Source organism: Dyella jiangningensis, assembly GCF_003264855.1.
Classification (GTDB): Bacteria; Pseudomonadota; Gammaproteobacteria; order Xanthomonadales; family Rhodanobacteraceae; genus Dyella; species Dyella jiangningensis_C.
Genome location: NZ_NFZS01000002.1, coordinates 111,644 through 226,986, shown reverse-complemented (window position 1 = coordinate 226,986; position 115,343 = coordinate 111,644). Strand labels below are relative to the sequence as shown.

The 115,343-nt window shown below is 64.6% G+C and carries 92 protein-coding genes (2 of these 92 running past the window's edge); 51 read left to right on the top strand and 41 right to left on the bottom strand.

What is annotated here, in order from left to right; all coding sequences use genetic code 11:
* From CA260_RS11710 to CA260_RS11675, 8 genes are all read left to right on the top strand, one after another.
* Positions 1-225, top strand: partial view of a DNA-processing protein DprA gene (locus CA260_RS11710; RefSeq protein ID WP_036039961.1) — the 3' portion only. It extends 660 nt beyond the left edge of the window; 225 of the gene's 885 nt are visible here — the last part of the coding sequence; its start codon lies beyond the left edge, outside the window; it ends in the stop codon at positions 223-225.
* The gene (locus CA260_RS11705; RefSeq protein WP_111983272.1) at positions 218-856 is read left to right on the top strand and encodes a hypothetical protein; all 639 of its coding nucleotides are present in this window, start codon (positions 218-220) and stop codon (positions 854-856) included. Before CA260_RS11710 ends, CA260_RS11705 begins: the two co-directional genes overlap by 8 nt.
* 23 nt (positions 857-879) lie before the next feature.
* Positions 880-2,019, top strand: a complete 1,140-nt coding sequence (locus tag CA260_RS11700; protein ID WP_054470416.1) for a phosphoribosyltransferase — start codon at positions 880-882, stop codon at positions 2,017-2,019.
* Between the two features lie 14 nt (positions 2,020-2,033).
* On the top strand, positions 2,034-2,858 hold the full coding sequence (locus CA260_RS11695; protein WP_054470414.1) for a S1 family peptidase: 825 nt from the start codon (positions 2,034-2,036) through the stop codon (positions 2,856-2,858).
* 6 nt (positions 2,859-2,864) lie between these two features.
* On the top strand, positions 2,865-5,120 hold the full coding sequence (locus tag CA260_RS11690; protein ID WP_036039670.1) for an argonaute/piwi family protein: 2,256 nt from the start codon (positions 2,865-2,867) through the stop codon (positions 5,118-5,120).
* Positions 5,117-6,331 (top strand): hypothetical protein, encoded by a 1,215-nt coding sequence (locus tag CA260_RS11685; protein WP_111983271.1) that lies wholly within the window; start codon positions 5,117-5,119, stop codon positions 6,329-6,331. The genes CA260_RS11690 and CA260_RS11685 overlap by 4 nt, the downstream gene beginning before the upstream one ends.
* 238 nt (positions 6,332-6,569) lie before the next feature.
* The gene (locus CA260_RS20910) at positions 6,570-6,812 is read left to right on the top strand and encodes a hypothetical protein (protein WP_131727000.1); all 243 of its coding nucleotides are present in this window, start codon (positions 6,570-6,572) and stop codon (positions 6,810-6,812) included.
* 313 nt (positions 6,813-7,125) lie between these two features.
* Complete coding sequence (locus CA260_RS11675) at positions 7,126-7,479, top strand: gamma-glutamylcyclotransferase family protein (RefSeq protein ID WP_111983270.1); 354 nt, start codon at positions 7,126-7,128, stop codon at positions 7,477-7,479.
* A 58-nt stretch (positions 7,480-7,537) separates the two neighbouring features.
* Here the strand turns inward: CA260_RS11675 and CA260_RS11670 are convergent, their stop codons facing one another.
* The 3 genes from CA260_RS11670 to CA260_RS11660 form a co-directional block, all read right to left on the bottom strand.
* Positions 7,538-7,975 (bottom strand): VOC family protein, encoded by a 438-nt coding sequence (locus CA260_RS11670; RefSeq protein ID WP_111983269.1) that lies wholly within the window; start codon positions 7,973-7,975, stop codon positions 7,538-7,540.
* Positions 7,975-8,385, bottom strand: coding sequence for a DUF3224 domain-containing protein (locus CA260_RS11665; protein WP_172461823.1), 411 nt, complete (start codon positions 8,383-8,385; stop codon positions 7,975-7,977). Before CA260_RS11665 ends, CA260_RS11670 begins: the two co-directional genes overlap by 1 nt.
* A gap of 78 nt (positions 8,386-8,463) precedes the next feature.
* Positions 8,464-9,618, bottom strand: coding sequence for an MFS transporter (locus CA260_RS11660; protein WP_202864083.1), 1,155 nt, complete (start codon positions 9,616-9,618; stop codon positions 8,464-8,466).
* 303 nt (positions 9,619-9,921) lie between these two features.
* Between CA260_RS11660 and tadA the strand changes: the two genes are divergently transcribed.
* Complete coding sequence (gene tadA, locus CA260_RS11655; RefSeq protein ID WP_111983296.1) at positions 9,922-10,410, top strand: tRNA adenosine(34) deaminase TadA; 489 nt, start codon at positions 9,922-9,924, stop codon at positions 10,408-10,410.
* A gap of 5 nt (positions 10,411-10,415) precedes the next feature.
* Here the strand turns inward: tadA and CA260_RS11650 are convergent, their stop codons facing one another.
* The 3 genes from CA260_RS11650 to CA260_RS11640 form a co-directional block, all read right to left on the bottom strand.
* The gene (locus CA260_RS11650; RefSeq protein WP_172461822.1) at positions 10,416-11,336 is read right to left on the bottom strand and encodes a CHAD domain-containing protein; all 921 of its coding nucleotides are present in this window, start codon (positions 11,334-11,336) and stop codon (positions 10,416-10,418) included.
* Positions 11,337-11,415: 79 nt separating this feature from the next.
* Positions 11,416-12,243, bottom strand: a complete 828-nt coding sequence (locus CA260_RS11645) for an NAD-dependent protein deacetylase (protein ID WP_111983295.1) — start codon at positions 12,241-12,243, stop codon at positions 11,416-11,418.
* Between the two features lie 10 nt (positions 12,244-12,253).
* The gene (locus CA260_RS11640; protein ID WP_238149733.1) at positions 12,254-12,970 is read right to left on the bottom strand and encodes an HAD family hydrolase; all 717 of its coding nucleotides are present in this window, start codon (positions 12,968-12,970) and stop codon (positions 12,254-12,256) included.
* Between the two features lie 317 nt (positions 12,971-13,287).
* On the opposite strand from CA260_RS11640, the gene CA260_RS11635 reads away from it, so the two are divergent.
* From CA260_RS11635 to CA260_RS11615, 5 genes are all read left to right on the top strand, one after another.
* A complete protein-coding gene (locus CA260_RS11635; RefSeq protein WP_111983264.1) occupies positions 13,288-14,319 on the top strand; it encodes a LacI family DNA-binding transcriptional regulator in 1,032 nt (343 codons plus the stop codon).
* Between the two features lie 59 nt (positions 14,320-14,378).
* A complete protein-coding gene (locus tag CA260_RS11630; RefSeq protein ID WP_111983263.1) occupies positions 14,379-16,943 on the top strand; it encodes a glycoside hydrolase family 3 protein in 2,565 nt (854 codons plus the stop codon).
* A 304-nt stretch (positions 16,944-17,247) separates the two neighbouring features.
* Positions 17,248-19,674: a TonB-dependent receptor gene (locus CA260_RS11625; RefSeq protein WP_111983262.1), complete on the top strand. Its 2,427-nt coding sequence runs from the start codon at positions 17,248-17,250 to the stop codon at positions 19,672-19,674.
* 188 nt (positions 19,675-19,862) lie between these two features.
* Positions 19,863-21,452 carry a tryptophan halogenase family protein gene (locus tag CA260_RS11620; protein WP_111983261.1) on the top strand — a complete coding sequence of 530 codons (1,590 nt, stop codon included), beginning with the start codon at positions 19,863-19,865 and terminating at the stop codon, positions 21,450-21,452.
* Positions 21,453-21,587: 135 nt separating this feature from the next.
* Positions 21,588-22,361 (top strand): helix-turn-helix domain-containing protein, encoded by a 774-nt coding sequence (locus CA260_RS11615; protein ID WP_111983260.1) that lies wholly within the window; start codon positions 21,588-21,590, stop codon positions 22,359-22,361.
* A gap of 10 nt (positions 22,362-22,371) precedes the next feature.
* Here CA260_RS11615 and ccoS read toward each other — a convergent pair whose 3' ends face one another.
* Genes ccoS through ccoN form a run of 7 tightly spaced genes read right to left on the bottom strand, consistent with a single transcriptional unit; the run spans position 22,372 to position 28,237 of the window.
* A complete protein-coding gene (gene ccoS, locus CA260_RS11610; protein WP_111983259.1) occupies positions 22,372-22,596 on the bottom strand; it encodes a cbb3-type cytochrome oxidase assembly protein CcoS in 225 nt (74 codons plus the stop codon).
* Entirely contained in the window at positions 22,593-24,812 is a 2,220-nt protein-coding gene (locus CA260_RS11605) for a heavy metal translocating P-type ATPase (protein WP_111983258.1), read from the bottom strand. Before CA260_RS11605 ends, ccoS begins: the two co-directional genes overlap by 4 nt.
* Positions 24,809-25,033 carry a hypothetical protein gene (locus CA260_RS11600; RefSeq protein WP_238149732.1) on the bottom strand — a complete coding sequence of 75 codons (225 nt, stop codon included), beginning with the start codon at positions 25,031-25,033 and terminating at the stop codon, positions 24,809-24,811. The genes CA260_RS11605 and CA260_RS11600 overlap by 4 nt, the downstream gene beginning before the upstream one ends.
* Complete coding sequence (ccoP, locus tag CA260_RS11595) at positions 25,014-25,919, bottom strand: cytochrome-c oxidase, cbb3-type subunit III (RefSeq protein WP_111983256.1); 906 nt, start codon at positions 25,917-25,919, stop codon at positions 25,014-25,016. Before ccoP ends, CA260_RS11600 begins: the two co-directional genes overlap by 20 nt.
* Complete coding sequence (locus CA260_RS11590; RefSeq protein WP_111983255.1) at positions 25,916-26,107, bottom strand: cbb3-type cytochrome oxidase subunit 3; 192 nt, start codon at positions 26,105-26,107, stop codon at positions 25,916-25,918. Before CA260_RS11590 ends, ccoP begins: the two co-directional genes overlap by 4 nt.
* A complete protein-coding gene (ccoO, locus tag CA260_RS11585; protein ID WP_111983254.1) occupies positions 26,104-26,760 on the bottom strand; it encodes a cytochrome-c oxidase, cbb3-type subunit II in 657 nt (218 codons plus the stop codon). Before ccoO ends, CA260_RS11590 begins: the two co-directional genes overlap by 4 nt.
* Before the next feature lie 10 nt (positions 26,761-26,770).
* A complete protein-coding gene (gene ccoN, locus CA260_RS11580) occupies positions 26,771-28,237 on the bottom strand; it encodes a cytochrome-c oxidase, cbb3-type subunit I (protein WP_111983253.1) in 1,467 nt (488 codons plus the stop codon).
* Positions 28,238-28,471: 234 nt separating this feature from the next.
* Here ccoN and fdxA point away from each other — a divergent pair, with 234 nt between their 5' ends.
* Complete coding sequence (gene fdxA, locus CA260_RS11575; protein ID WP_111983252.1) at positions 28,472-28,795, top strand: ferredoxin FdxA; 324 nt, start codon at positions 28,472-28,474, stop codon at positions 28,793-28,795.
* A 7-nt stretch (positions 28,796-28,802) separates the two neighbouring features.
* On the opposite strand, the gene CA260_RS11570 is transcribed toward fdxA, so the two are convergent.
* From CA260_RS11570 to CA260_RS11560, 3 genes are all read right to left on the bottom strand, one after another.
* Positions 28,803-29,240 carry a group III truncated hemoglobin gene (locus CA260_RS11570; protein ID WP_111983251.1) on the bottom strand — a complete coding sequence of 146 codons (438 nt, stop codon included), beginning with the start codon at positions 29,238-29,240 and terminating at the stop codon, positions 28,803-28,805.
* Between the two features lie 31 nt (positions 29,241-29,271).
* Positions 29,272-30,507 carry an NnrS family protein gene (locus tag CA260_RS11565; protein ID WP_111983250.1) on the bottom strand — a complete coding sequence of 412 codons (1,236 nt, stop codon included), beginning with the start codon at positions 30,505-30,507 and terminating at the stop codon, positions 29,272-29,274.
* Positions 30,508-30,640: 133 nt separating this feature from the next.
* On the bottom strand, positions 30,641-31,390 hold the full coding sequence (locus CA260_RS11560; protein WP_111983249.1) for an SDR family oxidoreductase: 750 nt from the start codon (positions 31,388-31,390) through the stop codon (positions 30,641-30,643).
* A gap of 330 nt (positions 31,391-31,720) precedes the next feature.
* Between CA260_RS11560 and CA260_RS11555 the strand changes: the two genes are divergently transcribed.
* The gene (locus tag CA260_RS11555) at positions 31,721-32,560 is read left to right on the top strand and encodes a hypothetical protein (RefSeq protein WP_238149731.1); all 840 of its coding nucleotides are present in this window, start codon (positions 31,721-31,723) and stop codon (positions 32,558-32,560) included.
* A 9-nt stretch (positions 32,561-32,569) separates the two neighbouring features.
* Here CA260_RS11555 and CA260_RS11550 read toward each other — a convergent pair whose 3' ends face one another.
* Positions 32,570-34,384: an amidohydrolase gene (locus CA260_RS11550; RefSeq protein WP_111983248.1), complete on the bottom strand. Its 1,815-nt coding sequence runs from the start codon at positions 34,382-34,384 to the stop codon at positions 32,570-32,572.
* A gap of 252 nt (positions 34,385-34,636) precedes the next feature.
* Between CA260_RS11550 and CA260_RS11545 the strand changes: the two genes are divergently transcribed.
* Positions 34,637-35,878, top strand: coding sequence for an OprO/OprP family phosphate-selective porin (locus CA260_RS11545; RefSeq protein WP_111983247.1), 1,242 nt, complete (start codon positions 34,637-34,639; stop codon positions 35,876-35,878).
* On the opposite strand, the gene CA260_RS11540 is transcribed toward CA260_RS11545, so the two are convergent.
* The 6 genes from CA260_RS11540 to CA260_RS11515 form a co-directional block, all read right to left on the bottom strand.
* A complete protein-coding gene (locus CA260_RS11540) occupies positions 35,869-36,972 on the bottom strand; it encodes an acetate/propionate family kinase (protein ID WP_111983246.1) in 1,104 nt (367 codons plus the stop codon). The two genes, CA260_RS11545 and CA260_RS11540, sit on opposite strands and share 10 nt — an antisense overlap.
* Entirely contained in the window at positions 36,969-39,326 is a 2,358-nt protein-coding gene (locus CA260_RS11535) for a phosphoketolase family protein (protein ID WP_111983245.1), read from the bottom strand. The genes CA260_RS11540 and CA260_RS11535 overlap by 4 nt, the downstream gene beginning before the upstream one ends.
* Before the next feature lie 111 nt (positions 39,327-39,437).
* Positions 39,438-39,827, bottom strand: a complete 390-nt coding sequence (locus CA260_RS11530; RefSeq protein ID WP_111983244.1) for a BON domain-containing protein — start codon at positions 39,825-39,827, stop codon at positions 39,438-39,440.
* Between the two features lie 100 nt (positions 39,828-39,927).
* Positions 39,928-41,229 (bottom strand): cytochrome c, encoded by a 1,302-nt coding sequence (locus CA260_RS11525; RefSeq protein ID WP_111983243.1) that lies wholly within the window; start codon positions 41,227-41,229, stop codon positions 39,928-39,930.
* Positions 41,226-43,514 carry a xanthine dehydrogenase family protein molybdopterin-binding subunit gene (locus tag CA260_RS11520; RefSeq protein WP_111983242.1) on the bottom strand — a complete coding sequence of 763 codons (2,289 nt, stop codon included), beginning with the start codon at positions 43,512-43,514 and terminating at the stop codon, positions 41,226-41,228. The genes CA260_RS11525 and CA260_RS11520 overlap by 4 nt, the downstream gene beginning before the upstream one ends.
* Before the next feature lie 37 nt (positions 43,515-43,551).
* Positions 43,552-44,031, bottom strand: coding sequence for a (2Fe-2S)-binding protein (locus CA260_RS11515; protein ID WP_111983241.1), 480 nt, complete (start codon positions 44,029-44,031; stop codon positions 43,552-43,554).
* 254 nt (positions 44,032-44,285) lie between these two features.
* Between CA260_RS11515 and CA260_RS11510 the strand changes: the two genes are divergently transcribed.
* Both CA260_RS11510 and CA260_RS11505 read left to right on the top strand, forming a co-directional pair.
* Positions 44,286-45,377, top strand: a complete 1,092-nt coding sequence (locus tag CA260_RS11510) for an XdhC family protein (protein ID WP_111983240.1) — start codon at positions 44,286-44,288, stop codon at positions 45,375-45,377.
* Positions 45,374-46,000, top strand: coding sequence for a nucleotidyltransferase family protein (locus tag CA260_RS11505; RefSeq protein WP_111983239.1), 627 nt, complete (start codon positions 45,374-45,376; stop codon positions 45,998-46,000). Before CA260_RS11510 ends, CA260_RS11505 begins: the two co-directional genes overlap by 4 nt.
* Before the next feature lie 36 nt (positions 46,001-46,036).
* On the opposite strand, the gene CA260_RS11500 is transcribed toward CA260_RS11505, so the two are convergent.
* The 5 genes from CA260_RS11500 to CA260_RS11480 all read right to left on the bottom strand — a co-directional run bounded on the left by CA260_RS11500 (position 46,037) and on the right by CA260_RS11480 (position 52,367).
* Entirely contained in the window at positions 46,037-47,467 is a 1,431-nt protein-coding gene (locus tag CA260_RS11500) for an amidohydrolase family protein (protein ID WP_111983238.1), read from the bottom strand.
* Between the two features lie 57 nt (positions 47,468-47,524).
* Complete coding sequence (locus CA260_RS11495) at positions 47,525-48,817, bottom strand: acetyl-CoA C-acyltransferase (protein ID WP_111983237.1); 1,293 nt, start codon at positions 48,815-48,817, stop codon at positions 47,525-47,527.
* A 33-nt stretch (positions 48,818-48,850) separates the two neighbouring features.
* Complete coding sequence (gene msrB, locus CA260_RS11490; protein ID WP_111983236.1) at positions 48,851-49,339, bottom strand: peptide-methionine (R)-S-oxide reductase MsrB; 489 nt, start codon at positions 49,337-49,339, stop codon at positions 48,851-48,853.
* 88 nt (positions 49,340-49,427) lie between these two features.
* A complete protein-coding gene (locus CA260_RS11485) occupies positions 49,428-49,811 on the bottom strand; it encodes a TraR/DksA family transcriptional regulator (protein WP_111983235.1) in 384 nt (127 codons plus the stop codon).
* Between the two features lie 117 nt (positions 49,812-49,928).
* Complete coding sequence (locus tag CA260_RS11480) at positions 49,929-52,367, bottom strand: TonB-dependent receptor plug domain-containing protein (RefSeq protein WP_111983234.1); 2,439 nt, start codon at positions 52,365-52,367, stop codon at positions 49,929-49,931.
* Positions 52,368-52,749: 382 nt separating this feature from the next.
* Between CA260_RS11480 and fusA the strand changes: the two genes are divergently transcribed.
* The gene (fusA, locus tag CA260_RS11475) at positions 52,750-54,879 is read left to right on the top strand and encodes an elongation factor G (protein WP_111983233.1); all 2,130 of its coding nucleotides are present in this window, start codon (positions 52,750-52,752) and stop codon (positions 54,877-54,879) included.
* Positions 54,880-54,885: 6 nt separating this feature from the next.
* On the opposite strand, the gene CA260_RS11470 is transcribed toward fusA, so the two are convergent.
* Entirely contained in the window at positions 54,886-57,981 is a 3,096-nt protein-coding gene (locus CA260_RS11470; protein WP_111983232.1) for a sensor histidine kinase, read from the bottom strand.
* A gap of 173 nt (positions 57,982-58,154) precedes the next feature.
* Here CA260_RS11470 and CA260_RS11465 point away from each other — a divergent pair, with 173 nt between their 5' ends.
* The 12 genes from CA260_RS11465 (at position 58,155) to CA260_RS11410 (ending at position 68,594) form a co-directional block, all read left to right on the top strand.
* Positions 58,155-58,790 (top strand): response regulator transcription factor, encoded by a 636-nt coding sequence (locus CA260_RS11465; RefSeq protein WP_172461821.1) that lies wholly within the window; start codon positions 58,155-58,157, stop codon positions 58,788-58,790.
* Between the two features lie 420 nt (positions 58,791-59,210).
* Entirely contained in the window at positions 59,211-60,032 is an 822-nt protein-coding gene (locus tag CA260_RS11460) for an alpha/beta fold hydrolase (RefSeq protein WP_111983292.1), read from the top strand.
* A gap of 60 nt (positions 60,033-60,092) precedes the next feature.
* Entirely contained in the window at positions 60,093-60,746 is a 654-nt protein-coding gene (locus CA260_RS11455; protein ID WP_111983231.1) for a hydrolase, read from the top strand.
* Positions 60,747-60,796: 50 nt separating this feature from the next.
* Entirely contained in the window at positions 60,797-61,069 is a 273-nt protein-coding gene (locus CA260_RS11450) for a XapX domain-containing protein (RefSeq protein ID WP_111983230.1), read from the top strand.
* 11 nt (positions 61,070-61,080) lie between these two features.
* The gene (locus CA260_RS11445; RefSeq protein WP_202864089.1) at positions 61,081-62,946 is read left to right on the top strand and encodes an amidohydrolase; all 1,866 of its coding nucleotides are present in this window, start codon (positions 61,081-61,083) and stop codon (positions 62,944-62,946) included.
* Positions 62,947-62,955: 9 nt separating this feature from the next.
* Positions 62,956-63,396 carry a DoxX family protein gene (locus CA260_RS11440; RefSeq protein ID WP_238149730.1) on the top strand — a complete coding sequence of 147 codons (441 nt, stop codon included), beginning with the start codon at positions 62,956-62,958 and terminating at the stop codon, positions 63,394-63,396.
* 17 nt (positions 63,397-63,413) lie between these two features.
* Positions 63,414-64,307, top strand: coding sequence for a glyoxalase (locus tag CA260_RS11435; protein ID WP_172461820.1), 894 nt, complete (start codon positions 63,414-63,416; stop codon positions 64,305-64,307).
* Positions 64,308-64,338: 31 nt separating this feature from the next.
* Positions 64,339-65,775, top strand: coding sequence for an alginate export family protein (locus CA260_RS11430; protein ID WP_238149729.1), 1,437 nt, complete (start codon positions 64,339-64,341; stop codon positions 65,773-65,775).
* Positions 65,776-65,821: 46 nt separating this feature from the next.
* Positions 65,822-66,514: a YoaK family protein gene (locus CA260_RS11425; protein ID WP_111983227.1), complete on the top strand. Its 693-nt coding sequence runs from the start codon at positions 65,822-65,824 to the stop codon at positions 66,512-66,514.
* 44 nt (positions 66,515-66,558) lie between these two features.
* Positions 66,559-67,077, top strand: coding sequence for a Dps family protein (locus CA260_RS11420; protein ID WP_111983226.1), 519 nt, complete (start codon positions 66,559-66,561; stop codon positions 67,075-67,077).
* Between the two features lie 159 nt (positions 67,078-67,236).
* Positions 67,237-67,431 (top strand): hypothetical protein, encoded by a 195-nt coding sequence (locus CA260_RS11415; RefSeq protein ID WP_111983225.1) that lies wholly within the window; start codon positions 67,237-67,239, stop codon positions 67,429-67,431.
* Positions 67,432-67,496: 65 nt separating this feature from the next.
* The gene (locus CA260_RS11410) at positions 67,497-68,594 is read left to right on the top strand and encodes a mechanosensitive ion channel family protein (protein WP_238149728.1); all 1,098 of its coding nucleotides are present in this window, start codon (positions 67,497-67,499) and stop codon (positions 68,592-68,594) included.
* A 9-nt stretch (positions 68,595-68,603) separates the two neighbouring features.
* Here CA260_RS11410 and CA260_RS11405 read toward each other — a convergent pair whose 3' ends face one another.
* Complete coding sequence (locus tag CA260_RS11405) at positions 68,604-69,287, bottom strand: aspartyl/asparaginyl beta-hydroxylase domain-containing protein (RefSeq protein ID WP_111983224.1); 684 nt, start codon at positions 69,285-69,287, stop codon at positions 68,604-68,606.
* 254 nt (positions 69,288-69,541) lie between these two features.
* Here CA260_RS11405 and CA260_RS20905 point away from each other — a divergent pair, with 254 nt between their 5' ends.
* Together CA260_RS20905 and CA260_RS11400 are read left to right on the top strand one after the other, a co-directional pair.
* The gene (locus tag CA260_RS20905; protein ID WP_146745330.1) at positions 69,542-69,799 is read left to right on the top strand and encodes a hypothetical protein; all 258 of its coding nucleotides are present in this window, start codon (positions 69,542-69,544) and stop codon (positions 69,797-69,799) included.
* Positions 69,800-69,985: 186 nt separating this feature from the next.
* Entirely contained in the window at positions 69,986-71,224 is a 1,239-nt protein-coding gene (locus tag CA260_RS11400; protein WP_238149727.1) for an MFS transporter, read from the top strand.
* Positions 71,225-71,243: 19 nt separating this feature from the next.
* On the opposite strand, the gene CA260_RS11395 is transcribed toward CA260_RS11400, so the two are convergent.
* From CA260_RS11395 to CA260_RS11375, 5 genes are all read right to left on the bottom strand, one after another.
* Positions 71,244-72,563, bottom strand: coding sequence for a thioredoxin family protein (locus CA260_RS11395; protein ID WP_111983223.1), 1,320 nt, complete (start codon positions 72,561-72,563; stop codon positions 71,244-71,246).
* 110 nt (positions 72,564-72,673) lie between these two features.
* Positions 72,674-75,679 (bottom strand): TonB-dependent receptor, encoded by a 3,006-nt coding sequence (locus CA260_RS11390; protein ID WP_238149726.1) that lies wholly within the window; start codon positions 75,677-75,679, stop codon positions 72,674-72,676.
* A gap of 364 nt (positions 75,680-76,043) precedes the next feature.
* Complete coding sequence (ahpF, locus tag CA260_RS11385; protein WP_111983221.1) at positions 76,044-77,633, bottom strand: alkyl hydroperoxide reductase subunit F; 1,590 nt, start codon at positions 77,631-77,633, stop codon at positions 76,044-76,046.
* Between the two features lie 150 nt (positions 77,634-77,783).
* Complete coding sequence (gene ahpC, locus CA260_RS11380; RefSeq protein ID WP_111983220.1) at positions 77,784-78,347, bottom strand: alkyl hydroperoxide reductase subunit C; 564 nt, start codon at positions 78,345-78,347, stop codon at positions 77,784-77,786.
* Between the two features lie 260 nt (positions 78,348-78,607).
* A complete protein-coding gene (locus tag CA260_RS11375) occupies positions 78,608-79,609 on the bottom strand; it encodes an alkaline phosphatase family protein (protein ID WP_238149725.1) in 1,002 nt (333 codons plus the stop codon).
* An 814-nt stretch (positions 79,610-80,423) separates the two neighbouring features.
* On the opposite strand from CA260_RS11375, the gene CA260_RS11365 reads away from it, so the two are divergent.
* From CA260_RS11365 to CA260_RS11300, 14 genes are all read left to right on the top strand, one after another.
* On the top strand, positions 80,424-80,900 hold the full coding sequence (locus tag CA260_RS11365) for a low molecular weight protein-tyrosine-phosphatase (protein WP_272946567.1): 477 nt from the start codon (positions 80,424-80,426) through the stop codon (positions 80,898-80,900).
* Between the two features lie 37 nt (positions 80,901-80,937).
* A complete protein-coding gene (locus tag CA260_RS11360) occupies positions 80,938-83,139 on the top strand; it encodes a polysaccharide biosynthesis tyrosine autokinase (protein ID WP_111983217.1) in 2,202 nt (733 codons plus the stop codon).
* Between the two features lie 212 nt (positions 83,140-83,351).
* Complete coding sequence (locus CA260_RS11355) at positions 83,352-84,308, top strand: Gfo/Idh/MocA family protein (protein ID WP_111983216.1); 957 nt, start codon at positions 83,352-83,354, stop codon at positions 84,306-84,308.
* Positions 84,309-84,315: 7 nt separating this feature from the next.
* A complete protein-coding gene (locus tag CA260_RS11350; RefSeq protein ID WP_111983215.1) occupies positions 84,316-84,903 on the top strand; it encodes an acyltransferase in 588 nt (195 codons plus the stop codon).
* The gene (locus tag CA260_RS11345; RefSeq protein ID WP_111983214.1) at positions 84,900-85,994 is read left to right on the top strand and encodes a DegT/DnrJ/EryC1/StrS family aminotransferase; all 1,095 of its coding nucleotides are present in this window, start codon (positions 84,900-84,902) and stop codon (positions 85,992-85,994) included. The genes CA260_RS11350 and CA260_RS11345 overlap by 4 nt, the downstream gene beginning before the upstream one ends.
* 18 nt (positions 85,995-86,012) lie before the next feature.
* Positions 86,013-87,119, top strand: a complete 1,107-nt coding sequence (locus tag CA260_RS11340) for a hypothetical protein (RefSeq protein ID WP_111983213.1) — start codon at positions 86,013-86,015, stop codon at positions 87,117-87,119.
* Positions 87,116-88,354, top strand: a complete 1,239-nt coding sequence (locus tag CA260_RS11335) for a glycosyltransferase (protein WP_111983212.1) — start codon at positions 87,116-87,118, stop codon at positions 88,352-88,354. Before CA260_RS11340 ends, CA260_RS11335 begins: the two co-directional genes overlap by 4 nt.
* Before the next feature lie 83 nt (positions 88,355-88,437).
* Entirely contained in the window at positions 88,438-89,913 is a 1,476-nt protein-coding gene (locus CA260_RS11330; protein ID WP_238149723.1) for a lipopolysaccharide biosynthesis protein, read from the top strand.
* A 168-nt stretch (positions 89,914-90,081) separates the two neighbouring features.
* On the top strand, positions 90,082-91,317 hold the full coding sequence (locus tag CA260_RS11325) for a glycosyl transferase (protein WP_238149722.1): 1,236 nt from the start codon (positions 90,082-90,084) through the stop codon (positions 91,315-91,317).
* 71 nt (positions 91,318-91,388) lie between these two features.
* Positions 91,389-92,621, top strand: a complete 1,233-nt coding sequence (locus CA260_RS11320) for a hypothetical protein (protein ID WP_238149721.1) — start codon at positions 91,389-91,391, stop codon at positions 92,619-92,621.
* On the top strand, positions 92,618-93,715 hold the full coding sequence (locus CA260_RS11315; RefSeq protein WP_111983209.1) for a glycosyltransferase family 4 protein: 1,098 nt from the start codon (positions 92,618-92,620) through the stop codon (positions 93,713-93,715). Before CA260_RS11320 ends, CA260_RS11315 begins: the two co-directional genes overlap by 4 nt.
* The gene (gene asnB / locus CA260_RS11310) at positions 93,703-95,670 is read left to right on the top strand and encodes an asparagine synthase (glutamine-hydrolyzing) (RefSeq protein WP_111983208.1); all 1,968 of its coding nucleotides are present in this window, start codon (positions 93,703-93,705) and stop codon (positions 95,668-95,670) included. Before CA260_RS11315 ends, asnB begins: the two co-directional genes overlap by 13 nt.
* 75 nt (positions 95,671-95,745) lie before the next feature.
* Complete coding sequence (locus CA260_RS11305; protein WP_111983207.1) at positions 95,746-96,900, top strand: glycosyltransferase family 4 protein; 1,155 nt, start codon at positions 95,746-95,748, stop codon at positions 96,898-96,900.
* Positions 96,901-96,927: 27 nt separating this feature from the next.
* On the top strand, positions 96,928-98,364 hold the full coding sequence (locus CA260_RS11300) for a right-handed parallel beta-helix repeat-containing protein (RefSeq protein WP_111983206.1): 1,437 nt from the start codon (positions 96,928-96,930) through the stop codon (positions 98,362-98,364).
* Positions 98,365-98,398: 34 nt separating this feature from the next.
* Here CA260_RS11300 and CA260_RS11295 read toward each other — a convergent pair whose 3' ends face one another.
* Positions 98,399-99,568, bottom strand: a complete 1,170-nt coding sequence (locus tag CA260_RS11295; protein WP_238149720.1) for an undecaprenyl/decaprenyl-phosphate alpha-N-acetylglucosaminyl 1-phosphate transferase — start codon at positions 99,566-99,568, stop codon at positions 98,399-98,401.
* A 471-nt stretch (positions 99,569-100,039) separates the two neighbouring features.
* Entirely contained in the window at positions 100,040-101,074 is a 1,035-nt protein-coding gene (locus CA260_RS11290; protein WP_111983204.1) for a polysaccharide biosynthesis/export family protein, read from the bottom strand.
* A 647-nt stretch (positions 101,075-101,721) separates the two neighbouring features.
* Here CA260_RS11290 and galE point away from each other — a divergent pair.
* From galE to CA260_RS11275, 3 genes are all read left to right on the top strand, one after another.
* The gene (gene galE / locus CA260_RS11285; RefSeq protein ID WP_111983203.1) at positions 101,722-102,777 is read left to right on the top strand and encodes a UDP-glucose 4-epimerase GalE; all 1,056 of its coding nucleotides are present in this window, start codon (positions 101,722-101,724) and stop codon (positions 102,775-102,777) included.
* A gap of 266 nt (positions 102,778-103,043) precedes the next feature.
* Positions 103,044-105,443: a GH92 family glycosyl hydrolase gene (locus CA260_RS11280; protein WP_238149719.1), complete on the top strand. Its 2,400-nt coding sequence runs from the start codon at positions 103,044-103,046 to the stop codon at positions 105,441-105,443.
* A 217-nt stretch (positions 105,444-105,660) separates the two neighbouring features.
* Positions 105,661-108,909, top strand: coding sequence for a GH92 family glycosyl hydrolase (locus CA260_RS11275; RefSeq protein ID WP_338065730.1), 3,249 nt, complete (start codon positions 105,661-105,663; stop codon positions 108,907-108,909).
* Between the two features lie 257 nt (positions 108,910-109,166).
* On the opposite strand, the gene CA260_RS11270 is transcribed toward CA260_RS11275, so the two are convergent.
* From CA260_RS11270 to CA260_RS11255, 4 genes are all read right to left on the bottom strand, one after another.
* Complete coding sequence (locus CA260_RS11270; protein WP_111983200.1) at positions 109,167-111,098, bottom strand: FTR1 family protein; 1,932 nt, start codon at positions 111,096-111,098, stop codon at positions 109,167-109,169.
* A 71-nt stretch (positions 111,099-111,169) separates the two neighbouring features.
* Positions 111,170-112,798, bottom strand: a complete 1,629-nt coding sequence (locus CA260_RS11265) for a 3-(methylthio)propionyl-CoA ligase (protein ID WP_111983199.1) — start codon at positions 112,796-112,798, stop codon at positions 111,170-111,172.
* Between the two features lie 185 nt (positions 112,799-112,983).
* Positions 112,984-114,795 (bottom strand): DUF1302 domain-containing protein, encoded by a 1,812-nt coding sequence (locus CA260_RS11260; protein WP_111983198.1) that lies wholly within the window; start codon positions 114,793-114,795, stop codon positions 112,984-112,986.
* A gap of 484 nt (positions 114,796-115,279) precedes the next feature.
* Positions 115,280-115,343: the 3' end of a DsbA family oxidoreductase gene (locus tag CA260_RS11255; protein ID WP_111983197.1), read on the bottom strand. 614 nt of this gene lie beyond the right edge of the window; the window shows 64 of its 678 coding nt (coding positions 615-678); the start codon falls outside the window, past its right edge; the stop codon is at positions 115,280-115,282.

The window sequence follows — 115,343 nt, the reverse complement described above, 5'->3', positions numbered from 1 at the left end:
CGCAATGTCACGATGTCAGCGCTCGCGCAGGCAACGGTCATCGTCGAAGCCAGCGATACGTCGGGCACCCTGGCGCAGGCACGCGCGGCCCTGCAGCAGGGTCGCAAGTTGTTCATTCTGGACAACTGCTTTCGCAATCCAAAGCTGACATGGCCGGCCAAGTTCCAAGATCAAGGGGCCATCCGCGTCACCGGCATCGACGACATCAGGGCAGCTCTTGGCTAAGCGCGTACTCAAGATCGATGCCCTGACACTTCCGGATCATCACTATCTGGACGCGCAGGACATTTGCTACTACGCAGGTGAATACACTGCGGGCGAAGGGCATGCCTACAGCGAGACCAACCAGCTGATCCTCAACTTCAAGAAGTCCATGGACAAGCGTGGAACCGCGCAGTGGCAATACAAAGAGCGCGCGATCCTGCAGGCAGCGGCAATCTTTCGTGCTGCGATCAAGGCCGACGCCGAAATCACCTTCGTCCCGATTCCGCCGTCGAAGGTGAAGAACGATCCGCTATACGACGATCGCATGCTGCAATTGCTGCAGGCCGTCTGCAAGGGGCGTCACACCGACATCCGCGAACTGGTCGTCCAGCGCGAATCGTCGGCGGCGGCCCATTTGTCGGACACGCGCCCGACGCCCGACGAACTGGTGGCCAACTATCAACTCGACGAGAGCTTGGCCGAGCCGGCCCCCCAGACCATTTTTGTCGTGGACGACGTGCTCACCACAGGCTGCCATTTCAAGGCGGTGAAGCAAGTGCTGGGGCGGCGATTTCCCGAGGCACGCATCGTCGGGTTGTTCCTCGCGCGGCGAGCGCCCAAGTCGGTGGACTTGGATTTTGACAGCATCTAAGAACAGGACAAGGGACACCCCACATGCTGATCGTCATGACCTCTCCGGACGCTGTCCTGCGTAATGGCCAGCCCGACCCGCAACTCGCCCAGGTGTTGATCAACGCCAAGGCGGCGGGCAATCCCGTGGGCTTGATTTCCAATCATGGGGAACCGGCCTGGTTCAACGGTGCGTTTGGTACCAGCGGCGTTCAGTTCCTGCAAAGTCGAGGGCGGCAATCGGGCGAGATCGTGTCGCAGAACGCCAAGAAGTTTGGGCTCAATCCCTTCGATGCGCTGGTTCTCGCGGCAAAGGACGAAGACGTCCAGATGGGCAAGAACGGCGGTGCGATTCTCGTGGCAGCCGGATGGTCGGCAGCACCGCAGGTCGCCTCACTGGGCATTCGCGTGGACACTGCCGCGCAGCTGCAAGAGATCATCAACCTGACGGCCGGCTGGTCGGGACAGTGGTGGTATGCAGGCGACGCCGGCCGCTATCGCGTGCGTGCGCTCAGCGACTTGTCCGGCCTTGGCAAGGACGTCACGCAGCAACTGTTTGCGCAGCGGCTGACCGCCACCGTCAAAGGTGGCGGCGGGAGACTGAATGCCTTGCTGGCCGTCACCTCGCGTTCGCTGCTCATGGAAAAAGTGAACGAACTGGATGGACTGGTATGGGGCGTCTATCCGTCGTCGAAGAGTGCGAACGACGATGACGAGATCCTCAGCGATTTCACGCATCGCTTGCGGACGACGGTTTCCCGCGTTCGCTTCTCCAAGCGGGATGAGCCGCTGTTCATCCGTCACACCCCTTCGCCGAAGCGCTCGGCGGGCGGTGGCGGTGATCGAACCGATCCGACCGGCCAAATTCTGACCGTTCATCTGAACCCGTTCTACAAACAGAGCGGACGATTGGTCGGAAAGCATGTGATCGTCGTGGATGACTGCACGACCTACGGGGTGTCGTTTGGCGTTGCCGCGGCCTTCTTGCGCAAAGCCGGTGCCGCCTCCGTGACGGGTGTTGCGCTGGGGAAGTTTGGCAATCAGTTGCGTTACTACGAGATCGACATCACGACAGATCCGTATCAGCCGGTCGTCGCCGGCGGCTTCACCGGGGCCGCGCCGGGGTGGTTTGCCGGCGCCACCAGTGGCATCGCTCAGCAGGTTCTGCTGACCTTGATCCCGTAATCAGGCTGACGGATATGGACCTGCGGGCGCTATGCCAAAGCTACAGGCCAGCCTTGGTGCGCATCACGGTGCAGACGCCGATGGGCGATTTGAGTACCGGCACCGCCTTCCACATTGGTGACGGCTGGCTGGTCACGGCGGCCCATGTGCTGCGCGATGGTGTCGTGCAGGAAGTGGTGTCCGAGTATGCGTCGGTGGCATTGACCGTGCAGTCGGTGATCTTTAACAAGGACGATCGCATCGACCTGGCCTTGATGAAGACCGATCTGGATCTGTCGCACTACCTGCACATGACGACGATTCATGGTTCACCGAAAGGCTTTGTGCAAACGGACCATATCGAGATCGGTGGGCATCTGGATGACTGGCTCGGCGACGAGTTGGTGCTCTCGAAAGTGCTGCTCATGGGCTATCCGCCGGTTCCGTTTTCGCAGCTCGCTGTGCTCCTGGCGTCTGAAGGAGAAGTCAACGCGGTGGTGGACAAATACAGTGGGCCGCACCCGCATTTCATCATCTCGTGTTCTGCGAGGGGTGGTTTTAGCGGTGGCCCGGTATTGAGTGAATATGGCTTTTTGCTGGGGGTGCTTGTCGAATCGCTCGTGATGGATGGCAAGGACGAGGAGACCGGCTATTCGAGTGCCATCTCGATCGAGCCGCTGCTGGTCATGTTGCACGACAACGGCATCTATCCCGGTAAGAACCGCCAGGTTGTCGAAGCGCTTATTGCTGGGATCGACAACGGCTTCGGGAAGCCGTCCTGGCGGATGCGTAGGATGTGGTTCATCGAGAAATCAATCCTAAAAATTCGGATACTGATCCGACGACACAAGAGGATGTGACGGCTTATGGGACGACAGCTGCAGCTCAATTTCACGCCGTTGCGGGTGCGCGGCGATGCCATTCGGCTGCAGACCTTGCCGTTCAAGGACGCGCAGCAATTCCGGGAATTGCGTGACGAGCACCGCGCGCACTACGCCGTCACCCGTCGCTCGGATCAGATCGTGGCGCTGCCGCTTGCATTGGGCGCTACGCCTATTGGCGAAGAGAAGGTTGTTTCGGTAGTTGAGAATGCTTCGCTCATTCGTCCGCTGCTCGAACAACGTCTCGTGACGTTGCTCAGTTCCAATCGACGACTGGTGGCGCGCTATAACCCGATTACCACGGTTGGTCGCACCTTGCCGACGGGCTTCACCGAAGCCGACCGGCATCTTCATCTGCAGTCGCGCGTCTTGATCGCGATTCGCTCGCTAAAGCTGCCGGACGCAGAACCACTCGGTCTTTTGTGGGACATTGAGATACAGAAGACCTGCGCAACCAGTCTTGCCGTCTTGCATGGGCAAGGCGTTCGGCTGGATGGGTTGACGGTCGAGCGCCAGGTGCCGGTCGAAGATGTGCGCATGCTGCCTTATCGCCGGTTGGTGGGCCGAGTCGGGGCCATCACGGACGGCCACGCGCGCCTGTCCGAGCGGTTTCAGAATGTGGAGGAGTTGCTTCCACTTGACGAGCTGTACCTGGAGGCCTCACCTGAGAATCTTCGGCACCTGCTGCAACACGTCACGCGGAACACGTCGGGCAGGGTGCAGGGCAAGATCGATGAGATCGTGTTCGAGAACAGCAGAGGGCGTGCGCGTATGGAGCACATTGCCCGCATTTCGGACTGGCTCCGCGGCCTCGGCGAGATCGAGCTGCAAGAAGGTCTCAGCGTTGGTATCGGCAACCTGCTGAGCGAGAAAGACGCGCAGAACTTCCCCCGTTTCATCGAGGGCACGACGCCGACCTATGTTTTCGACGCCGGCACGCTCAAGTCGGAGTCACGGGCAGCGGTTGGTCTAAGCAAGTTCGGCCCCTACAGCCGGCACGTCTTCACGCCCACACGACCGAATGTCTGCGTGATCTGCGACCGCGCGCGGCGTGGTCAATTTGAACTGTTCCTTCGGAAGTTTCGGGACGGCCTGTCGGTCGACGGCAAGTCATTGCCATTCGGCCGAGGGTTTCTCGGCATCTACGGATTGCAGGACATCAACCTGACGTTCGTGGAGGCGGATGCGTTCACGGCCGACGCCTACCATGCGGCTGCTTCCAAAGCAGTCCGGATGGGCGCCGAGGGTATGCCCTGGCATCTGGCCTTGGTGCAGACCGAGCGGGATTCACGCCAGTTGGCGCCGCAGAAGAATCCGTATCTGGTGGCCAAGGCGGCGTTTCTCTCCAACCAGATCCCCACGCAGTTCGTAGCGTTCGAGACGTTCTCGATGGCACCGGCCAGTCTCGCCTACACCCTCAGCAATCTCGCCCTTGCGGTCTATGCCAAGCTCGGCGGCATTCCTTGGCTGATCAAGTCGGACAAGGGCATCGCACACGAGGTGGTCATCGGCCTGGGCAGCGCCGCGATTGGCGAATCCCGATTTTCTAGGAAAGAAAGAATCGTCGGAATTACCAGCGTCTTTCGCGGCGACGGCGGCTATCTGCTATCGAATCTGTCGAACGCCGTCCCCATGTCGAAGTACGGCGAGGCCCTGACGGAATCATTGCAGGCGACCCTTCAGCGTGTACGCAACGAGATGAACTGGATCAAGGGCGATTCGGTACGCGTGATCGTTCATGCGTTCAAGCCGATGCGCAATACTGAGGTGGAATCGGTCAAGGCGGCGTTGAAGGAGTTCTCTGAATTCGATCTGCAGTTCGCCTTCCTGCACGTCAAACAGGACCATCCGTATCTGCTGTTTGACGATGATTCCATCGGGACCAAGGGCAGGGGAGAGAAGACGCCGGTTCGAGGCCTTTTTGCGGAAGTAGGACACAACGAGACGTTGTTGACGTTGACGGGGCCGCAGCAGCTCAAGCGCCCGACGGATGGCCTACCCAAACCGCTACTGCTAAGCCTGCATCGCGATTCGACGTTCACGGACATCATCTATCTCACCAAACAGGTCTATTGGTTTTCGAACCATTCCTGGCGCAGCTTCCTGCCGGCGGCGATGCCGGTCACCATCTACTACTCCGACCTTGTCGCGGGTCTCTTAGGGCGGCTTGACCGGTTGGGTAGCCGGTGGAGCCCGAGTGTGATGCTCGGCAAGATCGGCACAACGCGGTGGTTTCTATGAGCGCCGGCAACCCGATGCTGCACGAAGCGCTGCGCGCGGTGGCGGGGCAGGCCGAGACACTGACGACTGCGGGTCCGCTGTCGATTGCCTTTTATCACTGGGTGCTCACCGAAGGGTTGTCCACCCAGCAGAGCGCCGCAATGGCGCGGGACTTGTGCGAAGAGATTGCCGGCGGTGGCCGGTCGATTCATGCCGTGGCGGCTTTAGGGTTCCTGCTGAGCATCGATCCGACGTTGAGTGATGCATGCCGCGAATCATTTGCGCAGGGCGCGGACTGGTTGATGGGGCGTAGAGGCGATTCCCAAACGGCTCTCGTCAGTCTTATGCAGCCGTTAGCGCATACCGGCGTTCTGGTGGGTTTGTTGGCCACATCCGATGATGTGCGCTGGCCGAAATTCGGCGCATGGTTCGCGTCGCTCTATGCAAAGCTGCAGCCGCTGTTGCCGGCGGAAGTCGGCTGGCGCCATGAACTGCTGTCCATGATCAAGACGCGGTCCGAGGTGGGATTGAACGGCGAACTGGCAGTGGTGCCCGCCACTGCGGGCGCGGCTATCTACGTCGCACGTCGCTTGGCGGATGCTTCGCCGGCGGTCGATAACGACTTTGCGTCGCAGTTGCTTAGCCGCATCAAGTCGGTTGTTTATGACGACCCTGAACAGGCGGCCTTGGATCTGGGAGCGTTTCACTATCTCGCCCAGGGCGCGGCGCAGATCGATCTGCGCGCACCGAGCCTAGACGATGTCGGACTGCTGCTTCGCCGGCTCCCATCCGGGTTGCGTCGGTGGACTTGGGACGAACAGAAGAAGACGCCGAACTCGACAGCGCAAAAGTGGGCGGTTGAAAACGAATACCACTTTCAGAATCTTCTGTGCGCGGTGCTTGCGCCAGTGTTGCCCGATCTGCGTGATGAAGAGTGGCTTGCGTCGGTGGGGCAAAAGAAGCCGCGGGCAGACTTGGTAGTCCCGTCGCTGCACCTGGTGATCGAGGTCAAGTATTGGCGAAAGAGCAGCACACCGCAGGACCTGATTTCGCAGATTGGTGAAGACGTCAGCCTTTACCTGAAGCGCGGCAGCCCCTACCGCAAAGTGCTCCCGATCATCTGGGACCAAGGACGACGCACCGAGCAATACGACCTGCTCATTGCGGGACTCAGTGAGATTCGCGATGTGGTCAGCCCGGTCGTTATCGCTCAACCGGCGTTTATGGTTTGAGCAGTGCCCACACAAAGCCGATGAAATTGCATGAAGAGAGGATACCCAAATGAGTAGTTCGAACTGCCCACTCGAGGAAGGCGATCGCGTTGATCACAAGCTCTTCGGATTCGGAACTGTCGTGGGCGCACCTGTTCCCATGGTGGGGCCTGACCTCCGGAGCGCTAGTGGCGTCCGCGACGCCGGCTGGAGTGTTCCGGTCAAATGGGACGACCCGACGCGGACCGCCGGAGCCGTCATGCATCAGGTGCTGCGTAAAGTGTCGTCGCCTGATTCGCGGCCCTTCAGTCATTGGGATCGTCAGTGGCAGCCTTTGCTGCAGGCTTGGCTGGCCGCGCGACGTGACGTTGAACAGTTGTCGTCGAGCTTCCGGCCCGTACCCGAGCCTGATGCTTTGACACGAATGCAGGACCTTGAGCGAAAAGCCTTCGAAGCGATGCAGCGCTTTTGGGACGCCGAGCAGTCGGGGGAGCATCCCTAGACACTTTCCAAGTCTCAGCTACCGGATAGTGCTCGCCTGCGTGCGCTTACGTTGGCTGACGGTTGGGAATTTCTCCGGTATCCTGAAGTTGATTGATGATGAGCCGATGCCGCGCAAACCCGCGCCAGCAAAGGGCGTGTTTTTCTGACGGTAAAAGCGACGGTAAAGGCCCATGTCGATCAAAGCCAATCCCTTTAATCACGCGGACTTGCGTGACTCGTTGATGATCGAGTGGGAATGAGGCCAGGCCGCTCCTGACTCATCCGTTGATATCAGGAATGTTTGGTAATTCTTTGATAAACAAGGATTCGTAATGACTTCCCCTGAAGGGGCATACGAACTGCTGTTTTCCTACGGAACACTGCAGCTCGAGCAGGTGCAGCTCGAGTCCTTCGGTCGGCTGCTGCATGGCGAAGACGACGCCATGCCGGGCTATCGCAAGACGATGGTGGAGATCACCGATCCGGAAGTCCTGCGCAAGAGCGGCGAGCGATTCCATCCGATCGTCGCCCCCAGCGGCAATCCGGCCGATGAAGTCGCCGGCAAGGTATTCCGAATCACCTCGGCGGAGCTGGCCGCGGCGGACCAGTACGAAGTCGCGGACTACAAGCGGGTCGCGGTGCGGTTGAATTCCGGCAACGAAGCGTGGGTCTACATCCGGGCCTGAGCGAGTCACGGGGCGGCGGTCTTTCGTAGCGTTCTCTGGCGCGGCACGGGGTGGATCGTCAGCGACGTCCTCGCCGTTCCATTTCGGCGGGCGAAAGGTCCTCCTTCCAGGTTAGCAGCACCCAGACATGACCGTAGGGATCGCGCACGCTTGCGGAATTGGCGCCATAGAACATGTCGGTCGGCGGCTGGATCAGCTCCGCGCCCGCATCCACAGCGCGGCGAAGCAACGCAGCGTTGTCATCCGTGAAGATGTGCAGGCCAGCCGTGGTGCGCCCGAGCGCCCGCGGTTCCGCATAGAGCCGGTCGTCAGGATCGCCCAGCATAATCACCGAGCCGCAGATGGAAATCTCCGCATGCAGGATTTTCCCGTCAGGCCCGGCGATGCGAAGAAGCTCTTCAGCACCGAAGGCCCGCGCATAAAATTCCATCGCCCGTGCCGCGCCATCGATATAGATGTGCGGAACCACGGCATGCCGATAACGCTCCGGTCGCATCACGTGAACCCATAGTCCAGGGTGGCGTCGGAGCTTTTGCCAAACTCGCCCTCAAAGCCGCCTTCGCCGTGCAGTCCGGAGAGATCGCCAGTTCCCGAACCGGGAACGACAAACCAGGCGGCCTCGATCCTGCCGTTCTGAATGATTTCGGAGCCCTGCAGCACGAAGGATCCCCGGCGGCCGCTCAGGGTTCCCCGGACGCGTTGCATGCTGACCATGCTCGCGGACCCGTCGGCACGCCGGGCCTGCAACGCGCGAACCTCGGACTCTGCTTCGACGTCCCCGGTGAATGTTTCCGTCAACGCGATCTCAAACAGCGCCGGGTGCGAGCTTTCGTCATAGGGCTTGGCCTCGGATCGGGTAACGACAACCGTTGCTATCGCGTGTGTCGTCGTGCGCGTGTCATTCATGGTGGGCTCCATCGATCAAGATATCCATCGGGGACGAGCTTTTTTGCCAAGATCGAATCGATCCTCCAGGGAAGACGTCTACTCAATGGATTCTGTTGCCGGGTCCCTGGGCGCGTATTTCCAGCCCACGGCCAGGCCGATCACGGCAAGCGCGGCAATCAGTGCGGCGAACGCGACATGCGCGATGGATGCGCCAGTCCGTGCAGAGAGCAGCCCGATGCCAATGACCGGCAGCGAGTTGCCGCAGAACATCACGATGAGATAGGTGGAAACCACTTCGCCACGGCGTTCTTGCGGCGCGATGCGGTTGACCAGTGCGAGGCTTCCACGATAGCCCAGCGATGTGGCGATGCCGGCCAATGCCGAGGCGGCCAGCAGCAGGGAGTGCCGATGGGCGTGCTCTGACAGGATCAACAGCGCGACAGCGGGTGGGTACAGCGCGAGGCTGACCAGCATGGCGGTACGACTCGCCATCGCACGCGTGGCGACAACGGCGATGGCGGCCACCGCAAAGAGCAGGAAAAGTACGGCGCCCGACACCAGCGGGCGAGGATCCTTCAGCGCATCGGCGAGCAGGCTGGGAATAAGCGCCGCGTAGAAGCCGATGAGTGCGAAGGTGACGAACGCCGTCACCGCGGGCGATACGAAGGCCGCGAGCCGCTCCTTTGGTACGCCGAAGCGCGGCCGCATGGACAGCTCGCTGAAGTCTCGCGTTCGACGTTCCACCGTTTCCGGCACATACGACAGCGCGATGCCCATGGCGGCGAGTGTCACCAGGTACACCACGAAGGGCAGGCGCAGCGGCTGCACCCCGAATTGTGCGGGAAGGCTGCCGATGAGCGGCCCGATGGCGAGGCCCAGAAAATTGGCGACGGTGGCTGTCACGGCGCCGGCGCGGCTGCGTCCCTCCGGCTGCAGCTCGGCGATCCATGCCGTCAGCGTGCTGGACGCCAGCCCCGTGGCAAAGCCGCTGAGCGCGCGCGCGACGAACAACCAGGCCGTGCCGCTGGCAAGTCCGAAAGCCACCGTGCTGGCTGCGCCGATGACGACGGCGGGCCATGCCGTCGCCTTGCGACCGATCTGGTCCGACAACCGTGCGAAAAAGAACAGGGCGCAGAGATTGCCGAGCACGTAGATCGAATAGACCAGCGTGAGCGTGATTTCGCCAAAGCCGAACCGTTGCCGGTACAGCGGATACAGGGGCGTGGGAAGCGTCGCGCCGACGAACATCACGGCCAAAGCCGCGGCCGCCAGGCTCAGTCCCCTCCCACTGCGTTGAGCGTGCGTGGCACACATGGGCCGCATGGTAAGCAGGCCAATGACATCGGCAGTTGTGTAAAACGTGGGCAATTCGTTAGGAAGGAGCGCTTCAGCCCGCTCCGTTCATGCCTGCGATCGGAGCATGTGCATTGATCATTTTTGGCGCCGCAGCGTCGCAAGGCGGACGGTCGCGGTGTCGTCACGCAAGGACAGGGATGCGGAAAGAAGCGGGAAGCGCCGTTAGAATGACGGCCCGCGCTCGCTTAGATGGCCACGATGACCGACGACACGCTGCTTCCGGCACCGCCGTTTTCACAGGAAGACGAAGGCTATATGCGGCGTGCGCTGCAGCTGGCCGGGCATGCGCGTGATGCGGAAAACGAGGTGCCGGTAGGCGCCGTGCTGGTCCAGGATGGCGAGATCATCGGGCTGGGCTGGAATCGCAATATCACGCTCAACGATCCCAGCGCCCATGCGGAAATCATGGCGCTGCGTGCGGCAGGCGAGAAACTGGCGAACTATCGCATGCCCGGCGCAACGTTGTACGTGACGCTGGAGCCGTGTGCGATGTGCGCGATGGCGTTGGTGCACGCGCGCATCGGTCGCGTGGTTTACGGCGCTACCGATCCGAAGACCGGCGCGGCAGGCAGTGTGTTCGACACCCTGGTTTCGGATCGCCACAACCATCGCATCCATGTCGAAGGCGGTCTGCTGGCGGACGAGTCGTCGACCATGCTGCGCGAATTCTTTCGCGCGCGGCGGTAAGCCGGTCAGTTGGCGTGCGCGCGCCAGTAGTGGCGCAGATGTTCGAGCTTCGACAGCGATCGCATGGCGTCCTTCGATGCGTCATAGGCGGTGCGCTTGGCCCAGCGTCGGAACGGCTTGGGCGCCTTCGCATCATCGGCCGCGGCGGTTGCGATGAGCTTTCGGCCCATCAGCCGATCATGCGCCAACCCAAGGTGCCCTTGCAGATCGGCAAGCTGCTTGAGCCATGAACCCGTCGCCTGCTTCGGGAAGAGGTGCGCGTAAAGTTCGACGGTATAGCGAAGTTTCTTGGTGGCGGTGCGAAGGCGATGCAGGGTCTTCTGGCCGCCATCGAGCTTTTCGGCGCGCTTCACCAGCTGACGGTAGTGTTTTTCGATGGAAGAGGACGCCAGCTTGCGCGTCATGCTGTCGGTGGGCGGCTCGAGCGTTGCCTCCCAGTGTCGCAATGCGCGCATGGGTACCGCGAGGTCGTATTTCTTCAACGCGGCCACGGCTTGCGTGCGCGCCCCGGCCTGGCGGGCCTTCAACACCTTGGTGGTGGTGTCGATGTCGTTTTCTTCCGGAGCATGCTTCTCGACGAAACCCGGCAAGGTCTCATCCACCAGGATGTCGATATCGCGCGTTTCCCCGGTTGCTTCGCGGCATTCGCGCAGATAGGCATGGACATCGTCGAGATCATCGTCCGAAAACTGCGCCACGTCTTTCAGTGTTGCGGTGATGCGGCGCAGGTTGACGCGCCATGCATGCAACAGTTTTGCATCGTAGGGTTCGGTGAGCAGGCGCTTGCGCGCATTCACGGCCTTGGCGAAATAGCCGTCCAAACTTTTTCGGATGCGATCGAATGCCGAGGGAGCAGGTGACTTGACCATGGCATGGCCCGATAAGGCGCGTGGCGACGCTGCGCGATGCTGTAGCCTGGCACTCATGGAAAAATTTTCCGACCGGCCGGGACGTCTACTTTGCATCAAATTGTCATACTTCGCGAGCGGCACGTGACCGCATGCCTCAGGCGATGAAGGCCAGGACGTCCGCGCAAGATCGTTCGATCTTCAGCGCCAGCAGCGGATCGGCGCGTGTCCGCCCGAGGTTGACGGCAGCCACCGGCTTGCCGTCCCGGGCTGCCGCGGCCACGAAGCGGTAGCCCGAAAACACCATCAGCGACGAGCCCACCACCAGCACCCCGTCCGCGTCATTCAGTGACGTGATGGCCGCGTCAACGCGTTCGCGCGGCACGCTTTCACCGAAGAACACCACGTCGGGTTTGAGCACGCCGGCGCATGCGGGGCAGGGTGGAACATGGAAGTTCGAGAAATCCCGCCCATCCAGGTCGGCGTCGCCGTCGGGTGCATCCGCAGCATCCAGAAGCGCCCAGGCCGGATTGCGTTCGACCAGCATCTGCTGGAACGCGCCGCGAGGCAGGTGGTTGTCGCATGCCGTGCAACGCACCTCGTCGAGGCGGCCATGCAGGTCGATCACCTGGCGATGCCCCGCGGCCTGGTGCAGTCCATCGACATTCTGCGTCAGCAGCATCCGGGCATGGCCGCGCTGCTCCAGTCGCGCCAGCGCATGATGCGTGTCGTTCGGCCGTGCGTTGCCGAAACGGCGCCAACCCACCAGGCTGCGTGCCCAGTAGCGCTGGCGTGTGCGCAGATCGCCCATGAAAGCCTGATAGGTGACGGGTTGTGGCCGCTTCCAGCCGCCGTCCGTGTCGCGATAGTCGGGAATGCCCGAATCGGTGCTGCAACCTGCGCCCGTCAGCACGAACAGCTTTGGATGCGCCTCGATGAATGTGCGCAGGCGATCCTGGTCGCGGACCAGGTCGGCGTCAGGCATCACGGCGGATTCATGCGGCAGCACGGGTCTGCAACTCCTCGATGGCGGCGGCGATGCCGCTGGGGCCATCGACTTGGGCGACATGCGACGTATGGTCCACGAAATCCGAATCGGCTTCATGTGCCCAGGTAACGTGATAGGGCATGTACACGCCCCAGCCGCCGAGTTGGACCACGGGCGCGATGTCCGATCGCAACGAATTGCCGACCATGGCGAAATGTTGCGGAGAGAGTTCGAATTCCGCGAGCACGCGTCGATAGGCGCGCTCGTCCTTCTCCGAAACAATCTCGATACGACGGAACAGGTCGGCGAGGCCGCTGCTGGCGACCTTCTGTTCCTGGTGGAACAGGTCGCCCTTGGTGATCAGCACGACATGGTGATGCTCGGCCACGGCCTCCACCGCGGCACGGATGCCGGGCAGCAGTTCCACCGGATGCGCCAGGACCTCCTTGCCGATCGCGATGATGCGATGAAGATCCGTGGCGCTGATGCGCGATTGCGTGATGTCGATGGCCGCTTCCAGCATCGACAGCGTCATGCCCTTGGCGCCATAACCGAACAGGCGGATGTTGCGCCGCTCGGTGGCGAGCAGGCGGTCGCGAAGACCGAGATGCGCGAGGTCGACATAGTGGCCGACGATCTGTTCGAACGCGTCATGCGCCGATTGATAGAAGCCCTCGCTGTGCCACAGCGTGTCGTCGCCATCGAAACCCACCAGCTTTATCACTGTGCCACCTGAATGCATGAAGTTGGAGAACGCGCCGCTGCCGCAGCGCTTCTGGCGCGCATTTTCCCAGAAAAAACCGTCTCTGGCGGTATCGACCCCAGTCGACGTTAACCGCGCGTACGCGCGCGCGAAGTTAGATGTGGGGCGGGACGACCGAATGCAATGGATGCCTGGCTTCGTCTCTTCGCGGTGCTTCCTGCGGCGACCAAACCCGGTGCTAGGATGAAGCGGCTCCTCCCTTCGGCACGGCGACGTTCGCTCTCGCGTGTCGGTCAGGGATTCGCCGGAGCGCTCCACGATCGTGACTTCAGGTGACTATGCGCGCACGCATCGAAGACGTGGCGAAAGTGGCGGGAGTGTCTCCCAAGACCGTTTCGCGGGTACTCAACAACGAACGCAACGTGCGCGAAGACACGCGCCAACGCATCCTCGATGCGGTCAGGTCGCTCGACTATCGCCCACACCCTTCGGCGCGAAGCCTCGCTGCGAATCGTTCGTTCCTGGTGGCCTTGCTCTACGACAACCCGTCGCCGAGTTACATGATGGAAGTGCAGGACGGCGTGCTGGAGGCATGCGACGCCCAGCGCTACAGCATGATGCTGCAACCGCTGGACGCGACCGCTCCGCGGTTTGTGGAGCAAGTGGAGAAGCTGATTTCCGAGCGCCGGCTGGATGGCCTCATCCTCACGCCGCCGATCAGCGACCACGAGGATCTGCTGGCGCGCCTGCGGGAATGGGGCGTCCCGTTCGCGTGCGTCGCGCCGCGCGATCGCAATTGCGCAGGCGTCGTGCTCGACGAGCGCCGCGCCGCATGCGAGATGGTGGCGCACCTGGCTTCGCTGGGTCATCGCCGCATCGGCCACATCATCGGCCATCCGGACCACGGCGCATCGCGCTGGCGTTTGGACGGCTATTGCGACGGGTTGGAGCAGAGCGGCCTGCGCTACGACCATCGGCTCGTGGTGCAGGGACATTTCTCGTTCGACTCGGGCGTGCTGGCGACGCGGACAATGCTGGCGCTGGCGTCGCCACCGACGGCGATTTTCGCCGCGAACGACGACATGGCGGCGGGCGTGATCTGGGCCGCCAACGAAGCGGGGCTGACAGTGCCGCGTGACCTCTCCGTCTGCGGATTCGACGACACGCCGATGTCACGGCAGATATGGCCGTCGCTGACGACCATCCATCAGCCGTGCCGCGACATGGGGCGCATCGCCGCCAACCAGTTGCTGCGGACGATCAGGGACGGCGGAGGCGCGATGGTCTACGCCAAGTTCGCCCTGTGCCTGCGCGGTTCCACGGGCAGAGTGCCTGACCGGCCGCGCAGGGGTGCGTCGGCAGGGCACTAGGCTTTTCTTGTTGCACTGCAATTTGACAGCGCTGTCATTTCTGTCAGGCTGCGGCTCCCATGGCTCCGTGGGGGAGCCGCGATGGATTTGTTGGGGAGAGCTCCGTGTCTTTGACCCGCCGTGGTTTGCGTGTGGCCTCGGCCGTCCTGGTGACGGCGTCCGCGACGTTGCTGGCCGGCAGCGTGCTGGCCGCTACCGACACCGCCATCCATCCGGCGCTGTGGCCCAAAGCCACCTGGCCATTGCCGATGGATGCCGCGCTGGAGCAGCGGGTCTCTGCGTTGATGGCCAGGATGACGGTGGAGGACAAGGTCGGCCAGCTGGTCCAGGCGGACATCCTCAGCGTGACGCCGGACGACGTGCGCAAGTATCGGCTGGGCTCGGTCCTGGCCGGTGGCAATTCCAAGCCCGGCGGCCAGCTGCTGGCGAACGCGGAGCAGTGGAAGGCGTTGGCCGACGCATTCCACCGCGCTGCGATGGACACCAGCGGCGGCCACGTGGCGATTCCCTTGCTGTTCGGCATCGATGCGGTGCACGGCCATAACGGCGCCGTCGGCGCGACGCTGTTTCCGCAGAACTCCGCGCTGGGCGCCACGCATGATCCCGAGCTGATGCGCGAGATCGGCGAAGCGACCGCGGAGGAAGTGCGCGCCACCGGCCTCAACTGGACTTTCGCGCCTGCGTTGGCGGTGCCGCAGGACGTGCGCTGGGGACGCTCCTACGAAGGCTATTCGCAGGATCCGAAGCTGGTGGCGCAGTACGCCGGCGCCACCGTCGAGGGCCTGCAGGGCAAGGTGGGCACGCCGCAGTTTCTCGACCGGTCGCATGTGGTCGCCTCGGCCAAGCACTTCCTCGCCGATGGCGGCACCAAGGACGGCAAGGACCAGGGCGACGCGCAGATCAGCGAAGAAGTCCTGCGCACGGTTCACGCCGCCGGTTATCCGCCGGCGATCGATGCGGGCGTGCAGAGCGTGATGGCATCCTTCTCGAGCTGGAACGGCCAGAAGATGCACGGCAACAAGGCGCTGCTTACCGATGTGCTCAAGGGGCGCATGGATTTCCAGGGCTTCGTCGTCGGCGACTGGAATGCGCACGGCCAGGTGCCCGGCTGTACGAACGAGGATTGCCCCGTGTCGATCAACGCCGGCGTCGACATGCTGATGGCGCCAGATAGTTGGCGCGGCCTGTACGAGCACACGCTCGCTGAAGTGAAGTCGGGCGCGATTCCCATGTCGCGTGTGGACGATGCGGTGGCGCGCATCCTGCGCGTGAAGTTCCGCGCCGGCCTGTTCGAGGAGGGCCTGCCCTCGTCCAACCCGCTGGCGGCGCGCTCCGCCGACGTGGTGGGCAGTCCCGCGCATCGCGCGATCGCCCGGCGCGCCGTGCGCGAGTCGCTGGTGCTGCTGAAGAACAACGGAGGGCTGCTGCCGCTCGATCCGCGCAAGCACATCCTCGTTGCAGGCGATGGCGCGGACAACATCTCGCGACAGAGTGGTGGCTGGACGCTGACCTGGCAGGGAGCCGGACTCAAGAACGCCAACTTCCCCGGCGCGCAATCCATCGGAGCCGGTATCGCGGAACAGGTGAAGGCTGCCGGGGGCACGGTCGAGATCGCCGCGGATGGTCATCACTCGGGCAAGCCGGACGTGGCCGTCGTGGTGTTTGGCGAAGACCCCTATGCGGAATTCCAGGGCGACATCCCGAACCTGCTGTATCGCCCGGGCGACGACCACGATCTGGAACTGATCCGCCATCTGCGCGGCGAAGGTGTGCCCGTGGTGGCCGTGTTCCTGAGTGGACGCCCGCTGTGGATGAATCGCGAGATCAATGCCGCTGAAGCATTCGTCGCGGCCTGGCTGCCGGGCAGCGAAGGTGGCGGTGTCGCGGATGTGCTGCTGCGTACGCGTGAGGGCAAGGTTGCCCATGACTTCCACGGCAAGCTTTCGTTTGCGTGGCCGCGCAGCGCGGTGCACGGGCAGGGCAGTCCGCTGTTCCCCCTGGGCTATGGCCTGACGTACGCCGATCACGGCACGTTGCCCGCGTTGCCTGAAGCATCCGGCATCACCGGCGAACAGGTTCCGGTCGGCAACTACCTCGAACGCGGCAAGCCCGTGCATGGATACGGCTTCACGCTTCGTGGTGCCGATGGGGCATCGACGCCGGGCGACGTATCGCCGGCGGCAACGAGCGACGGTGCGTTGCGCATGACGGCACTCGATTACAAGGCGCAGGAGGATGCGCGTCGCTTCGCCTGGAGAAAGAGCGATGCGCAGCTGGTCATTACGGCACGCGCGCCAATGGATCTGGATCGTGAAACCAACGGCGACGTGCTGTTGATCACGACGCTGCGCATCGATGCGCTGCCCGGCAAGGACGCATGGATCGGCATGGGTTGCGGCAAGGGTTGTCAGGGACGTGTCGAACTTGGTCCGCAGCTCGCGTCGCAGGCGGCCGGCCAATGGCTGCGCATCGGCGTACCGCTGAAGTGCTTCCGCAAGGCAGGCGCGGACATGCACCACATCGAGCAGCCGTTCGCCTGGGGAGCAGGGAAGGGAGCCGAAGTCGCGATTTCCCGCGCGGCACTCGGTACGGATGCCGATCAAGTCGTGGACTGTGCCAAGTGAGGCCGGTAAGCGCATCCGGTGCCGTCTCAGGCGCTTTGGACATCGAGACGTCTATTTGCCCTGCGTCAAATGACGGCCCATTTGGCCTTGCTCACGCAGCTAATGCACGTTTAATCAATGATTTGTAACTAAGAAGATGCTTGCTGCTATGCGGCAAGCATCTGCCGGCGAAGCGTCTTATGATCAAGCCATGACAGCGCTGTCATTGCGGTACGACAGCGCTGTCACCGGGAATGGAAGACAAGGGCGGCACGTCGAGGGGCGATGTCGCAAAACTATTCCGAACAAAGAGAGGGGAAGCTAAATGAAGCTGCGCTACTCGGCGTTGTACGTTGCCATGTCGCTGGTGCTCGCTCCTGGCGTGGTGCTGGCAGCCGACCAGGACGCGACGTCCCAGGACCAGTCACAGGGTTCGGCACCGGTCGAAAAGAAGGTCAAGCAGTTGGACGCGATCCAGGTCAGTGCGACCAAGCGCGAAACGCCGCTGCAGAAAACCCCGGTCGCCGTCAGTGCCATCACGCCCGACACGCTCGACAAGGAGCGCGTGATGACGGTGCAGGACCTGACCAAGCTGGTCCCGGGCCTGCAGGGCACCTCGCAGGGTGACCATGGCGTCGTGACGCTGACCTTGCGCGGTATCGGCAACGACAGCGCCAAGACCGAATACGCCGACCCCGAGGTCGCCACCTTCGTCGATGGCGTGTATGCGCCGCGCGCCGAAGCCGCTTCCGGCCTGCTGCTGGACATGGACGGCGTCGAAGTGCTGCGCGGTCCGCAGGGCACGTTGTGGGGTCGCAACTCCACGGCCGGTGCGATCAGCTTCCAGACGGCCAAACCGGACATCAATGCCGGCTTCTACGGCAACGCCCAGATCGATGCCGGCAGCTACAACCAGATGGGCGCGCGCGCCGCGGTGAACCTGCCCATCAGCAATACGTTCGCGATGCGCGTGGCGGTGGTGCACGAGCAGCACGATGGTTATGTGGACTACCAGAACCCCGGCGCGCTGCTGCCATCCGTGGCGCAACAGCAGGCGGCCTATCTGGCCAGTGGCGGCACCGCGGCCAATTTCCGCCCGATCGACCCCAGCGTGTTCGTGCAGGGCGGCGACAAGTACAACGCGCAGGACCAGTCGGCCGCGCGCGTGAGTGCGTTGTGGCAGCCGAACGAAGCGTTCAAGTGGAACCTGTCGTACGAGTACTTCATCGATCGCGGCACGCCGGACATGAGCCTGATGCAGACGCCGCGCCAGGGCCAGGATTTCTGGTCGGCGCTGATCGACACCGCCCCGTACCTGCACCGCAATTCGGGCACGCTTCGCAGCCGCATGGATTGGAACATCAACGACGGCATGCAGTTCAGCTATGTCGCCGGCTACAACCGTTTCTCGGGCAAGAGCCAGTTCGACCAGGACAACGGCGTGCAGGTGCCCACCAGCTTCAGCACGGGCGCATCGAACCAGAACGATCGCACCAACTATTCCAATTACAAGAGCTACAGCCACGAGTTCGACCTGCGTTCGGTAGGCCAGCAGACGCTCGACTGGATCGTCGGCGCGTACTACGGCTACGAAGACAACAACATCCGCTTCGACATCCCGATCATGAACGGCACGCAGTACGGCTCGGTGTCGTGGCAGGGCTCCTTCATCCAGCCGAAGGAGACGGTGGATTCGAAGGCGGTGTTCGGCCAGGCGACCTGGCATATGTCCGACCACTGGCGCCTGACCGGCGGCCTGCGCTGGTCCGACGACGAGAAGAAGAACATCGGCGGCCGCGGCTGGGGTTGGGATTACGACCCGACCGTGCCGCAGGTGCCGATCGCGGTGAGCACGATACCGAGCGCGGCGACCGGTTTCGCCGTATCGACCTACAACGACGCGAAGTACAGCGACGACGAAGTCACCTGGCTGGCGCGCATCGACACCGACGTCGGCGACAACGGCCTGCTGTACGGCAGCGTCTCCACCGGCTACAAGTCGGGCGGCACGCAGGACGCCGGCACGCTGTACAAGCCCGAGAAGCTGACCAACTACGAAGTCGGCGCGAAGTTCGCGTTCCTCGATGGCCACATGACGTGGAACAGCGCGTTGTACTACGAGGACTTCAAGGACTTCCAGCTGTCCGCGCCCATCACGTACCCGGATGGCAATCGCGGCCTCGGTTTCAACAACGTGGGCGGCAGCACCAAGGTCATCGGCTTCGAATCCGAACTCGCCTTCCAGCAGCAGGATGACCGCGCCAACTTCGTGCTGTCGTATATCCCGAAGAAGGAGCTCGGCACGCTGCTCTATGCCGGCAGCAATGACTACCAGGGTCTGCCGGCGTGTGCGCCGCAGTCGGGCATCGCCAGTTGCATGGACATCACGGGCAACGATTTGCCGCATGCGCCGACGTTCTCGCTCACGGCGATCTATGAGCACGATTTCCACCTGGGCAACGGTGGTCGCCTGACGCCGCGCTTCAGCGGCCAATACCAGACCGACCAGTGGCTGAGCACGTTCAACCTGGGCGATGGCGACAAGCAGAAGGCGTACTTCCGCGGGGACCTCTCGCTGCGCTACACCGAGCCGCAGGATCGCTGGTGGGTGAACGCGTACGTGCAGAACTTCACCGACGGTCGCGTGCGCACCAGCGCGGGGCGCTTCCAGCTCGCGCCGGGCGTGTACCAGTACGTATCGCAATACCTGCCGCCACGCGTCTTCGGCGTGCAGCTGGGCGTCTGGTTCTGATGCGGTCATGGGCGGCGCCCGCGGATGGGCGCCGCCGACGTTTTGCCGTTCTTGGCGATGCCATCGGATGAAGGTGTCGCTACCCTCCCCGGAATGGCATTTGACCGGGTCCCGGCGGGGACCCGGTCTCCTTTGAGGGATACACGCATCGCCGTATCGATAGCCGGGCATCGCAGAGGGGAACACCGATGGCACGATTGAAGAAGATCCTCGTGGTGGGTGGCGGTACGGCCGGATGGCTTGCCGCGTGTTACCTTGCCAAGGCGGTGAACGCGGTCGATCCCGCCAGCGTGCAGGTGCATCTGGTGGAGTCGAGCAACATCGGCCTGCTCGGCGTGGGCGAGGCGACGTTTCCATCGATCCGCGGCACGCTGTCCGCCATAGGTCTGGACGAACGACGTTTTTTGGTCGGCGCCACGGCGACCTACAAGCAAGGCATCCACTATCGCCATTGGGTGAGGCCGCCGGGCTCGCCTGGCCATAGCCACTTCTTCCATCCCTTCAGTCAGCCCAGCCAACGGCCGGGCGGGCCGGAGTTGTTGCCGTACTGGTTGCTGGGCGCGGCGCCCGATGGCATGTCTTTCGCCGACGCGGTGACCATGCAGAGCGCCCTGGTCGAGCGCAATCGTGCACCCAAGCGCCCGACGGACCCCGATTACCAGGGACCGATGAACCATGCCTTCCATTTCGACGCCGCGTGCTTCGCCAAGGTGCTCGCGGAACATGGGCAGGACGCACTGGGTGTCAAGCGCCATGTCGCGACGGTGGATCGCGTGGAGCTCGATGAGCACGGCGCCATCGATCGCGTGATCACCCATGAACTGGGTGAACTCACCGCCGATCTCTACGTGGATTGCACCGGCCTGCGCGGCTCGCTGATCGGTAGCGCCATGCAGTCGCCGTTCCGCAGCCGGCGCGACGTGTTGTTCGCCGATCGCGCGGTCGCCATGCAGGTGCCGTACGAGCGTCCCGACACACCGATTCCGTCGTACACCATTTCCACGGCGCAGGAGGCCGGCTGGATCTGGGACATCGGCCTGCAGAAGCGTCGCGGCGTGGGCTACGTGTATTCCTCGCGCCATACGGACGATGCACGCGCCGAGGAGGTGTTCCGTCGCTATCTCGGCCCCGCCGCCGACGACCTGAAGGCGATGCATATCAAGTTCGAAACCGGTTATCGCCCGGAGCACTGGCGCAGGAACTGCGTCGCCGTCGGCCTCGCCGGTGGTTTCGTGGAGCCGCTGGAGTCGACCGGCATCGCGCTGATCGAGCTGGCGACCTATCTGCTCACGCATTTGCTGCCCGGCGACACGGGCGACATGGAACGCGCGGCGCGTCATTTCAACGAGATGATGGTGGCGCGATACGACCGCATCATCGATTTCATCAAGATGCACTACTGCCTGAGCCAGCGCCGCGATTCCAAGTTCTGGACGGACAATGCCGACCCGGCCAGCATCCCGCAGACCTTGCAGGACAAGCTGGCGCTATGGAGGCACCGGCCGCCGCATCGCCTGGATTTCGTCAGCGACCTGGAAATGTTCCTGGTATCGAGCTGGCAATACGTGCTCTACGGCATGGAGTTCAAGACGGACCTCGAACCCATGCGCAGCGCCTACCCGCACCTCGAGGAGGCGCGCCAGGAGTTCGCGATGATCCGGCAGGTGGCGGACCACGCGGCCCACGACCTGCCCAATCATCGGTCGCTGGTGGAACAGTTCTGCCGTGAATACCACGAGCGGCCGGGAGCCGTGCTGTCGAACGAGGCCGTGGCCTAGTCGACCATCGCGAATGCCGTGATTTGTCGCGCAAGCGTGGGGATCGCTCCGATCCTGTGGCACGAAGACGCAGGTCGGGCACGTATGGTCATGCTGGATAGAATGGCCGTGCCCCTACATCGCGATGAGACATTCATGGACTCGACACGCATCGAGACGACTTGCGCGGAAGGACAGGCCTGCCGCGAGGCCGAAGGCGGCGCCACGTCCTTCTGTGGAAGCTGCGCCTTCTCCGAAGCGTGCACGTCCAGCGGTTACGGCAAGTCCGACCTCGCCGCACTGCATTGCCTGGTGGAGCATGTCCATGCGCATGACGCCGGCGAACACGTGTTTCGACGCGGCGAATCGTTTCGCGCGCTCTATGCAGTGCGCCGCGGTGCGGTGAAGACGTCGCTGTTCAGCCGCGACGGGCGCGAGCAGGTGCTGGGTTTCTATCTGCCCGGCGAGATCATCGGCCTCAACGGCATCTATCCCGATTGCTACCCCTGCGATGCGCTCACGCTTGAGAAAGCCGAATTCTGCCGTTTCTCGTTTCCGGCCATGAGCAGCCTCGCGTCGGTGCTGCCGGTGGTGCAGCGCCACCTGTTCCGCCTGTTGAGCAAGGAACTGGGCATGGCCAGCCTGCTGGCCGGCGAACACACGGCGGACGAGCGCGTGGCCGCCTTCCTGGTGGATCTGAGCGAACGCTATGCGCGGCGCGGTTTGCCATTCGAGCAGTACCGCCTGCCCATGTCGCGCAGCGACATCGCGAGTTACCTGCGCCTGGCGCCGGAGACGGTCAGCCGCGTGCTGAGCCGTTTCCGCCAGCAGGGCTGGGTGGCGGTCGAAGGGCGTGGCGTGAAGCTCCAGCACATGGAGGCGTTGCGCGAAGCGGGTGTGGCGCTGCGACCGATGCAGGCAAGCGCCTAGGCGGAAGCTTTCAGCGCGGGGTACGCGACGGGCCGGCGGTTTCGCCGGCTCTCGTGCCGGGCGCCACTGCAGCCTCTGCCCGTGCGCGTTCGACCGGTTCCTCTTCCATCAACGGCAGCACACCGGGACTGTCCAGGTCGTCGAATTGCCGGTGATTCACCGCCCAGAAGAAGATGCCGATCGCCACGACGATGATCAGCAGCGTGACGGGGATGAGGGCGAGCAGGATGTTCACGCGCGCAGCACCGGAGGCGTGGCTTCGCGCTGGCGGCCGATGCGCCAGGCGTTGACGACGACGGCCAGCGAGCTGAGCGACATGCCGATCGCGGCCAGCCACGGCGGAACCCAACCCAGTGCCGCGAACGGCACCGCGCAGAGGTTGTAGCCCAGCGACCAGCGGCGTCCCTGCGCGATGACATGCTGCACCTGGCGTGCGATCGCACGCGCCTCCACCAAGCCGTGCAGGTGTCCGTGCAGCAGCAGGAGATCGGCTTGCGCCTGCGCCACTTCGGTGCCCGTGGCGAGGGCGGCGGACACGTCGGCGCCGGCCAGTACCGGCACGTCGTTGGTGCCGTCGCCCACGGCGAGCGTGACGCGGCCGCTTGCATGGGCTGTCTTCAACAAGGCGAGCTTGCTGTCGGGCGTCTGCGCGGCATGCCAGGTCTCGATGCCAAGCGCGTCGGCGACGGCGGCCACACGGGTTGCGATATCGCCACTGGCGATCTGCAGATCCATGCCGTCCGCGCGCAGGGCATCCACGGTCGATGGCGCATCGTCACGCGGCCGCTCGCGCAGCCGGAAAGCGGCGAATGCGCCGTTGTCGTCGGCCAGCCACAAGCGGTCGTCCGGGCGGCCATCGGCGAGACCCAGTGCAAAGCCGATGTGGCCCAGCCGCCATGCACGTCCATCGATCTCGCCTGCGATGCCGCCGCCCGGCGTCACTGACACCTCGTGCGCGCGCAGCAACGGAAGGCCGGCCGCCGCGTGCGCGACCGCCTGCGCCACCGGATGGGAGCTTTCGCGCGCCAGCGCCGCCGCGGTGGCAAGCGCCGAGTTCGCGTCGCCTTCGCGCAGCACGTCGACGTCCTGTCGATCGAGACGAGGCACGGTCAGCGTGCCCGTCTTGTCCAGCATGGCGAGATCGGCGCGACCCAGGGCGGCGAGCGCCGCGCTGTCGGCGACCAGCACGCCGCGCTGCGCCAGCACGCCGAGGGCACGCGTAAGGGCGGCGGGAGCGGTCAACGCGAAGGCGCAGGGGCAGGCGATGACCAGCACGGCGACGGCGCTGGCGAACGCCCTGGACGGATCGACCAGCAGCCAGCCAAGTGCCGTCACCACGGTGAGCGCCAGCACGCGCGCCACGAACCGCCGCAGTTCCGCATCGCCACGTGGCAACGCGGCCTCGCGCGCCAGGCGTGCGCGGGCGCCAAGCGCACCGATGCGCGCGACCGCCGTGGCTTCGCCACCGTGTTCGACGCGCAGTTGGGCCGGGCCCGTGAGCAGCACGCTGCCCGCGGCCAGATGCTCGCCGCGTTGGCGCGTGACCGGCGTGGATTCGCCAGTGAGCAAGGCCTCATCCACCTGCACGCGCGTACTTTCCAGCACACCATCGGCTGGCACGGTGGAGCCCTCGGAGAGGTGTACGCAATCGCCCGGAAGCAGCTCGATCGCGGGCACCGTTTCCAGCGTGCCGTCGGGCTTGCGGCGTTCGGCCAGCAGCGGCGTGCTGTCGATCACCGCGTCGCCCAGCGCACCGCTGCGATGACGCGCGCGCAATTCGACGTAGCGCCCGGCCAGCAGCAGGAACACGAACATCGTCACCGAGTCGAAATAGATCTCGCCCGTGCCGTGCACGGTGCTGTACGTGCTGGCGAGAAACACCAGCCACACCGCCAGGGCCACCGGCAGGTTGATGCCCAGGCGGTGTTCGCGCAGCTCGCGCAGCGCGCCCGCGGTGAAAGGATGCGTGGAATAGAACACCACCGGCAGCGTGGAGATCAGGCTCAGCCAGCGGAACAGGCCGCGTGTCGTGAAATCCACGAAATCGACCACGCCGATATAGATGACGAACGCATAGGTCATCACCTGCATCGCGAACATGCCGGCCACCAGCATGCGCTTGAGCATGTCGTGTGCTTCGCGCGTGCGCGTGTCGTCGATGCTGTCGCTGCGCAGCGGCTGTGCGGCGCAGCGCATCGACGCGAAGGCCTGGAGCAGGGAGGGAAGCGTGGTGCGACGCGTGTCCCATACCACGCGGACGCGCCGCGCCGGTGCGTCGACGCTTACCCCGCTCACGCCCGGCAACGCATGGATCGCCTGTTCCAGACGAAGCACCTTCTGGGCACCCTGCAGCGATTCCACGCGCAGCGCCACCTCGCTGTGGCCGTCACGACGAGGCCGCAATACCTGGGCGGCCAGGCGGGGATGCGCCCATGCCTCGTAGCTGTTCATGGCGTGGCGGGTGGCTTGTGGCTGTTGTGCGAACTCGACGGCACGCCGAAGACGGCGTGCGGGGCGTCTACCGGTTCGTCGGCGTGGCGGGCACCCAGCACGATCATCCACACGCAGCCGGCCAGCGAGGCCAGGAAGAGCATCGCTCCCAGCCAGACGATCGGTTGCCGATACCAGGTGGAGGGAGCGGCCTGCGCGGTATTAGTCGCTGGCATTGCCATGGTGCGAGACGTGGTACACGTAGGCTGCAAGTACACGGATCTGGTCGTCGGTCAGGCGTGGGCTCCACGCCGGCATGTGACCCTGTCGGCCATCGTGGATGGTCTTGTGGATGTCCGCGACGGTGCCGCCGTGCAACCAGATGTGGTCGGTGAGGTTCGGCGCGCCCAGTGCGGGGTTGCCCTTGCCGTCCGGTCCATGACAGGCCGCGCAGGTCGCGAACAACGGCTTGCCGGCTTCCGCCGCCTTCTCGTCGTGCGGCGAGCCGGAGAGGCTCAGCACGTACTGCACGAGATGGTCCACGTTGTCCTCGCCGAGGCTGGCCCAGGGCGGCATCACGCCGCTGCGCCCGTCATGGATGGACGTATAGATGTCCTTGCCGTCGCCGCCGTACAGCCAGTCGTTGTCAGTGAGGTCGGGCGCGCCCAGCAGCACGTTGCCGTTCGCGGCGCGGCCGTGGCACGCGGCGCAGTTGTCCATGAACAGCCGTTCGCCGAGCTGCTGCGCGGCCGGGTCACCGGCCAGCTGTTCGATCGGATAAAGCGAAAAGCGCTTCATCAGCTCGTCCAGCTTGGCTTCGTTGGCTGCCGAGGCCTCCGCCAGTTCCTTGTGCGATGTCCACCCGAGCGCGCCCTTGAAGGCGCCGAAACCCGGGTACAGCGCCAGGTACGCAAAGCCGATGACGAACATCGCCGCCGACAGCACGACCCACCACATCGGCAGCTTCTGCACGCCTTCGCGCAGCACGCCGTGGGCCCACACGTGACCGCTGGTGCCGTCCGCCTGCACCGGGATCTTGGCGCGCGGCGCCCACAGGAAGAGGAACAGCGTGATGCCCAGGTTGAGCACCACCAGGAACATGATCCAAAGCGACCAGAACAGGCTCATGGCTGCTTGCCCCCCTCGATGGCGTGCGTGGCATGTTCGTTGTCGGCTTCGTCTTCCATCGGCAGCTCGGCCATGCGGGAAAACGCCTTCTTGTGATAGCCGCTCCAGGCCCACGCCCAGATGCATATGAAGGCGACCATCATCGTCACGATGATGACCCCGGTGAGGTGACCCCAGATCTCGCTCATGGCGCGCCTCCGTCGCTGGCCGGCTTGGCGCCCGCGGCGACCTGGGGTTCGTTCTTGATGCCCAGTCCCTGCAGGTAGGCCACCAGCGCATCCATCTCGCTCTTGCCTTCCAGCGCCGCCGGAGCGCCGTCGATGTCGGCATCGGTATACGGGTCGCCCAGCTTGCGCAAGCCGCGCATGCGCGCCTGGATATCGCTGGCGTCCAGCTTGGCCTTCACCAGCCACGGATAACCGGGCATGTTCGACTGCGGCACGACCTGGCGCGGACTTATCAGGTGCAACTCATGCCACTGGTCCGAGTACTTGCCGCCGACGCGGGCCAGGTCCGGGCCGGTACGCTTGGAGCCCCACTGGAAGGGTCGGTCGTACACCGACTCCTCCGCCACCGAGTAGTGGCCGTAACGCTCCGTCTCCGCACGCAGGGCGCGGATCATCTGCGAGTGGCAGAGATAGCAGCCTTCGCGCACGTAGATGTCGCGGCCGGCGAGACGCAGTGGATCATAGGGTTTGACGTGTGCCGGCGCCTTGACCGCGTGCGCTTCCATGAAGAGCGGCGTGATCTCGGCGAGGCCGCCGATGGAGACCATGACGGCAGTGAGCACGCCCAGCAGGGCGGCGTGTTTCTCGATGGCTTCGAAATGCTTGTAGGCCATGGTGTATGCCTTAACCTACCGCCGGGAGCGGGGCGGGAACCTGGTGCGGTTCCGGTTCGGGGATGGGAACGGGGATCGGCTTGATGATCCGCGCGCGGGCGTCGGCGGCCGTGTACCAGAGGTTCCACGCCATCACCACCATGCCGCTCAGCACGAACACGCCACCCAGCCAGCGGATCAGGTACATCGGCTTGACCGCGATGAGGCTGTCCAGGAAGGAATAGGTGAGCGAACCGTCCGCGTTGGTGGCACGCCACATCAGGCCTTCGGTCACGCCCGCCGTCCACATCGAACCCACGTACAACAGCAGGCCCATGATGTGCAGCCAGAAGTGCAGTTCCATCGCCTTGCGCGAATACATGGCGGGCTGGCCCAGCGCACGCGGCGCCATGGCGTAGAGCGAGCCGATGGTGATCATCGCCACCCAGCCGATCGAACCGGAATGCACGTGGGCGATGGTCCAGTCGGTGTAGTGCGACAGCGAGTTCACCGTCTTGATCGCCATCATCGAGCCTTCGAAGGTGGACGCGGCGTAGAACACCAGCGAGAGCACCATGAACTTGGCGGCCGGGTCGGTCTTGAGCTTGTGCCATGAACCGTTGAAGGTGAGCAGTCCGTTGGCGGCCGAGCCCCAGCTCGGCATCAGCAGGATCAGCGAGAACGCCATGCCCACCGACTGCACCCAGTCAGGCAGGGCGGTGTACATCAGGTGGTGCGAGCCCGCCCACATGTACACCGAGATCAGCGCCCAGAAATTGACGATGGAGAAACGGTAGCTCCACAGCGGCTGCTGCGCCTGGCGCGGCACGAAGTAGTACATCATGCCGAGGAAGCCTGCGGTGAGGAAAAACGCCACCGCATTGTGGCCGTACCACCACTGCACCATCGCATCGACCACGCCCGAATAGACCGGGTAGGACTTGGTCAGGCTGATCGGCAGCGCGACGTTGTTGACGATGTGCAGCAGGCCGACCGCGATGATGAACGCGCCGTAGTACCAGTTGGCCACGTAGATGTGGCGGATGCGCCGGCGGGCGAGGGTGGCGAAGAACACCACGCCGAAGGACACCCACACCACCGCGATCAGGATGTCGACGAACCATTCCGGCTCGGCGTATTCCTTGCTCTGCGTGATGCCGAGCGGCATGGTCACCATGGCGAGCACGCAGATCAGCTGCCAGCCCCAGAAGGTGGACTCGGCCAGTTTCGGCAACGCCAGGCGCGTGTGTCCCGTGCGCTGCACGACGTAGTAGCAGGTGCCCATCAGGGCCGAGCCGCCGAAGGCGAAGATGACGCCGAACGTGTGGTCGGGGCGGATGCGGCTGAAGGTCAGCCAGGGGATATCGAAGTTGAAGGCCGGCCACATCAGTTCGGCCGCGGCGTAGACGCCGACCGACATGCCGATGATGCCCCAGACGGCCGCTCCCAATAGGAAAAGGCGGACGACCTTGTCGTCGTAGTACTCGGTATTCGGCATGGGAACCACCCTGTGAATTGGACGATGTTGCCTCGTCTAAACGACGCACTTCGATGACGCACGTCAATTTTCCACGGCAGCCACCTTACGGGTGACGTGGTGCATTGACGCAGATCATTTGCCCCCCTCGATGATGCGACGTTCCGGTGTCAGTCGCCACCGAGTTTTTACTGATCTGAATCAGGGGATTGCCGTGGGCCAAGGGCGACACTTGGCGGTCGCATGAGGTACCGCATGACCCACGTCGTCACCGAAAACTGCATCAACTGCAAGCACACCGATTGCGTCGAGGTCTGCCCGGTCGATTGTTTCCACGAGGGGCCGAACTTCCTGGTGATCGATCCGGACGAGTGCATCGATTGCACCTTGTGCGTCGACGAATGCCCGGTGGACGCCATCTATGCAGAAGGCGACGTTCCGGCGGAGCAATCGGTGTTCGTCACCATCAATGCCGAACTGGCCCGACAGTGGCCGGTGATCACCACGAAAGTGGCCGCGCTCGATGACGCGGCGGCATGGGACGGCAAGCCGGGCAAGCGCGGGTTGCTCATCCGCTGAGCCGTCTTTATGCGGTCCGTGGCGGCTCGGACACGATGTGCAGCGGGCCGACGATCCGCGAGGGATGCTCCAGCGAGAGGCGGCCGAGTTCAAGGCCCATGCTGAGGCCCTGCGCCACGCGCTCGGCGGTGCCGATGAACAGCTCGGCCGCCGCCGGTGAGAAGACTTCGCGCGCCGTTTCACGCCACAGTTCCAGCCAGCGATAGAACAGCGCCTGCGGAAAACGCGGCAGGGCGCGGTGCACGCTCATCGGGTTGCCGCGGTAGCGGCCCGAGCGAAGGATCAGCGAGGACCAGAAGTCGCGCAGCGTGACCTTGTGCGCCGGCCAGTCATGGACGGCCTGGTTGAACACCGGGCCGAGTTGGGCGTCGGCCTGCACCTTGTCGTAGAAACGATCCACCAGCGTGGCAATGCCTATCTCGTTGGCCTGGTCGAAGAGCGCCATCGGTATGTCTTCCGTTCGTGAAGCGGTCGAGTCAGCCCGGCTTGCCGTCCCGACGAGGTGTCAGATAAATCCATGCCGATCGCACGACCCACGGGGCCAGCGCGAGCAGCCAGAGCAGCGCCGCCGCCGTGTAGATCGGCCACGGTTGTTTGGCGCTGTCGGCCAGTATCCGCACGACGGCCGTCAGCTGCATGCCAAGGAAGGCGATCCAGGGGACCACTCCCATGGCCAGCGGTCGACCCGAATGGCCGTGCGTCACGCGCGTGACCATGGCGACCAGCATCGAGGCGAAGAAGCCGATGGTGAGCGCGTGCAAGGGTGCGCGCGCCCAGCCGCTGCTGCCATGCCAGGCCAGCGAGAGGCTGTCGGCGGAGAACAGCGCAAAGGATACAGGCAGCCACGCCAATGCCACGTAAAGCACGGTCAGCAGCCCTGGCCCGCGCGCTTTCCACGGCTGCCAGGCGAGCCATTGCCAGAGCAGCAACCCGGTCAGCGGGAGGTCGGTCAGCCAACGCCGGCTGGGAAGGCCGGCGAGGTCGAGTACCAGATGGCCCAGCAGCAGAGCCCACACGGCAGCCAGCGACCAGGCGGGGCGAACGACGCGGTAGCCGGGGATCACGTTGTTGGAGAAGAACGGCACCATGCGGTGCGCGACCGTGAAATAGACCGGCAGCAGCAGGCCAAACGTGCCCAGGGCATTGGCCGCCTGCATGAGACGCGGCGATGCGCCGCAGGCGAAGGCCAGGGCGAGTGCGATGCCGATGGCGCCCAGCAGCAGGGCGGCAAAACACGATACCGCCCATACGTCGCGTCCGCGGTACTGCGCGAGGCGACGACCGAGGGCCAGCAGCGCCACCGTCCAGCCGGTCAGCATCGCCGCCAGCCCGACCGGAAGCACGGCTGGTGCGCCGCTCTGCGCGGCCAGAACGAGCAGGCCGCCGCCCAGGATCGATCCGAACACCGTGGCATACGTACGCTTAGGCACCTCCGCGAGGTTCATCCAGCGCGGAAACACGGTCAGCAGGAAGCCGAATACGAAAGGCGACAGCGTCGCGTACTGCATCAGGAAACCGTGGGCCCAGGCCGCAGGCATGGCCTGCGCCGCGAACGGCCAGCCGTGCCAGGAGGCCAGCAACGCCCACGTCCACCAGCCCATGTTGGCGAGCAGGGCCAGTGCGCCGATGAGGAACATCGCTCGATGCGGCGCAGCCAGCATCATGGCCAGCGGGTCGAAGGAGCGGGGGGCGGCGGGGGAGGAGGTCGTCATGGACGGCTTGCGTGGGATGAGGCTGCCGGAGGCGGGCGGCAGTCTGGCAATGTCGCTCCTCGGCTGGCTCTGATCTGGGTCAGAATCGCCGGCGGGTTTGCGGGACCCATCCTCCCGCAAACCCGGGTCGTGGCTACAGCTGGCTCATGCCACCATCGACGATGATTTCGGTGCCCACGATGAAGGCGGACTCCGGCGAGGACAGGTGCAGCACGGTGGAGGCGATTTCCGCGGGCTTGCCGAACCGGCCCAGCGGCACCTGCGACTGGATCTGCGCCGCCGTGGCCTCGAGCGCGGCCTGGTCCAGGCCGAGCTTGCCGTAGAGCGGGGTTTCCACCGGCCCCGGGCTGACCACGTTGACGCGTACGCCGGCAGGCAGCAGCTCGGCGGAAAGCGTCCTGGCGAGCGAGATCACCGCGGCCTTGCTGGCCGCGTAAACCGACGATGACGGCATGCCGAGATGCGCGTTGATCGAGCCGTTGATCACGATGGACGCGCCGCGGTTGAGCAGTGGCGCCAGCGCCTGGATCTGGAAGTAGGGTCCCTTCACGTTGGTGTCGAAGGTCAGGTCCCACAGCGCCTCGTCGACGGCATCGAGAGGGGCGAACTTCGCCACGCCGGCGTTGAGGAATACGGCGTCGAGCTTGATGCCTTGCTCGGCGAGTGCCTGAGCCAGCGCTTTCGCGGACGCTGCCGAGCCGGCATCGTTGCGGATGGCGATGGCTCGATCGCCCAGCGACGGCCTGACCTGGTCCAGTGCAGCCTGGTCGCGGGCGGTGATCACCACGCGTGCGCCTTCGGCCGCGTATGCCTGGGCGGCGGCGAGGCCGATGCCACTGCTGCCGCCGGTGACGAGGATGGTCTTGTTCGCGAAACGGTTCATGACGTTGCTCCTTGGTGGAAGTGGGTCGATGGCGTCATGTTGCTATTCGCCCCAGCGGTTGCCGTACCGTGCTTTCGACGAACATGTTCGATGCGATCGAACGAGCTGCACTGCGGTCATGCCCCGCACCTGGGGCCGACATGTGCACGCGGCATGTGCGTAGCGTGGCCGGCGCGTCCAGGGAACGTGCGCGGGTCGTGGAAGGGATGTCGGCATCGCCGTGACATCGATGACCGAGGACAACGCCTGCGCGCGACAGTCACGCGACAGGTACCTCGTATCGACATTCCGATCTCCAAGGTGACCCGCATTGCCCAAGGAGATGACCCCATGACGAAAACGGAAAACACCGCGCGATGCCACGGTGTGTGCGGCGCGCTGTTTGCGCTGGGCGCGGCCTGCAGCGCGCCTGCCTTTGCCGATACCTCGCCGGCGCTGGACCGGGCCAGCCTGTGGATCGGCGGTTTCTATTCCGACACCGACACGCGCATCGGCGCGAGCGATCGCAGTGGCCAGTACAGCGGCAGCGTCGGCCTCGAGGACGATCTTGGGTTCCAGCACCACAAGGCCGTGCCGCGCGCACGCCTCGATTTCCTGATCGGCGACCACCAGGGATTTTCTTTCGACTTTTTCGGGATCGACCGCACGCATAGCCGGTCCATCAGCCGCGCGATCGACTATGACGGCAACCATTTCGACGCCTCGGCGCGCGTCGACGGCAAGCTCAACTTCAATTTCGGCAGCGCCTCGTATCGCTGGTGGTTCGGTAGCGGCAGCGATGTCTTCGGCTTCGGCGTCGGCGCCGCATACTACGGCGTGCGCGCGCGCATTGCCGGCGAGGCCTCGTTGAACGGAGAGACCGCGCAGGCGGAGGCTTCGACGCACGAAACGGCCTGGGCGCCGGTACTCCAGCTCGGCTGGCGCCACGCCTTCACGCACGACCTGCGCATGTATGCCGATGTCTACGGCGTGAAGAAGAATGGCGGCAATCTCGCCGGACACATCTACAACGCGGCGCTCGGCCTGGAATGGTTTCCCATCGAGAATCTGGGCATCGGCGGCGAATACGGCTACACGCGGATCAAGCTGGAACAGAATCGCACCAACTATCGCGCCAACCTCGACATGAAGTTGAGGGGGCCGTCGTTGTTCGTGCGGCTGCGCTTCTGATCGTCGCGTTCAGAACGCCCAGCAGGAACAGCCGGGCATGCCCCACAGGGCGTGCCCGGCTCGCTCGTGCGTGGCGCAACCCTGGGGAGGCGCCAATACCTGCAGGGCTTCGTGCGCGGACGGCGATTTCCGGTAACGGCTGCCGGTATGCACGGGTGACCAGTCGGGCATCGGGCGCGGCGGCGCAAGGTCGTGGTGCTCGAAGTCGCCGGCGGCGTACACGATGCGTCCATCCACCACGGTCAGTTCGGACACGATCTGGCGGATCGCTTCGTCGGGCACCTGGAAGTAGTCGTGTGACAGCACCGCGAAATCGGCGAGCAGCCCAACGTCCAGTTGTCCCTTGAGTTCGTCCTCGCCGGAGAACCAGGTGTTGTTCCGCGTGCACAGCGCCAATGCCGTCGCGCGGTCCAGCCGGTTGCGGTCCGGGTAGAGCTGCAGTCCGCCCAGCGTGCGCCCGGTGGTGAGCCAATGCAGCGTGGTCCATGGATCGTAGCTGGCGACGCGGGTGGCATCGCTGCCGGCACCGACATGAAGCCCCATCTCCAGCATGCGGCGCACCGGCGGCGTGCGCTCGGCGACGGCGCCGCCATATCGCTCGACGAAGTACTCGCCCTGGTACGCCATGCGGTGTTGTATCGCGATGCCTCCGCCCAGTCGCGCGATGCGCTCCAGGTTGCGATCGGAGACGGTCTCCGCATGATCGAAGAACCAGCGAAGGCCTTGCAGCGGGACATCGCGGTCGATGCGCTCGAACACATCCAGCGCGCGACCGATCGTTTCGTCATAGGTCGCATGCATGCGCCACGGCCACCGTCGCGTGGCGAGCAGGCGCGCGACCTGCTCCAGGTCGTTCTCCATGTGGCCTGGAAGATCCGGCCGGGGCTGGCGGAAGTTCTCGAAATCCGCTGCGGAGAACACCAGCATTTCGCCGGCGCCGTTGACCCGATAGAACTCGTCGCCATCGCCAGGGCGCAGGATGGAGGACCAGTGCCTGAAATCCTCCAGTTCTTCGCCGGGCCGCTGGGTGAAAAGGTTATAGGCCACGCGCACGGTGAGCAGGCGATGCTGCTGCAGCTCCTCGATGGCGCGGTAGTCATCGGGATAATGCTGCAGGCCGCCCCCTGCATCGATCACGCTGGTGATACCGAGCCGATTCAACTCGCGCATGAAATGCCGGGTCGAGTTGATCTGGTATTCGTAGGGCAGGGTGGGTCCCTGGGCCAGCGCCGAGTACAGCAGCATCGCGCTCGGCGTCGCCAGCAGCAGGCCGGTGGGCTCGCCGTTGCCATTGCGTTCGATGCGTCCGCCTGGCGGGTCGGGCGTATCGCGCGTGTAGCCGCAGGCGCGCAGGGTGGCGGCGTTCAGCAGGGCGCGGTCATACAGGTGCAGCACGAACACCGGCGTGTCCGGCGCCGCCGTGTTGAGTTCCTCCAGCGTCGGCAGGCGTTTTTCCGCGAACTGGTGTTCGGTGAAGCCGCCGACCACGCGCACCCATTGCGGAGGCGGCGTATGCGCCACCTGGTCGACCAGCATGCGCATCGCATCGGCCAGTGACGGGACGCCATCCCAGCGCAGTTCGAGGTTGTAGCTGAGCCCGCCGCGGATCATGTGGATATGCGAGTCGATCAGGCCCGGAATGATCCGCCGCCGGCCGGCATCGATGATCTGCGTGGCAGGGCCGGCCAGCGAGCGGATCTGCCCGTCGGTGCCGACGGCGGCGATGCGGTTGCCGGTCACCGCGATGGCCTGCACCTCGGGACGCCTCGCTACACCCGTATGGATCTTCGCGTTGTGCACGATGAGCGTGGGATGCGTGGTCATGGCTGCCTCGCGCGCCGAACGGGCCGGTGCGCACAGGTGTACGGTCAGGCACGTCGAGCTTTCGTGACCGCGGGAGAGGCAGGGCCGTCAAGCAGATGGCGCAGGTCGCCGGGCAAGGGTGAAGCGCTAAGGTCGGTGCGCGAACGCGCAGCCAAGCCACGGGCGTTCCAGCGACATGTGCATATGCACAAAAGTCATTTCCCGACGCTGTCGCGTATGGCCAGCATGAAACCCTCGTTGGGAGGCGAGTGAATGACTTTGTTGCCTGGACGTTTCAAGAAACGCATCACCCTGGCGAGCCGATACCTCGCCGTGGCCTTGTTGCTCGGCATGCCCATGGCCTGCTTGGGTGCCGACTACGACTTCTACGGCAACTGGCCCACCCATGTGACGGCCTCGGACGGGACGGACTTCGGCCTCGCGGTGCTGTACCAGTACGACCTCAACGAGTTTTCCCAGGACGACGGACGCTTCGAGGACGCGCATACGAACCGGCGGCGCTACCTCGGCGTGTACCTGCGCAAGCCCGGTGTCTACGACGCCATCGCGCAATACGACTACCAGGCACGGCAATGGGCCGATGCCTTCGTGCGTCTGCGCAGCAGCGGCGTCGTGGGTGAGGACCTGGGCAATTTCCGCTTCGGCTATTCGAAGACGCCGGTCGGTTTCGAAGGCGTGACGAGCACCTCGGCCACCACCTTCATCGAGTCGGCGCTGCCGACCCAGGCCGTATGGGAAGGGCGCCGTGCCGGCATCGACTGGGCCTGGATACGTCCGCACTTCGTGTTGAACGTGGGCGATTATTTCTGGCGCAAGGATCTGGACGGCAACAACCCGGGCAGCACCTGGGCGGCCAGGGCCGCGTGGATTCCGATCAATCAACCAGGCCACGTGCTGCACCTGGGGCTGTCGGCATCCCGCGAAAAACTCGACTGGGCCGACCAGGGCAGCGTGCCGCCGGCGGCGCGGTTGCGCGCGCGTCCCGAAGCCGGCCTCACGCCGGTGCGGCTGGTGGATTCGGGCAACCTGAAGTACAGCAAGAGTGTGCAACGACAAGGCTTCGAAGCACTGTGGATCGACGGGCCATGGTCGGTGCAAGGCGAATACCTGCAGGCCAAGGTGCAGCGTTACAACGGCAAGCCCGATTACGACGCCAGCGGCTTCTACGTGTTCACCACCTGGACGCTCACCGGCGAGGCGCGCTACTACAGCGACGGCAACGTCGGCGATCGTCGCTACACCGGTCGCGACCAGCAGGTGATTCGCCCCGCCCATGCCTGGGGCGCCGTCGAAGTGGCGGTGCGTTACAGCGAGCTGGATCTCAACGACGGCGCCATCACCGGCGGCAGGGAACACGACTGGACGGTGGGCGCGAACTGGTATCTCGGCGAGCACCTCAAGTTGCAGGCCAACTACGTCTGGGCCTTCAGCGATCGCGGCAACCTCGAGGTGAATCCGCACATCTTCGAGATGCGGGCGCAGATCTACTTCTGAGCGGTTGGCGGGGCGACGAGGCGCGCAGCATGGCGCGCCATCACCAGGTTTTCCCGTGAGGGCAGCACGCGCGTTTGCAGCGACGGCAGCAGCGGCCGCAGCATCGCGATGACACGCTCCCGCGTCGGCGCATGGTGCTCGCCGATGCCGCCGGTGAACACCAGCAGGTCCAGGCCGCCGAGCACGACGGCCATGCCCGCGGCCTGCCTGGCCACCGACATGGCGAACTGCTCGAGCGCCAGCTGGGCGAGCGGCTGCCCGGTGGCTTCGGCGAGCTTGCGCACGTCGGCGCTGAGATCGGAAATGCCGTGCAAACCGGAGCGATGCTCCAGCAGATCCTGCAGCTGTTCGGGGTTGCAGTGCTTTTCGCGCAGCAGGAACAGCAGGACGCCCGGATCGATGTCGCCCGGACGCGTTCCCATGATGATGCCGCCGGTGGGCGTCATGCCCATGCTGGTGTCGACCGAGCGCCCATGGCGCACGGCGGTCAGGCTGGCGCCGCTGCCCAGGTGCGCGATGACCACGTGAGGCGGGATCACGTGCAGCTGCGCGAGAATCGATTCGCACGACAATCCGTGGAACCCGTAGCGCTCCACGCCTTCGCGTTGCAGCGCATGCGGCAGGGGCAATACACGCGACAGGTCGGGGAGGGGGTAGTGAAACGCCGTGTCGAGGCAGGCGACCTGCTGCGCTTCGGGCAACAGTTCGCGGCTGTGGCGTACCCACGCCAGCGCCGGCGGCACGTGCAGCGGTGCGAAGCTAGCCGCCGCCTCGATGGCGGCGAGCACTTCGTCATCGATGAGGCAATGCCGGCGCACCGAAGGGCCGCCATGCACGATGCGATGCGCCACGGCCACAGGCGCACCCAGCACGACGATCGGCGGCAGGGCGAGCAGGCGCTGCAACGCCTGCGCGTCGGCATCGCCTTCGAACGCGAGTTCCTGCCATTCGCCGCACTCCCGGAAGCGCAATGCATGGCGCGTGCCGCCGGTATCGACGTTGCCTTCCGCCACCAGGATCGGCCCGTTGGTCGTTACCTGGTAAAAGCCGAACTTCAGCGATGACGAACCGACATTCAGCGTGAGGATGTTCATGCCGGTTGCCAGCGCCAGTTCCTGATTTCCGGCAGATCCTCGCCGTGCTCGCTCACGTAGAGACGATGACGTTCGATCGCGCTGGTGTAGCGTTCGTGTGCCTGCCTGCGCAGGTGCTCAAGCTTCGGCACGCGGTTGATGACATCCAGACACAGCTGGTACCGATCGAGATGATTGAGCACCATCATGTCGAACGGCGTGGTAGTGGTGCCTTCCTCCATGTAGCCGCGCACGTGGATGTTGTCGTGGTTGTGCCGGCGATAGGTGAGGTGGTGGATGATGCCGGGGTAGCCGTGGAAGGCGAAGATCACCGGTCGATCCCACGTGAACAGCCGGTCGAAGGTTTCGTGATCCATGCCGTGCGGATGCTCGTCCATCGTCTGCAGCGTCAGCAGGTCGACCACGTTGACCACGCGCACCCGCAGTTCCGGCACGACTTCGCGCAGCAGCATCACCGCGGCCAGCGCCTCTATGGTTGGCGCATCGCCGGCGCAGGCCAGCACCACGTCGGGGTCGCCGTCTTCGTTGCCGGCCCACGACCAGATGCTGGCACCGGCCGCGCAATGCGCCACGGCGGCGTCGATGTCCAGCCACTGCCATTCCGGCTGCTTGCCGGCAATGATCAGGTTGACGTACTGGCGGCTGCGCAGGCAGTGGTCGGTGACCGACAACAGACAGTTGGCGTCGGGTGGCAGGTAGATGCGCACGATTTCCGACTTCTTGTTAGCCACGTGGTCGATGAAGCCGGGATCCTGGTGCGAGAAGCCGTTGTGGTCCTGGTGCCACACCAGCGAACTCAGCAGATAGTTGAGCGAGGCGATCGGCGCGCGCCAGGGAATGTCGCGCGTCACCTTCAGCCATTTCGCATGCTGGTTGAACATCGAGTCGACGATGTGGATGAAGGCCTCGTAGCAGTTGAACAAGCCATGGCGGCCGGTCAGCAGGTAGCCTTCCAGCCAACCCTGGCACTGGTGCTCGCTGAGCATTTCCATCACGCGTCCGGTGGGCGCGAGGTTGATGTCGGTATCCAGGGTTTCGCTGAGCCAGGTCTTGGAGCTGGCCTCGTATACGGCGTCAAGGCGATTGGAGGCGGTTTCATCAGGGCCGAACAGCCTGAAGTTCGATGATTCCAGGTTGAGTTTCATCACGTCGCGCAACCATGCGCCCAGGTGCCGCGTGGTTTCGGCGCGCACGGAACCGGGTTGTTCGATCGCAAGCGCGTACTCGCGAAAATCCGGCAGGTGCAGTGGTTTCAACAGCAGGCCGCCGTTGGCGTGCGGATTGGCGCTCATGCGGCGCTCGCCGGTGGGCGCGAGTGCGGCCAGCTCGTCGACCAGGGTGCCGCGCTCGTCGAACAGTTCGTGCGGCCTGTAGCTCTTCATCCACTGCTCGAGGATGGCGACGTGACCTGGCTTGGACATGTCCGACAACGGCACCTGGTGCGAACGCCAGGTGTTCTCGACGGGCAGGCCGTCGACGAAAGCCGGACCGGTCCAACCCTTGGGCGAGCGCAGGACGATCATCGGCCAGCGGGCGCGTTTGGCCGGTGCATCGCTGCGACGCGACTCGCCTTGGATGCGACGGATGCGGCGTATGCAACTGTCCAGCGCGGCGGCGAAGGCGGCGTGCATCGGCATGGGCTCGTCGCCTTCCACGAAGATGGGATCGTGGCCGTAACCCTGCAGCAGCTGCTTGAGTTCGCGATCGCCGATGCGTGCGAGCACCGTGGGGTTGGCGATCTTGTAGCCGTTCAGATGAAGGATCGGCAGCACCGCGCCATCGCGCTTCGGGTTGATGAATTTGTTGGAATGCCAGCTGGTCGCCAGCGGACCTGTCTCCGCTTCGCCATCGCCGACGACGCAGGCGACGATCAGCTCCGAACTGTCGAAGGCGGCGCCGTAGGCGTGCGACAGCGAATAGCCGAGTTCGCCACCTTCATGGATGGAGCCCGGCGTTTCGGGCGCCACGTGACTGGGAATGCCGTAAGGCCAGGAGAACTGGCGAAACAGCAGGCGCATGCCTTCGCGCGTGCGTTCCACGCGCGGATAGGTTTCCGTGTAGGACCCTTCCAGATACGCGTGCGCGACCAGTCCCGGGCCGCCGTGGCCGGGACCGATCACGTAGATCATGTCCAGGTCGTATTGCTTGATCGCGCGGTTGAGGTGCGTGTAGATGAAGTTGAGGCCTGCCGTGGTGCCCCAGTGGCCGAGCAGGCGTTTCTTGATGTGGTCCAGCGTCAGTGGCTGTTCCAGCAGCGGGTTTTCGCGCAGGTAGATCTGGCCCACGGTGAGATAGTTGGCCGCGCACCAGTAGCGGTGCATCGCGTCCAGCAGTGCAGGATCGAGCTTCGGCATCACGCCACCTTCGCCGCACGGAAAGAGGCATCGTGCATGCGCAGGTGTGGATGCATTGTCATGGCGCGCTGCAGCGTTCGCTATGACGCGGCGAGCGATATGACGGAGGGGTTACCGTTTGACGTCGAGCTCGTTGGTGACTTCCTTGACGCCGGGAAGGCCGCGCACGACGGAGTCGATCTTCGCCTTTTCCGCGTCGTTGGCGACGGGACCACGCAGGACGACGGCGCCGTCCGAGGCGATGACCTTCACCTGGCGACCCGCGGGTGACAACGAGTTGTCGCGTTGAAGTGTCTGCTGCACGTTGGCCGCCAGTTGCTGGTCGCCTGCGCTGGGCGAAGGAATCACGCGGCTCGGGTTCTTGGGATCGTGCATCGGCATGGGCATCGTGGGTTCGCGTGGCGTCGGCACGGTGCCCGCGCCGGCCGGAGGCGCCGCCTGCGCAAAGCAGGCGGATGACATGATGAAAGCGATGCCGATGACGACGGAACGTAGGCGCATGTCGCGATTCCAGGCAATGGCGTGGTTGTCTACGCTGCGCTCGGCTACGTACCCGCGCCGTGAACCGCTCGTGCAGGAGTCGCTAGAAACGTGCGCCGAGCTACTGTCCCTTCCTGCGTTCAGCCACGTCCGACGCGCTGAGCGTGCCCGGCTGGCCGCCGAAGTGGCTCAGCACGTAGTTGGACAGCGCGGCGATCTCGGCGTCGGTATAAGCCTCGCCGAACGAGGGCATGAAGGCATGCTGGTTTCCGACGCTCAAGCGCGAGCCGCCAAGCACGATCTGCGTGAGGTTGGTGGCGTGTGGGTCCCGCACGGAGCGCATGCCCGCGAGCGAGGCGTATTCGCTCTGTCGTCCTTGTCCGTTGTCGAGATGGCAGCCGGCACAGGCGCCGACGAACAGCTGCTCGCCCAATCCCGCCGTTGCGTTGGCTGTTGCCGGTGCAGCGGCCGTGGCGGCGGGAGCCGTGGAAACGCCGCCCTGACGCGCAGGCACGTCGCGTAGATAGGCAACCAGCGCGGAAAGATCGGCCGGCGTGAGGTACTGCAGGCTGTTCTCCACCACTTCGCCCATCGGCCCGGAGGCCGTGCCGCGGCCGGCGGCGTGTCCCTTGGCGAGGTAATCGGCCAGCTCCTGATCGGTCCACGCGCCAACCCCGTGGTCCTTGTCGGAGGTGATGTTGTAGGCCTTCCAGCCTTGCAGTTCGGCGCCGGCGAGCGCTTCGCCATGCTTCAACGCGAACGCGGCGTTTCTCGGCGTGTGGCACTCGCCGCAATGACCAAGGGCGGTGGCGAGGTAGGCGCCTCGATTCCACGCTTCCGGCTTGCCAGCTTGCGGCTCGAAGCGCTGCTTCTTCAGGAACATCGCGTTCCACAGGCTGATGGCCCAGCGCTGGTTGTACGGGAACGACAGTTCGTTGGCCCGGGCGGGCGCATGCGCGACAGGCAGGCTGAAGAGGTAGGCCTTGATGGCGAGGATGTCGTCGCGGCTCAGCGCGGTGTACGAGGTATACGGAAACGCCGGATACAGCGGATGGCCGTCCTTGTCGACGCCGGCATGCATCGCGCGCACGAAATCGTCATCGCTCCATTTGCCGATGCCGGTGTCCTTGTCCGCGGTGATGTTGGAGGAATAGAGGGTGCCGAACGGCAGCTTGAACGGCACGCCGCCGGCAAAGGGCTGGCCGCCGGGCACGGTGTGGCAGGCCGCGCAATCGGCCGCACGCGTGAGGTATTCGCCGCGCGCCTTCGGGTCGGTGATATCGGCGGGCGCGCCCGCCACGGACGGCTGTTTCGCGTTCTCGTCGCCGCCCTGCGTCACGGTGAGCAGGGCATAGGCGGTGAAGACGATGCCCACCAGCACGATCAGGCCGACGAGTGCACCGATGATGCGCCCGATCTTCATGCGAGCCTCCTCGCCATGTCGATGGCGTCACCATGCCCGGATTCCTCCGTCGTGGTGGCCGTGAGCACGGCCTTGAGTGCGTTCTGGTCCTGCACGAGCGCGCCGCGATCGATCGGGAGCGTCCGTATGCGTACGCCGGTGGCGGCGAAGATGGCGTTGGTCAACGCGGGCATGGCCATCACCGTGCCGGTTTCGCCGATGCCGCCGGGCTTCTCCGTACTCGGCAGGATGTGTACTTCGATCTCCGGCGTTTCGTTGAGGCGAAGCACGCGGTAGTCGTTGAAGTTGCGCTGCTCCACCGCGCCGTTCTTCAGCGTGATGCCGCTGTACAGCGCAGCGCTCCAGCCAAATACCAGGCCGCCCTGGATCTGCGCTTCCACCGTGTTGGGGTTCACCACCCAGCCGCAATCGACAGCAGCCACGGCGCGCTTCATGGAAATCACGCCCTGCGGCGACACTTCCACATCCATCACTACGCACAGGTAGCTTCCGAACGGCGCCGCCAGCGCCACGCCGCGGCCATGGCGTGGCGGCAGCGAGCCCTGGCCCCAGCCGACCTTCTGGGCGGCCAACTCCAATACCGCCTTGGCGCGCGGGTTGTCGCTCACCATGTCGCGCCGATAGGCCACCGGATCCTTGCCGGCGGCATGCGCGAGTTCATCCACGAAGCTTTCGACCACGAACACGTTATGCGTGGGGCCCACGCCGCGCCACCAGCCGACCGCGAGCCCTTCGGGCATGTCGTGGCGCACCCAGTCCACCCGCATGTTCGGTATGGCATAGGGAAGCTCCGCCGAGCATTCCACCAGATCGCCGTCCAGGCCGTTCTTGCCCATCGCGCCCGGCGCAAACGTGGCGAGCACGGAGGCGCCCGTGGTGCGGTCGGTCCATGCAACCGGCTTGCCGTTGTCGTCGAGCGTGGCCGAAATGCGGTCGTAGTAGGCGGGGCGATAGCGGTCCTGCGCGATGTCTTCCTCGCGCGTCCAGATGATCTTGACCGGAAAATCCACCTGCTTGGCGATGGCGACCGCCTGTTCCACCGAATCCTCGAACAGGCGCCGGCCGAAACCGCCACCGAGGTACTGGTTGTGCACCGTGATGCTTTCCGGCGGCAAGCCGGTGACCTTCGCCGCGACGTCGGCGCAACGCGCGGGCACCTGCGTGCCGACCCAGATCTCGCAGCTGTCCGGGCGCACGTGGACGGTGGTATTGATCGGCTCCATCGTCGCATGGGCAAGCAAGGGCAACTGGTAGGTGGCGGAGACCACCTTGCCCTTCACGTTGTCCACGTGCCCGACTTCGCGGCCGAGGATGGGCTTGCCATGCTCGGAAGCTTCCGCCATGTCCTTGAACAACTGCTCGGTGCTGAAGTTGGCGTTGGCGCCGCGGTCCCAGGTGATGTCGAGCGCTTCCAGGCCCTGCTTGGCGGCCCAGAAGTGCTCGCCTATCACCGCCACCGCGTTGTCGATCTTCACCACCTTGAGCACGCCCGGTATGGCGCGTGCGCGCGTGTCGTCCACCGAGGCGAGCTTGCCGCCGAAGGTAGGGCTGGCGCGCACGGTGGCGACCTTCATGCCCGGCACGCGGATGTCGATGCCGAAGGGCAGGGTGCCGTCGACCTTCGCCGGCGTATCCACGCGACGCAAGGGCTTGCCGATCAGCTGGAAGTCCTTGGGGTCCTTCGGCGTGACCTTGTCGGGCATCGGCACCTTGGCCGCGGCGTCGGCAAGTTCGGCATAGCGCAGCGTGCGGTTGCTGGCAGCGTGAGTGACCACGCCGCGCGCCACCGTGCATTGCGAGGCGTCGTCGACCTTCCAGCGCTGCGCGGCCGCCGCGACCAGCATGGAGCGCGCCGCTGCACCGGCGTTGCGCAGCGATGTCCAGCAGAAGCGGATGGTGGTGGATCCACCGGTCGCCTGTTCGCCGAGCAGCGGATTGGCATACAGCTTGCGATTGGCCGGCGCGTGCTCGACCGTGATCTGGTCGAGGCCGACGTCCAGCTCCTCCGCCAGCAGGGTGGCCTGGCCGGTGTACGAACCTTGCCCCATCTCCACGGTCGGCATCACCAGCTGGATGCTGCCGTCGTTGCCGACGCGCACGAAGGCGTTGGGCGCGAACGCGGGGTGGCTCGCGTCGACGCGTTCGCTGTCCGACAACCCCCATACGCGACCGGCACCGCCCAGCCACATGAAGGCCACCACCAGGCCGCCGCGCTTGATCAGCTCCCGGCGCGAAGGGCTCTGCAGGTCCGCGTCTTGCGGCGAAGGTGGAACGCGAAGATTCATGGCTGCCTCTCGAGCGTTGCGAGGGTGGGAGTGCAGTTCAGGCGATGGTCTGCGGTACGACGGTCGTGCCCGTGGCGGCCTGCTTGATCGCGGCGCGGATGCGTACATAAGTGCCGCAGCGGCAAAGGTTGCCCGACATCGCCGTATCGATATCCGCGTCGGTGGGTGAGGGCTTCTGCGCGAGCAGCGCGGTAGCGCTCATGATCTGGCCGGTCTGGCAGTAGCCGCATTGCGCCACCTCGACGCCCAGCCATGCCTGTTGCACGCGCTTGCCGACGTCGGTGTCGCCGATGCCTTCGATAGTGGTGATCTTCTTGCCGACGGCACCGCTTACCGGAAGGACGCACGAGCGTATGGCCTGTCCGTCCAGGTGCACCGTACAGGCACCGCATTGGGCGATGCCGCAACCGAACTTGGTGCCGGTGAGCCCGACCACGTCACGCAGCACCCACAGCAGTGGCATGTCGTCGGGCACGTCGACCTGGGTGTCATGCCCGTTGATGGTAAGGGCGATCATGCGGAGCTCCCTTCTGGCGTGGTGTGCCGGCTACGCATGTCGCGGCAACTTCCTGCGACATGCGTCGATGGTCGTTTGCGCATGGTCATCGCGGGGCTGTCGCGTACGAGCCGCCAGGCAAAGACCTCGACGCATCTTCCTCTTCGCGAGAGAAAAGACAAGTGAAGGTGCCGGGCATCGGGCTTGGTGCGAAAGCTGGCGCCGTTGCCCCGTTATGACGCAACATCATGGCCGGATCCTGACGACCCCGAGCCATGAACGTCGCCCAAGAGTTCGACTCGTTGTACCGCGCCGCGCGGGCGTTGCCTTTGGCTTCCGGTGCGCCGTCCGCGGCGCTGGCAACCATTACCCAGACACGTGGCTCGACGTTCCGCCGGGCGGGCGCGAGCATGTTGGTACGGCGCGATGGAGGCCTGGTCTGCGAGCTGTCCGGTGGCTGTCCCCAGCGCGATATCGTGTGGCGCGCGCAGCAGGTGATGGAGGACGGCGAGGCGCAGCTGGTGTCCTACGGGCGCGATGCGAACTACGACGTGATGCTGGAAACCGGCTGCGGCGGTGAGCTCGATGTGTTGATCGAGCCTCTGCGCGGCGAAGGAGACCTGCGATTCCTGGAAGCGATGGCGCGATTGCGGGAGCGACGTTGTACCGGCGCGCTCGCCACGATCTATGCCGTCGATGGACAACCGGTTTCTCCACGACCATGGCGCACGGTATGGAGCGACGACATGGCCTGGAGCGACATCGACGACGATGCATTGCGCTCACGCATCGAAGCCGTTCTGCGCCCGGCCCATGCCATGGCGGCGACATCCATCCGGGTAGAAAGTGATGCCAGGCATTACGACGTACTCATCGAGCCATTGCGGCCTCCGCATGCGCTGGTCGTGATCGGCGATGGGATCGGCGCGCGCATGCTGGGCGAACTGTCGATGCAACTGGGTTGGCGCACGACCCTGGTCGATCCCGCGCAGGCAGGCGGCGATACCGACGGCGGCATCCACCGTATCGGGGCGTCCGCACGTTCCCTGGCCACGCAGGTGGTGCTCGACGCCATGACGTCGGCCGTCGTGATGACGCATCGACTGGAGCGTGACCTCGACTATGTCGCCGCGCTGCTCGACAGCGGGGTGGGCTACATCGGCGTGATCGGTTCGCGCCAGCGCGCCGCGCAGATCACCAGCGCGTTGGCGCGGGTCGACCCGCGCCTGCACGTACCGGCCGGGCTGGACGTGGGTTCGGAAACGCCCCAGGAGATCGCGCTTGCCGTGGCGGCGGAGATCCTCGCGCTGCGCAATGGCAAGCAAGGCGGATTGCTGTCACGAACGGGTACGCCCATCCACGCATGACGTCTGCCAGCGCCACCATCGGTGCGGTGCTGTTGGCAGCGGGTAACGCCAGCCGGTTCGGCGCACCCAAACAGCTGTTGATGCTCGATGGTGAACCCATGGTGCGACGCATGGCGATGGCCGCCGTCGCGGCCGTGCTGTCACCGGTGGTGGTGGTCACCGGCGCCTATCATGAGCAGGTGCTGGCGAGCCTCGGTGATTTGGACGTCCAGGTGATCGAGCACCGGGACTGGTCGAGCGGCATGGGCGGATCGTTGGCGGCCGGTGTCCGCGCGATCGCGGAGCAGGCGCCCTCATTGACGTCCGTCATGCTGCTGCTAGCGGATCAGCCCTCGATCGACGCGACGGATCTCGCGCGGATGCTGAAGGCGCATGCCCGTCGCCCCGATCGCATCCTTGCTGCGCGCTACGACGGCCATCTGGGACCGCCCTGCCTGTTTCCACGGTTTTGCTTCGATGAACTCGCGGCGCTCCACGGAACGCATGGAGCGCGTGCATTGCTGGACACGTATGCCGAACGGGTCGATGCCCATGACCTGCCGGCCGCCGCTTTCGATATCGACACGCCGGCCGACCACGCAAGGTGGCTGGCCAGGTATCGCCTCGAGCAACCGGATCGATGATGCCGCTCCGCCTGCTCAGGCGCAGGCGGACGGCCTTCAATGCAGGCCCACGGTGCCGTGCATCGCGCTGAAGATCTTCTGCGTGTCGTAACCGACGCCGTTCTTGAAGACCAGCGGCATGTGTTCCAGCGCACCGGCGTTCTTCAGTGGATCGCCCTCGACCACCGCGATATCGGCACGCTTGCCGACCGCGAGCGTGCCGACCTCCTTGTCGCGGCCCAGGTACTTGGCGCCGTTGTAAGTGGCGATCTTCACCGCCTGTTCGAAGCTGAAACCGGCTTCCACCAGCAGCTCGACTTCGCGCTTGGAAGAGAAGCCTGGCACCACGCCGCCGTAGCCGGTCGGGTCGGTGCCGGCGAGCAGCAGGCCGCCCGCATCGGCGTACTGCTTCTCCAGACGGGAGAGATTGGCGTAGATCTCCGGAGTGAATCGTCCCTTGGTCGTCTGCACCTTGTTCCAGCTGTCTTCGTACTGCGTGCGCACTTCGGGCAGCATCAGGTCCAGCGCACCTTGCGGCGCCTTCGGACGGCCGGTGACGAACGTCTCGAATACCGTCAGCGTGGAGGTGAGCGCCACGTGGTGGTCGATCATCAGCTTGATCAGCGCCTTCACCTCCGGCGACGTGGGATCGAGCGTGGCGAACGATTGCGCCACGTCGGTGCCGCGCGGGCATGCGTCGGGCTGCTTGTCCTTGACGAAGTCGGTCGCGACGAAGAAGCCATGCTCCAGGTTGTCGATGCCCATGTCGACTGCTTCGCGATAGGTCACCGAGCACAGGTGCGCAGTAACCTTCGCGTTGCGCTTGTGGGCGACGTCGATGACGCGCTGCAGCTCCGCGCGGGTGATCTGCATGTAGGCCTTGTACGAAGTGACGCCTTCATCCGCCCAGTAATTGACGGTGCGCTCCGCGTCGTCCACGCCGCTCAGCGAGTGCACCGCGGGAATCGGCAGGCCCGGGCCGTTGAGGTAAGGGCCGGTCACGTCCATGTCAGGTCCGATGGCGTCGCCGCGTGCAATGGCGTCGCGCACGTTGAGGTCGGCGTACGGCATCATCGAGCCCGCCGTGCGCATCGTGGTGGTGCCGCCCGCGAGATACAGCCGCGGGAAGCTGTAGCTCATCTCGTTGTATTCCACGCCGCCGGCCGGATAGAACATGTGTTCGTGCACCATCACGAAGCCCGGCAGCAGCGTCTTGCCCTTCGCGTCGATGATGGTGTCGCCGTCGGGAATCTTCACGCGGCCGCCCTTGTCCAGCGCGACGATGCGGCCCTTGTCGATCAGCAGCGTCTGGTCCTTCTTCGCCTTGCCGCCGGTGCCGTCGACGACGGTGGCGTGGGTGAAGGCAATCACCGGTTGCGCGTAGGCCACGAACTCGCTGCCGGCCGCAGGCTTGTCGGCCGCAAAGGCCGACATCGAGGTCAACAAACCCGCCAATACCGTCGCGCGTAGCGATCGCTGCAGTGCCATGGTGCTCCCCCACCGATGAAGTGGGGGCATCCTAGCAAACGCTTTCGCCGCGGTGGGTCAGCCCGCTTCGAGCAGGGCTACTGTGCCTTGTCCGCCATCGGCGCAGATACTGACGATGGCGCGCGTGCCGGGCGGCATCGCGGCGAGTTCCTTCACCGCCTGGCTGAGGATGCGTGCGCCGGTGGCGCCGAACGGATGACCAAGGGCGAGGCTGCCGCCGTTGGGATTCATCAGGTCGCGAGGGAACGCGCCGAACTCGCGATCGACACCGGCCTTGTGCTTGAGGAACTCGCTGCTCTGCAGCGCCGCGATATGCGAAAGCACCTGCGCCGCGAACGCCTCGTGGATTTCCCACAGGCCGATGTCCTGGTAGGCCAGCCCGTGGCGCGCCAGCAACCGCGGAATCGCGTAGGCCGGCGCCATCAGCAGTCCCTCGGTGCGGAAGTCGACGGCGGCGATCTCCCAGTCGATCAGTTTCACGCGTGGCACATGGCTGGGCAGGCGATCGAGCCCACGCTCGGTCGCCACCCACAGGCTGGCGGCGCCGTCGGTGAGCGGCGAGGAATTGCCCGCCGTGAGCGTGCCCTGGCCGCTGGTGCGATCGAACGCCGGTGGAAGCTTCGCGAGTTTTTCCAGCGAGGTATCCGCGCGTGGAATGCTGTCGCGGCGAAACTCGCCGATGGGGATCACCAGGTCATCGAAGAAGCCCTGGTTCCACGCATCCACGGCATGGCGATGGCTGTCGTAGGCGATCTGGTCCTGGTCGTCGCGCTTGAGTTGCCATTCCTTCGCGGTGATCTCGGTGTGCTCGCCCATGCTCAGGCCGCTGGTGCGGTTGACGATGCCGGGGATGTACAAGCTGATGTCGCCGAACTTCAGCGACAGCGCGTGTGACACCTTCTCGCCGACCGAGCGGGCCTTCTGGAAGCGGCGGATCCAGTCCGACAGCCGCTGGTTGAGGCCGAGCTGTATGCGGCTCAGGCTGTCCACGCCGCCCACCAAAGCCAGCTGCATGCTGTCGTCATCGAGCATGCCGGCGGCTTCGATCATGCCGATCATGCTGGTGGAGCAGGCCATCACGGTGGAGAAGGCAGGGATGGTGGCGGGCGCACCCGCATCCATCAGCACTTCGCGTGCGAGATTGCTCCAGGTGAGGTTGGGCACCACGGTGCCCCACACGGCGACATCGGGCGTTTTGCCGCCCGGCAGGCTGTCCAGCATGTGGCGAACGACCGGCACGGAGAGCGCGATGGCGTCGTAGTTGGCCAGTGCGCCATCCACCTTGGAAAAAGGCGTGCGCACGCCTGCCGCGAGCCACACCTGGTGACGGTAGCGCGAATGGAGAGTCATGGAGGGCTACCTGCTGGAGAGTGGGTGGTCGATTCAGGCCGTGGCGAGATGCCAGGGCGCGCCTTCGGGTGCGCCGCGCCCCAGCTTGTCGGGCAGCGCATCCGTCTCGGCCACGAACTCCAGGGATACCGAGTTGATGCAGTAGCGCTGGTGGGTTGGCGGCGGGCCGTCGTCGAACACATGGCCCTGGTGGCTGCCACAACGCGCGCAGCGGATCTCCGTGCGCACCATGCCGTAGCTGGTATCGCGCACATAGGACAGGTGGCGTTCGTCGAAGGGCGTGGTGAAGCTCGGCCAGCCGGTGCGGCTGTCGAACTTGTTGCCGGCCAGGAACAACGGCAGCCCGCACAGGCGGCAGCAGTACACGCCCGCCCGCTTCTCCGTCAGCAGCACGCCACAGAACGGCGATTCCGTGCCGTGATCGAGCAGCACGTCGCGCTCGTCGCTGGTAAGCGTGGCGGCGAGCTGGTCGAACTGCAGCGGCGACGGCGGTGAGAGGTCGAACGGGGCTGATGCACTCACGACACATGCTCCTCGGCGAACCTGGTGGGTTGCGCGCGGCGACAGGGCGCCGGCGGCTCGCCCCTAGATCGTGGCGGACAGCGCGGAATCAAGGCTGTCGGTGTTCGCCGGCCCGTTCTTCCTCGATCGTGAAGATGGCCTCGGGCGTCGCTTCCAGCCGGGCCTGGGGAATCGGCTTGCCGCTGAGGTCGGAATAGCCGTAGGTGCCGTCGTCGATCTTCCGCAGTGCACGCTCGATATGGCCGATGCGTCCGGCGTCCGTGTCGCGCTGGGCCTGGCGCACTTCTTCAATGGCGGAATCCTGGGCCTCGTCTTCGAACTCCATCGCCTCGTCGCCATGCTCTTCCTCGAAGGAACGGCGGTTCGCATTGGAGGAGAGTTCGCCGCCCAGCACCTGCTGCCGCAAGGCCTCCAGCCGCTGGCGCTGCTTGGCGATGAACTCCGGGCTCAGGTGAGCGTGTTCGGCGGGCATGGGTGTCTCCGGAACGAAAGGTGTCGGTTAGCTATGGCATAGCCACCGTTTCAACCCGGTGAAGGTCGACGATGCCATGCAAGGCGGCGCGCACCCGGCGGATGCGCGCCGTCCCGGTCACCAGCGATAGGCGACCTTGCCGTAGACGTAGGCACCGTTGAAGCCGAACGGCGAGAACACCGAGTAGGGCAAGGTGCCGTTGTTGTCGTTGGCGTGGATCACCTTGTCGGGGTAGGTGTTGAGCACGTTGTCGCCGCCCAGGGTGAAGGTCCAGCGATCCAGGTTGTAGTTCACCGCGAGGTCGAGGATCCACTTGGCGCCGAAAGTCTGGTCCAGCGAGGCCGTGGTCGAGTTGTACGACACGAAGCTGCCGTAACGGGTGAGCGTGCCGTTGAAGCCCCAGTGGCCCACGCCGTACACCTCGTTGAGGATCAGCTTGCTGCGAGGCGTGGTATCGGCCAGCAGGCCGTACTGGTCGCGGCGGTCGATGCGCTTGAGGTTCACGCCCAACTGGTCGAGGATCGCGGGGTTGGCCTTGATGTCGGTGACCTTGTTCTTGTTGTAGTTGTAGCTGAGCGTGCTCTGCAGCGTGCCGTTGTTGCCGAAGTCGCTGAGATAGCTGGCCACCAGGTCCGCGCCGCGCGTGCGTGTATCCACCGCATTGGTGAAGTAGGCGATGCCGCTGTAGTTGGTGTTGGTGACGCCGTTGGCGGCAAGATAGGCCCGCACGGTCGGCGAGGTGGTGGCGAGGTTGCTGCTCAGCGTGATGCGGTTGTTGACCTTGATCTGGTAGATGTCCAGGCTCAGGTTCAGCGCATCGAGCGGATTCCACACCAGGCCCAGCGTGAAGTTGCGCGACTTCTCCGGTTCCAGCGATTCGGCGCCCAGCAACTGGCCGACCTGGCTGTTCACCGGCACCAGGCCGGTGTTGTAGATGCCCGGTGGCAGCTGCAGCGAATTGCCCGCACCGTAATACAGCGACGAGGTATACGAATAATGCTGCTGGGCCAGCGACGGCGCGCGGAAACCGGTGGTGGCGCTGCCGCGGATGGCGAAGCGGTCGGTGAAGTCGAAGCGTCCTGCCAAAGCACCGGAGGTGGTGTTGCCGAAGTCGGTGTAGTCCTCGTGGCGCAGGGCGAGCGAGGTGCCGAAGCGGTCGGTGAGGTTGGTTTCCACGCTCACGTATTCGGCCACGTCGTGGCGGCTGTATGAGCCCGCATCCGTGGGCTGGTAACCGCCGAAGCCTTGCGCTCCGCCGGAAACGCCGGACGTGCCGGTGTACCAGGAGGCCGGGTCGCCCGCCTCGATCTTGTAGGTCTGGCGCAGGTATTCGGCGCCGAACGCCAGGGTCACCGGATTGGGCAGCCAGCTGGTGGACAGTTCCTTGGCGATGTCCACGTCGAACGACTGCTGCGTCGCGCGCAGGATGCCGTCGTGGAACTCGGTGGGGCTGTAGCCGAAGTCGTGCAGGAAGGCGCGATTGACGCTGTTCTCCGTGGCGTAGGAGACGCGGTTGCCGCCGTAGTTGCCGCTCACGTCCCAGCGCCAGCCGCCGGCCGTCTTGCCGCGAATGCCGAACACCAGCGACTGGTCGGTCGAATCGGCATGCTCCAGCGGCAGGTACCCATTCGGGTAGAGCGAGGGCACCGAATTGCTGTTGGCCAGGTTGCGGAAGAACGCGGGTGAGGTCGTGTCGCGATTGCTGTAGTGGCCGAACGCATACAGCTGCACGCCGGGCGTGAGGTCATACTGCGCATTGAGGAACAGGTTGTGGTCCTTCACCGCCGGGTCGCCGTAGCGCTGCGTAGTGCCTTCCCACGCACGCGTGCGGTTGGGTTCGGCGCGGTTGGTGTAATCCTGGTTGCCGTCCTGCAGGGTGAAGCGGACCCAGCCCTTGTCGTTGTTGAGCGGTATGCCGAAGTTGGCCGAGCCCTGCCACTGGCGGCCATCGCCCGCCGAATACTGGCCGCCGGTGACTTCCACGTCGCCACCTTGCGCGCCTTTCTTCAGCACGATGTTGATCACGCCGGCGATGGCGTCGGAGCCGTATTGGGCGGAGGCGCCGTCACGCAGCACTTCGATATGGTCGATGGCGCCCATCGGGATGGTGTTGAGGTCCACCGCCTGCGAGCCGCGTCCCAGCACGCCATTGGTGAGCAGGATGGCGCCCGGGTGCCAGCGCTTGCCGTCCACCAGCACCAGCACCTGGTCCGGCGAGAGGCCGCGCAGCTGGGCCGGGCGCTGCGAATCGGCGGTGTCGGCCGCCGACGGGCGCGGGAAGGTCAGCGAAGGGATGATGCGGGCCAGCGCCGTGGTCAGTTCGGTGGTGCCGGTCTGCTTGAGCGTTTCGGCGGAAACGACGTCGATCGGGGTGAGCGAGCTGCTTTCGGTGCGGTTGTCGGCGCGCGTGCCGGTGACGATCACGGTGCCGAGTTTCTTGGCGTTGTCGGGCGTGGGCGGATTCGCGTCCTGCGCGTGCAGGCTGGTCATCGAGGTCAGCAGGGCGAGGGCGGCGAGGGTCGGGGTGCTTGCGGGGAGGGGGCGGTATTTATGCATGTTTTTGGGTTTCCCACGTGATTGATGCGTCGCAACAATTGCAGGCTACCCGCCATGTGACAACATCGTCAATAGCGGTATAGACGTCCAAACATGTCCAATGACGAATGGTTCAAAGCTCATGACGAATCGTCATGACGTGACGACCCGTCTGGGGCTTGACGGTCGCCGGGTGGAGCAGGGGTTGGGGGCGGTTCCGCGCATCAGGCGACGCGTCCGGCGGCCGCGTCAAGTGCTATCGGTCGCCCGGCAGGGCCCGGCTTGGCCTTCACGCGGCATTGATGCGCGGCTGAACGACCTTATGTGTGGCGAAGGTTCCGGGCGACGACGGCCGATCAGGTCGTGGTCCGCACGGTGGTTTGATTTTTTCGGACAGGATCTTATGGCTCGGCACAAAGCGCTTCGGCTCTATCGCAACATCGGCATCATCGCCCACATCGATGCCGGCAAGACCACCACGACCGAGCGCATCCTCTATTACACGGGCAAAAAGCACCAGATCATCGACGTCCACGACACCAAGGAAGGCAAGGGCTCGACCACCACCGACTACCTGGAACAGGAGCGCAAGCGCGGCATCACCATCCAGTCAGCGGCGGTGTCCACGGAGTGGAAGGGCTATCAGATCAACCTGATCGATACGCCCGGTCACGTGGATTTCACCATCGAGGTGAACCGCAGCCTGCGCGTGCTCGACGGCGCCGTGGTGGTGTTCGACGGCGTGGCGGGCGTGGAGCCGCAGACCGAGACCAACTGGCGCCTGGCCGACCAGTACAACGTGCCGCGCCTGTGCTACGTCAACAAGATGGACCGCATCGGCGCCAACTTCGGCCATTGCGTGCAGGGCATCCGCGAACGCCTGGGCGCCAACGTGCTGCTGTGCCAGGTACCGCTGGGCTCGCACGACGAATTCATCGGCATGGTCGATCTCGTGGCCGGCGTGGGTTACCTGTGGCAGGGCGACGACAAGGACAGCCCGTGGGAAACCGTGCCGCTCGCCGAGATTCCCGGCCGGGTCAAGTTCTCCGCGGCCGCCGACCAGGCGTGGATCGCCGATCTGCCGAAGCTGCGCGAGGAAACGCTGGAGCGCGCGTTGTCGATGGACGACGCCGCGTTCGAAAAGCTGATCGAAACCGGTGAATTCGACATGGAGACGCTGAAGGCATGCATCCGCAAGGGCTGCGTGTCGGGCAAGCTCGTGCCGGTGTTCTGCGGTTCGTCCTATCGCAACAAGGGCGTGCAGCAGCTGCTGGACGCCGTGGTCGATTATTTGCCTTACCCGGGTGAGAACGGCGGCATCGCGCTGGTGGACGAAAACGGCCATGTGGTGGGCGAGCAGGGCGTCGTCGACGATGCGCCGGCCCGCGTGCTGGCCTTCAAGGTGATCAACGATCCGTTCGGCACGCTTACCTTCTGTCGCATCTATTCGGGTGTGATCAAGAAGGGCGACAGCCTGCTCAACGTCACGCGTGGCAGGAAGGAACGCATCGGCCGCATCGTCGAGGTGCAGGCCAGCGCGACGCGCGAGATCGACGAGGCGCGCGCCGGTGACATCTGCGCCTTCGTTTCGTTGAAGGAGACCGAAACCGGTGATTCGCTGTGCGATCCGGCGCATCCGGCCCTGCTCGAACGCATGCGTTTTCCCGACCCGGTGATCAGCGTGTCGGTGGAACCCAAGCAGCGCAACGACGTCGACAAGCTTTCCGCCGCGCTCTACAAGATGGTGAAGGCCGATCCGTCGCTGCGGCTGGAAGTGGACAAGGAAACCGGCGAAACCGTGCTCAAGGGCATGGGCGAACTGCACCTGGAAGTCACCATCGACCGCATGCGCACCGAACTGGGCGTGGACGCGAACATGGGCAAGCCCAAGGTGAGCTTCCGCGAGGCGTTCGGCAAGGCGGTGCAGCACACCTACACGCACAAGAAGCAGTCGGGCGGCTCCGGCCAGTTCGCCGAAGTCACCATGGTGTTCGAACCGCTGGATACCGGCGGCGGCATCGTGTTCTCCGACGAGGTCGTCGGCGGACGCATTCCGCGCGAATACATCCCCGCGGTGGAGCACGCGGTGACGGTGGAGGCGCGCGAAGGCCAGGTGGCCGGCTACGAGGTGGTGGATTTCAAGGCGCGCCTGATCGACGGCAAGTTCCACGACGTGGATTCGTCCGCGCTGGCCTTCGAGATCGCCACCAAGCAATGTTTCCGCGAGGCGCAGAGGCTCAGCAAGCCCAAGCTGCTGGAACCGGTGATGCGGCTGGAGGTGGTCACCGAACCGGATTATCTCGGCGACGTGATCGGCGACATCAACCGCCGGCGCGGCACCGTGAGCGACCAGGGACAGCGCGGCACGCAGGCCTTCGTGCAGGGCTTCGTGCCGCTGGCCGAGATGTTCGGTTACATCAACTTCCTGCGCTCGGCCACGCGCGGCCGTGGCACGTTCACCATGGAGTTCGACCACTACGAGGAAGTGCCCGCCAGCCTGGTCGACAAGCTGATGGAGAAGGAAGCGAAGTAACGCTGGTCAGGAGACGGCGCGGCGGCCGGGTGGCGTGAACCGGGGCGGTTCGTCCCGGAACGCCACGCGGCATGGCACGCGCAGCGTGAGCTCGGTGCCATGCGGGGCGCGAGGGCCGAGCACGAGCTTCGCGCCCAGTTTGCCCGCGCGTTCGTACATGCCCGTGACGCCCCAGTGCCCGCGCTGGGCCGCGTCACGCAGGGCTTGTTCATCGATGCCGCTGCCGTCGTCGGTGACGACGATGCGCAGCTGGCGTTGCTCGTACACGACCAGCACGTCGATGCGCGTCGCCTGCGCGTGCAGGAACGCATTGCGGATGCCCTCGCGCACGATGTCGAGGATTTCATCGAACGCGCTGGCGAGGATGGGGCGCGCCTTGCCTTCGGACCGGATGTGGAAGCCCGTGTGGTAGAGCGAGGCGAGGTTTTCACCCACCGCCAGCAGCGATTGCACCAGCTCGGTGTATTCCTCGCTGTCGCCACGCAGCGAGACGATCTTGCCGCGTCCTTCGATCACCATCTCTCGCGCCTGCGCGATCGCGTCTTTCAAGGCCACTGCGTGGCGGTCGTCCGCATGCATGCCCGAGACCAGCGCCTGCAGCCGCAGCAGCAGGCCCTGGATGCCCTGCAGCAGGGTGTCATGGATGTCGCGCGCGATGCGCTCGCGCTCGTCCATGCGCTCACTCAGCTGAAGATGGATGCGTTCGGCGGCAAGTCGCGTGCGCCAGGCGAAAAACGCGATCACCGCCGCGAGCGCCACGAGAGCGCACGCCGCGGCGAACCATCCCGTCTGGTAGAACCACGGCGCGATGGTGAAGGCGAACTCCGCGCCCTCGCTGTTCCATACGCCGTCGTCGTTAGCCGCGATGACATGGAAGCGGTAGCTGCCCGGGGCGAGATTCGCGTAGAACGCCTCGCGCCGGCTTCCCGCGTCCTGCCATGCCGCGTCCACGCCATCCAGCTTGTAGCGGAAGCGCACCCGGCCGGGGATGGCCAGGCTGGCCGCGGTGTACTGGATCTGCACGTTATCGGTGCCCTTGGGCAGCCGCAGCCCCGGCGTCGGTGCATGGCGCGTGCCGTCGGCCGTGAGGCCGAGGACATCCACCGGCGGAGGCAGTGTGTTGCTATGGATCTCGCCCGGCTGGATCCACGCCGGCCCCTGGTTGGTGAGGAACCACAGGTTGTGGTTTGCATCGCTGAAGGCGGTGGGTGCGATGGCCGCCTGCAGCGCGATGCCGGGCAGGCCGTCGTCGTAATCGAACAGGCGATAGGCAGGGCGATAACCTGGATGGCTGAACGCCATCTCCGCCTCCTTGGCGGTCAGGCGCACCACGCCCTTGCCGGCGTTGAGCCAGAGGTCGCCGCCCGGATCCTTGGCGATGCCGCTGATGCCACTGAAGACATCGTTGTCGGCGATGACGATGGATTGCGCACGGCCATCGCGCAGGCGGGCCAGTCCCAGTTCGCCACCGATCAGCATTTCGCCGTCCAGCGGCTTGATCACCGTGATGTGGCCGACGTGCAGGCCGTCTTCGGACCGGTACACGCGAGCCTGTTTGCCGTCGAAGTCCGCCAGCACGTTGTCCGGATAGCCGAGCCACAGGTGGCCGGCGTCGTCGACGGCCAGCGCCGTGGGCGTCAGCGAGGCAAGCGCGGGGCTGGGCGATATGGATACGAAGCGGCCGCTTTCGACGCGATAGAGGCCACGTCCGACGAGCGACACCCAGGGCGTGCCATCGTGGTCGATGGCAAAGGCGCTCACGGTCCCGACATCAGCGGGCAGCGGAATACTGTCGAGCGTTCCGCCGTTCAGGCGGTACAGATCGTGGCGGCCGATCATCCACAGATGATCTTCGTGATCGAACAGTGCGCTGTTGATGTCGTGCAGGTCGCCACGCACCCTGGTCGCGCCTTGGGTGTCGATGCGCCACAGCGTGCCGTTGTTGACGATCCACGGCGTGCCATGGCCATCCACGGCCATCGCGTAGTTGGATGCATTGCCCAGCGGCACGTCCGTCGGTACCTTGACATTGTTGCGATGGAAGCTCACCAGGCCCATGTTGGTGCCGGCCCACACGGTGCCTTCCGCGTCCTGCAGCAAGGGAACCGTGCGATTGGTGACCAGGCCGCTACGGCGGTCGAACCGCTCGGCGATGTCGGCGGGACGCAGCGACTCGCCGTTCGCAAGACGCGTGTAGCCGGCGACGCGGTAGATGCCGCCGTTGTCCACGCCGGTGCCCCAGAGGCTGCCGTACTGGTCGAACAGCAGGCGGTGGCTCCAGCCGTAATCGTCGGCTTCGGGTGCGCGCACGCCGATGCGCGGATGGTCGGCATCCAGGCCGGGCAGGGCGCGGGTGCCGTGGTCGTGGTCCGACAACCACAAGGTACCGTCGGGCGCCTGCGCGAGCACGCTGCCGTGATACACCGACTGGTCGGTTTCCTCGAAGCGCGTCGCTCCGGGCCGCAGGAACACGAGACGTTCGCCGGTGGTCACCCACAAGGTGCCGTCGCGCGCGGCGATCACCCAGTCTGCCCGCTTGGCCGGGTAGTGCCAGTCCTGGCCCACGATGCGCCATTCGCGGCCGTCGAAACGGGCCAGTCCGCCATCCGTCGCCGCCCACACCGCGCCGTCGCGGGTCCGTTCGAAGGCGTACACCATGCCTGAAGGAAACGAAGCGCCGGGCGCGTAATGGATCAGGTGGCCATCGCGTTCGATGCTTGCGCCGCCGTAATAGAAGCCGATCCACAGCGCATCGTCCGGCGTCATCTTCAGCGCGGTGATGTCGTTGGAGCGAAACGCCTCGCCCGGCAACGGCTCGAAGCGCTCGAAACGCACGCCGTCGAAGCGGTACAGGCCATTGCCGGTGCCCAGCCACAAGTAGCCGCTGCGGCCCTGCGCCAGCGCCCAGATGTCGGCCGGTGCGCCCGAGTCGATGGTCCATTGCTTGCGGCGGAACTCGATGGCGTTGCCGGAAGCCAGGGCGCTCGCCGTGGTGGCCAGGCAGCACAGCAGGAACAGCAGCGCGCCCCATGTGCGCACGCCATGCCGCGCGGGCGCGCCTCCGGATCGAAGCAGCGCGTGTCGCCGGCCAACCATCGTCATGCTTCTCTGCCACGTCACCCGAATGGACAGGAATCATAACGACCGCGTGTGCATGCGGCGAGGGCAGATTCACCCGAATGGGCATTGATCCTTGCGGTGCGTACCAAGATAGTGGCAGCGCTGTCGAAGGGTCCGCGCGGCGCGGACAAAGGATGGCCGAGCCAGGAGGAGCGATGGTGACAGGCGGCGAAGACCGCATCCGGGTGCTGATCGCCGATGACCATCCCATCATGCGCGATGGCATCGCCGTAGCCCTGGAAAGCAGTCCCGACATGGAAGTGATAGGCCAGGCCGCGGACGGCGCGGAGGCCATCGTCCGCTTCCGCGAACTGCTGCCTGACGTCGCCCTGATCGACCTGCAGATGCCGGGCGTGGACGGCCTGCAGGCCATCCACGCGATCAGCGCGGAGTTTCCGCAGGCGCGCATCATCGTGCTCACCTCGTATCCGGGCGACGCGCGGGTGAAGCGTGCGCTGACGCAGGGCGCCAATGCCTACATGCTGAAAACCGCCACGCGCGAGGAGATCCTCGCCGCGATCCGCTCGGTCATGAACGGCCGGCGCGTGGTGGCATCGGAGGTGGCGGGCGACATCGCCTCGCATGCCTGGTCGGAAATGCTCAGCGACAGGGAGCTGAGCGTGCTGCGCCTGGTCGCCACCGGCAACACCAACAAGCGGATCGCCGACATCCTCTGCGTATCCGAGGACACGGTGAAGGCGCGCCTGAAGAACATCATGACCAAGCTCGGCGCGCTGGACCGCACGCATGCGGTGACGCTGGCGCGCAATCGCGGTTTCTTCGACAGCTGAGCTGCTGTAACGGCGATGCAACACCGGCGCGGCGTGCGCACGATGCCTCGCGTGTTTACCTGATCGGGTAGCCAAGATTCCCCGCGTTGGGGCATGTGGTCTTGCCGTCATGGCGACAGAATGATTCCCACGTTCACGCCAGCACGCCGGCGTGTTGTTCACCTCGTCCTGACCTGCAGCCCCGCATCGTCGCGGTCCTCACCGGGACGCTGCGCAGAGGCCGCGCATGGCAGGGCTCTGCGGAGCATCCCGATGTCGATCGACGATCGCAGCCCGGACACCGACCTGGCACGTCGCCAGTTCCTCGGCCAACTGGCAACGGTTTCCGCCGCGTTGGCCTTGCCGGTCGGCGGACTGGCGATGCCTACGTCCTCCCTCGGCGCCATGGCGCCTTCTCAACCTCCGCATGGACATCCCACTATGAGCACGATCACCACGAAGGACGGCACGCAGATCTATTACAAGGACTGGGGACAGGGTCAGCCTGTCGTGTTTTCCCACGGCTGGCCGCTCACCGCGGATGCCTGGGACGCGCAGATGCTGTTCCTCAGCTCGCACGGCTACCGCACCATCGCGCACGACCGTCGTGGCCATGGTCGTTCGGGCCAGCCGTGGAACGGCAACGACATGGATACCTACGCGGACGACCTTGCCGCGCTCATCGAAAAGCTGGACCTGAAGAACATCGTGCTCGTGGGCCACTCCACCGGCGGCGGTGAGGTGGCGCACTACATCGGTCGCCATGGCAACTCGCGCGTGGCCAAGATCGTGCTGATCGGCGCCGTGCCGCCGGTCATGGTGAAGGGGACGAACAATCCGGGCGGCCTGCCGATCGAGGTGTTCGAGGACATCCGCGCCAAGACGCTGGCCGACCGCTCGCAGTTCTTCAAGGACCTGTCGGGCCCGTTCTTCGGCGCAAACCGCCCTGATACCAAGGCCACGCAGGGCATGCGCGACTCGTTCTGGCTGCAGGGCATGCTGGGCAGCCTCAAGGGCCAGTACGACTGCATCAAACAGTTCTCCGAGGTCGACTACACGCCGGACCTGAAGAAGATCGAAGTGCCCGCGCTGGTGATCCATGGCGACGACGACCAGATCGTGCCGATCGACGACTCCGGTCGCCTCTCCGCCAAGATCATCAAGCACGCCACGCTGAAGGTGTATCCGGGCGCACCGCACGGCCTGACCGCGACCCACCAGGAACAGGTCAACAAGGACCTGCTCGATTTCATCCGTTCCTGATCGTTCGTTCCGTGGCGCCGGCCTCGCGGGGCCGGCGCCGCTCAAGAGGGGGTATATCTCATGGCCATCCAAGCCAGCCCGACGCCGGGCAAACAGCTGCTTACGCCAACGGATCACGCATTGATCCTGATCGACTTCCAGTCGCAGATGTCTTTCGCGACGCATTCGATCGATGCCATCACGCTGCGCAACAACGCCGCGCTGGTCGCCCATGCGGCGGCCAGCTTCAAGGTGCCGACCATCCTCACCACCGTGGCGGAGAAGAGCTTCTCCGGCCCGATGTTCAGCGAGGTCACCGATCCCTTCCCGGGGCAGGCGCTGCTCGATCGCACCTCCATGAATACCTGGGAAGACGCGGCGGTGATCAAGCGCGTGAACGACATCGGCAAGGATCGCATCGTGCTCGCCGGCCTGTGGACGTCGGTGTGCATCGTCGGCCCCGCGTTGTCCGCGCTTGACCAGGGCTTCGAGGTGTATGTGATTGCCGATGCCTGCGGCGATGTCTCCGCCGAGGCCCATGACCGCGCGATGGAGCGCATGATCCAGGCGGGCGTGCGTCCGATGACCTCGGTGCAGTACCTGTTGGAGATGCAGCGCGATTGGGCGCGCATCGACAGCTACGACAGCACCACGGGCGTCGCCAAGCGATTCGCCGGCTCGTATGGCCTTGGCATCATCTACGCCAAGAGCATGTTCGGCGCACACGAAGGTTGAAGCATGGGCCGGCGGTGCGCCTGCCGGCCCCGCGTTGCGGGAATACATCGATGAAGCCTTATCTGTTTTCGCTCGGGGCCGGCCTGCTGGTCGGCATCATCTACAGCCTGCTGAACGTGCGTTCGCCGGCGCCGCCGGTGATCGCCCTGATCGGCCTGCTCGGCATCCTGATCGGCGAGCAGTTGCCGCCGTTGGTGAAACACCTGTGGCAGCGCGAGGCGGTGACGACCAGCTGGGTGCGCACGCACGTAAAGCCTCATGTATTCGGCGAGTTGCCCCGCGCGACGCCTGTCGCCAAGACGGATTCGGGGCAACGCTCATGAATGCGCCGGCGATGGCCCCCGAGCTGATCCTGCACGGTGGTCGCTTCACTACGCTGGATCGATCGCAGCCCGAAGCGCAGGCCGTCGCCATCAGCGGTGGCCGCTTCAGCGCCGTGGGAACCTCGGCCGACGTGCTGGCGCTGGCGGACGGATCGACGCGCGTGATCGACCTGCAAGGTCGCCGCGTGTTGCCCGGCCTGATCGACAACCACCTGCACATCATCCGCGGCGGCCTCAACTTCAACCTGGAGCTGCGCTGGGACGGCGTGCGTTCGCTCGCCGATGCCATGGCGATGTTGAAGGCGCAGGTGGCGATGACGCCGGCGCCGCAATGGGTGCGCGTGGTCGGCGGTTTCACCGAGCACCAGTTCGCGGAAAAGCGCCTGCCCACCATCGAGGAACTCAACGCGGTGGCGCCGGATACGCCGGTGTTCCTGCTGCACCTGTACGACCGCGCCATCCTCAACGGCGCCGCGCTGCGTGCCGTGGGCTACACCAAGGAAACGCCCGAGCCGCCGGGCGGCGAGATCACGCGCGACGGTGCAGGCAATCCCACCGGTCTGCTGCTGGCCAAGCCCAGCGCGGCCATTCTCTACGCGACGCTGGCGAAAGGGCCGAAGCTGCCATTCGATTACCAGCTCAACTCCACGCGCCATTTCATGCGCGAGTTGAACCGGCTCGGTGTCACCGGGGCGATCGACGCCGGTGGCGGCTTCCAGAACTATCCGGAAGACTACGCCGTGATCGAAAAGCTCGCGACGGAGAACCAGCTCACCATCCGTCTGGCGTACAACCTGTTCACGCAGAAGCCCAAGCAGGAAAAGGACGATTTCCTGAACTGGACGCGCACGTCCAAGTACAAGCAGGGCGACGATTACTTCCGTCACAACGGCGCCGGCGAGATGCTGGTGTTCTCCGCGGCGGACTTCGAGGATTTCCGCCAGCCGCGTCCCGACATGCCGCCGCAGATGGAAGGCGACCTGGAGGAAGTGGTGCGCATCCTCGCCGAGAACCGCTGGCCGTGGCGCATGCATGCCACCTACGACGAAACCATCAGCCGCGCGCTGGACGTGTTCGAGAAGGTCAACCGCGACATTCCATTGGAAGGCTTGCACTGGTTCTTCGACCACGCCGAGACCATTTCGGAGCGCTCGATCGATCGCATCGCCGCGCTGGGCGGCGGCGTGGCCGTGCAGCATCGCATGGCCTACCAGGGCGAATACTTCGTGGAACGCTACGGCGCTGCCGCCGCGCAGGCCACGCCGCCGGTGGCGCGCATCCTCGAGAAAGGGGTGAAGACCTCGGCCGGGACCGACGCCACGCGCGTGGCGTCGTACAACCCGTGGGTGTCGCTATCGTGGCTGATCACCGGCAGGACCGTCGGCGGGCTCGCCATCACTCCGCGCCGCAACTGCCTGGATCGCGAGACCGCACTGCGCATGTGGACCGAGCACGTCACCTGGTTCTCCAACGAAGAAGGCAAGAAGGGCCAGATCAAGCTGGGCCAGCTCGCCGACCTCATCGTGCCCGACCGCGATTTCTTCGCCTGTCCCGAGGACGGCATCGCCGATACCACGTCGCTGCTCACCATCGTGGGCGGGCGCGTGGTGTATGGCGCGGGTGGCTTCGCATCGCTCGAAGACGTGAGCGTGCCGCCAGCGATGCCCGAGTGGTCGCCGGTGCGCGTCTATGGCGGTTACAGCGCATGGGCACAGGCGCGTCGCGAGCAGCAGGCGGCGCCACGCGTGGCCTGCGGGTGCGACCATGCCTGTGGCGTGCATGGCCACGACCATGCCCACGCATGGGCGAGCCAGGTGCCGGCTTCGGATCTCAAGTCGTTTTGGGGCGCGCTGGGCTGCGCGTGCTGGGCGGTATAGGAGCCTGCCGTGAACGCTTCTTCGCTGACGCGCACGACCTGGTTCGCCACGCCCGTGGTGCATTGGCTGGCCCTGCTGGGGCTGTGCGCCGCCTATCTGCAGGGCGGCATCCAGAAGGTCATGGACTTCAATGGTGCGGTTGCCGAGACCGCGCACTTCGGCATGGCGCCGGCGGTGCCGGTGACGCTGGCCGTGATCGTGCTGGAGCTGGGCGCATCGCTGGCGATCCTGTGCAATCGCGGGCGCTGGCTTGGCGCCATGGCGCTTGCCGTGTTCACGCTGGCGGCGACCTTCGTGGCCAACCGTTTCTGGGACGCGCCCGCGTCGGCACGCTTCGGCATGACCAATGCCTTCTTCGAGCACCTCGGCCTGGTAGGCGGCTTCGTGCTGGTGGCGTGGCATGACCTGCACGGGCGCGCGACACCGCCTTTCGCTTCCGTCCATTCCTGATCTGCAAGGAGCTTTCCATGCGCACGTTCTCCAAGCTTCTCCTCCTGGCCCTGAGCCTGGGCGCGCCATTGGCACCGTTCGCCAGGGAAGCGGCCACGCCGATGGTCGCCGTGGGCTCGCAGTACGACACGACCCATGTCTATGTCGCGCCCGCCGACGTGGATCGTTTCGTGGACAGTTTCCTCGGCACGTTCGGCGGGCAGAGCACCAGGCAGGGCATCGCCACGGTGACGCCGACGCCAAGCAGCACCAGCACGCAGCTGCTGCAGACGCCGGTGGGCACGGTGTCGCTGTTCGGGTTCCGCACGCCGGTGCCGCATCCGTTTGGCCTTGAGCGCACGGGTTACCTGGTGACGGATCTCGACGTTGCGGTCAAGGCCGCGCGTGCATCGGGTGCGGATGTCATCGTCGACATTTTTCCCGATCCGATCGGCCGCGACGCGGTGATCCAGTGGCCGGGCGGCGTGAACATGCAGTTGTACTGGCACACCACGCCGCCGAACTATGCGGCGTTCCAGACCGTTCCCGAGAATCGCGTGTACGTATCGGCCGGTCGCGCGGATGCGTTCGTGAAAAGCTTCCTCGCGTTCTCGCATGGCAAGACGGTGTCCGATACGAAGCAGGCGCCGGGCGTGGAGATCGGGCGGCCGGAGGGCAGCTATCGGCGCATTCGCGTCGAATCCGCCTTCGGCAAGATGACGGTGCTGGTGACCGATGGCCATCTTCCGTATCCGTACGGGCATGAGCTGACGGGTTATGAAGTGGCCGATCTGGGCGACACGCTGGCGAAGGCGAAAGCGCATGGCGCCAAGGTGCTGGTCGAGCCGTTCACCAGCGAGGGGCGCGCATCGGCGATGGTGGAATTCCCCGGTGGCTATGTTGCCGAAATCCACGCCAGCGCGGCGCACTAGGCCGGGCAGGGTGGCTCATCGGTGCCGTTCGATGCGTGCGGCACGGGTGGCCTGCATACGCTGCGGCGGCGTGGTCTTGCTCGGCATGGCGACATGCGTGCCCGACGTGTTGCACGCGCAAGAGATCGACGACACGGCAGCGTCCGTGCAGGCACCCGCCGCGCGTCCCAAGCTCAGCAGCAATCGCTGGCAGGAGGATTGGTCGGCGCTGGCCGATCCTGCATTGCGCACGCAGTGGGGTGATGCGCTCAAGTACATCCCGCTGAGCGACGCGGACAAGAACACCTATCTGTCGCTGGGCGCGAATTTGCGTGAGCGAACGGAAATGTCGGATGCCGCCAGCTTCGGCATCGGCAATCCCGACAACACCTATCTGTTGCAACGATGGCAGCTGCATGCCGACCTGCGCTTCGCTTCGTACTGGCAGGCGTTCGTGCAGGTCGAGGATGCGCGGACGGTGAACAAGCAGGTGATCGGTGGCGCCGACCGCAATCCCTGGGACCTTCGCCTGGCGTTTCTCGCGTATGTACGTCGCTTTGATGCGGGCACCTTCAAGGCGCGCGTGGGGCGGCAGGATTTCGCTTTCGACCTGCAGCGCTTCGTGTCGCTGCGCGACGGTCCCAACGTGCGGCAGTCCTTCGATGCGATCTGGGCGGATTGGGAAACGGGGCAGTGGCGTTTCATCGGCTTCGTCAGCCAGCCCGTGCAGTACGACGACCGCCATCCGTTCGACGACACGTCCAGCCACCGCTTCCGCTTCAACACCCTGCGCGTGGAGCGCCTGGTGCTCGGCGGCAACGAGTTGTCGGCGTACTACTCGCGCTACAGCCGCGACGGCGCGCGTTACCTGGACGCCACCGGCGACGAACGCCGCGACGTCTACGACGCACGTTTCGCCGGCAAGGCGGCCGGGCTGGACTGGGACGTCGAAGGCATGGCCCAGCGCGGCCACGTGGGCGGCAAGGACATCGATGCATGGGGCAGCGGTGCGCGGGTGGGCTATACGTGGAACGCAGGCTGGCGCCCTCGCATCGGACTGCAGTTCGATGCGGCCTCGGGCGATGGCCGGCGCGGTGATGGCAGGCTGGGTACCTTCAATCCACTGTTTCCCAACGGCTACTACTTCACCTTGGCCGGCTTCACCGGCTATGCCAACCTGCGCCATGTGAAACCCAGCCTCACCCTTCAGCCGATCGCCCGGCTGACAGTGATGGGGGCATTGGGGTTCCAGTGGCGCGAATCCACCAGGGATGCGGTCTACGTGCAACCCAATATCCCATTGCCCGGCACCGCCGGGCAGGGCGGCCATTGGACCGGCGCATACGCCCAGTTGCGCGTGGACTATGCCTTCAACGCCAACTTCACCGGCGCAGTGGAAGCTGTGCATTACGACGCGGGTCGCGTGATCCGTCTGTCCGGTGGACACGACGGCGATTACCTGGGCATCGAACTCAAAACCCTGTGGTGACCCCTTGGGTCGCCCGCTCACACGCGTCACCGGAGTACATGACAACATGGCGAACCAGGCACCTTTGTCGACGATATTGAGCGTCAACGCCGGCTACGTCGACACCGCGGGATTCATGGCCTTGCATGGCCTGTTCACGGCGCACGTGACGGGCAACTTCGTCACCGTTGGCGCGGCCCTGGTGCTGGGCACGTCCGGCATCATCGCCAAGCTGCTTGCGCTGCCGGTGTTCTGCGTGGCCGTCGTGCTGGCGCGGCTGTTGCGCTACTGGCTGATGCAACGGAGCTTGCCCGTGGTGCGCACGCTGCTGTTCCTGAAGTTCGCCCTGTTCGTGGTGGCGGCCACGCTGGCCCTGTGCTACGGGCCGTTCGGCCCGGGCGACAGCTGGTCCGCCACATTGCTCGGCATGACCATGGTGACGGCAATGGCGATCCAGAATGCCGTGCATCGCGTGCACCTGGGCAGCATGCCACCCTCGACGCTGATGACCGGCACGACCACGCAGATCATGCTGGACGTCGGCGATCGCATCCATGGCGTATCCGCCGAGCAGAAGGCTGCGGTGGATGCGCGGCTGTCACGCATGAGCCTTGCCGTGCTGGCCTTTGCCGCCGGCTGCGCGGCGGCCGCGTTGCTCTATGCCTATGCGGGCATGTGGTGCTTCGTGGCGCCGCCGCTCGTCGCCCTGGCCGCCTATCTTCGCCATCGCGACGCGGATGAAGCCGCCGTGCCGACATGATTTCCGACGTTCGTTCCACCTCCCATCACCCCGGAGAGCCACCCATGAGCGACACAAGCAAAGCCAAGTCCCGCCAGAAGGCGGCCCTGAACACGCCTTCCGCGCTTGGCGAAAAGGCCACGCGCGACCTGTCCGGCGAACTCAACGCCTTGCTGGCCGATGTGCTGGCGCTGTACCTGAAGACCAAGAACTTCCACTGGCACATGTCCGGCCCGTACTTCCGTGATTACCACCTGCTGCTCGACGAACAGTCGGACGAGATCTACGCGACCGTCGATCCGATCGCCGAACGCGTGCGCAAGATCGGCGGTACCACCCTGCGTTCGCTGGGTCACGCCTCGCGCATGAAGCGCCTGCTCGACAACGATGCGGATTTCGTCACGCCGGACGACATGCTCGCGGAACTGCGCGAAGACAACGGCAGCCTGATCGGCCACATGCGCAAGACGCACGAGCTGTGCGACGAGTATGGCGACGTGGCCACCGCCAGCCTGCTCGAGAACTGGATCGACGAGGCCGAGCGCCGCGTGTGGTTCCTGTTCGAGACCAGCCGGCGCGCCTGATCGTCTATGCCTGCGCCGCGGGTCGGTCATGGCGATCGGTCCGCGGCGTTTGACGGCAACTTGAACGTTGTCGACGCCTGGTCACGTCTTCAAGGCACGACGCTAACACTTGCTGTTTGAAGATCGACAGCAAGAGCAGCGACACGCCGAGATTTCGCCATGTCCAGTCACGATCGCAAAGACGTGGATCACACCCACGACAAGCACCACAAGGCCCCTGAGCGCGAAAGCCAGGGGCAGCGCGCAGAGCGCAAGCGCCATGAGAGCGAAAACCACGACAAGGCCCTGGAAGAGACCTTCCCGGCCAGTGATCCGGTATCGCCCTTCATTCCGGCCAAGGCGCCGGAAGACTGACCCCAGCGCGCGATGATTCGACAGGCGAGGGCAGGATCGCCGCCGAGCCCACCCGGACGCGTCTCGTGAACGTCCTGGCCCACCTGTGGAACGACGACCCGTGGACGCGGCTGGGCATGGCGCTGGTCGTTGCCCTGCTGGGATCGCTAGCCTTGCGCGTGTTTGCCTATGCCGTCCTGGGGCGGCTCGCGCGACGCCGGCCGGTGGTCGCCAACCTTCTGGGCAGGATCAGTGCGCCGATGGAATGGGTGATTCCGCTGCTGATGCTGGTGGCGGCCCTGCGCGTGGTGCCGGATACGGATGTCCTGCCATCGTTCGCCTTGATCCAGCATGTGCTGGTCATTGCGCTGATGATCAGCGTGACGTGGCTGGTGCTGCGTTGCCTGCGCACGCTCGAGCTCGTCGCCATCCGCCGCTATCCCATCGATGTCAGCGACAACCTCTCCGCGCGCCGCATGCTGACCCAGGTGCGCGTGCTTCGACGCACGGCCGAGGTCGTCGTGATCCTGCTCGGCGCCAGCGCGATCCTGCTGACCATTCCCGGCGTGCGCCAACTGGGCACCAGCCTGCTCGCGTCCGCCGGCCTGGCAGGTCTGGCGCTCGGCCTGGCAGCCAAGCCCGTGCTGAGCAATCTGGTGGCTGGCCTGCAGATCGCGCTGACGCAGCCGATCCGGCTCGACGACGTGGTGATCATCCAGGGGGAGTGGGGCCGTATCGAGGAAATCACCGGCACCTACGTCGTGGTGCGCATCTGGGACGACCGGCGCCTGGTGGTGCCGCTCAACTGGTTCATGGAGAACCCGTTCCAGAACTGGACGCGCTCGAGTTCGCAGCTGATCGGTACCGTGTTCCTGTGGCTGGACTACCGCGTGCCGATGGAGCCGCTGCGCGACGAATTGATGCGCTTGTGCAAAGAGGCGCCGGAATGGGATGGTCGCGTGTCGATCCTGCAGGTGACGGATGCCAATGAGCGCGCGGTGCAGTTGCGCGCGCTGGTGAGTTCCACCGATTCCGGCCGCAATTGGGATCTGCGCTGCCGCGTGCGGGAGGGCCTGATCGCCTTCGTGCAGGACCGTTACCCGCAATCGCTGCCGCGCCTGCGCGGCGAGCTGGAAGCGTCGGCACGGGAGCCTTCGCCGGAAGGTTCCATCGCGTCGCCTTGACGCGTCGCTTCAGGAAAAGCCGCGCAGCCGCGCCACCACGCCGACGCCGGCGGTGATCGTGCGCGACAGCAGGCGAAGATCCAGCGGCATTTCGGGCCGGTAGACGTCGAGCAGCAGCGCGATGCGCGTGCTCTCGCTGTGGTTCCACACTTCGTGCGGATAGGTGTCGTCCCACAGCAGGGACTGCCCGGCGCCAAACCGATGCTCGTGGCCGGCGAGCCACAGCACGGCGCCGGGCCTGCCTTCGCCATCGGGCGGCACGTCGAGGTTGAGCTGGTAGCGCAGGATGCCGCGAAACGGGCCGCGGTGTTGGGGGATGTGCTTGTGCGGCGCCAGGAACGACAGCGTCGCCGAGATCGCCTCGGGCGTGTCCGCCAGCAACTCGCCCAGCACCGGGCAGCGCAGCAGGTTGGCGCGCAGCTCCTGGCCGTAGACCTTGAGCAGGAACATGCGCCAGTCCCGGCCGTCGGTCGCCGAGATCTCGGCCTGCGCCGGCATGATCTCGTGGAAACGGGGAATCGAGGTGGCCGAGCGCAGTACGTCCTGCGCTTCCTCGCGCAGCTGCGTCCACGCTGCCTCGAAGCGGCGCGCAGCCGGGAAGCAGCTGTCGATATCCAGCACGGGCGGCGTATCCAGTCGCGCGTCATAGAGGCGCCGGATCGCACGCGACGAAAGCTCGTAGAGCGAATCCATCTTCCTGTTTCCTCCAGGCTGCACGGGCGGAGTGCTCCGGCGTTCCACGCCGACCTTCGACACGTGGTGAGCCGCACGGTAGTGGCCCGCGTCTCCTTGGCGCGTGAACACCCGAATGGCCCGGAAATGGCCCGCCAAGATCTTTCAGTCGAGGTGAGGAATTTGGCCTGACCTTCTGATTTTTCGCCGAAATTTGTTGCTATTTTATGTGACGTAACGCAAAATACCGGCCGAAATTGACGGAGGATGCGCCCATGGTTGACCCCCTTGATCCCGGCACGCTTGCGTTGCCGCTGACGTTCAGACGTGCCCGCGGCCGACCACGAAAACCCAATGCACTGACACCCGCCGAGCGCGCGCGGCGCTACCGCGCCAGGCAGAAAACCCTGGCGATGCATGTGGTGCCGATGGCGGTGCATCACTCGGTGGTGCGGGCCCGCGATGAAGCGCGGGGCGAGCTGGAGCGCCTGCGCGGCGAGCTGGAGCAATTGCTCTCGCAGTTGCGGCGTTAGCGCTGCAGCGGCGATGCGAATCCATCGCGCATCGTGAGATGCGCGATGGAGTTCGCTTTTTTGTTTCTCGACGGTCGGCCTCTGCGATACGGCAGGGCGCAATGCCCGCGAGGATCGGTCGGTCGTTCGCGGTTCGTCGGTCTGGCTACCGGTTACGATGATCGCGTAGCGTCCTGGAAACCCTCCATGAGCGATCCTTCAGAGACCGACCCCGCCGATGGCCGGCGACAGATCGGCATGATGGACGCGCTGCGGCAACTCCCGTCCGGCATCTGGGTGCTCGGCTTCGTGAGTATGCTGATGGACATCTCGTCGGAGCTCATCCACAGCCTGTTGCCGCTGTTCATGGTGACCACGCTGGGTGCGAGCACGCTGGCCGTCGGCTTCATCGAAGGCCTGGCCGAAGGCACGGCCCTGATCGTTCGCGTGTTCTCCGGCACGCCCAGCGATTACCTCGGCAAGCGCAAAGCGGTCAGCATTTCCGGCTATGCGTTGGGCGCGTTGAGCAAGCCGTTGTTCGCCCTGGCCACCAGCGTCGGGCTGGTGATGTTCGCGCGTCTGCTCGACCGCACCGGCAAGGGCATTCGCGCCGCGCCGCGCGACGCCTTGGTCGCGGACATCGCACCGGCACACCTGCGTGGTGCGTCGTTCGGTCTGCGCCAATCGCTGGACACCGTGGGTGCCTTCCTGGGGCCACTGCTGGCGGTGTTGTTCATGCTCCGGTGGAAGGACGACTTTCGCGCGGTGTTCTGGGTGGCGGTCGTTCCCGGCGTGCTGTCGGTGATGTTGTTTGCGTTCGGTGTGCGCGAGCCCGCGGTCGCTTCGGCGTCAAAGCGCACGAATCCCGTGAGCCTCGCCAACCTCGGACGCCTTGGCGCCGCTTATTGGTGGGTGGTCGGCGTGGGGGCGACGTTCACGCTGGCCCGTTTCAGCGAAGCGTTCCTGGTGCTGCGCGCTCAGCAGGGCGGCATGCCCATCGCCTGGGTGCCGCTCGTGATGGTGGCGATGAATGTGGTGTATGCGCTCACGGCGTATCCCTTCGGCCGCTGGTCCGATCAGATGAACCGGGCTCATCTGCTGGCGCTTGGCCTGGCCGTACTCGTGGCTTCGGATCTGGTGCTCGCGACCGGAGCGCGCTGGCCGTCGGTTTTGCTGGGCGTCGCGCTCTGGGGCGTGCATATGGGCATCACGCAGGGCCTGCTTGCCGCCCTGGTGGCCCACACCGCGCCGGCGGACCTGCGCGGCACGGCCTACGGCTTCTTCAATCTCGTGAGCGGCGTGGCCATAGTGTGCGCGAGCGTCGTGGCCGGTTGGCTGTGGGAAACGCATGGTGCGTCCACGACGTTCTATGCGGGCGCCGTTTTCAGTGTGGTGGCGCTGCTGGCGATGTGGCCGATGGCGCGCCGACCGGTACGCGGCGCGTGAGTGCAGGTTTGCGCACCGATCAGGCCTGCAGTTCGGCCTTCAATGCGGCCACCTGCTTGGGAAACCAGGGGCCATTGGTTTCCAGCGCGTCGGCGGCGACCTTCCTGGCCTCTTCATCGCGGTGCAGCGCCTTCAGCGCTTTCACGCGCTGCTGCGCGACGGCGAGGCGATTGGCGCCGTAGGCCTTGTCGGCCGCCTGCGCGAGGTACGGCAGGGCGTCCGACGGCTTGCCCGCATCCACCAGGCTGCGGCCGTAGCGATACGCGTAGACGTAGTCGTCGGGATAGGCGGCGATCAGCTTGCGCTGGTAAGCGTCGAGTTCCGACACGCGCTTGGCTCGCAGCAGATAGACGCGCAGGTTGTCTGCGAGGTTGCGATCGCTGGCAAGGTCATCGCCCAGCCGCTGGCGGGTGAGCGTAATGGCGCGATCGAGCACGGCCGCTGCCGCCGCCCGGTCGCCCAGCGCTTCGTCGAGATCGGCGTTTGCCAGCACGGCGCTGCGCTGGTCGGCGCAGGCGGGCTGGTTCACCAGCACCTGCGTGGCGACATAGCGATCCAGCGGCTTGCGCTGCGCTTGAAGTGCAGTCTTGCGCTGTGCCGCCGGGAGTTTTTCGGTCGCCTCCAGCAGGTTGTCCAGCACGTAGGGACGCTGGCAGCCGATGTCCTGCGCCAGTACTTTCTGCGCGCCGGCGGCGATGGCCGGCTGGTTGCCGGAAGCCTTGGCGCGCGCGAGCGTCAATTGGTCCAGCGCGAGCGCCACGCGTGCATCCTTGCGTGCGTTCTGCTGCAGCGATGCGGGCAGGCTGCCGAACCAGGCGAAACCGTCATCGCCTTCGCCGCGCGCCTGATAGGCATCGAGCACGGCAGCCACTGCATCGATCGAACCCTTGACGGCCTTGTCCTTGAAGCCATCCAGCGTGTTGCCGCTGGCGAGGATCCTGTCCAGCTGCGGATAGAACTTCTCGCGCGGTTGTTCCGCGGTGATGCGGCCCAGCTCGTTGCCGTGCTCGTCCAGCACCACGTAGGTGGGCAGGAACGAAGTCTTGAGTTTCTTCATCCACGTCTGCGCTTCCGGCGAATCGGCATCCGACTCCACCACGATCGCCTTGCGCTGCGCAGCCTCCCATTCGGGGCCGTTCAACACGTGGCTCGCCATGTAGTAGCACGAGTAGCACCACACCGCCTGGAAATCGACCAGCACGGGTCGATGCTGCGTGGCCGCCAGCCTGAGCGCATCGGCAATCGTCGTGGGTGCCTTGTCGGCGGCAGAAGCGTGCAGCGATGCGAGCATCAGGGCCGCGGTCAGGGGAGCGATGGTGCGACGGAGCAGGTTCGACATGGTGGCGTGCCTCACTCAGGTTTCGTGCCGGTGGTGAAGGTGGGCGGGATGGCCCCAAGACCATCCCGCCCGATGCGTACGGCGAGGGACCGTCGCATCAAGACGCATGCTCAGTAGTCGTACGTCGCCGCCAGTCGCACGTAGCGCGGCTGCTGGCGAACCACCGCCGAGCCGTACAGTGGATCAGGCGTGCCGGGCGAGATCTGGTAGTACGGGTAGGCGTTGAGGATGGCCTGCGAGTTGAACACGTTGAACACGTTGAGCGAGAAGCCGAGCTTGCCCTCGGCGAACGCCGGACGGTACGTGGCGCCGAGATCCAGCTGCTTGTTCCACGGCAGGCGATGCGTGCCCGGAGGCGACGGCTGCCCGCCGCACCAGTGGTAGTAGCTGCCGTAGCCGTTCGGGTCGCTCTGTTCCGGACCGTAGTAGCCCAGGCAGTTGCGCGGGTTGCCCGAGACGATCGAGAGGTTGCCCGACACCTGCCATTCCGGCGTGATCTGGTAGTAGCCGTAAAGCTTGATCTGGTGCGCATGGTCGTTGCTCTGCGCGCCGTTGGCGTAGGACATCAGTGAGGGGAAATCCCAGTCGATGCTGGTCGACGCCGCGGTCTGCTGGATGTCCGAACGCAGCTGGCCTTCGGTGTTGCCGTAGCTGCGCGAAAACACGTAGTCGACCTTGCCGTACCAGCGGCCGTCGAACGGATGCTCGAGGTACGCCTCCAGCGCGTAGTACTTGCGCTTGAGTGCGGGGAAGCCCATCTCGGCATTGCTCAACGAGACGCTGCGATAGGCGCCACCGTCATCGACCACGGTGAAGGTGTTGGCGCGCCCCGGGTTGATGAGGTAGCAGCTGTTGGTGGCGCTCACCGTGTAACCGAGCTGCGCGGCCTTGTTCTCGATGGCCGGCACGTCGCAGTAATCGTCGATGGCCGTGCGCAGGATGCGTTGCGTCAGCTTGGCCCCATACGTCCAGTTCGTGCCCAGCGTCTTGTCGAAGCCGAGGATGAATTCGTCCTGGTATTCCGGCTTGATGTTCTGCGCCGTTACCGTCTTCGGATCGGGCAGCACGCCATACGTGTTGTTGGACGACACCGGGTTGGAGAAGGGCGTCAGGCCGATGGGCGTGCCATCCGCCGCGATGCCGCTATAGGTGAAGTACTGCTGCGTGGCGACGTAGGCGCCGGCGGCATTCAGCGCCGGGTTGAGCGGCAGGCCGAGATAGTAGCGTCCGGCATTGCCGTAGACCTTGAAGCTGGAGTCGCCGTTCACGTCCCAGGTGAAGCCCAGGCGCGGCGCCCACTGTGTGCTGCGCTGGCGGATATAGGCTTCGCCGTTGGCGTTGTAGTCGGTGAACTGGTCGTTGCGCAGGCCCAGCGAGAGCAGCCAGCGATCGGTCACCTGCCACTTGTCCTCGATGTACTGCGCGCGCTGCGCCGAGCGCACGCTGGCGATCGAGCTGTTGACGTACTGCACGGCGTAGTAGCCCGATGCGCCGTTGGGATAATTCGCCGGTGCGCCCACGCCGAGGCTGGGGATCAACGCCACGTTCGGCGTGGTGGTGTACGCGTACTGCCAGTAGTAGCCGGGGCCGGAATTCTGGCTGCCCTGGTCGATGGCGCGCGCGTTCTGGTTGTCGATACCCGCCGACAAGGTGTGCGAACCGAGCTGGTAGGACAGATCGATGCGCAGGTTGTTGCTGTTGTTGTGGCGGTTGGGATTGAACAGCGACTGCGTGACCTGGCTGTTGCTGATCGGGTTGCCGCCATTGAACGCCGGGTTCTGGTTCTGGATGTCGGTGAGGTAGGTGAGGCTGCCGTCGTAGTTGCCCGGCACGTCGTAGTTCACCGTCTTCATCTTGCCGTACAGCGCCGAGAAGGTCAGGCGGTCGGTGAGATAGCTGGTGAACTTGGCGGTGTAGAGATCGCCGCCGGTCTTGGTGTTGTCGTTGGCGTTGACGTATGCACCGCGCGACAGCGCGTTGTAATCGTAATCGTAGATCGAGCCCGAGGTGGAGCGCTTGCTCGACGCGCCGGTGATCTCGAGGATGTTGCTGTCGGTGATGTTCCAGTCGAGCTTGGCGTACCACTTGGGCGTGGTGTAGCGATAGTCGACGTAGGGCTTGGCGCTGGACACGTTGTTCACCGTGTCGCCTTCCTGGCGCGAAGCCTCGGCGGCGACGAACAGGAACAGCTTGTCCTTGATCAGCGGGCCGCCGACATAGGCATCCACCGTGGTGGTCCACTGGCGGTTGCGGCTGTTGGGGTCGTACAGGCCGCCGGCGACAGGCGAGGCGGGCAGGCCGTTGGTGTAGTACGTATTGCGCGCGTCGGACTGCGCGAATGCCGGTTCCCACAGCACCTGGCCGCCGAAGTGCCATTCGTTGGTGCCGCGCTTGCCCACCATGTTGATCACGCCGCCGTCGGAGCGACCGTACTGAGCGCTGTAGCCGCCGGTATAGATTTCCTGCTGCTCGATGGCGCCATAGGGCAGGGTGAGGCCGCCCAGGCCGCGCTGGCTTTCCGTGGTGTTGAAGCCGTTGATGTAGTACGCGTTCTCACTGGCCGCGGAACCGCCGAAGCTGACCAGCGATTGCCCGGTCGGGCCGGTGTAGCCGCCGCTGTTGCCGGTGACGCCGGGTGCGAGCAGTGCAATGGCTTCCGCCGAACGGCCCAGTGGCAGGCGAGCGAGTTCCTGCGCGGTGATGACGGTGCGCGAGTCGACGCTGGTCACGTCGATCTGCGGCGCGGTGCTGGCCGATACGCTCACCGCACCGAGCTCTTTCGCCGCCGCCGTTTCGAAGGACACTTCCGTGCCCGCGCCGACGCGCAGGCTGATGTCGTTGCGCGTGTCGACCACGCTGCCATCGCGCAGCAACGACACCGTATAGGTGCCCAGCGGAAGCTCGGAGGCGACGTAACGGCCGCGATCATCCACGGCGACCGTGCGCGTGATGCCGGTCGCGCTCTTGATCTGCACGGTCTCGCCGTTGGCGGCGGGAACCTGGCCGAAGATGCTGCCGGTAGTCGATTGCGCAAAGGCGGGCGAGGTGCCCAGCGTCAAGAGGGCGGCAAGCGCAACCGTGAGGGTGCGCGGAGATAACGCAATCTGCTTGTTCAAGTCCTGGTTCTCTGGTCGCAACGGAGAAGTGGCTGCTGCTGGCGGCAATCCATGCCCGCGCGGGAATCGATGCCCGCTCCAGTGACAGCGCTCGGAGAAATCAAACCCCCATGCCGGCGTGGGGACACCGGCGCCGCGATGCATGCCGGGCGAAAGTGCTCCGGCGTCGTGGGTTGCGCCTATGAAAACCCGGGATTAGATCGATGGAAAGGGTTACGCAGATGATCATTTCCCATCTGGGTAGAACCGATGGTTATAAGCCGCGCGGCGGCTGGGCTGGCGAGCTTTCCGCGGGCATAAAAAAGCCCGGCCCCGCGAGCCGTGAGGGGAGCGGCTGCGCGGGACCGGGCGGTGAAACAGTGGATCAGGCGGCGACGCTTTCCTTCGTCGTCTCGTCCACCGGCAGGCGGATCAGGTAGTCGAAGGCGCTCAGCGAGGCCTTGGAGCCTTCGCCCATCGCGATCACGATCTGCTTGTACGGCACCGTGGTCACGTCGCCTGCAGCGAACACGCCAGGGACCGAGGTCTCGCCACGCGCATCGACTTCGATCTCGCCGCGCGGCGACAACTGCACCGTGCCCTTCAGCCATTCGGTGTTGGGCAGCAGGCCGATCTGCACGAAGATACCTTCGAGCGCCACCTGGCGGCTTTCGCCGCTGCTGCGGTCGGTATAGACCAGCCCGGTGACCTTCTGGCCATCGCCCTGCACCTCGGTGGTCTGCGCGCTGACGATCACGTCCACGTTCGGCAGGCTGCGCAGCTTGCGTTGCAGTACCTCGTCCGCACGCAGCTTGCCGCCGAATTCGAGCAGCGTGACGTGGCCCACGATGCCGGCCAGGTCGATGGCCGCCTCGACGCCGGAGTTGCCGCCGCCGATCACCGCCACGCGCTTGCCCTTGAACAGCGGGCCATCGCAGTGCGGGCAGTAGGTCACGCCCTTGTTGCGGTATTCCTGTTCGCCCGGCACGTTCATGTTTCGCCAGCGGGCACCGGTGGAAAGGATCACCGTCTTCGACTTCAGCGATGCGCCGTTGGCGAGCACGATCTCGTGCAGTCCGCCTTCGGTCGACGCCGGGATTAATTTCTCCGCGCGCTGCAGGTTCATCACGTCCACGTCGTACTCGTGCACGTGCTGCTCCAGCGCAGCGGCCAGCTTGGGGCCTTCGGTGTAGGTCACCGAGATGAAGTTCTCGATCGCCATGGTGTCCAGCACCTGTCCGCCGAAACGCTCGGCGGCCACGCCGGTACGGATGCCCTTGCGTGCAGCGTAGATCGCCGCCGCTGCGCCCGCGGGGCCACCGCCTACCACCAGCACGTCGAACGGTGCCTTGTTCTTCAGCTTCTCGGCAGCACGCTCGCCGGCGTTGGCGTCCAGGCGGCCGGCGATCTGCTCGATCGACATGCGGCCGGTGTCGAACAGCTCGCCGTTGAGGAACACGGTCGGCACGGACATGACCTGGCGCTCGTCCACTTCGTTCTGGAACAGTGCGCCGTCGATCGCGACGTGCTTGATGTTGGGGTTGAGCACGCTCATCAGGTTCAGCGCCTGCACGGTGTCAGGGCAGCTGTGGCAGGAGAGCGACATGAAGGTCTCGAAGCGGAACTCGCCTTCGAGATGGCGGACCTGTTCGATCACTTCCTGCGTGGCCTTGGACGGATGACCGCCGACCTGCAGCAGGGCGAGCACGAGCGAGGTGAATTCGTGGCCCATCGGGATGCCGGCGAAGCGCACGCTCACGTCCGTGCCCACGCGGTTGATTGCGAAGGATGGCTTGCGTGCATCGTTGCCGTCGAAACGGGCCGATACCTGGCTGGAAAGCGAGGCGATGTCTTCGAGCAGGCCTTTCAGTTCCTGCGACTTCTCGCCGTTGTCGAGGGAGGCCACGAGCTCGATCGGGTGGACGACCTTTTCGAGGTAAGCCTGCAACTGGGTCTTCAGATCGGCATCCAACATGGGAACTCCATCGGTTTCTTCGGGGTGAGCGCGTCGAGCGCCCGGTCTGGCCGGACGATGCGCGCGTCTTGAACTTCGGAAAGCGGACCCGGCAGGACGCCGGGTCCGAGGCGGCCCGATGCAGCGGGCCACAGGCAGAACAGCGGTGTCTTAGATCTTGCCGACCAGGTCGAGCGACGGCTTGAGCGTCTTCTCGCCCGGCGTCCACTTGGCCGGGCACACTTCACCCGGATGGGAGGCGACGTACTGCGCGGCCTGCACCTTGCGCAGCAGTTCGGACGCGTCGCGGCCGATGCCGTTGTCGTGGATCTCGCACAGCTTGATCTCGCCTTCCGGGTTGATCACGAACGTGCCACGCAGCGCCAGGCCTTCTTCTTCGATCATCACGTCGAAGTTGCGCGTGATCGCGCCGGTCGGATCGCCGATCATCGGGTACTTGATCTTGTCGATCGTGTCCGACGTGTCGTGCCATGCCTTGTGCGTGAAGTGCGTGTCGGTCGACACCGAGTACACTTCGACGCCCAGCTTCTGGAACTGGTCGTAGTAGTCGGCCAGGTCTTCCAGCTCCGTCGGGCAGACGAAGGTGAAATCGGCGGGGTAGAACACCACCACGGACCACTTGCCCTTCAGGCTGGCATCGGTCACTTCGACAAACTGGCCATTCTTGTAAGCCTGTGCCTTGAACGGTTTGATTTCGGTGTTGATCAACGACATCGTTGTTTTTCCGTTGGTTGTGGTTGGTAGAAGCCTAAGAATAGGGATTTCCTGTCAATTGATCCAATTGATTGTTGGGATGGTATCTATTGACGATGACTATCGAGTGGTCCGCCGCGCGCTGGGTGCATGCGGGCAACCGAGGAAACCTGCCACAGGATACGAAGTAGTGACGTGAAAGGGGTACACAAGGGAGCTGCGACGCATCGCCGTAAGCGGTCGCCTGAGTTCGCCGGTCCTGTGTGTGTGCCGAATTTCGGTCAGGGCGAGCGCGTGAACACGTCCTCTCCGAACGCATGCACCTGGGGTTGCCCCGCATAGCCCAGGTAACCCAGGCCGAACCACGTTTCCATGCTGCGCAAGGTCGCGTAGTGGTTGTACGGCGTGTGGGACACCGTGCCCGGTTTGACGAACGGCGATAGCACCACCGCGCCGATGCGGCCGCCTCCCGGGCCGTACTGGCCCGGTGGTGGTCCACCGTGCAGCGGTTGCTCGTCGCAGCAGGCCGCAGCGTCCGTCCCTTCGTCGAACGTGATGATCAGCACGCCATCCTGCTGGAAAGCCGGAGACGCGGTGATACGCGGTACCCAGCTGCGCAGGAACGCGTCCGCCGATATGGGGCCGCCCTGTTCGCCATTGAGACAGGGTGCATCGTGCCCGTCGTGGCAGAGGTCGGGCGTGATGAACACGAAGTTCGGCGTGGTGCTCGCCTGCTGCAGATCGCCTTGCAGCGCGCCCAGCGAGACGACGTGCTGGTTGCAGTACGTCGTGTCGTCGATGATCGAATGGAAATAGACGAACGGGTTGTGCTTGTCCGCATACCGGTCGGTCAGCGTTTCGCGATAGGTCTGGTCGACGGCGCCGATGCTGGCATGTCCGCAGCGCGGCGATTCACGCCTGGGGTTGTTGCCCATGTCTTCCATGTATCCCTTCCAGCTGAGGCCCGCATCGCGCATCTGGTCGGTGATCGTCTTCACCGACGATGGATAGACGCAACCCTGGCCGGCGAGCTGGCCGTTGGCGTCGAGCTGCCTGGCGCTCGCGTGGAAGTTGACGAAATTAAGGCAGTCTTTTTGCGTCGCGGGGTTCGGCGCCTGTCCGCTGATCAACGCGATGTAGTTGTCCAGGCTGTTGTGGCCGATGCCGTAGTACTGCGTGAGCAACGCGCCCTGCGCGGTGAGTTCATGGCTGAGGTAGGGTGCGCTCGTCTGTGGTCCGAACGCGATGTCGAAAGACTCGTTCTCGAGAACGATAAGGAACACGTGGTGGATGGCGGCCGCTGCAGGGGTCGATCGGTCATCGGCGCGCAGCGACGAGCATAAGGTGGCTGCTGCCACGAAGCCCAGTGTGATGACGCATTGTTTCAGTCTCGTTATCGAATGAATCCACTTCATCCATACGCTCCGCAGTGGGTCGGCGTGCTCGCGGCGAACCTTGAAGGAAGTCTCGCCTCTTCTCGCAGAGAGCACTGCGCGGGTCGGTGTCGCGGGTGCTGGAACGACCGCGCGCGGTGCGAAGGGTATGCGCCTTGGCTGGCGAAATACTTAGCGGGACGAAGCGAACACCAGCTGGGAGAGGCTAGAACAAGCATCGAGCCCCAGGATGACTGCTTCCGCAGCGAGGATGCGCGCCATCGCGCTCGTTCATGTTTCGCTGCTTCCACGCGTCGTGGAGACACCTATTTACCGGGATATACAGCGCATGCTCTTGCGAATGATAGGGCGTGTCCGAGCGTGCTCGGCGATATCTCGCATGGAGGTTTCGTGAAGGGCTGTGAAGATGCATTCAGCCGCCCAAATCATTTCGCTACGGTTCACTGTGAAGTAATAACAGCGTGCCATGATTGCTGAGTACTGAGTGTCTTGCAGCCGTGACTGCAAGTACGTCGACAGCAAGAGCCACGGTTGACCGGCGATCCGCGAAGCGAGGGAGAGCGCGTTGTCGAACCAGGGTATTGGCGCTTCGTAGGCGTGCATTCATCACGGCCGTGTTACTTGGTTTTTGGCAGCTGAAATCGGAAGCGCACTTCGGTGTGTCTTCCGGATCGGACAGGGGGCTGATGAACGTCTGGCGTCGATGTTGACGCCGGTGGGCCTGAATCCGGGAGTATGCCAATACGTGTTTAAGCGGATATTGATCGTCTGCATGGGCAATATCTGTCGCAGTCCGGCAGCCGAATACTTGTTTCGGCAGCGCGTGAACGGACGCGGCATTCAGTTGCACAGTGCTGGGCTGAGCGCAGTCGTCGGCGACCCCATGGACGCGACCGTCATGCGTCTGCTCAGCGAAAGCGGCATAGACGGTTCGCCGCATCGTGCCCATCAGCTCACGCCACCGATGCTCCTCCAGGCCGACCTCGTGCTCGGCATGGAAAAGAGCCATGTCGATGCCATGGTCGAGCTCGCTCCCGCGGCACGAGGCAAGGTTTTCTTGATCGATAAATGGGTGGACGGACGGGACATACCCGATCCGTACCGACAGCATCACACGGTATCCGTGCGCGCCTACGAAATGATCCGGCGTGCCGTCGACAGTTGGGTGGGCTACCTATGAATCCGCGCCTGCCTCATGCCATGGGAAGACCATCGCCATGACTATTATCCAGTACCCCTCCATGCAGCCTGATGGCGAAATCGACCTGAGTGAAGTGGTCGGTACCGTCAAGGATCACAAGTGGAAGATCCTCGGCATCACCTGCTTCTTCATCCTGCTGGCGATCGCCTATTCGCTGGTGGCGACGCCGGTCTACCAGGCGACCGCCATGGTGCAGGTTGAGGCGCAGGTGCAGAACTTGCCGCAGTTGAGCGCGCTCAGCCAGACGCTGGCGGGTGCGAGCCCCGAGGCCACCACCGAAACCAACCTGATCACCTCGCGCATGGTGATCGGCTCCGCGGTGGACAAGCTCAACCTCACGGTGGAAACCTCGCCCCGGCGCTTCCCCGTGATCGGCTCGTTCTACGCCCATCGTTTCGCGAAGAACCATCCCGGCCAGGTCGCCGCGCCGCTGCTGGGCATGAGCGATTACGACTGGGGCGGCTCGAAGCTGGACATCTTCCGCCTGGAAGTGCCCGATGATCTGCTCGACAAGCCGTTGCGCTTCATCGCCGGCGAAGGCGGTCTCTACGTGTTGCAGGACGACGACGGAAACATCCTCGTCATCGGTCGCGTGGGCCAGGAGGCGAAAGCGCATGGCGTGACCATCGAAGTGAAATCGCTGGCGGCCAACCCGGGTACGCGCTTCCGCGTGTTCAAGCGTCGCGAGCTGACGGTGATCAACGCGCTGCAGCGGCAGATCAACGTGACGGAGCAAGGCAAGGAGTCCGGCATTCTCGGGATGACGTACAACAACGCCAGCCCGGTCATGGCCACCAACGTGCTGGAACAGGTCGCCGAGCTGTATGTGCGCCAGAACGTGGAGCGCAATTCCGCCGAGGCGGCCAACAGCCTCAAGTTCGTGCGCGACCAGATCCCGAACGTGCGACGCGAACTGGAGCGCGCCACCGCGGCGCTGAATGAATTCCAGAACAAGTCCCAGTCCGTCGACATCAACATGCAGACGCAGACGCTGCTGAACCAGACCGTCTCGATAGAGACGAACCTGGAACAGCTTCGCTTGCAGCAGGCTGACATGCAGCGTCAATTCACCCCGGCGCATCCGCAGTACCAGGCGTTGATGAAGCAGATCGGTCAGCTCGAGGCGCAGAAGAGCGCGATCGAGAAGAAGGTCGGGGGCCTGCCGGATACGCAGCAGCAGCTGCTGAAGCTCACCCGCGACGTGCAGGTAAGCAACGATACCTACACCAGCCTGTTGAACCAGGCGCAGCAGCTGGACATCGCGCGCGCCGGCACCATCGGCAACGTGCGCATCATCGATCGCGCGGCGGTCGACGTGACCCAGCCGGTGTGGCCGCGGACGACGCTGATCCTGCTCGGCAGTGCCTTGCTGGGCGGCTTCGTCGCGCTGCTCTACGTCTTCATCCGCCAGATGCTCAATCGTGGCATCGAGGACCCGGCCGTCATCGAGAAGATCGGCCTGCCGGTGTACGCGACCATTCCAGTCAGCCCGCGGGAGCGTGCGCTGCAGGGCAAGCGCGCACGACCGGATGGCCGGGAGCACGTGCTGGTCGAGGATTCGCCCAAGGATCTCGCGGCGGAGGCGCTGCGCAGCCTGCGCACGAGCCTGCACTTCGCCCGCCTCGAAGCGAAGAACAACGTGCTGATGATCTCGGGCGCGAGCCCGAACGCCGGCAAGACCTTCGTCTCCGCAAACCTCGCCGCCGTGGTCGCGCAGACTGGCCAGCGCGTGTTGCTGATCGATGGCGACATGCGCATCGGCGTGGTGCACAAGATCCTCGGCGGAAGGGCGGAGATCGGCTTGTCCGAGCTGATCTCCGGCCAGGTGGACATGGCCGGCGCGATACGCCAGGCCGAGTCGCCGAGCACGCTGCATTACATCACCCGAGGAAAGATTCCGCCGAATCCATCGGAGCTGTTGATGAACGCGCGATTCTCGGCGCTGCTGGATCACCTGAAGCCGAAGTACGACCTGATCATCATCGATACGCCGCCCATCCTTGCGGCCACCGATGCGGCCGTGATCGGCCATCACTCCGGAACCGGCCTGATGGTCGCGCGCTTCGGCCTCAGCCAGTCGCGCGAGCTGGCCCTGGCCAAGCAACGCTTCGAGCAGAACGGCGTGTCCATCAAGGGCGCCATCTTCAATGCGGTCGAGAAACGCAGTCGCGGTTACTACGCGTATGCCTACTACTCGGTCGAAAAGGCGGTGTCATGAGCGCCGTCGTCGTGCCGTTGGCGACGAACGAGCACGACGGCCTGCGTGCCGCGCGGGCCGGGCCATCGTAGCGGACGTCGCGAGGCGGCCCGCCTCGCGACGACGGTGCAGGGAGCGCATGACCACTGAAGGAACGTCCGCGACGGATCGACGATTGGCTCGATCCGTCCATGCCACTCAGCCTGGATAGATGCAGGAAGGGAATTTGGCCGATGCCCAATACCAAGAATTTCGCGCTGATCGGTGCCGCGGGCTATATCGCCCCGCGCCACATGCAAGCGATCAAGAGCACTGGCAACAAGCTGCTGGCTGCGTTCGACCCGAACGACTCCGTCGGCATTATCGACTCCCACTTTCCGGAGGCCGACTTCTTCACCGAGTTCGAGCGCTTCGATCGCCACGTCGACATGCGGCGGCGGGCGAAGAACGGCGAGCAGATCGACTATGTATCGATCTGCTCGCCCAACTACCTGCATGACTCGCATATCCGTTTCGCGCTGCGGTCGGGCGCGAACGCGATCTGCGAAAAGCCGCTGGTGCTCAATCCGTGGAACATCGACGGCCTGCTGGAAATCGAGCGGGAGACCGGCAGGAAGACCAACACCATCCTGCAGCTTCGCCTGCATCCTTCGATCATCGCGCTGCGCGAGCGGGTGCGCAGCGAGCGTCGCGACCGCAAGTACGAGGTCGACCTGGCCTACGTGACCTCCCGCGGACACTGGTACCTGCAGAGCTGGAAGGGCGACACCAAGAAGTCGGGTGGCATCGCCACCAACATCGGCGTGCACTTCTTCGACATGCTGCACTACCTGTTCGGCGACCTGCAGAGCAACGTGGTCCACCTTTCCAGCGACACCAAGGCCGCGGGCTATCTCGAATACGAGAAGGCGCGCGTGCGCTGGTTCCTCTCGGTCGACCTCGAAGACGTTCCCGAGGGCGCGCGCGAAGGCGGGCAGCGCACCTATCGCTCGATCACGGTGGACGGCGACGAGATCGAGTTTTCCGGCGGCTTCACCGACCTGCATGACCGCAGCTACGTGGAAATCCTCGCCGGCCGCGGGTTTGGCCTGGAGGAAAACCGCACCGCCATCGAGACGGTGGCAGCCATTCGCACGGGCAAGACGTCTTCCGTCGGGGAAGACGGCCACCCGTTCCTCAGGAAAAAGTGAGCATCGCATGGACCATTACCAACATCCTTCCGCCATCGTCGACGAGGGCGCCGTGATCGGCGAAGGCTCGCGTGTTTGGCATTTCACCCACGTCTGCGGCGGTGCGCGCATCGGCATGGGCGTGTCGCTCGGGCAGAACGTGTTCGTCGGCAACAAGGTGGTCATCGGCGACCATTGCAAGGTGCAGAACAACGTGTCGGTCTACGACAACGTGACGCTGGAAGAGGGCGTCTTCTGCGGCCCCAGCATGGTGTTCACCAATGTCTACAACCCGCGCGCCCTGGTGGAGCGAAAGAGCGAATACCGCGACACGACGGTGCGCCGCGGCGCCACGCTGGGCGCCAACTGCACCATCGTCTGCGGCGTCACCATCGGTGAGTTCGCCTTCATCGGCGCCGGTGCCGTCATCACCGAGGACGTGCCGGCCTATGCGCTGATGGTAGGCGTGCCGGCCAGGCAGATCGGCTGGATGAGTGAATTCGGCGAACGCCTCGACCTTCCACTGGAAGGCGAGGGTGAGGCCGTATGCGCGCACACCGGTACGCGCTACGCGTTGAAAGGCAAGGCGCTACGCCAGTTGGAGCCCGTCACATGATCGATTTCATCGACCTCAAGTCACAACAGGTGCGCATCAAGTCCAGCATCGATGCAGGTATCGCACGCGTGCTGGAGCACGGCCAGTACATTCTCGGGCCCGAAGTGGCGGAGCTGGAAGCCCGGCTGGCCACCTACACGGGCGCCAGTCACTGCATCTCGGTGGCCAATGGCACCGATGCGCTGCAGATCGCGCTGATGGCGTTCGATATCGGCGTGGGCGACGAAGTGATCTCACCCGGCTTCAGCCATATCTCGACGGCAGAGGCGATCGCCGTACTGGGCGCCAAGCCGGTGTATGTCGACATCGACCCGTCCACGTACAACCTGGATCCTGCGCTGCTTGAGGCAGCCATCACCTCGCGCACGAAGGCGATCATCGTGGTGTCGCTGTACGGCCAGTGTGCCGATTTCGACGCCATCAACGCGATCGCCGGCAAGCATGGCATTCCCGTCATCGAGGACGCCGCGCAGAGCTTTGGCGCCACCTACAAGGGCCGCAGGAGCTGCAACCTGAGCACGATCGCCTGCACCAGTTTCTTCCCGAGCAAGCCCTTGGGCTGTTATGGCGACGGTGGCGCGATCTTCACCAGCGATGAAGCGCTGGCCAGATCGCTGCGGCTGATCGCGCGCCACGGGCAGGACAAGCGCTACCACCACATATGCGTGGGCGTGAACAGCCGGCTCGATACGCTGCAGGCCGCCGTGCTGCTGGCCAAGCTCGACGTGTTCGACGATGAAATGCGACTGCGCCAGCAGGTCGCGCAGACCTATCACCGGCTGCTGGGCGACATCGACCAGCTGGGCCTTCCCGTGATCGAAAAGCACAACGTCAGCGCCTGGGCGCAGTACACCGTGCGGGTCGGCGATCGCGAGGCGCTGCGCAAGCGCCTGCACGAAGCGGGCGTGCCCACGGCGGTGCACTATCCGCTGCCGCTGTACCGGCAGCCGGCACTGGCGGACGAAAGCGCGCGCATGCCGATTTGCGATCGCGCCGCGGATGAGGTCATGAGCCTTCCCATGTCGCCTTATCTCGATGAGGGAAGGCAGGAGCAAGTCGCCGCGGCGCTGTCCGCCAGGGTCTTTGCCTGACATGCCGGGAGGATCGGTATGAAGAAGATCATCTTCGGAAAATGCTATGCGTTTTCTGGCGATCCCATGTATCAGGCATGGCTGGCCGAGAGCCTGGCGCTGTATGCGGATGCGGGCGACATGGCTCCGCACGTGGAGATCCACATCGTCTCCGAGATATCGGGCCGGGCGTTGGTGGCCATGAACCCGCGGCTGCACCGCACGTTCGATCACGGCATGCTGACCTCGTTTCCCGCGAGCGACGTCTACTGGGGATGGTCGGCCACGGGCACGCTCGAAGTAGAGGTCACGCTGCGCTCGCGCCGGGGCGTCAAGCGCAACGTGCAGAAGCTGCTTTCGGTGGAATACGCCAGCGACCTGGAGTCGTTCGAGCAGATCCTGCACGAATTCGTGCTGGTGCCGTCGACGTATTTCTTCAGCGACATGGTGCCCATCCACGCCGCCTGCCTGACGGTGAACGGCGAGGCCTGCCTGTTGGCAGGCACCGGTGGCGTGGGCAAGTCGGCGGCCATGCTCGCGCTCAGGCAGCACGAGGGCGTGGGTTTCGTCAGCGACGACATCTCGTTGATGTCCTATGGCTCGTCGCTGGTGTACGCCAACATGGCCTGGCCGAAGATCTACGGTTACAACTGCACCGACCCTGCGCTGAAGGGCGAGTTGCTCGCTGGGCGCGGATGGGTCGACCGCACGCATTTCAACGTCAAGACCTGGATCAACGTCGCCAGCACGCGACGCAAGCTTCGTCCCGATCGGGTCTATCGCAAGGTCGAATCGGCGCCCGTCCATCTATCCCGGCTGTATTACCTGGTGAGGGAAGACGTCGCCGAGTTCCAGGTTGCTCGCCTCGATGCTTCCGTCGCCGCGGAGATGACGATCGCCGTCATCAGTGCGGAGTACAGCATTTTCCACGACCAGCTCTATTGGGAGCAGTACAACGCGCTGGCCACCTCGCGCACCGCGATGCTCACCATGGACCAGGTCGTCACCAACTGGCGCCGCCTGCTGTCCGAGTGCCTCGCGACGGTGGCGTGTTTCAAGACCAGCGTCCCCTTGAACATGGACCATGTCGCGTATCGAGACCGCATGATCGATACGCTCATGGCCGGAGCGGCTGAGCACGCATGAGGATAGTCATACTCACCAACGCGTTTCCCTATCACCCGGGCGAGCAGTTCCTCGAAGACGAGATCGGCTACTGGGCCCGGCAGCCCGACGCCATCGCCACGGTGCTGCCTGCCGTCGCCGAGGGGTCGCCCAGGCCTTTGCCTCCCGGCGTGTCGATGGACCTGAGCATGGTCAAGCCAGGCACGCTGCGTCGCCTGCCTTACATCGCGCGGGCGGTGTTCTCGAAGCTGTTCCGCAACGAGCTGTCCTACCTGCGGCAGTCCGGCAAGCTGTGCCGTCGGACCGTGGTCCGCGCGCTGCTGCACGTGTCCAAGGTCATGCAGCAGACCAGCGCGCTCGTCAGCTATGCGCGACGCAACGGCGTCATCGACGTGGCGTACAGCTACTGGAACGACACGCAGGCATACGCCGCCATCCTCGCCAGGGAGAAGGGCGCGGTCCGCCGGGTGGTGACGCGTGCGCACGGCATCGATCTGTACCAGGAACGGCGCATGCTGGAGTACATGCCGCTCAAGCGCCAGTTCATCGGCTCGTTCGATCGCATCTTCGCGTTGTCGACCGAAGCGCAAGGCTACCTGCGGCAGACCTACGCCGCTCCGCCGGAGAAGATCACCATCATCCCGCTCGGCGTGCCGCTGGTCCCCGGCCTGTCACAGCCGAGTCCGGATGGAAGCCTGCATATCGTCTCCGTGTCGTTCTGTCTTCCCGTGAAACGGATGGATCGCATCATCGAGGGCCTGCGACTGTTCGCAAGCAAGTACAGTGAGTTCCACGTGCGCTGGACGCACATCGGCGCGGGCCCGCTGCTCGACGAGATGAGGGCGCTGGCACAGGCAAGGCTGGGCGATCTCGCGAACATGGAATTCACGTTCGCGGGCGAGCTGCCCAATGACGCGGTGAAGAAGTACTACCTGAACATGCCGGTGGACATCTTCATGAACACCAGCGAATCGGAAGCCATCCCGGTGTCGATCATGGAGGCGATGAGCACCGGCGTGATCGCGATCGCTCCCAACGTGGGTGGCGTGTCCAATCTCGTGTCTGCCGAGTGCGGCGTGCTGCTCAGCAAGAATCCCACGTACAAGGAGATCGCCGATGCAATTACCGTGCTTGCGTTCGACCATTCGCGAAATGAGCTTCGCGTGAATGCGCGAAAAGCCGTGGAAGATCGCTTCGATGCGGCAAAGAATTATCCGTCGTTCATCCACGATGTGTTGTCTATCGGTGCTTCCTGAGACGCGTTGCAGGGAATGCTTGGTCAAGCCCGTGTAAGAAGGCAAGGGCATCATGTGCGAGAAAGATCAGGCACGAACATTCGTTGAAACTGGAAGGCCGGCTTGTGAATTTACGAACGATAGCGGCATTTGCTTTTGGCCCGATCGCCACCGCGGGGTTGGGTCTGGTGACGGTTCCGGCGATTACCTGGATATTCGCGCCGGCGGATGTTGGACGTCTAAACGTTGTTCAGATCGCAGTGTCGTTCGGGGTACTACTATTCAATCTCGGCCTGGATCGAGCCTACGTTCGCGAATACCACGAATGGCACGACCGCGGCGCGTTGCTGAAAGCCTGCTTTTCCCCGGGTTTCCTGCTGCTGCTGTTGGCCATGGTGTTCACCATTCCATTCAGCGATCGACTGTCCATGCTGTTGTTCGGCCTGGACGAGGTCGCTTATTACTGGATGCTGGTTGCCTGTGTCGTAGTGAGTTTCATATCGAGGTTCCTTTCACTGATCTTGCGAATGCAGGACCGCGGCATGGCCTTTTCGATGAGCCAGATCCTCCCGAAGATCGCTTTCCTGATGGTCGTCGGCATGATGGCGCTGCCACAGTTCTCGCGGTCGTTCTGGCAGCTCGAGTTGGCCTATCTCGTTTCCCTGCTGTCCGTACTGTTCGCTTTCAGCTGGAACACGCGTCGCGACTGGCGACCGGCGTTTGGTGCCTCACTATCCAACGACCAGGTACGCGGCTTGCTGAGCTATGGCGTGCCGCTGATTTTCGCCGGCGTGGCCTATTGGGGCCTGGATGCCACCAGTACGCTCACATTGCGTTCGCTCTCCACCTTGACCGAGCTCGCCTTCTATTCGGTATCGATGAGCTTTGCGGGCGTGGGCATCGTTTTTCAGACGATTTTCACCGTGCTCTGGGCGCCCATGGTCTACAAGTGGGTCGCTCATGGTGCAGACATGAAGCGTGTGGATCATGTGGCTCATCAGGCGCTGGCCGTGGTCTGCGCCATCTGGGTCCTGAGCGGAACGTTCTCATGGTTGATCGATTTCGTCCTGCCCGCGAACTACCGGCAGGTGAAGTACCTCATGCTGTGCAGCATCGGTCAGCCGTTGCTCTACACGCTGTCCGAGGTGACCTGCGTGGGCATCGGCATCACCCGTCGATCGATGCTCTCGCTGTGGTCCACGCTGGTCGCGCTGGTGGTCAACGTGCTGGGCAGCATATGGCTGGTACCCAAGCATGGAGCGGCAGGCGCCGTGGTCGCCAATGCGGTCGCGTTCCTGGTGTTCTTCATCGCGAGGACGGAAGCATCGGCCTACGTGTGGCGACCCATTCCGCGCCTCAAGCTCTACATATCGGTGATCGTCGCGGTCGCGTTGTCCATCGTCACGCTGGCCTTCGATGAGGAAACGCCGGCGGTCGTCAGCCTGATCTGGCTGGCGATGGTGCCGGTGGTGTTCTGGAGCTTCCGCTCGGAGTGGTCCGGCATGTACCGAGCACTGCGATCCGCCATTCGGCCCAACTGGACAGAGGAGACAAGACGAGAACGTGACGCTCTTCCTTAGCCATCGCGACGGCTCGGCATTTGTCCCGTGCGTGCGGGACGGGTGATCCAGCCAGCGGCGCGATGTCGGGTGACCTCATCCAGCTAACCAATCAGGGGGCAACGCTGCGGACCGAGCGAGGGTCAGGCGATGCCAAAAATCAATTTGTTTGTATTTGCGGCGCATCATTTGTCCAGCAATGTTGCCGCCGAACGCTTCAAGGGTCTGCTGAAATACCTGGACCCGGCCAAATACCGGATCTTCATCTTCGCCCGGCAGGCCTCGTCCGCGGCGCCGTTGAAGATGGAGTCCCAGCACGCCGGCATGCGGGTCATTGCCTTGCCGGGGCAGTGCGTAGGCAGCGAGTCGTCTGTGCCGGCTTCGCTGCTGACCATGGCGAGCGCCTTCGTGCGACCGCTGCCGTTCCTGGTGCCGCGCGGCTTCGCTGGGCGGACCTGGTTGATGCAGGCGTTGACCGAGGCGGATCGCCTGTGCGCTGAGCGTGTGGCGGCGGGCGAGTCCTGCGTCGCCATCGGTACGTACTCTCCCATCGATTCCCTGATCGCGGCGGCGAGCCTCGCGAGCCGGTACGGCATCGGCTGCATGCAGGATTTCCGCGACGGCCTGGTGTTCGAAGCGCTGGGCAAGCCCGGCTGGCTACGCAACCTCGTGCGCACGCAGATCGAAAGACGGGTCGTGGACATCAGTGGCCTGGTCACGTCGGTGAGTGGCCCGCTGGTGGAAGACTTCCAGCGCCGATATCCGGACAAGACCGTCAAGGTGCTGCCCAATGGCTACGATCCCGCCGACTTCGAGCGACTGGCAGGTGACGCCGATGGTGTCGGTCGGGCCACGGCGATCATGGCCGAGCACGTTCCGCCGGGCGCCACGCTGATCGGCCACTTCGGGCGCATCGGTGCCAGCGACAGTTCGGCGTCGGTGACGCTCGAACATTTCATCGACACATTGAACCAGTGCAGCGACATCACGACAGGCAAGCAGGTGATGTTCGTGGGCGAATTGACGCCTTCGGAGCGCGCTTCAATCGAACGCGCGAGGTTTCCCGTCTGCGTGGTGCCGCCCGTGGAACGCACCGTCGCGCTCCAGCTGATGAAACGTTGCAGCAAGCTGTTGTTGCTCACCGGTTCGCGGGTCAGCTGCGCCACCGGCAAGCTGTTCGATTACCTGGCCACCGGCGTGGACGTCGTCTGCGTCACGCAGGTGCGCAACGCCGCCACCGTCATCCTCGCCGAAACCGGCGCCGGCCGCACGCTGCTGACCGGCGGTGGCCAGACGAACGCGGCGACGCTTCGCGACGCCTTGTTCGGCCCGGGCGATGGCGCGCGGCACGACATCAGCGCTTACAGCAGGGTCGTCCAGGCGGGCCTGCTCGATAACTGGATATCTCGCATGGTGACGGCATGAACTCCGTGAATGATCCAGCACCGATCGTCCCTCCGGTGCCAACACGACTTCCCGAGACAGACGCGCCGAGGTTGACGGTACGCCACCTGTTTATCGGCGTGGCCTTCCTGTTGTTGTTGCTTACGGTGGTGGTGCCCAACTCGCTGCCGGTCCCGACAGCGGCCGTGATGGGCCTGGCTTTCCTGCTGGCTGTGCCGGGCATGCGGTTTACGCTTGGCTTCAAGAACTTGCTGGCGCTGTACGCCTGTTCGGCCATGGTGACGGTGATCTACCTCGTCGTGGGCGGCATGCACGGTGCGCCGTTCATCGGTCTGCTTCAGGTGGCGGCGGTTTATATCGTCACGCCATTTCTCTGGATCATCATTGCCGATGGCTTGCGTCGCGCGATCGGTGTCGAGCGGATCATCGACTGGTTCATCGTGTTGAGCCTGTTCTGCGCGCTCAGTGTCGCGCTGTTCTTCTACCTGTACCTGACGCGTGGCGCTGCCGCCGTGGAGTTCTTCTTCCAGGGCGCCAACCTCAACCTCAACGAGGGTTTTGCCGGCGCCACGATGCATGTGTACGGGTCGATGATCTTCCTGTGCGGTGGATTCTTCAGTTCGCCCGAGCTGATCAAGCGGCGCACCCTGCGCTTCGCCCTGCTGGCCATGCTGCTGATCGCGGCCATCACCTCGGGTCGCTCGGCCCTGATCCTGTCCATCCCGATGGGCGCATGCATGGGCTGGATGCTGGGCTCGCGCACCAACGAACATCGGGGCAAGCCGGCCATCGTGCGCTTCATGCAGTACGGCGTGCCATCGCTGGTGGCGCTCATCGTGACGCTGTACGTGCTTGAGGCGTACACGCAAGTGCGCGTCTCGGCCGTGCTCAATATCGTCTTCAACAAGCTCGCGGCCGGTGGTGGCGTCGAGCGAACGGAGATGTCCCGCTCGCTGTATGCCGCGATCCTCGACAACGGTGGCCTCGGCTCGGGGCAGGGCGTGGGTGTGAACTACGTCAGCGACCCGATTCACCCGTGGCGATATGAAGTGGTCTGGATCGCGAGCATTTTCCGCGTTGGCCTGCTGGGTGCCTTCATCTACGCATTGCCCTTCCTCATCTACGTCCTTGGGGTGGCCAAGCTTGCGTTCGACCGCCGCCTGCCGGCGCATCACAAGTTTTTGTTCTCCGGTTTCGTCTGTGCGTTTCTCGCCACGAATACCAATCCCTACATCGAGGCGTTTTCGCTGCAGTGGATGTACGTGTTCCCGTTGGTGATGTGGTACGTCGAGCATTCGCTGGCGCTGGTCAGGGTGAGGCGATGAGGCGTATCCGGGTGTTGTTGTTTTCCAAGTATTCGAGGAGGGGGGCGAGTTCGCGACTGCGCAGCCTGCAGTACCTGCCCCTGCTGCGCGGCTACGGTATCGACGTGGAGGTCCATCCGCTTTTTTCGGATGAGTACCTCGACGCCATCTTCCACGGCAACGGCCGGTCCGCCATGGCGAATGCATGGCGGCGCGGCGTGCACCGGTTCAAGGAGCTACTGCGCAGCGGCGAGCACGATGTCGCGTGGATCGAGGGCGAGCTCTTTCCCTATCTGCCATCGATGGTCGAATCGCTGCTGGCACGCTCGGTCAAGCCGTACGTGGTCGATTACGACGACGCGCTGTTCCATCGATACGATCTCTCGTCCAATCGACTGATCCGTGGCCTGCTCGGGCGAAAGATCGATCGCGTCATGCGCGACGCCGCCTGCGTGGTCGCCGGCAACAGCTACCTCGCGGAGCGCGCGGCGCGGGCGGGCGCTCCGCGCATCGAGGTCATCCCCACGGTGGTGGACGAGCGCCGCTACCGGCCGGTGGATCACCAGGAGGATCGGCGGCCGGTCATCGGCTGGATCGGATCGCCACTCACCGAGAACTACCTGCTCGACCAGCGTGATGTGCTCGAGAAGGTCTGCGTCGAGCACGATGCACGCCTTCTGCTGGTGGGAGCGAAGGCAAGCGTCGTCGATCGCTTCCACGGGTTCGACCCCGAGGTCCTGCCATGGACCGAGGAAAGCGAGGCGGACGCGATCGCGCGCATGGATATCGGCATCATGCCGCTGCGCGATGGCCCGTGGGAACGCGGCAAGTGCGGTTACAAACTCATCCAATACATGGCGTGCGGCCTGCCCGTGGTGGCGTCGCGCGTCGGTGCCAACATCGACATCGTGCGCCACGGGGAAAGCGGTTTCCTCGCGACGGACCGCGCGAGCTGGGAGAGCAGCCTGGTGCAATTGATCGAGGATCGTGCCATGCGTCTACGCATGGGGCAGGCCGGACGCGTGGCGGTCGAAGAGACCTATTGCCTGCACACGCAGGCGCCGCGGCTCGCGGAGGTATTGCACAGCGTGGGGCAGAACCGATGTGCGGCATAACGGGGTTCTGGCAATTGCGCTCGGGCGAGCGGTCGGCGCTGCTCGAACGGGCGAGCGAGATGTCGCGCCAGCTGAATCACCGCGGGCCGGACGATGGCGGCCTGTGGTGCGACGAGAACGTCGGCGTCGCGCTTGCGCATCGACGGCTTTCCATCCTCGATCTGTCCGCTGCGGGACACCAGCCGATGCCGTCCGCCTGTGGACGCTACGTGGTCGTGTTCAACGGCGAGATCTACAACCATCTCGAATTGCGCGAGCGCCTCGCCAGGCAGGGCGCCGCGCCCTCCTGGCGCGGTCACTCGGATACCGAGACCCTGCTGGCGTGTATCGTCGCGTGGGGCATCGAACAAACCCTGGTGGCCTGCGTGGGCATGTTCGCCTTCGCCATCTGGGATCGCCATGAACGCGCACTCACCCTCGCTCGGGATCGCATGGGCGAGAAGCCGCTCTACTACGCCTGGATGGACTCGACGTTCCTGTTCGGCTCGGAATTGAAGGCGTTGAAGGCCCATCCGTCGTTCCGGACCGAAGTGGACCGCGATGCGCTTGCGCTTCTGCTTGCCTACGATTGCATACCGGCGCCGCATTCGATCTATCGCCAAGTGTTCAAGCTCCCGCCCGGGCACTTCGTGTGCATCTGCGCCGAAGCGCCCGGTGAAGCGCAGCCCGTGCCGTACTGGAGCTGCAACGACATCGTGAGCGCCGGCTTGCGTGATCCGCTGGAATGCAGCGACGAGGAAGCGATCGATGCGTTGGAGAAACAGCTCGGCGCGAGTGTCGGTGGCCAGTTGATATCGGATGTGCCGCTTGGCGCCTTCCTGAGCGGCGGCATCGACAGCAGCACCGTGGCGGCGCTGATGCAGGCTTCCAGTCGCACCCGCGTGCGGACGTTCACGATCGGCTTCGACGAGAGCGATTACGACGAGGCCGTGCACGCCAAGGCCGTGGCCCGCCACCTGGGCACCGAGCACACGGAGCTGTACGTGCGACCGGAGGACACGCTGGCCGTCATTCCGAAGCTTCCTTCGGTCTATTGCGAGCCCTTCGGCGATTGCTCACAGATACCGACCTTCCTCATCAGCGAGCTGACCCGGCGCGAAGTGACCGTGGCGCTCAGTGGCGACGGCGGCGACGAGCTGTTCGGCGGTTACAACCGCTATCTCGCGGCGCGCACGACCTGGGAGCGCATGCAGCGCATGCCGCATGTGGTGCGCCGGACCATGGCCGCGACACTGCAGGCGCTGACGCCGGGCGGATGGGATGCGATGTTCAACCTGGCCAGCCCCGTGCTGCCCAAGCGCTGGCAGCTGGCCAACCCCGGCGACAAGGCGCACAAGCTCGCCGAAGTGCTCACGGCGTCGGACGGCCGTGCGTTCTTCCTCAACCTGGTCAGTCATTGGCGCGATCCGTCCGCCATCGTGATCGGCGCGAACCAGGCCGAGACGTCATTCACCGACACGCGTTCCTGGCCGAAGGCCGACGACCTCGCGCAGTGGATGATGGCAATGGATGCGCAGAACTACCTGCCTGACGACATCCTGGTGAAGGTCGACCGCGCGGCAATGGCCAACAGCCTGGAGACGCGCGCGCCGATGCTCGATCACCGCGTGGTGGAGCTGGCGTGGCGCATTCCACTGCACCAGAAGATCCGGCAGGGGCAGGGCAAATGGCTGGTGCGCCAGTTGCTCTATCGCTATGTGCCGAAGGAATTGATCGAGCGTCCGAAGATGGGTTTCGGCATTCCCCTGGGCAGCTGGTTGCGCGGCCCGCTGCGCGAATGGGCCGAAGCGTTGCTGAGCGAAAGCCGGCTGCGCCGCGAAGGCTACCTGCAGCCTGGGCCGGTTCGACAGCGCTGGGAAGAACACCTGAGCGGCCGTCGCAACTGGCAGCAATCGCTGTGGACGATCTTGATGTTTCAGGCGTGGTTGCAGGAGACGGAAGGGACTTTGTCGTGACGGCCACCTTACAGAACCGCCCGGTGTTTGCCCGTGGGAGGGCAGGGCCTCGAAGGGCATGCGCGAGGTGCACGAATGAAGGTCATACTTTTCGCCAATACCGATTGGTATCTCTATAACTTCAGGCGATCGCTGGCGCTGGCGCTGAGCCATGCCGGTTGCGACGTGCTGTTGATCTCGCCGCCGGGGCCCTACGGCGAGAAGCTCCGCAACCTCGGGTTGCGCTGGGAACCGTTGCCGATGGAACGGCGCAGCCTCAATCCCATGCGGGAAGTGGCGCTGCTGTGGTACCTCGTGCGCCTGATACGCCGCGAGCGGCCGATGCTGGTGCACGGCTTCACCATCAAGTGCGCGGTGTATGGATCGCTCGCGGCGCGCCTGGCCGGCGTGCCGGTACGCGTGAATGCAGTCGCCGGCATGGGCTATGTCTTTACCAGCGAACAACTCAAGGCGCGGCTGCTGCGCCCGGTGGTGCGCGGACTGATGCGATTGGCGCTGGGCGGCGAGCAGGCGCGTCTCATCCTGCAGAACTCGGACGACGTGGAGCTGTTTACGCGTGCCGGTCTGGTCGATCCGGAACATATCCGCCTGATCCGCGGATCGGGCGTGGATTGCGCGCGCTTCGCCGACGTGCCGCGCGCCGCGCCGGACGACGGCAGCCTGCGCGTATTGCTGGCGAGTCGCTTGCTATGGGACAAGGGCATCGAGGAGTTCATCGATGCGCTGCGCCAGTTGCGCGACCAGGGCCGACCCATCGATGCGCTGCTTGCCGGCATGCCGGATCCTGGCAACCCCGCGGCGGTGCCGGAGTCGACCATACAAGCCTGGGTCAAAGAAGGCCTGATCACCTGGCTCGGTCATGTCGACGACATGAACCGGCTGCTCGGGAGCGTGCACGTGGTCGTGCTGCCCAGTTATCGCGAAGGGCTGCCGCGGACTTTGGTGGAAGCGGCGGCGTGTGGACTTCCGCTGATCACCACGGACGTGCCGGGCTGCCGCGAGGTCGTGCGCGACGGTGTCGACGGGCTGCTGGTGCCGGTGAAGGACAGCGATGCGCTGGCCGCCGCCATCCGGCGCCTGCAGGACCAGCCGGACTTCGCACGCGAGCTCGGACAGGCGGCGCGTCGCAAGGCGCACGCAGAGTTCGACGAGGGCATCGTCATACGTCGCACCATGGAAGTGTATGCAGAGCTTTGCCAACCCGTGGGCGCAGCGCTGCTTCGCCATTGATGCTCTTCCATTGCCGGAGATAAAACCATGTCAACCGCATCGCAAGCGGTCAATGTCCTGAACTTTCTTCCCGAAAAAGAGCGTGCGGCCATCCGGGCCGGCGTGAGCACCTACGATTGCACGATGGGAATCCAGGCGGCGATCGACAGTTCCAGCAAGGTGTTCATTCCCTCGGGCACGTACCTGGTCAAGCAGATCGACCTGAAATCCGGGCTCGAGCTTTATGGCGAGGGCAGCGCGAGCCAGCTCAAGGCCTACGACAATTCGCTGCAATGCGAATTCATGATGGTGACGCATATACGCGATGGCGGCACGAAGTCGGTCGCCGACAACATGCGCAATGTCCACCTGCACGATTTCCTGCTGAACGGTCGCGTGGACGAGTTCGGCTACATGCAGTACTTCTACCTGCTGGCCGTCAACGCCACGTCGGACATGCTGGTGGAGCGCGTCACGTTCCATGGCTTCCGCGGCGACGGCATGTACGTCGGATCGGGGACACTGCACGACACGGAGCGGCACAACCAGCGCATCGTCGTGCGCGATTGCCTGTTCGACGGACTGGTCAAAGCCAACCGCAACGGGCTTTCCATCATCGACTGCGACACGCTGACCGTCGACGGCTGCACCTTCCAGAACATCGGCAATGCGAAGCTGTCCTCGTCGGTGGGCGCGATCGACTTCGAGCCCGACCACAACTGGGGCATCTATCGCAACATCATCATCAGGCGGTGCAAGTTCATCGACATCAACTCGGTGAACACCGCCGGCATCACCTTCTTCAACGGCCACCAGACGGGCGACAACATCCATGGGTGGACCGTATCCGATTGCGAGTTCGTCAACTGCTACTGGGGCATCTACGGCGCCACCAAGCCCAAGACCAAGGCCGATCCGACGGACGACCTGACCATCGTCAACTGCAACTTCGTCAACTCGATCCGCTACGACGTCTTCATCGGCGGCCTCAGCAACACGCAGATCAGCGGTTGCACGTTCCAGCGCTCTCCGCCGGGCTCCGGTCCCGGTGGCGATGCCGTGCGACTCGGTACGTACGTGTGGAAGGCGAGCGACAATGCCGTGCGCGCCGTCGTGACCGGCAATACCTTCATCGGCATTCGTCCGCAGATGGGCGCCGTCGGGATCTATGGTGCGAACGACGTCGTGTGTGCCGGCAATACCTTCATCGACATCCGCGGAAGCTGCTTGAGCTTTGCCATGGACGACACCTCGGACAAGGCGAGGAAGATCCAGAACGTGGTCATCTCGGGCAATGTTGCGCGGCGTGCGCCGCAGGCCAGCGGCGTGTCCCGCGGCGTGATGTCGTTCCTTAGCACCAGCAACGAGATGCGTACCGTCAAGGCCACGCTGTCGCTGGGCGAGTCCTACGAGTACAACAACAGCGTCGAAGACGGCATCACGAAGATCGCGGCCGGCTCAGCCATCCAATTTCTTGGAAGCTGAGCGCCTGTTCCGCCGGACGAGCCGCCACGGTAGGTTACCGTGGCGGCTCGCGTAACGCCGAGCGAAAAGAGTTGCCCTCGATACTCGGCTTGAGCCCGGAGCCGAGTCCGGGACGTCCAAGCCTGGACGACGGTTCGATGGTTCCCGCGCTGCTGACCAGCCCTACACCCACCGAGGCGGGAGTGGCGACCGCATGGCCGCGCGCAGTCCACGGTGTCGTCGCCTGGGCGTGCTCGCGGGCGGCTTCCTGGCGCGCCCACACGCGCGTGGTGGTCCAGATGTAAGCCACCAGGGTCAGGCAGAAGATCATCAGGTTGACGCCTGCGGAGGCGATGCCATGGCTGATCGCCACGCCGATGAAGGCGAAACTGCCGGCGAGTCCGATGAGTGCAAGCAGTGTCTTGCGGGGCCCGAACCCGCAGCCGAGCATGATGTGGTGGATGTGCCCGCGATCCGGCTTGAACGGCGATTTGCCCTGGCGCATGCGACGCACCATCACGGCGAGTGTGTCGAAGACGGGCAGGGCCACGCACCACAACACGTTGACCGGCGACATGTGCGCTTCGGGCAGCTGGGTCATGCGGATCAGCACCCAGGCCAGCAGGTAGCCGATCAAGGTGCTTCCTGCATCGCCGAGGAAGATCTTGCGGCCGACCAGGCCGAGGTTGGCGAGGAGGTAGGGCAGCGATGCCGTAGCCAGCAAGGCGAGCAGGACAACGGTCTCGTGAAGCGGGCCCATGCCGACGAACAGCGTGATGGCCGCGATGCTCACCATCTCCAGGCAGCCTGCCAGGCCATCGATGCCGTCCATCATGTTGAACGCGTTCACCAGTCCGATGACGGCGACCACCGTGAACGGATAGCCGAGCCAGCCCAGTTCGATCTCATAGCCGAAGATGGTACCCAGTGTGTGGATGTACACGCCGGTCGTCGCTATCACCGTGAGGATCGCCACCGTCTGGATCACCAGGCGTTCCCTCACGCTGAGGTCAAAGCGATCGTCCAGCGCGCCAAGCAGCGTCAGCAGCATGGTGGTGTCGATCAATACCTTGATGAACCAATGGAAGTGTCCGTAACACGCCGCGCCGGCGGTTACTCCCATGAAGATCGCCAGGCCGCCTATCAAAGGCACCTTGCCGACATGCTGCTTGCGTTGCGTTGGATGGTCGATGAGACCAAGCACCAGCGCGTACCGGCGCAGCATGTAGATCGCTGTCGCTGATGTGATTGCGCCCATCAAACAGGCGAAAACCACGTGAGAATCTTGCATAGCACGTTACCCGCCGCTCTCGAGCTCACCCCCCTGTGTCCGTGCGAGCCGGTGGTAAGTGGTGCAGGCTTCGAGCAACGTCGTTCCTCGCGGTCTCAACTCCTAGACCGGTGAAAGGACTGGATCGTTGCTGCGCTCCTGCTGGAAACCATCGGAGTCCAGCTGCCTGCGTGAAAGCCTGACTCTTGGTGACGCCAGGCTTTGAACGCTATCACGTTTGCATTGCAGATTTGTGCATCGCGCGATGGCCATTCAGACAAAGTCGATCAACTTGCAGAAAGCGTCAAAGGGAATTGGTAATCGCCATGCTGGCCTGACCTCGATGGTTCTTGTTCATGCAAATGCCTCTGCTTTTTAAGGGTCGGTACACAAAGCGGAGCCATCAAGGATGACTCCGCTATCGCGTCAGTGGCTTACGCTGTAGTTGGTATAGGCGGCTGTGCTGAGAATGCTGAGCGACGGCAGCAGCTGGCTGATGACGCGGTTCCAGCGGGTGATGCCTGCAGGTCCGACGAACACCACATCGCCAGGCTTCATCCAGAACTGGTCGCCCAGGGCGAACGCTGAAGGTGAGTGCGCATCGAGCTGGAACACCTTGGCGGGTGCGTTCTCGAAATTGTTCGCGCCTCGAATGACGTAGACCTCCTTGCCGTTCGCGGTGAGCGGGTTGAGTCCGCCGACCCGACCGAGCGCCTGCGTCAGGTTGATGCTGGCGACGGTGCGGAAGTTGACGGCCTGTGGACGCATGACCTCACCCATCACGTACACCTCCTTGGTGTCGTTGTAGGGCAGGAAAATGCGGTCGCCTGGCTTGAGGTAGATGTCCTGCGCCGGACTGTGCCGCGTGTTGCTGCTCGTCCCCGACAGGTCCAGGTGATAGTCCTTGCCATCGCGGACAAGGATCAGGTCGCCAAGATTGGCCTGATCCGCATTGATGGTGGCGGTGCCGATCGCCTGGCCCAGTGTCAGCGGCACGGCCGTGATCGGTTGTGGATCGGTCTTCATGAAGGCGCCCTGCAACAGAATGCGCTGGCTGTTGTAGCTGACGACATTCACGTCCACTTGCGGCCGTTCCACGAACTTCGCGAGCTTGCTGGCCAGTTGCTGGCGCAGGTCCTCGAGGGTAAGTCCCTCGACCTTGATCGAACCGATGTACGGATAGAACAGCGTGCCGTCCGAACGAACGAGGCGCCCATTGGCAACGGTCTGCTGCTGCACGCCGGCGGGCGAGGTGAGTTCGGCGTGGTCCCACACGGTGATGTAGAGCGTGTCGCCGGGACCGATGCGGTATGGCTCGGGACGGTAGTCGAGCAACGCCTGGGGAACCGCGGCACCCAGTTCGTTCTGGTGGGTTTGCTGCAGGAGCTGCGGAGTGATGGTCAGCAGTTGGATCTGGCTGTTGTCGGTAGGTGTTCCTTCCGTCAAGCCTTCCTTGGTCATGTACTGTCCTGGTACGCATCCCTGCAGACAAAGCAGGAGTCCGGCAATCAACAAGGCGGATAGCGTTTTCACGGTCACTGGCTCCTTATTCAGAAGGCCTTCCACGAGCAATGGTGTGCCATGGGCGCCGCCATACGTCGGCACACCGGGAGCTCGCAATTAAGGTTCAGCTCGGCTGAACGGTCGAAGGAGGGCTGGCGTGGAGAGCGAGCACAGGCACGTTTCCAAGCGTGGCCTTCCGCTTACATAACCCTGGCTTTGCAGGTTATTTAGAAGGGCGACATGTGATGCCATAAAAAGCATGAACGCAGCATTACAAATAGAGGTGCTGCCTGAATCATTGCCGCACGATCGCGTTGCGTTGCACGCGCTATGTCGCCTGAAGAAAACGAGATTGCCTTGAGTGGCACGGAAGTACGTCGACTTCATTATGTTTTCACGCACACGATGCGCGTTGCTTGATCGCGTCTACGTTGCCTCTTGCGACGAGAGATCGCCTCCTGATCGGGCTGGGTTCAGCTGATCCGCGATATTTGCTAAGGCGTATATACGTCCAATGAGATTCGTCGTATAGGACGTTCGAAACGCGATCCATGTTCAAGGAAGGGATGCCTCATTCGCGGATCAACCGACCGGCGGAGAGACCTATGAAAGTGCTTGTTTGCGGCGGTGCCGGCTATATCGGGAGCCACACGTGCGTGGCATTGATCGAGCAGGGGCACGAGGTCGTCATCTACGACAACCTCTGCCATGGATCGATATCCGCCGTGGACCACATCCGCCAGTTGAGCGGTGCCAGCGTGCGTTTCGTCGAAGGCGACATCCGCGACAGGGAATCGCTGGAGGCCGTGCTCGCCACGGGCTTCGATGCGGTCATGCATTTCGCCGCGTTGAAGATCATGAGCGAGAGCTGCCGGTTTCCGTTGCTCTACTTCGACAACAACGTCGCCGGCACGATCACATTGCTGCAGGCCATGCAGGCGACCGGCGTGCAGCGACTGGTGTTCAGTTCGTCGGCCGCGGTGTATGGCGATCCCGACGTCGTGCCCATCAGCGAAGACGCTCCCTTGCGCGCATGCAACCCATACAGCCATTCCAAGCTGGTGATGGAGCAGTTGATCGAAGAGGTGTGCGATGCGCGTCCCTCGTTCAGCGCCACGATCCTTCGCTATTTCAACCCGGCGGGAGCGCACCCCAGCGGCTTGATGGGCGAGGATCCGTGCGGCGTCCCGACCAACCTGATGCCTTACGTCTCGCAGGTTGCCGCAGGCCTGCAGGAACGATTGCACGTGTTCGGCGGTGACTATCCCACGCGTGACGGCACGGGCGTGCGCGACTACATCCACGTGATGGATCTGGCCGACGCGCACGCCAAGGCCCTGCAGCTGCTGCGCCACGGTGGTTGCCATGTACTCAATCTCGGCACTGGCCGCGGCTACAGCGTGCTCGAGGTGGTCTCGGCCTTCGAACATGTGTCGGGCTGCCGGGTGCCTTACGAGATCGTCGATCGCCGCCCTGGCGATGTCGCGGAAGTCTGGGCTGATCCTTCGCGTGCGGAGAAGGCGCTTGGCTGGCGTGCGCAGCACGATCTCGTGCGCATGTGCGCCGATGCCTGGCGATGGCAATCGATGCATCCACATGGCTATCAATCGGCGCAGGTGATCGAGCTGCGGCAGGTCGTTCCCTCCACAGGGCTCCGCTGATTCTTCACGACGAGATCCGTGCGCCTTGAGCGCGTTCTGCCATCGCGGCAGCGACGGCAGCCGCTGTTTTGCGCAACGCAGCAAGCATGATCCGGCGAAAACGGGTTAGAGTTGCGGCGGGCATCAGTTTCGATGATCGGGCCGCAACCGGCCGCACTCGGAAACTCTTCGCCTTTTTTTGGTGGTTGTGTTTAGATCGATTTAACCGCGGGAAATCGGCTGGCGCGCCTGCCGATGGGGAGAGGGCGATGAGGCAGGGGCTGTCCTTGGGTTGGCGCGTCCGGCGTGGCGCGAGCCTGGCATTCGCCAGTGGCGCAGCGTGTCTGCTTGCGGGTGCCGTGATGGCCGGCGAGGCGAAGCAACCGGTCGATGAAGTCAATCCGTTGATCGGCAGCCGTCATGGCGGCAACACCTTCCCCGGCGTCGTGCTGCCGTTCGGCATGCTGCAGTGGAGTCCCGAGAACACCAAGGGCACGCATGCGCGCGCGGCGTCGCCCAGCGGCTATCAATACGACGCCACGCGCATTCGTGGTTTCAGCCTCACGCACCTTTCGGGTGCGGGTTGCCGTGGCGCGGGTGGCGACATTCCCTTCATGCCGGTGACATCGCCGGTGACGAGTTCGCCGTCGGCGGACCTCACGGACAGCGTCTACGCCAGCGATTTCTCCCACGCCGATGAACAGGCCAGGGCGGGCGATTATCGCGTTCGCCTGGCCAACGGCGTGCAGGTTGAGTTGGCGGCCGCCACGCGGAGCGGCATGGCGAGTTTTGCGTTTCCTGCCGGGCAAGCCGCCAACCTGCTCATTCGCGCGTCGGATTCGGAAGTGGGCAGCAGCGACGCGAGCGTCGCCGTCGATGCGTCGTCGCGCGAGGTCACGGGTTCGGTGACCAGCGGCAACTTCTGCGGCTACCTGGCCAAGGCCGACCAGCGCAGCTATTACACGCTCTACTTCATCGCCGAGTTCGACCAGCCCATCGTCGAGCATGGCGCCTGGCACGACGGCGATCTCAAGCCGAAGGCGGCGACGGCCAGCGGCGGCACCAACTATGACGACAAGGGGTTTCCCGGCACCGGCAAGGGCTCCGGGGTGTGGCTGGGCTTTCGCCCGGACGGCAAGCCGGTGCACGTGCGGGTGGGCATTTCCTATGTGAGCCTGGCGAATGCGCGGGCCAACCTGAAGGCGGAGATCCCTGCGGGCACCGATATCTCGCGTGTGCGAGCCAAGGCGCGCGAGGCATGGAACCAGGCGTTGTCGAAGATCGACGTCACCGGTGGCAGCGACGAGCAGCGCACCACGTTCTATACCGCGCTGTATCACTCGCTGCTGCATCCGAATGTGTTCAGCGACGTCAACGGCGAATATCGCGGATTCGACCAGCAGCTGCATCGCGTCGAAGGCGGGCAGCACCAGCAGTACGCCAACTTCTCCGGATGGGATGTCTACCGCTCGCAGCTGCAGCTGCTGACCTGGCTGTATCCCGACGTGGGCAGCGATATCGCGCAGTCGCTCTACAACCAGGCAAAGCAGAACAATGGCGAGTGGGATCGCTGGACGCACAACAACGGCGGGACGCACGTGATGAGCGGTGATCCTGCGGTGCCGTCGCTTGCGGCGATCGATGCCTTCGGCGGCCATGCGTTCGACCTGCGGGGCGCGTATGCGTCGCTGGCCAAGGCCGCGACGGAGCCGACGGCACACGACCTGTCCGATGACGGGTGCAACGTGGAGTGCGTTGGCCAGCGTCCATCGCTGGACCAGTGGCTTTCGCTGCACTACATCGCCACGACATCGCATTCGTGGGGTGGCGCGGCCGAGACGCTGGAAGACGCCACGGCGGACTTTGCGCTGTCCCAGCTCGCAGCACGCGCCGGTGACCACGACGGCGAGCGGCGCTTCCTCGCGCGGGCCGGCTACTGGCGCAACCTGTACAACCCCACGGCAACGCCTGGCGCCGGCTATATCCAGAACCGCAATGCCGATGGCAGCTGGCCGGTGTTCGCACCCGACACGGAGGATGGCTTCGTCGAGGGAAGCGCCTCGGTCTACCTGTGGATGGTGCCGTTCGATGTGCAAGGGCTGTTCGATCGCATGGGCGGACGCGCAAAGGCGATCGAGCGATTGGATCGCTTCTTCCATGACGACCAGGGCCACTGGGCACTGACGGGTGCCGGTCCGTTGCATGCGGAGCTGGACAACGAGCCATCGGTGGGCACGCCGTGGTTGTATGCGTTCGCGGGCCAGCCGTACAAGACGCAGGAAGCGGTGCGCATCGTGGTGAACACGCTGTGGAAGAACGCGCCGGAGGGTATTCCGGGCAATGACGATCTCGGCGAGATGTCGTCCTGGTACGTGTGGTCCGCGCTTGGCCTGTATCCGGCGATTCCGGGCCGGGCGGAGCTGGTGATCGGTAGCCCGCTGTTTCCTCATGCGCGGGTGCACCGCTCGAATGGCGACGTGACCATCGATGCGCCGGGCGCATCGGCCGATACGCCATTCGTCCATGCGCTGACGGTCGACGGCAAGTCGCACGACAGCCCCTGGTTGTCGGCGCGTTTCGCCACCGAGGGCGGTCGGCTGTATTTCGATCTGCGTGCACAAGCGAATCCGCACTGGGGTGCGGATAGCTCGAAGGCTCCGCCGTCGTTCCCGCCACCGCAAGGTTGAGGCGAAGCACGAAGGCGTTTCTGTTTGGGTCATGGATAGAAGGCAAGGGGAGAGCGTGATGAGCAAGGCATCGACGAGGCATCCTGTGGCGACGCATCGATGGAGGCAGTCCGCATGTGCGGCGATGGTCACGCTTGCCTGCTCCTGCGCCTTCGCTGATGCGGCTGCTGCCAGCCAGTCATTTTCGAATTCCTTCGAGCAAGGCGACGCCTCGCTGATGGCCGGGCGTGCCGCCGGCTGGGCGGCGCGGGTCGCGCAGGGACCGAGCAAGGAGGAGGTCCTCACGGCCGCCGCGAACGTCGGCTTCACCGGCACGCACGCCTTGCGTTACGACGCGGAAACAGCCGGCAAGCCGGGGCCGCGTCGCGTCACGCTCTTCAAGATCAAGCAGGCGGTGACGCCGCGCACGCATCTCTCGTACGTGATCTTCCCGGTGCGTCCGGACAAGGGGCCTGGCGACGCGGCGCAATATGTCGCCGTGGACCTGCTGTTGGACGACGGTTCGCGATTGTCGGCGACGGAAGCGCGCGACCAGCACCGCATCGCGGCCAACGCCTCGGCGCAGGGTGGCTCGCGTGTGCTGCACGACAACCAGTGGAACGCGCTGGATATCGACCTGGGCCAGGTCGCCGCGGGCAAGACCGTGAAAGCGATCGAGCTGGTGGCCGATGCGCCGGCCGGCAGCGCGGCGTTTCACGGCTATCTCGACGATCTGCGTCTGGGCGACGAAGCCGTCGCCGACGCGACGATGGCACCGCACAACTATGTGGAAACGCGGCGCGGCAGCAACGCGAACAGCCGGTTTTCGCGTGGCAACAATTTTCCCGCGGTGGCCACGCCGCATGGCTTCAACTTCTGGACGCCGACCACCAACGCGGGCTCCAACTGGATCTACCAGTACCAGGAGCGCAACGATGCCAACAATCATCCGCGCATCGAAGCCTTTGCGCTGAGCCACGAGCCCAGCCCGTGGATGGGTGACCGCCAGACGTTCCAGGTGATGCCTGCGGCAGCCGCCACCGGCGCTCCTGCGCTCGATCGCGCGCAGCGCGCGTTGCCGTTCACCCACGATCACGAGACGGCGCGTGCGGACCTCTACCAGGTTCGCTTCGACAACGGCATCGTGGCGGCGATGACGCCGACCAGCCGCGCGGCCATGCTTCGTTTCACGTTTGCGGGCGATCGCTCGCAGCTCGTTTTTGACAACCGCGACGATCACGGAAGCGTCGTGCTCGATACCCCCCACTCGAGCATCAGTGGCTATTCGGATGTCGCCAGTCGCCTCTCTACTGGTGCGACGCGGTTGTTTTTTTATGCGACGTTCGACCGTCCGGTCACGGACAGCGGTCGACTGGAAGGGCAGGGCCGTGACCATGTTGCTGCGTGGTACGGCTTCGACACGCGGCAAGAAAAGACGGTGACGATGCGCATCGCCACCTCGCTCATCAGCGTCGAACAGGCAAAGCGCAACCTCGCGATGGAGATCGCGCCGGGCGATACCTTCGACAGCGTGCAGGCACGCGCAGCGGCACGCTGGGACGAACTGCTGGGTCGCGTGGAGCTGCCCGATGCCAGCGCTGCCGACAAGCGCCAGCTTTATTCCAACCTGTATCGCCTCTTCCTGTATCCCAACGAGGCGTTCGAGAACACCGGCACGGCGGACCATCCGGACTATCACTACGCCAGTCCGTTCTCGGCGAAGGCCGGCGCCGACACGCCCACCCGGACGGGTGCACGTGTGCTTGCCGGCAAGCCCTACGTCAACAATGGCCTGTGGGACACCTATCGCACCGCATGGCCGGCTTACGTATTGCTCACGCCGGAGCGTGCCGGCGAGATGATCGATGGCTTCGTGCAGCAGTATCGCGATGGCGGCTGGATCGCGCGCTGGTCGTCGCCCGGTTTCGCCGACCTCATGGTGGGCACCAGCGCAGACGTGGCCTTCGCCGATGCATGGAACAAGGGCGTGCGCAACTTCGATGTGCGCTCGTTCTACCAGGCCGCGTTGAAGGACGCGACGGTGCCCAGCGACGTTCCGGGCGCAGGTCGCAAGGGCATCGAGCGCTCGGTGTTCCACGGTTATGTCGACAACAGCACCGATGAAGGCCTGTCGTGGTCGATGGCCGGCTACCTCAACGACTTCGGCATCGGCGAACTCGCGCAGAGTCTGGCCGATGGGCATGACGGCAAAGACCCCTACGCCAGTCACTATGCGGAAGACGCACGCTATTTCCGTGGCCGCTCGCTGGGCTACGCCCATCTGTTCAATCCGCAGCTCGGTTTCTTCGTGGGCCGAAAGCCGGATGGCACGTGGCGCACCGACGCGGCGCAGTTCGATCCCAAGGCCTGGGGCGGTGACTACACCGAGACCAATGCCTGGAACATGTCGTTCGACAGCGTGCAGGATGGGCAAGGCCTGGCGAACCTGTACGGCGGTCGCGACGGCCTGGTCAAGAAGCTCGATGCGTTCTTCGCCGCCGGCAACGATTTCAACGTCGGCGCCTATGGCGACGTGATCCACGAAATGCTCGAGGCGCGCGACGTACGCATGGGCCAGTACGGCCACAGCAACCAGCCGTCGCACCACATCCTCTACATGTACGACCTGGCCGGCCAGCCGTGGAAGACGCAGGACAAGGTGCGCGATGCGTTGTCCCGCCTCTACGTGGGCGACGAAATCGGGCAGGGTTACCCGGGCGACGAGGACAACGGCGAAATGTCCGGGTGGTGGCTGTTCAGCGCGGCGGGCTTCTATCCGTTGCGCATGGGTACGCCGACCTATGCGATCGGCGCGCCGTATTTCCCGCACATGGTGATCCATCTGGAAAACGGCAAGACCATCGACGTTCGCGCACCGAAGGTCAGCGATCGCAATCGCTACATCCAGCGCGTGACGCTCAACGGCAAACCGTATGAGCGCAGCTGGCTCAGCCACGCCGACCTGACCCAGGGTGCCGCGCTGGTGTTCGACATGGGTTCCGAGCCTTCGCATTGGGGCGCTGGCGAAGACGCCGGCTTGCCTTCGGTAACCACGGGTTCGAACGCGCCGTCGCCCTGGGTCGACCTGGCAGACGCGGCCAAGGGTACGGTCACCGTCGAGGGTGATCCGGAGGCAGCGCGTGCGCTGAGCGACAACATCTCCGATACCGAAGCCACGCTGCACGGCAAGTCGCCGAACGTGCAGGTGCATTTCGATGCGGCGCATCGCGTGGCGATGTATACGCTCACGTCCTCGGCGAAGGATGGCCACGATCCGCGCGACTGGACGCTGGAAGCGTCATCCGACGGCAAGCATTGGAAGACGGTGGATCGCCGTCGCAACGAAGTTTTCCCGTGGCGGCGCCAGACGCGCGCCTTTGCGGTGGCTGAGCCCGGCGACTACACGTATTACCGTTGGCGTGTGGTCGGCGCGAAGGATGTGGCGCTGTCCGAAATCGAGTGGCTTGGCTTGCCGGCAGTGCATTGACTGGTCCGTGAAGTAGGTGAGTCTGTCGCGAACACCCGCCCCTCACCCCAACCCTCTCCCCAAAGGGGAGAGGGAGTAAGTGGTGGCTCGCGCACAGTGAGATATGTCTCCCCTCTTCTCTTGTGGGAGCGCACCCTGTGCGCGACGGACCTGCAGCGCGTGCCATTGGGGCGCTGGGGTCGCGCACTGGGTGCGCTCCTACATGTGCGAGGGCAGAAGCATGCCGCCACGTTACGACGGAATGCCGCCTGGATGCGTCAGGCAACTCGCGCACGCCAGCGGTTGAGGGCGAAGCCGGCGACCAGCATCAGCGTGACGGCAAGCTGCGCCAGCAGCGACTGCCAGGTCGGATAGATGCCCAGCCAGTCGATCGATGGCGCGGGCGCCGTGGTGACGGCGGTCCAGCCCGCTTCCTGCAGGGCAGCGACGCCCTTGCCGGTGAGCACCACGGCAAGCACGGCGATGACGGCCGAACTGACCGAGAAGAACGTACCGAGCGGCAGACGACGGCTGCTGCGCAGCAGCAGCCATGCGATGCCTGCCAGCAACACGGCGCCCGTGACGAGCCCGGCCAGCAGCCATGCGCCCTGGCCTTCGTTCCACAGCGCCGTATAGAACAGGATCGTCTCGAAGACTTCGCGATACACCGAAATGAAGGTCAGGCCGAACACGAACCAGGCCGACTTGCGGTCCAGCGCCGTGGCCATCTTCGCCTTGAGATACGACTGCCAGCGTCCGCCGATGCTCTTCTGGTGCATCCACAGTCCGACACCCAGCAGCACGGCGGCGGCGAACAGTGAGGAAAGGCCTTCGGTCAACTCGCGACTGGCGCCGCTGATGCTGATGGCATAGCTGGCGACGCCCCAGGTGATGGCGCCCGCGAGCAACGCCAGCGTCCAGCCGGCATGCACGTAGCGCGTTGCGTCGTGCCGATCCGCCTTGCGCAGGAAGGCGAGCAGGGCGACCACCACCAGCAGGGCTTCCAGGCCTTCGCGCACGAGAATGGTCAGCGCGCCGATGAATGTCGCTGCCGGGCTCGCGGCAGCGGCTATCAGCAGCTGATGCGCCTGTTCGAGCATGCCGTCGATGGCATGCGCCTGGCTGGCGACCGCTTCCTGGTTGCCTGTTCTGGAAAGGGCGGTGCGGTAGGCTCCCATCGCCGTTTCGATACGCGAGCGCAAGGCGCTGTCACGGGCGTCGAGTCGCGCTTCCACCGGTTCGATGCCGTCGAGATAGGCGGACAGGGCGAGCTGCTGCGCCTCGTCGCCGGAACCGCGGCGATAGGCGTCCAGGCTCGCCGACAGGCGCGCACGCGCCAGCGGAACACCTTCCAGCGCCTGGTGTACGGCATCGGGGTGCGCGCGCAGATAGCCGATGATCAGCCGCGCCTGGTCCGCGCCGACGGTTTCAGCGAGTTCGCTGACGCGGGCGCGCGCCAGTTCGCTGGGCGAGGCAATCGCGCCGCGCGCCCTGGCGTCCTGCTCCCATGCCTGCGCGCCGCGCTGGGATGCATCCGCGTAGGCCAGGGTTCCCACGTAATAGGCAAGCGCCCAGCGATCGTCGTCGGAAAGCGTCGTCTTGTAGCTGGCCATCGGCGTGTCGGCGACGCCCTGGGTGATCACTTCGTAGAGCGAAAGCACGCTGCGCTGATCGGCGCGGGCGGGGTCGGTGAAGTCGATCGGGCGCGGCGTGAGCTGCAGGCCGGCAGGGCCGTCGCCATGCCCGGTGGCCCCGTGGCAGGCAGCGCACTGGGCCTGGTACAGCATGGCGCCGCGCGCGAGATCGGGCGCGTGCGCAGGTGCGGTCGGCACGGGATACGCCTGCAGCAACGCATTCGCCAGGGCATGCGCCTGGCGCGCCACGTCGGCTTCGGTGGCCTTGCCGTCGATGAGCGTGACGAGCTGGTCTGCCTGTGTCCGCAACGCTGGCGATGCGGGTGACGGTGGCAGGGCATCGACCTTGTCGCGCGCGTGGCGCGCGAACTCGCGCATTTCCTCGTACTCGGACGTGCTGACTACCTGACCCTGCCGGACCGCACCGGCGTAGTCGACCGCCAGGTAATCCAGCATCTGCCAGGTCTGGCTGACGTCGGGTGGCGCGGCATCGGCTGCGTGTACGGGCGGCAGCACGGCAACAAGGCCAAGCAGCACGAGGGCGGTCAGTCGAGCGAGGATGCGAGTCATTCTCATTAAATGAGTCTACACCCGCGTTGATCCAATCGCGAGATGCCGGGCTTTTCGCCGCAGGACGGCGCGGAGGCTCAGGCCGGTGTGTCTGGCCCGGCGTAATGCGCGCCGTACTGTTCGCGCAGCTTGTTCTTCAGCACCTTGCCGGTGGCGCCCAGTGGAAAGCCGTCCAGGAAGATCACATCGTCCGGCTTCCACCAGCGCGCCAGCTTGCCCTCGAAGAACGCCAGCAGCTCGTCCTTGTCCAGCGTGCTTCCGGATGAGCGGGTGATGAGCAGCAACGGACGCTCGTCCCACTTGGGATGGCGCACGCCGATGCAGGTGGCGCTCGCCACGCCGGGGTGAAGGCAGGCGATGTTCTCGATGTCGATCGAGCTGATCCATTCGCCACCCGACTTGATCACGTCCTTGCTGCGATCGGTGATCTGCATGAAGCCATCGCGATCGATGCGCGCCATGTCGCCCGTGGGAAACCAGCCATCGACATGCACCGGCATCGATGATTCGCCGAAGTAGCCCGCGGCCACCCAGGGGCCACGCACCATCAGGTCGCCGACGGCTTCGCCATCCCAAGGCAGCTCATTGCCCTGGCCGTCGACGATCTTCATGTCGATGCCGAACACGGCGCGCCCCTGCTTGGCCTGGATGGCGTAGCGCTGATCCTCGGGCAACGCGAGCTGCCGGGGCTTGAAGCTGCAAACCGTGCCCAACGGGCTCAGTTCGGTCATGCCCCAGGCATGCAGCACATCGACCTCATGCACTTTCTGGAACTGCGCCGCCATGGCCGTCGGACACGGCGCGCCGCCGATCACGGTGCGCTTCATCGATGAAAACGCACGGCTGCGGCCGGCCACGTGCGCGAGCAGGCCTTGCCAGATCGTCGGCACGCCGGCGGACAGCGTCACCTGCTCGGCTTCGATCAGTTCATGCAGCGATTTGCCGTCGAGCGCCGGCCCCGGCAAGACCAATTTCGCGCCGACCATGCAGGCGATGAACGGCAAGCCCCACGCATTGACGTGGAACATCGGCACCACCGGCAGGATGGTGTCGCGTGCGGAACCATTGAACGCGTCGGGCAGCGCACCCGCGTACGAGTGCAGCACGGTGGAGCGATGGCTGTACAGCACGCCCTTCGGGTTGCCCGTGGTGCCGGAGGTGTAGCAGAGCGACGAGGCGGTGTTCTCGTCCAGCAGCGGCCATGCGTACCGGTCGTCATGGAGGTCGATCAGGTCCTCATAGCAGAGCAGTGCATCGCTTTCCGGCAGGCGCTCCGCATCGCACATGGCGACGAACAGGCGCGGCGTGCTCAGGCGCGACCGCAGCGCTTCGATGATGGGCAGGAAGGTCAGGTCGAAGAAGATCGCCTTGTCGGCCGCGTGCTCGACGATATAGGCGATGTGATCCAGGTGCAGCCGCGGATTGATCGTATGCAACACCGCGCCATGGCCCGATACGGCGAAGTTGAGCTCCAGGTGGCGATAGCCGTTCCACGCGAGCGTGGCCACGCGATCACCTTGGCGGATGCCCAGTGCGGCAAGCGTTTTGGCGAGTCGGCGCGCTCGTGCCGCCATGTCGGCGAAACGATAACGATGGATGTCGCCCTCGACCCGCCGCGACACGATCTCCTGCTCGGCGTGATGCCGCGCAGCGTGGGTCAGCAGGGACGAGACAAGCAGCGGTTGCTGCATCATCAGGCCAATCATCGTGGTGTTCCGCATAAAGGGCAGGGGAGGTGCGTGAATGGGGCCAGCGAGGCCCCGGTGGCGTGTCGTCCCTTGGTAGGAGGGCGACGCTTCAGTGGGTGACTGTGTGAAGATGCCACTGGTTGTTGTCGGCAGGGAGTCATCCGGCATCGCCACGCGGACGCGACGATGCCGGACGGTCTCCGTCAGAACGTGGTCTGGAAAGTAAGGTCGATGTAGTTGCGATCGCGCAGCAACGACGCGAGACCGGCGCTGGAGGTGACCACGCCGGCCTGGTTGACGGCGACGCGGCCCACATAGCCGATGTACTTCAGGTCGAAGCGGTATTTCTGGCGCACGTCAGCGCCCACGCCGAACGAGAAGTTGCCCATGCCCTTGTTGCCGCCGAACGTGACCGCCGAGTTGCCTGACAGGCCCATCGTGTAGGTCATCGGCGCCAGCAGGTCCACGCCCGGATACACCTGGAACCAGGTCGGCGTGAAGCTCAGTTGCGTGCCCGTGTAGTTCTTCGTCGGCTTGTCGATGCCCGTGTAACCGGGGCTGGTGCCTTCGAACGCGTTGGGGTTCTGCGTAACCTTGTCCCAGCGGCTCCATACGAACTCCACCACGTAATTGGCGGTATCGAACAGCGGCGTCTTCGGCACGATGCCGGCGAAGTCGGTGACCGCATGCCAGGTGTCGCCGCGCGCACCGGCCACGTTGCCGTCGGTCGGCATCGTGCTGATCGCGCCCACCACCCTGCCTGCCAGCGGCGCCGGCAGCAGCTGCACCGGAATGCTGACCAGCGGCATGTTGTGGCGGTAGTTCACTTCCGCACTGAAGCTGACGCCCAGGATCTGTTTCGCGAAGCTCGCGCCGTAGATATCGATGCCATCGGCATACGTCGCCATGTATTGGCCGACGTTGCCGGCCAGCACCTGGGGCACGGTGGCCATCGACGGGTTGATGTAGCAGATGGTCGGCGTGAGCGACTTGTAGCCGAGCGCCTTGCACGCGGCCGCGGGCACGTTGGGCGCCACGGCCGGCGCCAGCATGAACTGCGGCTGGATGTCGGAGGTGTTGCGGTAGTAGAGGCCGATGGTGGAATCGATGGCCTCGGGACTCCAGTGCATCGCCAGGCCCCAGTCACCGTGATCCTGCGGGGTCACGTCCTGGCCGCGCAGCGCGCGCTGGGTCGCATTGATGTAGATCGACTGGCCGCCCTTCAGTACTGCGTCATTGGGGTCCATGTAGGAGCCCGATTCGGGGTAGTACACCTGTTCCCAACGAAGGTAGTACTGGCCTTCGAACGAAAGCGTCGGCGTGGCCTGGACCTGCGCCGACACCTGCGTGCGCGGGCGGAACAGTTCCTTCGCGGTAGCGCCGGGCACGGTAAGCAGCTTGCCGATGTCCAGCGGCGACTGGCCATAGCTCAGCGAATGGATCGGATTGAGCAACGCCTCGCCCCAGAACAGGTCGTAGCGGCCCGCCTTGGTATTGATGTTCACGCCGCCGATGTCGACGTTGGCGAAGGCGAAGGCATCGAGCAACTGGCCCGACGGGCCTTCGAAATAGCGTTCGGTGTAATTGGGCAGGCCGAGTGCCGGCTTGCCGTTGACGATGTGGTTGGACGAGGTGACGTGCGTGTTGTCCAGTGAGCTGTACGCCTGGTCGTACCAGCCGTTGGCGCTGAGGCGGAAGCCGTAGTTCTGCTTGTAGACGAAGTCGAACTCGCTCACCAGGTCCACGCGATTGGTGACGATGGCGTGGTTGCCGAAGTTGCGGTCGCCATCGTCATTGTTCGGGCTGTTGAGGATCGACTGGTCCTGCGAATGCGCGCGATGACCCAGGTTGTAACGAACCGTGTTGTCCCAGCGGATCGAGAGGTCCGGATTGCCGGTATCGATCTCGGTTGCATGCACGGCCCCCGAGGTGCCAAGCGCCGCGGCCACCGCCCATGCCATCAGGCGGATGGTTGTTCCGCTGCGATCCCTGTTCGACCCATACACGTTCTTCATGCCGTACTCCTCCCCCATGTGTGCCGTTTTTGGTCGTCACGCTGTGCATGCCGCCGCACCGGTGCGACCCGACATCGCGGGCGGCACAAGAGACGACGCATGAGGGCCGGGGCCCCGTACGACCTCGTTGTCGTTGATCCACCTGCGGACCGGTGTCATCGCCCGCCGAAGCATTCCAGCTCGGCGATGCAGCCGTTCACCTGCCCGCGAAACCGTCCCGGTCCGGCTGTTCCGCACACGCGCCGTCGGCGCGAGCTGGAACGTGCCGGCTCGTCTGTGTCGGCGACTTGGTGGCCAGCGACGCGACTCCGGTTAGACGAGAGTGTTGTGGCGCTCTCTTGAAGGCCCCCCCCACTCGGATGGGGGAGAGGGGAAGGCGGCGACACGCATGACGGATGAGACGCAGCGGGCGTAAGCCGGCGCGACTTCGCTGCGCACGCAGCGGCGTGGATCCAACGGATTTGCGGCGGATGTGCGTTGCGGCTCAGGCCGGCAACGCGTCCAGCAAGACTTTGGCGAGCTGTCCTGATGGCAGCGCGCCTTGCAGT

What these genes read in the sequence shown, in the direction of transcription:
- CA260_RS11700 (WP_054470416.1), top strand. Translation starts at nt 880, where the DNA reads ATGCTGATCGTCATGACCTCTCCGGACGCTGTCCTGCGTAATGGCCAG.
- CA260_RS11695 (WP_054470414.1), top strand. Translation starts at nt 2,034, where the DNA reads ATGGACCTGCGGGCGCTATGCCAAAGCTACAGGCCAGCCTTGGTGCGC.
- CA260_RS11690 (WP_036039670.1), top strand. Translation starts at nt 2,865, where the DNA reads ATGGGACGACAGCTGCAGCTCAATTTCACGCCGTTGCGGGTGCGCGGC.
- CA260_RS11685 (WP_111983271.1), top strand. Translation starts at nt 5,117, where the DNA reads ATGAGCGCCGGCAACCCGATGCTGCACGAAGCGCTGCGCGCGGTGGCG.
- CA260_RS20910 (WP_131727000.1), top strand. Translation starts at nt 6,570, where the DNA reads ATGCATCAGGTGCTGCGTAAAGTGTCGTCGCCTGATTCGCGGCCCTTC.
- CA260_RS11675 (WP_111983270.1), top strand. Translation starts at nt 7,126, where the DNA reads ATGACTTCCCCTGAAGGGGCATACGAACTGCTGTTTTCCTACGGAACA.
- CA260_RS11670 (WP_111983269.1), bottom strand. Translation starts at nt 7,975, where the DNA reads ATGCGACCGGAGCGTTATCGGCATGCCGTGGTTCCGCACATCTATATC.
- CA260_RS11665 (WP_172461823.1), bottom strand. Translation starts at nt 8,385, where the DNA reads ATGAATGACACGCGCACGACGACACACGCGATAGCAACGGTTGTCGTT.
- tadA (WP_111983296.1), top strand. Translation starts at nt 9,922, where the DNA reads ATGACCGACGACACGCTGCTTCCGGCACCGCCGTTTTCACAGGAAGAC.
- CA260_RS11650 (WP_172461822.1), bottom strand. Translation starts at nt 11,336, where the DNA reads ATGAGTGCCAGGCTACAGCATCGCGCAGCGTCGCCACGCGCCTTATCG.
- CA260_RS11645 (WP_111983295.1), bottom strand. Translation starts at nt 12,243, where the DNA reads ATGCCTGACGCCGACCTGGTCCGCGACCAGGATCGCCTGCGCACATTC.
- CA260_RS11635 (WP_111983264.1), top strand. Translation starts at nt 13,288, where the DNA reads ATGCGCGCACGCATCGAAGACGTGGCGAAAGTGGCGGGAGTGTCTCCC.
- CA260_RS11630 (WP_111983263.1), top strand. Translation starts at nt 14,379, where the DNA reads ATGGCTCCGTGGGGGAGCCGCGATGGATTTGTTGGGGAGAGCTCCGTG.
- CA260_RS11625 (WP_111983262.1), top strand. Translation starts at nt 17,248, where the DNA reads ATGAAGCTGCGCTACTCGGCGTTGTACGTTGCCATGTCGCTGGTGCTC.
- CA260_RS11620 (WP_111983261.1), top strand. Translation starts at nt 19,863, where the DNA reads ATGGCACGATTGAAGAAGATCCTCGTGGTGGGTGGCGGTACGGCCGGA.
- CA260_RS11615 (WP_111983260.1), top strand. Translation starts at nt 21,588, where the DNA reads ATGGACTCGACACGCATCGAGACGACTTGCGCGGAAGGACAGGCCTGC.
- CA260_RS11605 (WP_111983258.1), bottom strand. Translation starts at nt 24,812, where the DNA reads ATGAACAGCTACGAGGCATGGGCGCATCCCCGCCTGGCCGCCCAGGTA.
- CA260_RS11600 (WP_238149732.1), bottom strand. Translation starts at nt 25,033, where the DNA reads ATGGCAATGCCAGCGACTAATACCGCGCAGGCCGCTCCCTCCACCTGG.
- ccoP (WP_111983256.1), bottom strand. Translation starts at nt 25,919, where the DNA reads ATGAGCCTGTTCTGGTCGCTTTGGATCATGTTCCTGGTGGTGCTCAAC.
- CA260_RS11590 (WP_111983255.1), bottom strand. Translation starts at nt 26,107, where the DNA reads ATGAGCGAGATCTGGGGTCACCTCACCGGGGTCATCATCGTGACGATG.
- ccoO (WP_111983254.1), bottom strand. Translation starts at nt 26,760, where the DNA reads ATGGCCTACAAGCATTTCGAAGCCATCGAGAAACACGCCGCCCTGCTG.
- ccoN (WP_111983253.1), bottom strand. Translation starts at nt 28,237, where the DNA reads ATGCCGAATACCGAGTACTACGACGACAAGGTCGTCCGCCTTTTCCTA.
- fdxA (WP_111983252.1), top strand. Translation starts at nt 28,472, where the DNA reads ATGACCCACGTCGTCACCGAAAACTGCATCAACTGCAAGCACACCGAT.
- CA260_RS11570 (WP_111983251.1), bottom strand. Translation starts at nt 29,240, where the DNA reads ATGGCGCTCTTCGACCAGGCCAACGAGATAGGCATTGCCACGCTGGTG.
- CA260_RS11565 (WP_111983250.1), bottom strand. Translation starts at nt 30,507, where the DNA reads ATGACGACCTCCTCCCCCGCCGCCCCCCGCTCCTTCGACCCGCTGGCC.
- CA260_RS11560 (WP_111983249.1), bottom strand. Translation starts at nt 31,390, where the DNA reads ATGAACCGTTTCGCGAACAAGACCATCCTCGTCACCGGCGGCAGCAGT.
- CA260_RS11555 (WP_238149731.1), top strand. Translation starts at nt 31,721, where the DNA reads ATGACGAAAACGGAAAACACCGCGCGATGCCACGGTGTGTGCGGCGCG.
- CA260_RS11550 (WP_111983248.1), bottom strand. Translation starts at nt 34,384, where the DNA reads ATGACCACGCATCCCACGCTCATCGTGCACAACGCGAAGATCCATACG.
- CA260_RS11545 (WP_111983247.1), top strand. Translation starts at nt 34,637, where the DNA reads ATGACTTTGTTGCCTGGACGTTTCAAGAAACGCATCACCCTGGCGAGC.
- CA260_RS11540 (WP_111983246.1), bottom strand. Translation starts at nt 36,972, where the DNA reads ATGAACATCCTCACGCTGAATGTCGGTTCGTCATCGCTGAAGTTCGGC.
- CA260_RS11535 (WP_111983245.1), bottom strand. Translation starts at nt 39,326, where the DNA reads ATGCCGAAGCTCGATCCTGCACTGCTGGACGCGATGCACCGCTACTGG.
- CA260_RS11530 (WP_111983244.1), bottom strand. Translation starts at nt 39,827, where the DNA reads ATGCGCCTACGTTCCGTCGTCATCGGCATCGCTTTCATCATGTCATCC.
- CA260_RS11525 (WP_111983243.1), bottom strand. Translation starts at nt 41,229, where the DNA reads ATGAAGATCGGGCGCATCATCGGTGCACTCGTCGGCCTGATCGTGCTG.
- CA260_RS11520 (WP_111983242.1), bottom strand. Translation starts at nt 43,514, where the DNA reads ATGAATCTTCGCGTTCCACCTTCGCCGCAAGACGCGGACCTGCAGAGC.
- CA260_RS11515 (WP_111983241.1), bottom strand. Translation starts at nt 44,031, where the DNA reads ATGATCGCCCTTACCATCAACGGGCATGACACCCAGGTCGACGTGCCC.
- CA260_RS11510 (WP_111983240.1), top strand. Translation starts at nt 44,286, where the DNA reads ATGAACGTCGCCCAAGAGTTCGACTCGTTGTACCGCGCCGCGCGGGCG.
- CA260_RS11505 (WP_111983239.1), top strand. Translation starts at nt 45,374, where the DNA reads ATGACGTCTGCCAGCGCCACCATCGGTGCGGTGCTGTTGGCAGCGGGT.
- CA260_RS11500 (WP_111983238.1), bottom strand. Translation starts at nt 47,467, where the DNA reads ATGGCACTGCAGCGATCGCTACGCGCGACGGTATTGGCGGGTTTGTTG.
- CA260_RS11495 (WP_111983237.1), bottom strand. Translation starts at nt 48,817, where the DNA reads ATGACTCTCCATTCGCGCTACCGTCACCAGGTGTGGCTCGCGGCAGGC.
- CA260_RS11485 (WP_111983235.1), bottom strand. Translation starts at nt 49,811, where the DNA reads ATGCCCGCCGAACACGCTCACCTGAGCCCGGAGTTCATCGCCAAGCAG.
- CA260_RS11480 (WP_111983234.1), bottom strand. Translation starts at nt 52,367, where the DNA reads ATGCATAAATACCGCCCCCTCCCCGCAAGCACCCCGACCCTCGCCGCC.
- fusA (WP_111983233.1), top strand. Translation starts at nt 52,750, where the DNA reads ATGGCTCGGCACAAAGCGCTTCGGCTCTATCGCAACATCGGCATCATC.
- CA260_RS11470 (WP_111983232.1), bottom strand. Translation starts at nt 57,981, where the DNA reads ATGACGATGGTTGGCCGGCGACACGCGCTGCTTCGATCCGGAGGCGCG.
- CA260_RS11465 (WP_172461821.1), top strand. Translation starts at nt 58,155, where the DNA reads ATGGTGACAGGCGGCGAAGACCGCATCCGGGTGCTGATCGCCGATGAC.
- CA260_RS11460 (WP_111983292.1), top strand. Translation starts at nt 59,211, where the DNA reads ATGAGCACGATCACCACGAAGGACGGCACGCAGATCTATTACAAGGAC.
- CA260_RS11455 (WP_111983231.1), top strand. Translation starts at nt 60,093, where the DNA reads ATGGCCATCCAAGCCAGCCCGACGCCGGGCAAACAGCTGCTTACGCCA.
- CA260_RS11450 (WP_111983230.1), top strand. Translation starts at nt 60,797, where the DNA reads ATGAAGCCTTATCTGTTTTCGCTCGGGGCCGGCCTGCTGGTCGGCATC.
- CA260_RS11445 (WP_202864089.1), top strand. Translation starts at nt 61,081, where the DNA reads ATGGCCCCCGAGCTGATCCTGCACGGTGGTCGCTTCACTACGCTGGAT.
- CA260_RS11435 (WP_172461820.1), top strand. Translation starts at nt 63,414, where the DNA reads ATGCGCACGTTCTCCAAGCTTCTCCTCCTGGCCCTGAGCCTGGGCGCG.
- CA260_RS11430 (WP_238149729.1), top strand. Translation starts at nt 64,339, where the DNA reads ATGCGTGCGGCACGGGTGGCCTGCATACGCTGCGGCGGCGTGGTCTTG.
- CA260_RS11425 (WP_111983227.1), top strand. Translation starts at nt 65,822, where the DNA reads ATGGCGAACCAGGCACCTTTGTCGACGATATTGAGCGTCAACGCCGGC.
- CA260_RS11420 (WP_111983226.1), top strand. Translation starts at nt 66,559, where the DNA reads ATGAGCGACACAAGCAAAGCCAAGTCCCGCCAGAAGGCGGCCCTGAAC.
- CA260_RS11415 (WP_111983225.1), top strand. Translation starts at nt 67,237, where the DNA reads ATGTCCAGTCACGATCGCAAAGACGTGGATCACACCCACGACAAGCAC.
- CA260_RS11405 (WP_111983224.1), bottom strand. Translation starts at nt 69,287, where the DNA reads ATGGATTCGCTCTACGAGCTTTCGTCGCGTGCGATCCGGCGCCTCTAT.
- CA260_RS20905 (WP_146745330.1), top strand. Translation starts at nt 69,542, where the DNA reads ATGGTTGACCCCCTTGATCCCGGCACGCTTGCGTTGCCGCTGACGTTC.
- CA260_RS11400 (WP_238149727.1), top strand. Translation starts at nt 69,986, where the DNA reads ATGAGCGATCCTTCAGAGACCGACCCCGCCGATGGCCGGCGACAGATC.
- CA260_RS11395 (WP_111983223.1), bottom strand. Translation starts at nt 72,563, where the DNA reads ATGTCGAACCTGCTCCGTCGCACCATCGCTCCCCTGACCGCGGCCCTG.
- ahpF (WP_111983221.1), bottom strand. Translation starts at nt 77,633, where the DNA reads ATGTTGGATGCCGATCTGAAGACCCAGTTGCAGGCTTACCTCGAAAAG.
- ahpC (WP_111983220.1), bottom strand. Translation starts at nt 78,347, where the DNA reads ATGTCGTTGATCAACACCGAAATCAAACCGTTCAAGGCACAGGCTTAC.
- CA260_RS11365 (WP_272946567.1), top strand. Translation starts at nt 80,424, where the DNA reads ATGTTGACGCCGGTGGGCCTGAATCCGGGAGTATGCCAATACGTGTTT.
- CA260_RS11360 (WP_111983217.1), top strand. Translation starts at nt 80,938, where the DNA reads ATGACTATTATCCAGTACCCCTCCATGCAGCCTGATGGCGAAATCGAC.
- CA260_RS11355 (WP_111983216.1), top strand. Translation starts at nt 83,352, where the DNA reads ATGCCCAATACCAAGAATTTCGCGCTGATCGGTGCCGCGGGCTATATC.
- CA260_RS11350 (WP_111983215.1), top strand. Translation starts at nt 84,316, where the DNA reads ATGGACCATTACCAACATCCTTCCGCCATCGTCGACGAGGGCGCCGTG.
- CA260_RS11345 (WP_111983214.1), top strand. Translation starts at nt 84,900, where the DNA reads ATGATCGATTTCATCGACCTCAAGTCACAACAGGTGCGCATCAAGTCC.
- CA260_RS11340 (WP_111983213.1), top strand. Translation starts at nt 86,013, where the DNA reads ATGAAGAAGATCATCTTCGGAAAATGCTATGCGTTTTCTGGCGATCCC.
- CA260_RS11335 (WP_111983212.1), top strand. Translation starts at nt 87,116, where the DNA reads ATGAGGATAGTCATACTCACCAACGCGTTTCCCTATCACCCGGGCGAG.
- CA260_RS11315 (WP_111983209.1), top strand. Translation starts at nt 92,618, where the DNA reads ATGAGGCGTATCCGGGTGTTGTTGTTTTCCAAGTATTCGAGGAGGGGG.
- asnB (WP_111983208.1), top strand. Translation starts at nt 93,703, where the DNA reads ATGTGCGGCATAACGGGGTTCTGGCAATTGCGCTCGGGCGAGCGGTCG.
- CA260_RS11305 (WP_111983207.1), top strand. Translation starts at nt 95,746, where the DNA reads ATGAAGGTCATACTTTTCGCCAATACCGATTGGTATCTCTATAACTTC.
- CA260_RS11300 (WP_111983206.1), top strand. Translation starts at nt 96,928, where the DNA reads ATGTCAACCGCATCGCAAGCGGTCAATGTCCTGAACTTTCTTCCCGAA.
- CA260_RS11295 (WP_238149720.1), bottom strand. Translation starts at nt 99,568, where the DNA reads ATGCTGCGCCGGTACGCGCTGGTGCTTGGTCTCATCGACCATCCAACG.
- CA260_RS11290 (WP_111983204.1), bottom strand. Translation starts at nt 101,074, where the DNA reads ATGACCAAGGAAGGCTTGACGGAAGGAACACCTACCGACAACAGCCAG.
- galE (WP_111983203.1), top strand. Translation starts at nt 101,722, where the DNA reads ATGAAAGTGCTTGTTTGCGGCGGTGCCGGCTATATCGGGAGCCACACG.
- CA260_RS11275 (WP_338065730.1), top strand. Translation starts at nt 105,661, where the DNA reads ATGGCCGGGCGTGCCGCCGGCTGGGCGGCGCGGGTCGCGCAGGGACCG.
- CA260_RS11270 (WP_111983200.1), bottom strand. Translation starts at nt 111,098, where the DNA reads ATGAGAATGACTCGCATCCTCGCTCGACTGACCGCCCTCGTGCTGCTT.
- CA260_RS11265 (WP_111983199.1), bottom strand. Translation starts at nt 112,798, where the DNA reads ATGATTGGCCTGATGATGCAGCAACCGCTGCTTGTCTCGTCCCTGCTG.
- CA260_RS11260 (WP_111983198.1), bottom strand. Translation starts at nt 114,795, where the DNA reads ATGAAGAACGTGTATGGGTCGAACAGGGATCGCAGCGGAACAACCATC.